Genomic DNA, 114,672 nt, shown 5'->3' with positions numbered 1-114,672 from the left:
GGGGCTGAGCGATTTCGCGCCCTTTGATGTGATCCTCGACCCGGTCGGGGCCCACTACACCGAGCTGAATGTGAAACTTTTGTCAGTTGACGGGCGGTGGGTGTTGATCGGCTTGATGGGCGGACGGGAAACCCGGCTGGACCTGGCAAAGATCCTGGCCAAGCGTATCCAGTTGCTGGGTTCGACCTTGCGCGGTCGCGACGCGCTATTCAAGGCGGATCTGCTCGGCGACCTACGCCAGCACGTCTGGCCACTGTTCGCCGAGAAACGCCTCAGCCCGCAGTTGGCCAAGGTCTTCCCGATCCGAGATGCCGAACTGGCGTTCGCCGAGCTGGCCAGCAACCAGGTGGCGGGTAAGCTGGTACTGGTGATCGACGAAACGCTGGTGTGAATCCACCGTAGGCCTGTGGCAGCGGCGTTGCGCTTCGATAGGCACGAGGGGCTATTTCCAGTGATGGACAGGCCAGCCGGCTCCTTGCGCCTGTTCGCGTAAAACCGGGTCGGGGTTCACCGCGTGCGGATGGTCGACCTTCAGCAGCAATGGCAAGTCGTTGTGTGAGTCGGAATAGAAACTCGCGCCCTCGAGGTTTTCCTCTTCGGCGTCCAGCCACTCCAGCAGACGAGTGATCTTGCCTTCGCGGTAGGTCAGGGTGCCGGTGGTATGGCCGCTGTAGACACCGTGCATGATCTCCAGCTCGATGCCCAACACTTCATCGATGCCCAGGCGTTCGGCAATCGGTTTCACCAGGTGGGTGCCGGAGGCGGAAATCAGCAGGATCCGATCGCCCGCTGCCCGATGGGCCGCAATCGCCTTGCAGGCATCACTGTAGATCAACGGCTCGATCACCTCTTCGACCCAGGGTTCGACTAAATGCTCGATCTCTTGCGGGGTGCGTCCGGCCATGGGCTCCAGGCTGAACAGCATGTAGTCCTCCATGGCCAACTCGCCTGTATCGTAGGCGGCCATCAGTTCATTGTTGCGGCGCATGAAGGACTCCGGATCGACCCAGCCCAGGCGCCCCATCTGCTCGCTCCAGAGCGTCGCGCAGTCACCGTGGATCAGGGTTTCATCGAGATCAAAAATTGCCAGGGCCATCAACGACACTCTCTCTTCAAGAAGACGTTCTGCAAACGCGTCAATAACATCAGGCTACCTCACGCAGGGCCGTTGGATCGATAGACAGCGCCAGGCGCCGACCATCGGGGTGCAGATCGGCGGCTGAGCGGTTGAGCACATCGACCACCAGTTCCACGCCCCGCGCCTCTACCCGGTAGCGAATGACGTTGCCCAGCAGGCTATGGCTGCGGATCAGCGCATCCAACTCGCCGTCGATGCTCAGTTCGATGGCTTCCGGGCGAATGGCGATGCGCCCGTTGATCGGGCGCTGCAGCAGGCGGCTGGCGGCGTCGGCATCGAGCAGGTTGTAGTTGCCGATAAAACCGGCGGCAAACACGTCCACCGGCGCGGTGTAGAGCGATTCGGCGTCGCCGCTCTGGACGATCTTGCCTTGGTTCATCAGGAAGATCCGGTCGCTCATGGTCAGGGCTTCTTCCTGGTCGTGAGTGACGAAGAGGGTCGTCAGGCCCAGCTCACGCTGGATCGCCCGAATCTGCTCGCGCAGGTGCTTGCGGATCCGGGCATCGAGGGCCGACAGCGGCTCGTCGAGCAGCAATAGACGTGGACGGGTAACCAGCGAGCGAGCCAGGGCCACGCGCTGGCATTGACCGCCGGATAGCTGGTGCGGATAGCGAGCGGCTAAGTCGTGTAGCTCCACCAGCTTGAGGGCTTCGATCACTCGTTGGTGGCTCTCGTCGGCATTGACCTTCTGCATTTTCAGACCGAAAGCAACGTTCTGTGCCACGGTCATGTTGGGGAACAGCGCGTAGCTCTGGAACACCATGCCAATCGCGCGTTTCTGCGGGCTGAGGGGAACGATGTCCTGACCGTCGAGGCGGATCTTGCCGCTGTCCACCGCAGTCAGGCCGGCAATGCAGCGCAGCAGCGTGGACTTGCCGCAGCCGGACGGGCCGAGCAAGGTGATGAACTCACCCTTGGCGATGTCGCAGTCGATGTCGCTGAACACCGTGGTGCCGGCGTAGGTTTTCTTCAGGTTCTGGACACTGAGGAAGCTCATTGGCTTTTGTCCTTCTCTTTTGGTGAAGCGCTCAAATGATTGGCGACCCAGGTGAGCGCCAAAACAAAGAGGAAATAGGAGATCACCAGGGCGCTGGTGAAGTGGCCGCTGCTGTTACGCATGTTGTTCAGGTACACCTGCAGGGTTTCATAGCGAGTGCCCACCAGGATATTGGCGAATACGAATTCGCCGAACAGGAAGGAGAACGACAGGAGCAACGCGACCATCAGACCTTTGCGCAAGTTGGGCAACACCACCAGGAACGCGGCTTGCCAGGTGCTGGCGCCGAGCAGATGGGCGGCGTCCATCAGGTCGCGCAGGTTGATCGCCTGCAAGTTGTTGGTGATGGCCCGGTACATGAATGGCAAGGCTACGGTGAAGTAGCAGCCGATCAGGATCCACGGCGTACCGACCATGGCGAACGTCCCGGAACCGTACAGTTGCAACAGTCCCACCGAGGACACCACGGGCGGCACCGCGAAGGGCAGCAAGATCAGGATATTCATCAGCGCGTCGAGCTTGGGGAAGTGGTAGTGCACCACGAACAGCAGCGGTAGGATCAGCACCGTCGACAGCACCAGCGAGCCGACGCAGACGATCAGCGACTGGCCGAAGGCGCTGAGAAAGCGCGGGTCGCTCCACAGCTGCAGGTACCACTTGAAGGTGAAACCGCTGGGCAGGATGGTCGCTGACCAACTGCTGGCGACGGAATAGACCAGAGTGCCGGCCAGCGGCAGCAGCAGGATCAGGAACAACAGGTAGACCACTACGCGGTGGTACAAAGCGCCGGAGCCGGGTTCAACGCGCGACATGATAGTGCCTCTTCAACAGCCACTGGTGGATCACGGTCACGAAGGTCATCAGGCTCACCAACACCACCGCCAGCGCACTGGCCATGTTCGGGTCGAGACTGATGTCGCCGGAGACCATGGCGGCGATACGGATCGGCAACACGTTGAAGTTACCGGTGGTCAGGGCATAGACCGTGGCGTAGGCGCCGAGAGCGTTGGCCAGCAGGATCACGAAAGTGCCCAGCAGTGCCGGGGTCAGCACCGGCAGGCCGATGTGCCGCCAGAACTGCCAGCTATCGGCACCGAGCAGCGCCGCGGACTCGCGCCAGTCCTCGCGCAGGGCATCGAAGGCCGGGTAGAGCAGCAGCACGCCCAGGGGAATCTGGAAGTAGGTGTAGAGAATGATCAGGCCCGTCTTCGAGTACAGGTTGAAATCCTGGATGATCCCGGCTTGTTTGAGCATCAGGGTGAAGGTGCCGTTAAAGCCCAGCAAGATAATGAACGCGAAGGCCAGGGGCACGCCGGCGAAGTTGCTGGTCATGTTGGCGAAGGCGTTGACGAAATCGCGCAGGCGCGAGTCGACTCGGCGCAGCGAGTAGGCGCCGAGCACCGCGATAAACATGCCGAACACGCTCGACCAGAAGCTGATCTCCAAACTGAACTGGATCGCCTGTAGATAGAACTTCGAACGCAGGATTTTGCTGAAGTTAGCCAGGCCCCAGCCGCTTTCCTCCGATTGCAGGCTGTTGATCAACACCCATACCAGCGGTGCAATCTCGAACACAATAAAGAACAGGGCAAAGGGCACCAGGCAGAGCACGGCGAGTGATTTGCCACGTATGAGTGAGTTCACTTCAATAGCTCTCGGCAAACAGGCTTGTCATGGGGAACGCCCAGCAGCTCGCAGATCGTGCCGCAGAGCTGCGTCTGTTGGGGCGCGGCGTCGGGATTGAAACTGAAGGCAGCGCCGAGAACGAACAGCGGCACGGCGCGCTCTTCGGCCAGCAGGCCATTGTGGGAGCGGTCGTTGTTCATGCCGTGGTCGGCGGTCACCAGCACTTGGTAGCCAGCGTCGAGCCAGCCTTGCAGGTAGTCGGCCAGGATGATGTCGGCCGAACGCGCGCTGTTGCGGTATTGCGCGGTATCGAGACCGTGCTGGTGACCGGCATCGTCGATATTCATCGGGTGTACCAGTAGGAAGTTCGGCGCGTATTGCAGGCGCAGGCTTTCGGCATCGGCGAATAGATGGGAGTCGGGATAATGATCGACCCAGTAGAAGTGCCCATATTGGATCGGCAGACTGTCGTTGCGAGTATGGCGGTCGCGGGCCGCGACGAAAGGCGAGCGGTTGTACAGTTCGCTGATCCAGTGATAGGCCGCCGCGGCGGTGCTCAGGCCGGCGTCGCGGGCGTAATGAAACACGCTGCGCTGGTTGGACAGGCGTGAGACATGGTTATGCACAATGCCGCTCTGGATCGGAGCCACACCGGTGAGAATGCATTCGTAGAGCGGTCTTGACAGCGCAGGTAACTCGCATTCCAGTTTGTACAACGCTGCGCGTCCGGCGCCTGCGTAAGCCTGGAGATGGCCCATGGCGTGGCGGGCGACCTCGTGGTTCAGGCCATCGAGCACCACCAGGATAACGTTGTGCCGCATAAGCCGGACCTCGTGACAAGGGGGAGACCCCAACCCCTGTGGGAGCGGGCAAGCCCGCGCACAGGGAGGATGGTGTTATGGCATGTTGATGATGACTTCTTCCTGCCATTGCTGTGGCAGCGCCTTGGACGTCTTTTCCCAGGCATCGGCGTCTTTGATTGGTGTGACTTTCTGGTACTGCTCATTAGGCAGCAGCTTGGCTTTCACGTCTTCCGGCAGGGTCAGGTGCTCGGCACGGATGGGGCGTGCGTTGCCGCGAGCCAGGTTGGTCTGGCCGGCATCGCTGAAGATGTACTCGCGGGTCAGCTTGGCGGCGTTCGGGTGCTTGGCGTATTTGTTGATAAGGGTGGTGTAGCCGGAAATCACCGAACCGTCCGATGGGATCAGCACGACGTAGTCATCCGGATTAGTCATCTTGGCCTTGTAGCTCAGGCCGTTGAAGTCCCAGACCACGCCGACTTCGACTTCGCCTTTTTCCATGGTAGCGATGGTCGGATTGGCGAGCGACAGGCGGCCTTGCTTGGCGATTTCGGCAAACATCAGCAGCGCGGGCTGGATGTTCTTCTCGTCACCACCGTTGGCCAAGGCGGCGGCCAGTACGCCGTTGGCGGCCTGCGCGGCGGTGCTCACGTCACCGATGGAGACCTTGTATTTGCCGGTCTTGAGGTCCGCCCAGCTTTTCGGGGCAACGGAGCCATGCAGCAACTTCTTGTTGATGATGAAAGCAATGGTGCCGGTGTAGGCCAACGCCCAGTTGCCGTCCTTGTCCTTGGCCCAATCGGGGACCTGAGCCCACGTGCTCGGCTTGTACGGTTGGGTCACACCCTGCTTGACCGCGATGGGGCCGAATGCGGCCCCGACGTCGCCGATGTCGGCGCTGGCGTTGTCTTTTTCCGCCGCGAACTTGGCCACTTCCTGGGCCGAGCTCATGTCAGTGTCGATATGCTTGAGGCCGTACTTGTCGCTGAGGTCCTTCCAGGTACCCACCCAATTCGCCCAGTCATCGGGCATGCCAACGCTGTTGACGGCGCCTTCTTGCCTGGCGGCGGTTTCGAGTGCCTGCAAATCGGTGTCGGCGGCCATGGCATAGGTGCACAGGGCAATGGTCGAGCCTAACAATGATGCCAGGAAAAGCTGTTTCATCCGAAGCTCCTTTGGGCGTTTTCAACCCTGAGATTTTTATCGACGGTTTTTATAAAAATAGTGCGACGGCGCGGATTGTTTGGTCTAGGTCAGCAATACCTGAGCCAATTTAAGCTTGCCGGATGACACTTTGATGTCGGCATCAGTCCCAGGAAGTTTTTTCCGGTAGCGCTCATGGTTGCTGAACTCAGCGTAGACCATCTTTAATTTATTGAAATTTAAGTTAATTTTTTTCATAAAATAGTTGTTAAGGCGTACCGGTTCGTCGCTTTGTCACATATCAGTCATCTGTATTGCCTAGGCTGAGTACTAAAACCAGAGATCGCGATCTTGCGCAACTTTGCTCTCGAACGCTGCTGGACTAGTCCAGATGGGTAACATTGATGCGCGCAGAAACACCCAAAGCGGTGACAGCCATCGCTCAGGCGCTCCATGAGCAGATCGAACACGGGTTGTTGCCACCGGGAAGCAAGCTGTTGGCCGAGCGCAAGCTCAGCGAGTTGTTCAGCACCACTCGGATCACCGTGCGCGAGGCGTTGTTACAGCTGGAGGCCCGAGGGCTGATCTATCGGGAGGAACGCCGGGGCTGGTTTATTTCGCCGCCGCGACTGGCCTACAACCTTATGCAGCGTAGCCACTTTCACGCGATGGTCAGCGCCCAAGGGCGGGTGCCCTCCACCCAGGTAATATCCGCGCGCCTGCAACCGGCTTCGGCGGCGGTGTGCGACTGGTTGCAACTGCCGGCGTTGTCCAGCGTGATCCAGATCTGCCGGGCGCGACGGATCGACGAGCGGCTGGTGCTGTATGTCGAGCACTACCTCAATCCGCGGTATTTTCCGGGCATCCTGGAGTTCGACCTGAACCAGTCGATCACCGAGCTGTATGCCCGCCACTACGACCTGCATTACGGGCGGGTGCGCTTCGAAATCGTGCCGACCTCGTTGCAGGTGGAAGCGGCTGCGGCGTTACGGGTATCGGCGGGTAGCCCGGGCCTACGGATTGCCCGGGTCAACTACGACCAGCATGAACGGCTGATCGACTGTGACCTGGAGTTCTGGCGACATGATGCGATTCATGTTGGGGTGGATGTGGTGTAGCCCGCTCGCCGCCAATAACGCTCGGCTTCGATCGCCTTATTCTTTCTCCAGACCACCCCCGGCGGTCACCACCTGTACACTCAGGCGTGGGGTCGCCAAGTCCATGCCGGCCTCGTCCATGGTACGTTTGAGCGACAGGTTGAATGCCCGTGACACTTCCCATTGCTTGATCGGCGCGGTCTTGAAGCGGGCCCGCAGGATCGCGCTGCCGGACTCGAAGCTCTCGACGCCCTGGATCTCCAGTGGCGACCAGATGTTGCGCCGCTGCAGCGCATCGGTGCGCATCTTCTGGCCGACATCGCGCATCAGCTTGATCGCGTCGTCGATGGGCATGTTGTAGGGGATCGCCACCCGAAAGATCGCATAGCCGAACTCTCGCGAGTAGTTCTTGATGCTCTTGATTTCGCTGAAGGGAATGGTATGCACGATGCCGTCGATGTCCCGCAGCCGCACGGTGCGGATGGTCAGGCCCTCGACAGTGCCGAGGTGGCCGCCGACATCCACGTAGTCGTCGATGGCCAGGGAATCCTCGATAATGATGAACAGCCCGGTGATCAGGTCCGCCACCAGCGACTGCGCGCCAAAACCGATGGCCAGGCCGATCACACCGGCACCGGCCAGCAGTGGCGTGACGTTCATGCCCATGTTTGCCAGGGCGACGATCAGCGCGATGATGAAGATCGCCACGAACAACACGTTGCGGATCAGCGGCATCATGGTTTGCGCCCGGGCATTGGCCAGGCCCTTGCGCGAGCGGGTCAGGGCATGGTGCACGGCGGTGTCGCTGAGGATCCACACCAGCCAGGCGAAAATCAGTGTGCCGCCGAGGCTGAACAGCCGGACGCTGACTTCATGACCTTCGCCTTCGGTAAAGCGGATCAGCGACATGCCCCAAACCCGTAGGCCCAGCTCGATAAAGACCAGCCAGACAAACAGATGCACCAGGGTGTAGCAGAAACTCTTCAACCGCTCGGAATACAGCGCATGGCGCTTGTGCCCGCGCTGCGGCTTGAGGGCATGGCGTCGGACCAGGCCATTGATCACCATGCACAGCACCACCAGCACGGTGCAGATCAGCGACTGACGCAGGGCAGTGCTGGTATCGCCAGCGGAGACAAAGGTGGCGAACAGCGAGATTGCCACCAGGATCAGGGCCGGAACGAACCAGAAGGTGCCGAGAATCTCGATGGTATCGCTGAGGGCGCGACGGGTCAGGCGTCGCGACAGCGGCTGGTTGCGAATCAGGTGGGCGATGGGGCGTCGGAAACGCAGAATGAACAGTCCGGTGGACAGCGCCGCCATGACATTGGCGAAGGTCGCGGCGGTATGGGCCAGGTGGCTGCCGAGGGTGGCCACCAGGCGCGGATCGCCGAGGGCTTCGCCGAACGCGGCGAAACTGCCGATCAGCCACAATGGCCGAAAGGCCCTGTGGCGCAGGATATGCAGCGCCTGGTGGCGGTGTGGACCATCGAGCACGGAGAAGGCGATCACGCAGATCGCCGAGAAACAGGTCCCGACCACCAGCGCATAAGCGAGCACCATCGCCAGGTCCTTGCCCAGGGACGATGGCAGGGCATAGCTCAGGTACACGGTAATCAGCAGTGCAATCATCCAGGGACCGAGCTTGCGCAGGGCGAAGCGTAGCAGGTCGACCGTGCGCGGATGCTGAGGCAGTTCCTCGGTAAGGCCGAAGCGCAGGCGGACCCGGTGACTGAGCCAGATCATGGTCCAGGCGAGGAAGCTCCAGAGCAGCAGAATCAGCGCGAAGGCGAAGATGATCGGTAGCCATTCACTGAGCGGAAGCATCAGCGCGAGCATTTCTTCCTTGGCCTGATCGAGCTCCTGCGACCAGCGATTGAGCGGGCTGTCAGTGCCGGTGAACTGTTTTTCAAAGTTGGAAAGGGTACTGCCGATCAGGCCGAGCACACCCTCCTCGGTGACCGGCTGGGCCTTTTGAGTACTGTCCCGGAGTTTTTTCAGGTCGCTCAGCAGCTTGCTGCGCTGCTGGTCGTTCTCCAGGTTCTTGATCACTTCGTCCAGCGATTGGGCCAGGGGCTCGACCGGTTGCGGCTGGTTTTTTTCGGCGCTGCTTAACAGGCTGGGCAGGCCGATGGCCTGGGCGGGAGCCAACGGCATCAGCGTCAGTAAGCAGATAAACAGACAGATGGGCAGAGCGAAAAGACGGGCGAACACTAGGCAGTCAACCATACAAGATGCGGATTGATCGAGTGTACGCCAGCCTCAGGCGCCGCGCATTTATTCAGCTTCTGCCAATTTGGCGAGGATCTTGTACACCACGGTGCCGAGAATGCACAGCATCCCGAGCCAGATCAACACCGGACCGGCATTGCGCTCACGGAAATTGAAGCCGACGGCCAGCATCAGCATGCCTGCCAGGATCGGAATAAGCATGGAGTGAAACGCAAACTGGCTGATCATCGCGACGGCCTTGTCGAGGGAGGTACTGTGAGTCTAGGTCGCTTTGGCGCAACTGCTGTGGATGTGTATCAGGCGCAATATGGGAGGAAGGCAGCCTGGTGGCGAGCGAGCTTGTCCGCTCGCCACCAGGCTGGGTTGCCAGGCGGATGGCTACGGCAACTCGCGGCTGGCGAAGAAGGCGCTGAGCACTTTGACCAGGTGCGCCAGGTCATGGCTGCCCGCCAATTCGCGGATCGAGTGCATGGCGAAGGTCGGCAGGCCGATATCCACGGTGCGCACGCCCAAGTGGCTGGCGGTGATCGGCCCGATGGTCGAGCCGCAACCCATGTCGCTGCGGACCACGAAGCTTTGCACCGGGACTTCTTCGGCCATGCACAGGTGACGGAAGAAACCAGCGGTTTCGCTGTTGGTGGCATAGCGTTGGTTGCTGTTGACCTTGATCACCGGGCCGGCATTGAGTTTCGGGCCGTGATTGGCGTCGTGCTTGTCGGCGTAGTTCGGGTGTACGCCATGGGCATTGTCGGCCGAGACCAGCAGGGACTTCTGGATCGTGCGCACGAATTCGTCGCCTTCTGGCAGCAGGCGGCGCAGGGTTTGTTCGAGCATCGGGCCATCGGCGCCGCAGGCGGAGCAGGAACCGACTTCTTCATGGTCGTTGCAGACCAGTATGCAGGTTTCCTCGGTGTCGCTGGTGAGCAGTGCCCGCAGGCCGGCGTAGCAGGACAACAGGTTGTCCAGGCGGGCACCGGCGATAAAGTCGCCGTTCAGCCCGATCACGGCGGCGTTCTGGGTGTCGTAGAAGCTCAACTCGTAGTCGAGCACCACATCGGCGTTGAGGCCATGTTCGCGGGCCAGTTGCTCGGTGAGCACAGCGCGAAAATCCACCCGCACGTCACCCGCGAACTGCGCGAGGATCGGCGGCAGTTCGTTCTGGGCATTGATCGCCCAGCCCTGGTTGGCTTCACGGTTGAGATGAATCGCCAGGTTGGGAATGATCGCGATGGGGGCCTTGAAGTCGATCAACTGGCTTTCGACCTTGCCGTCGCGGCGAAAGGTGACGCGCCCCGCCAGGGACAGGTCGCGGTCGAACCAGGGGGCGAGCAGGGCACCGCCGTAGACTTCGACACCCAGTTGCCAGAAGCCCTGGCGCTGTAGCTCGGGCTGTGGCTTGACCCGTAGGCACGGGCTATCGGTGTGGGCGCCGACCATGCGAATGCCGTCCAGCAGCGGCGAGGCTTGACCGAGCTTGATGGCGATGACGGAAGAGTCGTTGCGGGTGACATAGTAGCGACCGTTGGCTTCGGTGCTCCAGGTCTCGCGTTCGTCGAGGCGTTGATAACCCGCCGCTTCCAGGCGCTGGACCAGGCTGGCGGTGGCATGAAAAGGGGTGGGAGAGGCCTTGAGGAAATCGATCAGGCCTTGGTTCAACTCTTCGCGCATAAGTAGCTCCAGACAGCAGTGTCGGAAGTTTACCGTATTGCTGGGTAGTTTTGCCGAGGACTCGAGATTGAAGTCATTCTTTGTGGCGAGCGGGCTTGCCGGTGCTGGATTGAGAAGCGCCCCGAAAAGCCGACCGCCGTAGCGTCGGATGCACCACGGTGAGCGATTTTACGATGGCTTCGCCGAGCACGGCGGGTACGGTCGTCAGAACGGTGCCGGGCACTCGAAGCGCAGGCGTTCGCCACTCTGTGGATGGGTGAAGCTCAGCATGCTCGCATGCAGGCACAGGCGTGGCCAGGCTGCCAGGGCCTGCGGGTGGGCGTAAAGGCCGTCGCCGAGCAGTGGATGGCCAATGGAAAGCATATGCACCCGCAACTGATGCGAGCGTCCGGTAATCGGGGTCAACTCGACGCGGCACCCCTCGCCACGGCGTTCCAGCACTTTCCAGAAAGTCAGTGCGTGCTTGCCGAACTCGTGGTCGACCACATGCCGGGGCTTGGTCGGCGGGTCGTAGCGCAATGGCAGGTCGATGCTGCCGCTGTCCTGTTCCGGCTGGCCCCAGCAGAGCGCGGTGTAGGCTTTTTCGGTTTCCCGGTCGTGGAACTGTCGCGACAATTCACGATGGCTATCGGCATCGCGGGCCAGCAGAATGATACCCGAGGTTTCCCAATCCAGCCGATGCACGATGCGGGCTTCGGGGTAGCCGTTTTCCTGCAGGCGCGTAATCAGGCAGTCCTTGTTGTCATCGGCCCGGCCTGGAACGGAGAGCAGCAGGGTCGGTTTGTCCACCACCAGTACGGCGGCGTCCTGGTGGATGATGCGGAGAGTGGACAACGGCATTAAAACAGTCTCGTGACAAACGCCAACGGCGGCTCAATCGCCTCCATCCTGGAGTGAAGGCGATTGAGCCGCCGTGGCTGCAACCGGATCGATCAACGATCGGGCAGGGTGATATTGAGTTCCAGGATCGAGCAACTGCCCTGGTTTTCCAGGGCAACATGCACGTCATCAGACCCGATATTGACGTACTTACGGATCACCTCCACCAACTCCTTTTGCAGGGCAGGCAAGTAGTCCGGGGTACTGCGTTGGCCGCGTTCGTGCGCCACGATGATCTGCAGACGCTCTTTCGCGACCGACGCGGTGCTTACTTTTTTGCTGGCACGAAAGAAGTCAAAAAGGTTCATTGCTTAATTGCCTCCAAACAGGCGCTCGAAGAATCCCTTCTTCTGTGCATCGAGGAAACGATGCTCGACGGTCTTGCCCAGCAGACGGTCAACTGCGTCGCTATAAGCCTGGCCAGCATCGCTCTGGTCGTCGAGGATCACCGGTACACCCTGGTTGGAGGCCTTGAGCACCGCCTGGGATTCCGGGATCACTCCCAGCAAGGTCACCGCCAGGATTTCCTTGACGTCTTCGACACCGAGCATTTCGCCCTTGCTCACGCGCTCCGGGTTGTAGCGGGTCAGCAGCAGGTGTTCCTTGATCGGCTCTTCGCCTTTCTCGGCACGACGCGACTTGCTGGCCAGCAAGCCGAGCATGCGATCGGAGTCACGTACCGAAGAAACTTCCGGGTTGGTCACGACAATCGCTTCGTCGGCGAAGTACATCGCCAGGTGCGCACCGGTCTCGATGCCAGCCGGGGAGTCGCAAACCACGAACTCGAAGGTTTCCTTGAGTTCCATCAGGACTTTTTCCACGCCTTCCTTGGTCAGTGCGTCCTTGTCACGGGTCTGGCTGGCCGCCAGCACGTACAGGTTTTCCAGGCGCTTGTCCTTGATCAGGGCTTGCTGCAGGTTGGCTTCGCCGTTGACGACATTGACGAAGTCATACACCACGCGGCGTTCGCAGCCCATGATGAGATCGAGGTTACGCAGGCCGACGTCGAAGTCGACGATGACTGTCTTGTGGCCGCGCAGCGCGAGGCCGGTGCCGATGGCGGCGCTGGTGGTGGTCTTACCCACACCACCCTTGCCGGATGTAACCACGAGAATCTTGGCCAAGGTGTTTCACCCCTAAGGAAAAAGGACTTTCCAGTCCCTGAAGAACGTCACTGAAAAACAACTGTAGTCGTGCAGCTTCAACTGGGAGGCGCCGAAATGTTCAAAGTGCCGTCGGTAAATGTTTACATTTCGTGTTTTCTTACGTCGTTGAAGCTATTTTCGCTACGAGAAGGCGACGTTTTGGAAATGGCGCCAAGTATCCGTTAAAGACGGATGATGTTCAACACGTCGCCGGACAAGCTGATCTGAACGCCTGCACCCCATAGCGGATCGCGGCGCAAATCCTCGGAAACCTTGTACTGGCCGGCAATCGAGATCAGTTCGGCACTCAACTGTTGGCAGAAAATCCGCGCCTGGGCGTCACCCTTGACGCCGGCCAGGGCGCGCCCCCGCATCGGTCCGTAAACATGGATGTTGCCATCGGCCAGAAGTTCCGCGCCGGGGCTGACGGAAGACACCACCACCAGGTCGCTGCCCTGGGCGTAGACCTGCTGGCCGCCACGGACCGGGGTGGTGATGATCTTGGTCGGTTTGAGCGTTGGTTCCGGCGGTTTTTCCGGTTTTTTCTTCACGGCGCCTTCCGTCGGACCGAGCGGCCGTTCGCGGGCACCGGACGGCGGCAGTACGGGCAGGTCGATGGCAATGGCGGCCGCGATATCTTCGATGCGGTTGGCGCGGATCGCCAGGGTCCGCAGGCCGTGCTGTCGGCAAACACGCATCAGGCCGGGCAGGTCGATGGCACCTTGGTCGGCGGGCAGCTTGTCCAGTGCCAGGACCAGCGGCGTGTTGCTGAAGAAGTTGGGGGCTTGGGCTACCTTGGCGGCCAGTTGGCGATCAAGCACATCGAGGTTGTTCTGCGACAGTTCCAATACTGTGATGGCGAGCATGCTGCCCTTTAGCTGGAACACGGGATCCTGGTCTAGCGGTTCGGTTTGGCTCATGGTCGGCATAACGCGGCTTTTCACTAAAAGTGCCGAGACTTATAACGAGAACGCCCGCGCCCCGCAAGCCGGGTCGAACCGTTGTAGAATGCGCGGCCCTGTGTCTGTCCGGAATCATTAATGGATCGCCCGCGTTTTCGAGCTGCTTTTTTTCACCCGCGCTACTGGTTGCTTTGGTTGGGTCTGGGGCTATTGTGGTTGATTGTTCAGTTGCCTTATGGCGCCCTGTTGTGCAGCGGTCGAATGCTGGGCGCGTTGATGTATCGGGTTGCCGGTGAACGCCGGCGGATCGCCGCGCGCAACCTGGAATTGTGCTTTGTGGAAAAGTCCGCCGCCGAGCGCACGCGACTGCTCAAGGAAAACTTCGCCTCCACCGGCATCGCCTTCTTCGAAATGGCCATGAGCTGGTGGTGGGCCAAGCCGCGCCTGGCGCGTCTGAGCCACATCGAGGGTCTCGAACATCTGAAGCAGGCTCAGCTCGAGGGCAAGGGGGTGATCCTCATGGCCCTGCATTTCACCACCCTGGAGATCGGTGCGGCCCTGCTCGGCCAGCAACACACCATCGATGGCATGTATCGCCAGCACAAGAGCGCGGTGTTCGACTTTATCCAGCGACGGGGGCGTGAGCGGCATAACCTCGATTCCCTGGCGGTCGAACGCGACGATGTTCGCGGCATGCTCAAGTTGCTGCGCGCTGGCCGGGCGATCTGGTACGCACCCGACCAGGACTACGGCATCAAGCAGAGTATCTTCGTGCCGCTGTTCGGGATTCAGGCGGCGACCGTTACTGCCACCAGCAAATTTGCCCGCCTGGGTAAAGCGCTGGTGGTGCCGTTCACCCAGGAGCGCCTGGCCGACGGCAGCGGTTACCGGCTGGTGATTCATCCACCGCTGAAGGATTTCCCCGCCGAGTCCGAGAAGGCCGATTGCCTGCGGATCAATCGGTGGATTGAAGCATCGTTGCGTGAATGCCCCGAGCAGTACCTTTGGGCCCATCGTCGGTTCAAGAGCCGGCCACCGGGCGAACCCAGGCTCTACGATAAAAAAGGCCGATAATCTGTCGTCGACGCTTGCTGGCGAGGAGGAGCCTGGTGTATCAGGTAACTACCTGATTGAAGGAGTGTCGCGATGAGCCTAAGTGAACCGGTGACTGGCTTGATTCTCTCGGGTGGGGGCGCACGAGCTGCGTATCAGGTAGGCGTGCTGGCGGCGATAGCCGAGCTGTTGCCGCCAGGGGCGGCTAATCCGTTTCCGGTGATCGTCGGCACTTCGGCGGGTGCGATCAATGCAGTCAGTCTCGCCAGCGGGGCGATGAATTTCACGGCGGCCATCGAGCGCCTGACTGCTTTTTGGCAGAGCTTTCGCAGCCACCGGGTATTGCGCAGCGACTGGCCGGGGGTGATTCGTCAGGCGACCCGTTTTATCGGTCACAGCCTTTTCGGCCTCGGCGCCCAGGTACCGGTAGCTCTGCTCAACAGCTCGCCACTGCGTGATCTGCTTAACGAAAAGATCGATCTGCCGGGGATCGAACAGGCCATCGAGCACCAACAATTGCGTGCCGTGGCGGTGACCGCCTTCGGTTATGAGTCGGGCCAGGCGGTGACTTTCTACCAGGGCAAGGGCACCATTGGTTCCTGGTTACGCCATCGGCGTATCGGCCAGCCGACACAATTGACCGTCGAGCATCTGTTGGCCAGCTCGGCCATTCCGTTGTTGTTCGAGCCGGTCAAGCTCGGCCAGGAGTATTTCGGCGACGGCGCTGTACGGCAATCGGCACCCATCAGTCCGGCGTTGCACCTGGGAGCCAATCGCGTGCTGGTAGTCGGGGTCAGCGGCAACCCGCGAGGTGTCGATACCCAGGCCGGCATCGAACGTATCTATAGCGGGCAGCAGCCGAGCCTGGCGCAGATCGGCGGGCATATGCTCAACAGTACCTTTATCGATAGCCTGGAAAGCGATATCGAATTGTTGCAGCGTCTGAACCAGTTCAGCCGGTTGTTGCCGTTGCAGTCGTGCAGCCTGGGCCTGGCGCCGGTGGAGGTGCTGGTGATCGCGCCGAGCCAGCCGATCGATGAGATTGCCGCGCGCCATCGTCATGAGCTGCCGTCGGCGTTACGCCTGTTCCTGCGCGGGCCGGGCGCCACCAAGACCAGTGGTGCCGGCGTACTCAGTTACCTGCTGTTCGAGGCCGGTTATTGCAGTGAATTGATCGAACTCGGCCGCCGCGATGCGATGGCCAAGGGCGATGAGTTATGCCGATTCCTCGGCCTGCCCCAACGGTCGCCGGCCTTGCAGGTAGCTTCAGTCAGCAGCTAGAGCAGATGCGCCGCCAAGTACCGGGCCACCGACTCGTCGGTGCAGGCACCGATTGTTTCGTGCTCGGGCAGCGCCTGCATCACCTTGTGGTGGGCGGTGCCCATGATCAGGCCCTTGCCGGCTACCGTGAGCATCTCCACATCGTTCATGCCGTCGCCGAAGGCGATGCATTGGCTCATGGGCACATTGAGGAACGCGGCGAGCTTTTTCAGGGCATTGCCCTTGGACACCGTGCTGGCCATCATTTCCAGGCACCAGGGTGCTGAAAAGGTGCTATGCACGGCCTGGCCGACCAAGGGCTTGAGTTGTTCGTCGAGTAGCACCAGCGCATCGTGGTCCTGGTCTCTGTGGATAAAGAACACTTTCTCGACGGCCTCGACCGGAAACGCTTCGACATCCAGGACGGTTGGCTGGAAGTGGTGGTTATGGTTGAAGTCCTCCAGCAGCTGACTGTCGGCGTTGGTGATCCAGCGCGAATCGCAGTAAACGTTGGTCACCAGGTTCGGATCAGCCTTTGTCGCGTCGAGCAATGCCCGTACCACGGTTTCGGGCAGGTGCTCGCTGGCCGTCAGGGTTTTGCAGGCGCTGGTGATGCGGGCGCCGTTGGAGGTGATCAGGTGCACCGGCAACGGATAATCGCGCAGGATCGATTCGACATCGGATTGGCTGCGACCGGTGGCGATCACCACGTGCCTGCCGGATTCGACGAGCCTGTTCAGGACTGATCGGGAAAACTCACCGATGCGCTCGTCCGCAAGCAGCAGGGTTCCGTCCAGGTCGGAAGCGATGAGGCGGTACATGCTGTTGTCCTTAACCGTATGGAGTGTGCAGGAGTCTGCCCGGCGGGACTGTAGAGATCAATTGTGTTATTCGGTTGATAGTGGCCCGTCTCAGCTGAGGCGGGCCTTGGCGTTTATTCGGCGATCTGCAGCTTGCGCGCCTCGGTATACACGTAGCGTACCTTCTCGTATTCGAACGGCGAGTTCAACTGACCGTAGCGCAGGCTTGTGGTGTAGCGCTTGTCGATGGCCCGTAGGGCATAAATTTCCGGATGGTCGTCGCTGGCCTGGGAGACGTTGAGGAAGTTGATCTGCGATTCGGCGGTGAAGTCGAAGATCAACCCGCTGGTGTCGCGCAGGTTCGATGGCCCGAAGAACGGCAGCATCAGGTAGGCGCCGCCCGGTACACCATAAAAGCCCAGGGTCTGGCCGAAGTCTTCGGTTTGGCGCGGCAGGCCCATCCTGGTCGCCGGGTCCCACAGGCCGGCGACACCGAGGGTAGTGTTGAGCAGCAGGCGTCCGGTGGTTTCCAGTGAACGCTTACCCTTGAGCTGGAACAGGCTGTTGAGCAGGTTGGAGATATCCCCCAGGTTGCTGAAGAAGTTGCTCACTCCCTCGCGCAGGAAGGTCGGCGTGACATAGCGGTAGCCGTCGACCAGTGGCAGGAACACCCACTCGTCGAAGCGATAGTTGAAGTGATAGATGCGGCGGTTCCAAGACTCCAGTGGGTCATAGACGTTCAGTGCATTGAGCGTCGAGCGTTCGAATTCGCGCTGGTCCAGGCCTGGGTTGAACTTGAGCTGTTTCATCGGTTCGGTGAAGCCGTCCGGATCGGGCACCACCGGATCGTGGGCCTTGCTGTTGTCCGCCTGGGCGTAGCCTGCGCAGAGCCAGGCAGCGATAAGCATCAGATGTTTAGCCACGGAAAAACTCCAGCATGGCGTCTGCGTTGACGCGGTAATTGAGGTTACCGCAGTGGCCGCCGTGGGGGTAAACGGTCAGGCGATCGCCAAAGGTGCGGCGCAGAAAACCCAGGTCGCCCGGACCGAGGATGACATCGTCGGCGTTGTGCATCACGGCAATTTTCGGGCTGTCGCGCAGGTAGTCCTTGAGGGCATAGAGGCTGACCTGGTCCACCAGTTGCAGGAGGCTGCCGCCGTCGGTACGGGCGCGCCACATCGGGATCACCTGTTCGGTCAGATAGCAGTCGAAATCGCATTGCAAGGCGCGCTTGAGCATTGGGGTCAGGCTGGTACCTTCGGTGATCGGGTATTTTGGTGGAGTGATCAGTCCGCGACGGTTGATCAGGTCCGACGTAAAGGCGATGTCCGCGGCCGAGAAACGGAAGGAAGTACCGATCAGCATCGCCATCTGTTCATTGGTCAGGTGCTGCTTGGACTGTTGGAAGTCGTAGAGCAAGGCGTCGTTGAGGTCGATATAGCCTTTCTGCTGGAAGTAGCGGGTCAGCTTGGCCAGGACCAACTCATAGAAGGTCGTGGTGTCGTTGATGTCCTTGACCTCGGTCTGGACCATCTTGTCGAGGTTGGTGATAGAGGTATAGAGGTTGACCGGGGGGTTGAGCAGCAGGACTTTCTTGAAGTTGAAGCTGCGACGGGTCTCGTCCAGCTTACTGACAAAGGCTGCGTCCAGCGCGCCCAGGCTGTAGCCGGTGAGGTAGTAGTCGGTCACCGGTAGTTTCGGGTTTTGCGCCCGCACGGCCTGCATCACCCGATACATGTCCTCGGCGTCTTCCTGGCTCACTCCAGGAGTGGCAAAGCGCGAAGCGGCGCTCATGAAGTCGAAGCTGGTGGGCGATGATAGCTGGACGACGTGATAGCCGGCCTTGTAATAGAGCTTTTTCAGGTACTCGTTGAGGCTGCTGTCATAGCGTGCACCGGTGCCGGCGATCAGGAAGATCAGTGGCGCGGCGTGGTCCTGCCTGGCGAGGCGGTAGGTGAGTTTCTTCACCGCCCAGAAGTTGTCCGGAAGGGTGAACTCGCGTTCCGGTCGTAGTTTCAACTGGTAGTCGGACTGATCGATGTCGTCATCGCTGGGCAATTGCGGGCGCAGTTCTGGCGGAGTCGTGGCGAGGGTCGCTTCGAACGGGTTGGTCAACGGATAGCCATAGCTGGCGGCGTCGACATCGACCGCCAGCGCAGACGCACTCAGAATGAGGCCGCCGATGAAAGCCGCGAGGCGCAGAAAACGGAACATGACTACATCCCTTTAAAGGAAAATGCCGAATGGATGGCGCGGGCTATGACCACTGGACTACTGTCAAGTGCCCTGTTTCATTGCATAAATAGTGCAATCGGAGCGCGTTCATCAGACCATAGCTTACAGACGATACACTTTGCCTCATTTTGCGGGCCCGCCGCGAGTGGTTAACGCTTGCATACGCCGTCCTGGCGACTATGCTGGGCGCCGTTTTCGCCTATCGGAGTTGTTCATGTCCCACCGTTTGCCGCTGATCCTGCTGCTTATCGTCCTGCCCCTGTGGCTGATCGCCAGTTACGGCGTGCGCTACGGGTTGATGGAGGATGGGCAGTGGGTCGGCATTTGCGTCGACGAGGCGCTGCGCTGGGAGTGTCAGGCGCGGTCGAATTTGGGTTGGTTGATTCATTTCCAGGTATTGGGCTGGGCCGCTTTGGGCGCGGCGGTGCTGGGGTTCCTGGTGCCGGGCCGGGCCGGTCGGGTACTGGCGGTGCTGACGTTGCTGATCGGCTTTCCGGCGTTGGCGTTGTACAACACCAGCCTGGCGGTGTTTGCGGTGGTGCTAGGCGGGTTGCGGTTGGTGAGGTCCTGAGGCTGTCTCCCTGGTTCGGCATGGGGTTGTGGCGAGCGGGATTGTCGGTACGCCGCACCGCCACGCTCTGCCTGATTCCCGATTTTTGCGGTTTTAGGGGGTTTCGCCCCCAGCGCGGGCAAGCCGGCTCGTCACCAGGCTACGCCATAGCGCGGCAACCATCAGCACGCTGACCGCCGCCCAGCCCCAGGCCTGTGGGTTTTCCAGGCCTTCGCGATACAACTGCGGGGCGATCCCGGCACCGATGATAAAGGCCAGCAGGGCGACTTCTCCACGCGGTGCCCGGACCGGACGAAACAGAAAGACCAGCGCCGGCAACAGCAGCGCCGCACTCGGGAAACTGCGGTAGCGCGGGTCCAGTACCAATTCCAGCATCATCACTGCACCAGCGAATCCGGCACCCGCCAGCAGCCAGCCGGCCCGTTGTTCCAGCCGGTTGAAGGCAGCCGCGCGCCATCCCGCCCGGCTGCCCAGGGTCAATGCGGCATAGATCAACACCAGCAGGTTCAGGACCAGCAACAAGGCTGCCCAAATCCATTCGCCGGCAAAGCGGCTGGTCACCCGTGCCAGCTCTCCCCAGGCGCCGATGGAACAAGCGGCCAGTGCACCGAGCAACGGCAGAGCCAGGGCGGTTCGAGTAGCGTGTACGCGCCCGCCGACCAGCAGGGTGCCGAGGAAAACCAGTCCGCCAACTGCCAGCCATTGTGGCCAGTACGGCAGGTTTGACACCGGCCCGGCGAGGATGCCTTTGTCCTGGCGGTCGGCGTCGAATAGCCCCCAGTAGCCGCCGACCGCACCTTCGCTGCCTCGCTTCCAAGGTTGGTCGAAGGCTTCGATCAGGTTGTAGTGCCAGCCGTTCTGCTCGGCCAGGGTGACAAAACCGCGAATGAAGCGGGCTTCGTTGACCCGGCTTGGCAGCGCGGTTTCCCGCTGACGACCTTCGCTCGGCCAACCGGTTTCGCCGATCAGGATATCCTTGGGAGCAAAGCGCTTACCGAAGGTCTGGCGGATCTGCGCCACATGGTCGATGGCTGCGTCGATTCCGGCTGGGTCATCTTCCCAGTAGGGGAGCAGGTGGATGGTCAGGAAGTCCACCGCCGGCGCGATTTGCGGATGGCTGAGCCAGAACTCCCAGACATCGGCGTAGGTCACTGGCTGTTTCACATGCTCCTTGACCTTGTGGATCAACCTGACCAGTTGCGGCGCCGTCACTTCCTTGCGTAATAGGGTTTCGTTGCCGACGATCACTGCCGTGACCACGTCGGCGTTGGCATTGGCCGAGGCGATCAGGGCATCGACTTCCTTTTCCGTGTCCACCGGATTGCTGTTGACCCAGGCACCGATCATCAGCTTCAGGCCGTGCTTGCGCGCCAGCTCAGGCAAGGCTTCAAGACCGGTCATGGAGTAGGTGCGAATGCACTCGAAGCGGCTGGCCAACAGGGTCAGGTCGGCATCCATGCGTTCCGGGCGAGGCTTGAAGGGTTGGTCGAGGGGCGACTGGTCCTTGTCGAACGGCGTGTAGGACGCGCATTGAAGCTTGTGTGTCGGCGTCGCGGCGTCCGGCAGGATTACCGGCTGGCCGAGACCATACCAAAAACCACAAAGGGCAAAGATGCCCAGCAGGCAGGCGAACAGATAGGGCAGGAGCGGGAAGCGGGTGGTGGCGGGCATGGTCAGGCCGTCTGGGAACAAAGCCGCGCATATTACCCGGAATCATCCTGGTCTTGGGCCTGCGCAGTATTTTGTCATGCAAAGTTCGGGCGCAATAAACGAGCCGCTGTCTCGAAGCCCTGATTGCTGGCGTTCTGATGTCGTTTCTCGCTGCCTTGAGGTCGCTGCCAGAGCAGGTCGATTGGCGGGCCGGGTTGATGATCAGGGCGTCAGTACTCCGCTGATGATCGAACGGGTTTTGACCCTGGGGCGTGAAGGGGGCGCCGTGCACCCTAACTATCATGTTGATGTTGCTCGACAGCCGTCGGGCGCAGCACTTTCGGGGAAGTAACGATGAAGATACGACGACTCTTAGGCGTAGGTGCCGCTCTGGTGTTTGCGGTCAGTTCCAGCTTGGCCGGTGCCGATGCAAAGACGGTGACCATTGGTTATGTCGATGGCTGGTCCGATAGTGTTGCCACCACCCATGTGGCTGCTGAAGTGATCAAACAGAAGTTGGGTTACGACGTGAAGTTGCAGGCCGTGGCCACCGGGATCATGTGGCAGGGCGTTGCCACCGGCAAGCTCGATGCCATGCTTTCGGCCTGGCTGCCAGTGACCCATGGCGAGTACTGGGCCAAGAACAAGGACAAAGTGGTCGACTACGGCCCCAACTTCAAGGATGCCAAGATCGGGCTGATCGTGCCGGAGTACGTCAAGGCCAAATCCATCGCCGACCTCAAGGACGACGCGACCTTCAAGAACAAGATCGTGGGTATCGATGCCGGCTCGGGCGTGATGCTCAAGACCGAACAGGCCATCAAGGACTACGGTCTCGATACCTACAAGCTGCAAGCCAGCTCGGGGGCGGCGATGATTGCGGAACTGACCCGTGCGCACGAGAAGAACGAATCCATCGCCGTGACTGGCTGGGTACCGCACTGGATGTTCGCCAAGTGGAAACTGCGTTTCCTCGACGATCCGAAGAGCGTGTATGGCGCGGCTGAAACCGTGAACAGCATCGGCAGTAAGGGCCTGAATAAGAAAGCGCCGGAAGTGGCGGCTTTCCTGAAGAAATTCCAGTGGGCTTCGAAAGACGAAATCGGCGAAGTCATGCTAGCGATCCAGGACGGTGCCAAGCCTGAAGCGGCGGCCAAGGAATGGGTAGGCAAGCATCCCGATCGCGTCGCCGAGTGGACCCAGTAATACTTCGAAGGCCTCAGGCGAAGGCGGCCTGGCCGTTCTGCCCGGTGGCCTTCGTGTTGCCGTCTGTTGAAGATTTGCCTCATTGCCCACCGCTGTTCCGAATCTGGACTAGTGTCGTTCTAATACTAAGGTCGTCTGGTTTCGCTTCCCCAGCCGCCTAAAGTAAAAAATGTTTCATCTCATCTGTGCTGCGAGGATAAAAACAATGAACGACAGCATTTACCTCTCGATTCAGAACAGCCCGCGCTTCAAGGAGCTGGTCAGGAAAAGGGAACGATTCGCCTGGATTCTTTCGGCGATCATGCTTGGGTTGTATTCGGGCTTCATTCTTTTGATTGCATACGGGCCGCAAGTGCTGGGTGCCAAGCTCAGTCCGACGTCTTCGGTTACCTGGGGAATACCGATTGGCGTCGGGCTGATTGTCTCGGCTTTTATTCTCACTGCAATCTACGTGCGTCGCGCCAATGGTGAATTCGACGACCTTAACAATGCGATTCTCAAGGAGGCTCAGCAATGATCCGGCATCTTCTAGCAGCCTTGGGCCTCATGGCCTTCGCCTCCACCTTGTGGGCCGCCGATGCGTTGACGGGCGAAGTGCACAAACAACCCCTTAACGTCTCAGCAATCGTGATGTTCATCGCGTTTGTCGGCGCTACCCTGTGCATCACTTATTGGGCTTCCAAGCGCAACAAATCGGCCGCTGACTATTACGCGGCGGGCGGCAAGATCACCGGCTTTCAGAACGGCCTGGCAATTGCCGGCGACTACATGTCGGCGGCGTCCTTCCTGGGGATTTCCGCGCTGGTGTTCGCTTCGGGCTACGATGGCCTGATCTACTCCATCGGTTTCCTGGTGGGCTGGCCGATCATCCTGTTCCTGATCGCCGAGCGCCTGCGCAACCTGGGCAAGTACACCTTTGCCGACGTGGCATCCTACCGCCTCGGACAAACCCAGATCCGCTCGCTGTCGGCCTGCGGTTCGCTGGTGGTGGTGGCGTTCTACCTGATTGCCCAGATGGTCGGTGCCGGCAAGCTGATCCAGCTACTGTTCGGCCTCGACTACCATGTCGCGGTGATCCTGGTGGGTATCCTGATGTGTCTCTATGTGTTGTTCGGCGGCATGCTGGCAACCACCTGGGTACAGATTATCAAGGCGGTACTGCTGTTGTCGGGCGCCTCGTTCATGGCGCTGATGGTGATGAAGCACGTCAACTTCGACTTCAACACGCTGTTCGCCGAAGCGATCAAGGTTCACCCCAAGGGTGAAGCGATCATGAGTCCGGGCGGGCTGGTGAAAGATCCGATCTCAGCGTTTTCCCTCGGCCTGGCACTGATGTTCGGTACCGCCGGCCTGCCACATATCCTGATGCGCTTCTTCACCGTGAGCGACGCCAAGGAAGCGCGCAAGAGCGTGCTGTATGCCACTGGTTTCATCGGCTACTTCTATATCCTGACCTTTATCATCGGTTTTGGCGCGATCCTGTTGGTCAGCACCAACCCGGCGTTCAAGGATGCCGCAGGAGCCTTGCTCGGCGGTAACAACATGGCCGCGGTGCACCTGGCCGACGCAGTGGGCGGTAGCGTGTTCCTCGGCTTCATTTCGGCGGTGGCGTTTGCGACCATCCTCGCGGTAGTAGCGGGCCTGACCTTGGCCGGTGCGTCGGCGGTGTCCCATGATCTGTATGCCAGTGTGATCAAGAAGGGCAAGGTCAACGAGAAAGATGAGATCCGTGTCTCGAAGATTACCACCGTCGCTCTCGGCGTGCTGGCGATCGGCCTGGGTATCTTGTTCGAAAGCCAGAACATCGCGTTCATGGTCGGCCTGGCGTTTTCCATTGCCGCCAGTTGCAACTTCCCGGTGCTGTTGCTCTCCATGTACTGGAAGAAGCTGACCACCCGTGGCGCGATGATCGGCGGCTGGATGGGGCTGCTCAGCGCAGTGGGGCTGATGATCCTCGGCCCGACCATCTGGGTGCAGATCATGCATCATGAAAAGGCGATTTTCCCTTACGAGTATCCGGCACTGTTCTCGATGGTCATTGCGTTCATCGGGATCTGGTTCTTCTCCATCACCGATAAGTCGGCGGCGGCCGAGAACGAGCGGGCGTTGTTCCTCCCGCAGTTCGTGCGTTCGCAGACCGGCCTGGGGGCGAGCGGGGCGGTTTCTCACTAAGGGGTACAGGCGTCTATATAGGCGATGCCGAAACGAAATGCCCTGATATGAGATCGGGGCATTTTTTTGCCGTCATGGTGTCCGCGAAGATGGCAGAGCAGGCTCGGCAGGGCTAGAAAGAGCGCCACAAACAGAAACGGCCCCTATCAAGAGGCCGTTTTCGATGCAGCTAAAGTCTCAGCGCCAGACTTTACTTGCGGTCTTCCAGTCGGCTGATGTCACGCGACTCGTAGCCGGTGTACAACTGGCGTGGGCGGCCAATCTTGTACGGGCTGGAGAGCATTTCCTTCCAGTGGGAGATCCAGCCCACGGTCCGCGCCAGGGCGAAGATCACGGTGAACATACTGGTTGGAATGCCGATTGCCTTGAGGATGATCCCCGAATAGAAGTCGACGTTCGGGTACAGCGAGCGCTCGATGAAGTAGGGGTCGGTCAGGGCAATCTCTTCGAGACGCATGGCCAGTTCCAGCTGTGGATCGTTGGTGATGCCCAGCTCCTTGAGTACTTCGTCGCAGGTCTGCTTCATCACGGTGGCGCGTGGGTCGCGGTTCTTGTAGACCCGGTGGCCGAAGCCCATCAGCTTGAACGGATCGTTCTTGTCCTTGGCCTTGGCAATGAACTTGTCGATGTTCGAGACATCGCCAATTTCATCGAGCATGGTCAGGACCGCTTCGTTGGCACCGCCGTGGGCGGGGCCCCACAGTGCCGCGATGCCGGCGGCGATGCAGGCGAACGGGTTGGCCCCCGAGGAGCCTGCCAGACGAACGGTAGAGGTCGATGCGTTCTGCTCGTGGTCGGCATGGAGGATGAAGATGCGGTCCATGGCCTTGGCGAGCACCGGGCTGATCGGTTTGATCTCGCACGGGGTGTTGAACATCATGTGCAGGAAGTTTTCCGCGTAGGACAGGTCGTTGCGCGGGTACATCATGGGTTGCCCCATGGAGTACTTGTACACCATGGCTGCCAGGGTCGGCATCTTGGCCACCAGGCGGACCGCGGAGATTTCGCGGTGCTGGGGGTTATTGATATCCAGGGAGTCGTGGTAGAAGGCTGACAGGGCGCCGACCACGCCGCACATGACGGCCATCGGATGGGCGTCGCGGCGAAAGCCGTTGAAGAAGGTCTTCAACTGCTCGTGCACCATGGTGTGGTTCTTCACGGTGCTGACGAACTTGGCTTTCTGCTCTGCGGTCGGCAGTTCGCCGTTGAGCAGCAGGTAGCAGGTTTCCAGGTAGTCGGATTTCTCGGCCAGTTGCTCGATCGGGTAGCCGCGATGCAGCAAAATGCCGTTATCGCCGTCGATATAGGTGATTTTCGACTCGCAGGACGCAGTCGACATGAAGCCCGGGTCGAAGGTGAACCGACCCGTGGCCGTCAGGCCTCGCACGTCGATTACGTCAGGACCCACGGTGCCGGTTAAAATGGGCAGCTCGACGGGGGCTGCGCCCTCGATGATCAACTGCGCTTTTTTGTCAGCCATATGGCCTCCTATTTATGCTTGAAATCATCAGACAGGCCCCCCACGCAGGGCCCGCACCACTATAGTGAGATAAATTCGAAAGTCAATTTGCCAAAAGTCATGTGCCAGAGCGCTTGGAGTGCTATTTTTCCTCGAAATTGACCGCTATTTACGCCTTTTATCCCACTAATGCAATGCACCACTGGAGGTAGTCCTTTGCGTTGTCATTAGTAGCCTAACTGTCTATACTCGGCGTCCGACCGCCAGAGGCTTTTGGGCCTGTTTTTATTGGGGGTCGTCACTCCCTGGGTGGTGGGTACCTGACCAGTGCACTTGCCCAACAACTTTGCCCTGATTGTTAGGGGCTCTTCAGTGTGAAAAAAAGCCGTGAAAAGCCAACGACCTGTAAACCTAGACCTAAGGACCATCAAACTCCCAGTCACTGCTTACACGTCCATTCTTCACCGTATTTCCGGTGTCATCCTCTTTGTCAGTCTGGCCATCATGCTCTATGCATTGGACAAGTCGCTGAGCTCCGAGGAAGGCTTCGGTCAGGTGAAAGCGTGTCTGACCAGTCCGCTAGCCAAGCTAGTGATTTGGGGCATCCTATCCGCCTTGTTGTATCACCTGGTTGCCGGCGTGCGCCATCTGATCATGGACACGGGCATCGGCGATACGCTTGAAGGCGGCAAGCTGGGCTCGAAAATCGTTATCGCTGTTTCCGTAGTGGTAATCGTTCTGGCAGGAGTCTGGATATGGTAACTAACGTCACGAACCTCTCGCGTTCGGGCCTCTATGACTGGATGGCACAGCGCGTGTCGGCGGTCGTTCTCGCGGCTTACTTCCTGTTTCTGATCGGATACCTCATCGCGAACCCGGGCCTGGGCTATGCCCAATGGCACGAGCTGTTCTCTCACGGCTGGATGCGCATCTTCAGTCTGCTGTCGCTGGTGGCCCTGGGCGCTCACGCCTGGGTTGGCATGTGGACCATCGCGACCGACTACCTGACGCCGATGGCGTTCGGCAAGTCCGCGACTGTAGTGCGTTTTCTTTTCCAGGTGGTATGCGGCATTGCGATGTTCGCGTACTTCGTCTGGGGTGTGCAGATTCTCTGGGGTATCTGATTCATGGCTAACATTCCAACGATCTCTTTTGACGCCATCATCATTGGCGGCGGCGGCGCAGGCATGCGTGCCGCACTGCAGTTGGCTCAGGGCGGCCACAGGACGGCCGTAATCACCAAGGTGTTCCCGACCCGTTCACACACTGTATCGGCTCAGGGCGGCATCACCTGCGCCATTGCTTCGGCCGACCCGAACGACGATTGGCGCTGGCACATGTACGATACCGTCAAGGGGTCCGACTATATCGGCGACCAGGACGCTATCGAGTACATGTGTCAGGAAGGCCCTGCCGCGGTGTTCGAGCTGGATCATATGGGCTTGCCGTTCTCCCGCACTGAATCCGGTCGTATCTACCAGCGCCCATTCGGCGGCCAGTCCAAGGACTTCGGCAAGGGCGGCCAGGCGGCACGTACCTGCGCGGCGTCCGACCGCACCGGTCACGCCCTGCTGCACACGCTTTACCAAGGTAACCTGAAAGCCGGCACCACCTTCCTGAACGAGTACTATGCCGTTGATCTGGTGAAGAACCAGGACGGTGCGTTCGTCGGGGTGATCGCCATCTGCATCGAAACCGGTGAAACCAGCTATATCCGTGCCAAGGCCACTGTCCTGGCTACCGGCGGTGCCGGTCGTATCTACTCGTCCACCACCAATGCCCTGATCAACACCGGCGACGGCGTCGGCATGGCCCTGCGCGCTGGCGTACCGGTGCAAGACATCGAAATGTGGCAGTTCCATCCGACCGGTATCGCCGGCGCCGGCGTGTTGGTGACCGAAGGTTGCCGTGGTGAAGGTGGTTATCTGATCAACAAGCACGGCGAGCGTTTCATGGAGCGTTATGCGCCGAACGCGAAAGACCTGGCCGGTCGCGACGTGGTTGCCCGTTCGATGGTGAAGGAAATCATCGCCGGCAACGGTTGCGGTCCGAATGGCGACTACGTGATGCTCAAGCTCGACCACCTTGGCGAGGAAGTGCTGCACAGCCGCCTGCCAGGTATCTGCGAGCTGTCCAAGACGTTTGCGCATGTTGACCCGGTGACTGCTCCGGTCCCGGTTGTGCCAACCTGCCACTATATGATGGGCGGCGTTGCCACCAACATTCATGGCCAGGCCATCACCCAGAACGCCGAAGGCGTCGACACCATTATCCCTGGCCTGTTCGCGGTGGGAGAAGTGGCGTGCGTATCGGTTCACGGCGCCAACCGCCTGGGCGGTAACTCGCTGCTCGACCTGGTGGTATTCGGTCGTGCGGCCGGCCTGCACCTGGAAAAGGCCCTGACCGACGGTATCGAATACCGTGACGCCAGCGACACCGACGTCGAAGTTGCCCTGAACCGCCTGGCCAAGCTCAACGAGCGTACCGACGGTGAAGACGTGGCTACCCTGCGTCGCGAGTTGCAAAGCTGCATGCAGAACTACTTCGGTGTATTCCGCACCGGTGAATACATGCAGAAGGGTATCGCCCAGTTGGCTGGCCTGCGCGAGCGTATTGCCAACGTCAAGATCAACGACAAATCGCAGGCATTCAACACCGCACGTATCGAAGCCCTGGAGCTGCAGAACCTGCTGGAAGTGGCCGAAGCCACAGCCATCGCTGCAGAAGTGCGTAAAGAGTCCCGCGGTGCCCACGCCCGTGAAGACTTCGAAGACCGCGACGACGAAAACTGGCTGTGCCACACCCTGTACTTCCCGGGTGAGAAACGCGTTGCGAAACGTGCCGTGAACTTCTCGCCGAAGACCGTTCCGACTTTCGAACCTAAAGTCCGGACTTATTAAGGGTGACCGCTATGTTGCAAGTCGAAGTTTATCGTTACAACCCCGACACCGACTCGGCACCGAAAACCCAGGTTTTCCAGGTCGATACCGGCGGCAAGGACCTCATGGTGCTGGACGTGCTGGCGCTGATCAAGGAGCAGGACGAGGGATTCTCCTATCGTCGCTCCTGCCGTGAAGGCGTTTGCGGTTCCGATGGCATGAATATCAATGGCAAGAACGGCCTGGCGTGCATCACGCCGCTGTCCGCCGTGGTCAAGGGCAACAAGCTGGTTGTTCGTCCGTTGCCTGGTTTGCCGGTTATTCGTGACCTGGTCGTCGATATGAGCATCTTCTACAAGCAATATGAGAAGGTTAAGCCATTCCTGCAGAACGATACGCCGGCTCCGGCCATCGAGCGTCTGCAGTCTCCGGAAGAGCGTGAAAAGCTCGACGGCTTGTACGAGTGCATCTTGTGCGCTTGCTGCTCGACGTCTTGCCCGTCCTTCTGGTGGAACCCAGACAAATTCCTGGGCCCGGCCGCTCTGCTGCAAGCCTACCGCTTCCTGTCAGACAGCCGCGACACCAAGACTGTCGAGCGTCTGGCTTCGCTGGATGACCCGTTCAGCGTATTCCGCTGCCGTGGGATCATGAACTGCGTCAACGTATGTCCGAAAGGCCTGAACCCGACTAAGGCCATCGGTCACATCCGTCTCATGCTGCTGCAAAGCGGCGTGTGATTGGATTGCTGTAATCCGGTTGTTGTAAATGCAGTACCGCTGTACCTGTAGAGAGCTGCGGCGCGGGCTTCAACCGGCGCCGTAGTTTTAACCTGAGCGACGGCTCATAAAGCTGTGGCTCTTATTTTGAAGAAATGAGACCAGCAGGGGCATCCGGGCTGGTACCCGGACTATCAGCGTGATCCTAAGTGACTTGTTCAAGTCGCGGCATTCGGACTTTTGCAAGCTTGCTCGGTGTTTTCGCCGATGGTGTCCCCTAACCGAGGGTGACCAAGCATGCAAGAAAGCGTGATGCAGCGCATGTGGAATAGCGGCTATCTTTCAGGTGGTAACGCTGCCTATGTGGAAGAGCTCTATGAGCTCTACCTGCACGACCCTAACGCTGTGCCAGAAGAGTGGCGCACCAAATTTCAGACGTTGCCCGCTGACGGCAACGCTGCCACCGATGTATCGCATTCTACAATCCGCGAGCATTTCGTGTTGCTGGCAAAGAACCAGCGCCGCGCCCAACCGGTTTCCGCCGGTAGCGTGAGCAGCGAGCACGAGAAGAAGCAGGTTGAGGTGCTGCGACTGATTCAGGCCTACCGGATGCGTGGCCACCAGGCAGCCCAGCTCGACCCGCTGGGACTGTGGCAGCGTCCTGCACCCGCGGATCTGTCGATCAATCATTACGGCTTGACCAATGCCGATCTTGATACAACCTTCCGTGCCGGCGACCTGTTCATCGGCAAAGAAGAGGCGAGCTTAAGCGAAATTCACGAAGCGTTGCAGCAGACCTATTGCCGCACCATCGGTGCCGAGTTCACCCATATCGTCGACTCCGAGCAACGCCACTGGTTCCAGCAGCGTCTGGAAAGCGTGCGCGGTCGCCCGACCTTCTCCCCGGACGTCAAGAGCCACCTGCTCGAGCGCGTCACCGCCGCTGAAGGTCTGGAAAAATACCTGGGTACTAAATACCCAGGCACCAAGCGTTTCGGTCTGGAAGGTGGTGAGAGCCTGATTCCGATGCTGGATGAGATGATCCAGCGCTCAGGCTCCTACGGTACCAAGGAAATTGTTATCGGCATGGCCCACCGTGGCCGTCTGAACGTGTTGGTCAACACCTTCGGCAAGAACCCACGCGAGCTGTTCGACGAGTTCGAAGGCAAGAAGAAGGTCGAGCTGGGCTCCGGTGACGTGAAATACCACCAGGGCTTCTCATCCAACGTGATGACCACAGGTGGCGAAGTGCACCTGGCCATGGCGTTCAACCCGTCCCACCTGGAAATCGTTTCCCCGGTGGTCGAAGGTTCGGTTCGTGCCCGCCAGGATCGTCGCAACGATGTGACCGGTGACAAGGTGCTGCCGATTTCCCTCCACGGCGATGCTGCATTTGCAGGTCAAGGCGTGGTCATGGAAACCTTCCAGATGTCGCAAACTCGCGGCTTCAAGACGGGCGGCACGATCCACATTGTGATCAATAACCAGGTCGGTTTCACCATCAGCAACCCGCTGGACTCGCGCTCCACCGAGTACGCCACCGACGTCGCGAAGATGATCCAGGCACCGATCCTCCATGTGAATGGTGACGATCCGGAAGCCGTGCTGTTCGTCACTCAACTGGCTGTCGACTACCGCATGCAGTACAAGCGCGACGTAGTGATCGACCTGGTCTGCTACCGTCGTCGTGGCCACAACGAGGCTGACGAGCCAAGTGGCACCCAGCCGCTGATGTATCAACAGATCACCAAGCAGCGTACCACCCGTGAGCTGTACGCTGAGCGCCTGGTCCAAGCCAAGGTGCTGGACGAGGCACGTGTTCAGGCGAAAGTCGACGAATACCGCAACGCCCTGGACAACGGCCTGCACGTGGTGAAGAGCTTGGTCAAGGAGCCGAACAAGGAGTTGTTCGTCGACTGGCGTCCTTACCTGGGGCACGCATGGACTGCCCGTCACGACACTCGCTTCGATCTCAAGACCCTGCAGGAGTTGTCCGCCAAGCTGCTGGAAATCCCAGAAGGCTTCGTGGTCCAGCGCCAAGTCGCGAAAATCTACGAAGACCGCCAGAAGATGCAAGCCGGCGGCCTGCCGATCAACTGGGGTTATGCCGAAACCATGGCATACGCGACCCTGGCGTTCGAAGGTCACCCGATTCGCATGACCGGACAGGACATCGGTCGCGGTACGTTCTCACACCGTCATGCCGTGCTGCACAACCAGAAAGACGCGGGCACCTACATCCCGTTGCAGAATCTGTATGAAGGTCAACCACGTTTCGACTTGTATGACTCCTTCCTTTCGGAGGAAGCGGTGCTGGCGTTCGAGTACGGCTACTCGACCACCACACCGAACGCCCTGGTTATCTGGGAAGCCCAGTTCGGTGATTTCGCCAACGGTGCCCAGGTGGTGGTCGACCAGTTCATTACCAGTGGCGAGCACAAGTGGGGCCGTTTGTGTGGCCTGACCATGCTGCTGCCGCACGGTTATGAAGGTCAGGGGCCGGAACACTCTTCGGCCCGTTTGGAACGCTACCTGCAACTGTGCGCCGAGCACAACGTCCAGGTCTGCGTGCCGACCACCCCGGCGCAGATCTACCACCTGCTGCGCCGTCAGGTCATCCGTCCGTTGCGCAAGCCACTGATTGTGCTGACGCCGAAGTCGCTGCTGCGTCACAAACTGGCAATCTCTACCCTGGAAGATCTGGCCGAAGGTTCGTTCCAGACCGTTATCCCGGAAATCGACGCCCAGGATCCGAAAAAGGTCCAGCGCCTGGTTCTGTGCGGCGGCAAGGTCTACTACGACCTGCTGGAAAAACGCCGTGCCGAAGAGCGTGACGATATCGCCATCGTGCGTATCGAGCAGTTGTACCCATTCCCCGAGGACGATCTGATCGAAGTCCTGGCGCCGTACAAAAACCTGAAACACGTCGTCTGGTGTCAGGAAGAACCGATGAACCAGGGCGCCTGGTACAGCAGCCAGCACCACATGCGTCGCATCATTAGCTGCCACGACAAGTCGCTCATACTCGAGTACGCCGGTCGTGACGCTTCTGCTGCTCCTGCTTGTGGTTATGCATCGATGCACGCTGAGCAGCAGGAAAAACTGCTGCAAGATGCCTTTACTGTTTAACGCCTCGCGCACCTGAAACCGAATTTAAGGAACCACAGATAATGGCTATCGAGATCAAAGCCCCCACTTTCCCGGAATCGGTTGCCGATGGCACCGTTGCTACTTGGCACAAAAAGCCGGGCGAGGCAGTCAAGCGTGACGAACTGATCGTCGACATCGAAACCGACAAGGTGGTCCTGGAAGTCCTGGCCACTGCCGACGGCGTGGTGGGTCCTATCGTCAAGAACGAGGGTGACACCGTTCTGTCCGACGAAGTACTGGGCTCCATTGTCGACGGCGATGCCGCTTCTGCTCCGGCTGCTGCGCCTGCCGCCGCTCCATCTGCTGCCCCAGCCGCCGCTGACGGTGAAGATGATCCGGTCGCTGCTCCGGCCGCGCGCAAGCTGGCTGAAGAAAACGGCATCGCCATCGCTTCCGTTGCCGGCACCGGCAAAGGCGGTCGTGTGACCAAGGAAGACGTGGTGGCTGCCGTTGCCGCGAAGAAAGCCGCTCCGGCGGCGGCTCCGGCCAAAGCTGCCGCCCCGGCTGCCGCTGCTCCGGTATTCGCTGCTGGCGACCGTACCGAGAAGCGTGTACCGATGACCCGGGTACGTGCCACCGTGGCCAAACGTCTGGTCGAAGCCCAGTCGAACATGGCGATGCTGACCACGTTCAACGAAGTCGACATGACCGAAGTCATGGCCCTGCGTTCGAAGTACAAGGATCTGTTCGAGAAATCCCACAATGGCGTGCGCCTGGGTTTCATGTCGTTCTTCGTGAAGGCAGCCACCGAGGCGCTGAAGCGCTTCCCGGCGGTCAACGCCTCGATCGACGGTGCCGACATCGTCTACCACGGCTACGCCGACATCGGTGTGGCTGTTTCCAGCGATCGTGGCCTGGTGGTACCGGTACTGCGTAACGCCGAACTAATGAGCCTGGCCGAAATCGAAGGCGGTATTGCCACTTTTGGCAAGAAAGCCCGTGACGGCAAGCTGTCCATTGACGAAATGACCGGCGGTACGTTCACCATCACCAACGGTGGTACATTCGGTTCGATGATGTCGACCCCGATTGTCAACCCGCCACAAGCGGCGATTCTGGGGATGCACAACATCATCCAGCGTCCGATGGCAATCAATGGTCAGGTTGTGATCCGTCCGATGATGTACCTGGCTCTGTCCTACGATCACCGTTTGATTGACGGTAAAGAGGCTGTGACCTTCCTGGTTACCATCAAGAACCTGCTGGAAGACCCGGCTCGTTTGCTGCTGGATATCTGACTTTACCCAGGGCGGGCGCCTGGCGCCTTGCCCTCGGTGTAAATGACCAGCTTCGTCCCACGACGGTCGCGTAAAGGCGACCGTCCGGTTTGATTCGATAAAGGAATGACACATGACTCAAAAATTCGACGTGGTAGTGATCGGCGCGGGTCCTGGCGGCTATGTCGCTGCCATCAAGGCCGCGCAACTTGGTCTCAAGACCGCCTGCATCGAGAAGTACCAGGACAAAGAAGGCAAGCTGGCCCTCGGTGGTACTTGTCTGAACGTTGGCTGCATTCCTTCCAAGTCGCTGCTGGACAGCTCCTGGAAGTATCATGAAGCCACTGAGGCTTTCGCCGTTCACGGCATCACCACGGGGGACGTGAAGGTAAGCGTTCCGACGATGATCGGTCGTAAGGACAACATCGTCAAGAACTTGATCGGCGGTGTTGCTACCCTGTTCAAGGCCAATGGGGTGACTTCCATTCAGGGTCACGGCAAGCTGTTGGCCGGCAAGAAAGTTGAAGTAGTCGGTCCCGATGGCGTTGTACAAATCATTGAAGCCGAGAACGTGATTCTGGCTCCGGGCTCGCGTCCGATCGATATCCCGCCAGCTCCGGTTGACCAGAACGTGATTGTCGATTCGACCGGTGCCCTGGAATTCCAGGCCGTGCCGAAGCGTCTGGGTGTGATCGGTGCGGGCGTGATCGGCCTGGAGCTGGGTTCTGTCTGGTCCCGTCTGGGGGCTCAGGTGACCGTCCTGGAAGCCCTGGACACCTTCCTGATGGCTGCCGACACCGCCGTTTCCAAGGAAGCCCTGAAAATCCTCACCAAGCAGGGCCTGGACATCAAGCTGGGTGCTCGCGTGACCGGTTCCCAGGTCAATGGCGAAGAGGTTGTGGTGACTTACACCGACGCCAACGGCGAACAGACCCTTACCTTTGACAAGCTGATCGTGGCCGTTGGCCGTCGCCCGGTGACGACCGATCTGCTGGCCGCCGATTGCGGCGTGACCCTCGACGAGCGTGGTTTCGTGCATGTCGACGATCAGTGCGCAACCACCGTACCGGGCGTCTACGCCATCGGCGACGTGGTTCGCGGCATGATGCTGGCGCACAAGGCTTCCGAAGAAGGCATCATGGTTGTCGAGCGCATCAAGGGCCACAAGGCCCAGATCAACTACGACCTGATTCCATCGGTTATCTACACCCACCCGGAAATCGCGTGGGTCGGTAAAACCGAACAGACCTTGAAAGCTGAAGGCGTTGAAGTTAACGTCGGCACCTTCCCGTTCGCCGCCAGTGGTCGTGCCATGGCAGCCAACGATACCGGTGGTTTCGTCAAGGTTATCGCTGATGCCAAGACCGACCGCGTCCTGGGCGTCCACGTGATTGGCCCGAGTGCGGCCGAGCTGGTACAGCAAGGCGCAATCGGTATGGAATTCGGCACCAGTGCCGAGGACTTGGGCATGATGGTCTTCTCCCATCCGACCCTGTCCGAAGTGTTGCACGAAGCAGCCTTGGCGGTGAATGGCGGCGCCATCCACATTGCCAACAAGAAAAAACGCTAAAGGATTGCGTGAAAAGGTAACGAGCAAAAGACGAGGTAAAAACAGGTGAGAAGGCGCCGTTGATATTAGTCAATGCGTATTTCGAATCTGTTTTTAACGTCGTATTTTTGAGCGCGGCAGTTTTCACGCTGTTCGTCGGATAATAAGAAACCACGGCGGTTTGCCCGTCGTGAGCCTTGCGCGCAAGACTCACCGCGGAACTTCCGCCGGACGCAGTCTTGCGTTGTATCGTCGGGCGACCGGATAACGACGCAAGCGGCAGTCACAGGTGGTGCGGCATTGCAATCAGTGCAGCACCGAACGCGCAGTACCTAACGAAGACGGTAAAAAGCATGAATCTTCACGAGTATCAGGGTAAGCAGCTGTTCGCTGAATACGGCCTGCCAGTATCCAAAGGTTACGCGGTAGACACCCCGGAAGAAGCAGCAGAAGCTTGCGACAAGATCGGTGGTTCCGAGTGGGTGGTAAAAGCTCAGGTTCACGCCGGTGGTCGCGGTAAAGCGGGCGGCGTCAAGCTGGTTCGCAGCAAAGAAGACGCTAAAGCGTTCGCACAGCAGTGGCTGGGCAAGCGTCTGGTGACCTATCAGACTGACGCCAATGGCCAGCCTGTCACCAAGATCCTGGTTGAATCGTGCACTGATATCGCTAAAGAGCTGTACCTGGGCGCTGTCGTTGACCGTTCGAGCCGCCGCATCGTGTTCATGGCTTCCACCGAAGGTGGCGTGGACATCGAAAAAATCGCTCACGACACCCCTGAGAAAATTCTCAAGGCAACCATCGACCCACTGGTGGGTGCTCAGCCATTCCAGGGTCGCGAGCTGGCATTCCAGTTGGGTCTGGAAGGCAAGCAAGTTGCCCAATTCGCCAAGATTTTCGTAGGCCTGGCCAAGCTGTTCAAGGATCACGACCTGGCGCTGCTGGAAGTCAACCCACTGGTGATCAAGGCCGACGGCGACCTGCATTGCCTCGATGCCAAGATCAACATCGACGCCAACGCGATGTACCGTCAGCCTAAGCTGAAAACTTTCCACGATCCGTCCCAGGACGATCCGCGCGAAGCGCACGCTGCCAAGTTCGAACTGAACTACGTCGCTCTGGAAGGCAACATCGGCTGTATGGTCAACGGTGCTGGCCTGGCCATGGGTACCATGGACATCGTCAACCTGCATGGCGGTAAGCCAGCCAACTTCCTCGACGTAGGCGGTGGTGCTACCAAGGAACGCGTCACCGAGGCGTTCAAGATCATCCTGTCCGACACCAACGTCGCTGCAGTACTGGTCAACATCTTCGGCGGTATCGTTCGTTGCGACATGATTGCCGAAGGCATCATCGGCGCTGTGAAAGAAGTCGGCGTGAAAATCCCGGTGGTTGTACGCCTTGAAGGCAACAACGCTGAACTGGGCGCTAAAGTATTGGCAGAAAGCGGCTTGAACATCATCGCCGCTACCAGCCTGACCGACGCTGCTCAACAAGTTGTCAAAGCTGCGGAGGGCAAATAATGAGCGTCCTGATCGATAAAGACACGAAGGTTATCTGCCAGGGTATTACCGGTTCGCAAGGTAGTTTCCACACCCAGCAAGCCCTCGAATACGGCACCCAAATGGTCGGTGGCGTAACGCCGGGCAAAGGCGGCACCGAGCACCTGGGCCTGCCAGTGTTCAACACCGTGAAAGACGCCGTGGCAGCCACTGGCGCCACCGCCAGCGTGATCTACGTTCCAGCTCCGTTCTGCAAAGACTCGATCCTGGAAGCGGCATTCGGCGGCATCAAGCTGATCGTCTGCATCACCGAAGGCATTCCTACCCTGGACATGCTGGACGCCAAGGTCAAGTGCGACGAACTGGGCGTGATCCTGATCGGCCCTAACTGCCCAGGCGTGATCACGCCAGGCGAATGCAAGATCGGCATCATGCCAGGTCACATTCATTTGCCAGGCAAGGTCGGCATCGTTTCCCGTTCCGGCACCCTGACCTACGAAGCCGTGAAGCAGACCACCGATGCCGGTTTCGGTCAGTCGACATGCGTCGGCATCGGCGGTGACCCGATTCCAGGTTCCAACTTCATCGACATCCTGAAGCTGTTCCAGGAAGACCCGAAGACCGAAGCGATCGTCATGATCGGCGAGATCGGCGGTTCGGCTGAAGAGGAAGCGGCTGCCTACATCAAGGCCCACGTGACCAAGCCGGTGGTTTCCTACATCGCTGGTGTGACTGCTCCTCCGGGCAAGCGCATGGGCCATGCCGGCGCAATCATTTCTGGCGGCAAAGGCACTGCGGACGAGAAGTTCGCCGCGCTGCAAGACGCTGGCGTGAAAACCGTGCGTTCGCTGGCGGACATCGGCAAGGCCCTGGCCGAGCTGACCGGTTGGACGGTCAAGTAAGCCTCGCGCTTAGCTGACGCTTCACCGGCAAAGGCCACCTTCGGGTGGCCTTTGTGCTTTCCGGGGTTTCTTTTTCATTATGAAAACACGACACAAAGATGTCGCTTATCGGACAATATGCCCTCTAATAGTGCGTTGCTCGCCCAAATTCGTTAGGCTAACGACCATTTTTGCGTTTGTTCCCCAAAAAAGGGATCGACGCGCTAAACGGGTCAACCTCAAACGGGTCGACAGCATTTCCCTCACCCCATGGGAAGTCACTCTCTAAATTCCGATTCAGCAGTGTGGTATTTCCTTAAATGAAAGTGTTGAAAGGCCAGGACATACTGGCACTTGGTTTTATGACGTTTGCCCTGTTTGTCGGGGCCGGCAACATCATCTTTCCACCTATCGTCGGCCTACAGTCCGGCCCCCATGTTTGGATGGCGGCATTGGGTTTCCTGATTACCGCGGTCGGCCTGCCGGTCATTACCGTCGTTGCCCTGGCCAAGGTCGGCGGCGCGATGGACGCCTTGAGCAGTCCGATCGGTAAGCTTGCCGGCGGCTTGCTGGCGGCGGTCTGCTATTTGGCAGTCGGCCCACTGTTCGCCACGCCGCGAACCGCGACGGTGTCTTTTGAAGTTGGCCTGGCGCCGTTGACCGGCGACAGCCCGTTGGCCCTGTTCATCTACAGTCTGGTGTATTTCCTGTTGGTGTTCTTCATCTCCTTGTACCCAGGGCGCCTGCTGGATACTGTCGGGCGCTTTCTCGCCCCGTTGAAGATTATTGCCCTGGCGGTGCTGGGCATCGCGGCATTTGCCTTGCCGGCGGGAGATATCGGTACCGCCCTGCCTGAATACGTGGTCGCGCCGTTTTCCCAGGGCTTCATCAATGGTTACCTGACCATGGATACCCTCGGTGCTCTGGTGTTTGGCATCGTCATTGTCAATGCCATCCGGTCGCGCGGAGTCGAGTCACCGCAACTGATCACTCGCTATGCGATCATCGCCGGGCTGATTGCCGGCGTTGGGCTGGCGCTGGTGTATATCAGCCTGTTTCGCCTGGGGTCGAGCAGTCATGAAGTGGCTGTCGGGGCCACCAACGGTGCGGTGGTGTTGCATGGCTACGTGCAACATACCTTCGGCTCCTTGGGTAGCGGGTTCTTGGCAGTGCTGATTTCCTTGGCTTGCCTGGTGACGGCGGTCGGCCTGACCTGTGCCTGCGCTGAGTACTTCAGCCGTGTGCTGGCGCTATCGTACAAGACTCTGGTGGTCATCCTGGCGGTGTTTTCGCTGTTGGTGTCGAACCTGGGGCTGACCAAGCTGATCGCGTTCTCGATTCCGGTGCTGACGGCGATCTATCCGCCCTGTATCGCCTTGGTGGCCCTGAGCTTTTGCAAGGAGTTCTGGCACTCCCAGGGGCGTATCGTGGGCCCGGTAATGCTGGTGTCGTTGTTGTTCGGCATGGTCGATGCGCTCAAGGGCGCCGGACTGGCGGACTGGATGCCTGCGCAGCTATCCCACCTGCCATTGAGCGAGCAGGGGCTGGCCTGGTTGGTGCCTTCGGTGGTGATGCTGGCGATTGCGGTAGCGATCGACCGCCTGCTCGGCAAGCCTGGCGAGGCCCTGGCCTAATTACCGGTCCGGCACCAGGCAGAAAAAATAAAACCCGCACCAGGCGGGTTTTATTTTACGGGAGGTTTTTGCCGTGAGGGTCTTTGCAAGAACCTCCAGGGCCATCAGGAACCGGTGGCCGGCTCGGCGCCTTCTTCGACGGCCGCTTTGTTCGATTCAGCCTGAGCTTTGGCGGCTTCAGTGTTTTCCTTGGCGGCCTCGTTCACCTTATCCTGAGCCTCGTTCATTTTTTGCTGAGCTTGCTCGGCGTGTTGGTTTGCGTCTTGAGCTTTGTCCTCTGATTTTTTATCGCAAGCAGCGAGACCCAGAGAAGCGGTCAGCATCAAGGCAATAGCTAAAGTTTTACGCATGGGTGTTGCTCCTTTGTGAAAATAATGATTGCTGGCCTTTTGAACCCGATTTCGAGGGTTAAGTTCCTTGATTTGCCAAGATATATAGCTCTTTCAGGTTGGGAACTTTCGCCAATTGTGCAGATTCTCTCGCCGCTGGTATTGATATGAGATATGTCATCTCATGAGCCAAACCCTCGTTTTTGAGCGCACCACGCCTTTTTTCGGCGCGCTCAGGCGTGGCTCGATCAGCGTGGAACTCAGTTCAAGAGCGAAGAAACACCCCAGGGCACTTGAAATCCCCACTCTAGCCCCCAACTTTCATCACAACCTACCGCCAACCCTCAAAGGGAGCGGTCACTGCCATCCAATTGGAGTTTGATGACCATGAGTGTGGAAACTCACAAGGAAACCCTGGGCTTCCAGACCGAGGTGAAGCAACTGCTGCACCTCATGATCCATTCGCTGTATTCCAACAAGGAAATCTTCCTTCGCGAATTGATCTCCAACGCTTCCGACGCTGTCGACAAATTACGTTTCGAAGCCCTGTCCAAGCCTGAGTTGCTGGAAGGTGGCGCCGAACTGAAAATCCGTGTGAGCTTCGACAAAGACGCCAAGACCGTCACTCTCGAAGACAACGGTATCGGTATGAGCCGCGACGATGTGATTACCCACTTGGGCACCATCGCCAAATCGGGCACCGCCGATTTCATGAAGAACCTCTCGGGCGACCAGAAGAAAGATTCGCACCTGATCGGCCAGTTCGGCGTAGGTTTCTACTCAGCCTTTATCGTCGCCGACCAGGTGGAAGTGTTCAGTCGCCGTGCCGGCCTGTCGGCCAGCGAAGGTGTGCACTGGTCCTCCAAGGGCGAGGGCGAGTTCGAAGTCGCCACCGTCGAGAAGGCTGATCGCGGCACCCGCATTGTCCTGCACCTGAAGTCTGGTGAAGACGAGTTCGCCGACGGCTGGCGCCTGCGCAACATCATCAAGAAGTACTCCGATCATATCGCTCTGCCGATCGAATTGCCGAAAGAGGTCGCAGCCACCGAAGGTGAGGAGAAGTCCGAGCCGGAATGGGAAACCGTCAACCGCGCCAGTGCCCTGTGGACTCGCCCGCGCACCGAGGTGAAGGACGAGGAATACCAGGAGTTCTACAAGCACACCGCCCATGACTACGAGAACCCGCTGAGCTGGAGCCATAACAAGGTCGAAGGCAAGCTGGAATACAGCTCGCTGCTCTATGTGCCGGCCCGTGCGCCGTTCGACCTGTACCAGCGCGAAGCGCCAAAAGGCCTCAAGCTTTACGTCCAGCGCGTGTTTGTCATGGATCAGGCCGAGTCCTTCCTGCCGCTGTACCTGCGCTTCATCAAGGGTGTGGTCGACTCCAATGACCTGTCCCTGAACGTGTCGCGGGAAATCCTGCAGAAGGATCCGATCATCGACTCGATGAAGTCGGCGCTGACCAAGCGCGTGCTCGACATGCTGGAAAAACTGGCGAAGAACGAGCCTGAGCAATACAAGGGCTTTTGGAAGAACTTCGGCCAGGTCATGAAAGAAGGCCCGGCCGAGGACTTCGCCAACAAGGAGAAAATCGCCGGCTTGCTGCGCTTCGCCTCCACCCAGGGCGAAGAGGGCGAGCAGGTGGTGTCCTTGACCGAATACCTGGCACGCGCCAAAGAAGGCCAGGATAAGATCTACTACCTGACCGGTGAAACCTACGCCCAGGTCAAGAACAGCCCGCATTTGGAAGTCTTCCGCAAGAAAGGCATCGAAGTGCTGCTGTTGACCGATCGTATCGACGAGTGGCTGATGAGCTATCTCAACGAGTTCGACGGCAAGAGCTTTGTCGACGTGGCACGGGGTGACTTGGACCTGGGCAATCTGGACTCGGAAGAGGACAAAAAGGCTGCCGAGGAAGTCGCCAAGAGCAAGGAAGGCCTGGTTGAGCGCCTCAAGACCGCTCTGGGCGAGGCTGTCAGCGAAGTGCGGGTTTCCCACCGCTTGACCGACTCGCCGGCGATTCTGGCCATCGGTGAGCAAGACCTGGGCCTGCAAATGCGCCAGATCCTCGAAGCCAGTGGGCAGAAGGTGCCGGATTCCAAGCCGATCTTCGAATTCAACCCGAGCCACCCACTGATCGAGAAGCTCGATGCCGAGCCGGATGAAGATCGCTTCGCCGACCTGTCCCATATCCTGCTTGATCAGGCGGCCCTGGCGGCCGGTGACAGCTTGAAGGACCCGGCGACCTATGTGCGTCGACTGAACAAGTTGCTGGTTGAACTGTCGGTTTGATCAGACTGTAGAAAAAGCCCGCTTCGGCGGGTTTTTTAATTTCCAGGTGTCCTTAGGGAGTATGCAATGAGCCAAATCACTGTGAGTTCTGTGATCTATCAGATTGATGGCCGGTCCTACGAGGGTCGCCTAGCTTTCGACGCCAGCCACCCGGGTGCGCGCCCGGGGCTGTTGATGGCACCCAACTGGATGGGCATCGGCGCCGGGGCGCAAAAGATTGCCGAGTCCGTGGCAGCCAAAGGTTATGTGGTGCTGATCGCCGACCTCTATGGTCAGTCGGTTCGCCCGTGCAACGGTGACGAAGCGGGAGCGGCGATGATGCCGTTGAAGAATGATCGGGTCGAGCTGCGCAAGCGCATGCAGGCTGCGTTCGAGGCGTTGCAGGGGCAGGGCCTGGCGGCGGTCGATGCGTCGAAGCTGGCGACCTTCGGTTTCTGCTTCGGCGGTTGCTGCTCGCTAGAGCTGGCTCGTACCGGTGCGCCGTTGAGAGCCGCCATATCATTTCATGGCACCCTGGATACGCCAAATCCGGCGGACGCGCAGAACATCAAAGGCTCGGTCCTGGTGTTGCACGGCGCTTGCGACCCGTTGGTGCCCAAAGAGCAACTACCGGCGTTCGAGGACGAGATGAACGCTGCCGGTGTCGATTGGCAGTTGCTTAGCTACGGCGGTGCGGTGCATTCGTTCACCGATCCGCATGCCGATGTACCGGGCAAGATGATGTACGACGCGAAGATTTCCAACCGCGCCTTTGCATCGATGCATAGTTTGCTCGACGAAGTGTTCAGCGTCTGAGCCTTCCCGTGCTCTTCTCACCGGGGCGGCATAAAGGAGCATAACGCTATCGGTAAGGTGCAGCCCCGGCAAAAAAAACGCCTCGACAATGCGAGGCGTTTTTCATATGACCAGCAACCTGGACCTACTTGCCTTGCCAGCGCTTCAGGACCAGGGTGGCGTTGGTGCCACCGAAACCGAAGCTGTTGCTCATCACGTTGTTCAGCTCGACGTTTTCGCGCGTCTTGGTCAGCACTGGGAGGTCGGCGACTTCCGGGTCCAACTCGTCGATGTTGGCGGAACCGGCAATGAACTTGCCTTCCATCATCAACAGGCAGTAGATCGCTTCGTGAACGCCAGCGGCGCCCAGTGAGTGACCGGACAGGCTCTTGGTCGAACTGATGAACGGGGCCTTGTCGCCAAACACTTCACGCACGCCTTTCATTTCCGCGACGTCGCCGACCGGAGTCGAGGTGCCGTGGGTGTTCAGGTAGTCGATCGGACCGTCAACAGTGGCCATCGCCATCCGCATACAGCGCACGGCGCCTTCGCCGCTGGGCGCAACCATGTCGTAGCCGTCTGAAGTCGCACCGTAGCCAACGATTTCGGCGTAGATTTTCGCGCCACGGGCCAGGGCGTGTTCCAGTTCCTCGACCACTACCATACCGCCGCCGCCGGCAATGACAAAACCGTCACGCTTGGCGTCATAGGCGCGGGAGGCCTTTTGCGGTGTGTCGTTGTACTGGGTGGACAGCGCGCCCATGGCGTCGAACAGGAACGACTGGCTCCAGTGCTCTTCTTCACCGCCACCGGCGAAGACGATGTCCTGCTTGCCCATTTGGATCTGTTCCAGCGCGGTACCGATGCAGTGAGCACTGGTGGCGCAGGCAGAGGAGATCGAGTAGTTCAGGCCCTTGATCTTGAACGGCGTGGCCAGGCACGCGGAAACGGTGCTGCCCATGGTGCGGGTCACGCGGTAGGGACCGACGCGCTTCACACCTTTTTCGCGCAGGATATCCAGCGCTTCCATTTGGTTCAGGGTCGATGCACCGCCGGAGCCAGCCACCAGGCCGGTACGCGGGTTGGAAACCTGCTCGTCGGTCAGGCCTGAGTCGGCGACCGCGTCCTTCATGGCCAGATAGGCGTAAGCCGCCGCGTGGCCGACGAAGCGATAGACCTTGCGATCGATCAGTTCTTCGAGGTTGAGGTCGATGGAGCCGGAAACCTGGCTACGCAGACCCATTTCGGCATATTCCGGGTTGAAGCGGATGCCAGGGCGGCTTGCACGCAGGTTAGCGGAGACGGTCTCTTTGTCATTGCCCAGGCATGAAACGATGCCCAGACCAGTGATAACGACGCGGCGCATGCGGATAACCCTTAGAAGTTGTCAGTGGAGGTGAAAACGCCGACCCGGAGGCCTTCGGCGGTGTAGATCTCGCGGCCGTCGACCGCCACCGAACCATCGGCGATGGCCAGGTTCAGCTTGCCTTTGAGGACGCGCTTGATCTGAATGTTATAAGTGACCTTTTTGGCGGTCGGCAGGACTTGGCCGAAAAATTTCACTTCGCCCGAACCTAGTGCGCGGCCACGGCCCGGAAGACCTTGCCAGCCGAGGAAAAAACCGACCAATTGCCACATGGCATCCAAGCCCAGGCAGCCCGGCATGACCGGATCACCTTCGAAGTGACAGGCGAAGAACCACAGGTCCGGGGTGATATCCAGCTCGGCGACCAATTCACCTTTGCCGTACTTGCCACCCTCTTCGCTGATATGGGTGATGCGATCCACCATTAGCATGTTCGGGGCGGGCAGTTGCGCGTTACCTGGGCCGAACAGCTCACCGCGACTGCAGCGAAGCAGATCTTCCCGGGTAAAGGCGTTTTGTTTGGTCATGCGAGCTCCTCAATAATCCCATGCGGCAGGGGTGGGGCAAATCTTCCCGGTCGATCGAAGCCTTCATGCCTCGAATCGACAGCCTATCCATAGACTATTGCGTTGTAGTGAAAGTCACAGCACAAGGGACATGAATGTACACTTGTGCACTGAAATTATTATTCAAGCCGGTTTCACAGCTCGTTTGGGTGCCTAAGATTGCCGCACTTTCGCCTTTCACGCCAGTCGCACATTGTATTCAGGGTACCCAGCGCCGCAGAATTTGCTGGAGATCAGTGCGTTTGAAGGGCTTGGCCAGATAATCGTTCATGCCGGCCAGCAAGCACTGTTCGCGGTCGCCCTGCAAGGCGTTGGCGGTCAGGGCGATGATTGGCAACTGCGCGCCGTCTGGCAGTTGGCGGATCTGCCGGGTAGCCTCGTAGCCGTCGACGAGCGGCAGCCGGCAATCCATCAGAATCGCCGCGAAGTCGCCGTTTTTTACCTGTTCGACGGCGCCGATGCCGTCGTGAGCCAAGCTGACCTCGAAGCCCAGGCTGCGCAACATGGCTTCGATCACTGTCTGGTTCACCGGATTGTCTTCCACCAGCAGGACCTTGCGCCCTTCGCCGTGGCCAGCCGACGGTTGCGGCAAATCCTCGGGCTCGACCTGGCGGTACAGGGCCAGTGGGATTTCCAGGGTAAACACCGAGCCCTGACCCTCTTCGCTACGCGCGTAGAGGGTACCGCCCATGCGCTCGGCCAGGGTTCGTGCAATCGGCAGGCCGAGGCCGGTGCCGCCATAACGCCGGGAGATCGAGCTGTCGGCCTGCTGGAACGCATCGAACATCAGTTCCAGCCGTTCGGCGGAAATACCGATGCCGGTGTCGCGCACCGTGCAACTGAACCAGATCACCTCATCATCCAGGCCCTGCCAGGCCGGTTCGATGCTGACGCTGCCGTGTTCGGTGAATTTCAGCGCATTGCCGATCAAGTTAACCAGAATCTGCCGGATTCGTGTCGGGTCGCCCTTGACCTGCAGGCTGTGCAGGCCCGCCGGGAGCTGCAGATTCAATTGCAGCTTACGTTGCACGGCGCTGTGCTGGAAGGCTTGTGCGCAGCTGGTGATCAATTCGCCGAGGCCGAACGGAATATGTTCCAGTTCCAGGGCCGAACGCTCTATCCGAGAGAAATCGAGGATGTCGTTGATCACCTTGAGCAGGTGTTCGGTGGACTCCGAGGCGAGAGTCGCGTACTCGGCCTGTTCGTCGGTCATTTGCGTGGTTTCGAGCAGTTGCAGCATGCCCAAGACACCGTTCATCGGGGTGCGAAGTTCATGGCTCATCATTGCCAGGAAGTCGGACTTGGCGTTGTTTGCGCGTTCCGCCTCCTCGCGAGTCTGGATCAGTTGTGCAATGGCTTGGTGCTGTTCGCGGCTGGCTTGTTCAAGACCGGTCGCGAGGTTGTTGATATGCCGCGCCAGATCGCCGAGCTCGGTGTCATCCGGCACCGGCAACGGGGTCTTGTAGTCGCCCTGCTGGATGGCCTTGACGGCGTGGCCCATGGCGCTGATCGGCTGTGACAGGTTGGCCGCCAGGCGGCGGGCCAGCAGGAAGGTGAAGAGCAGGGCAAACAGCGCCAGGATCCCGGCCTTGAGCAGGATCTCCTGCTGGCGCTGGTTGAAGGCGTCGTTGGACATGCCCACGACCACCCGCCCCAGGTAATCCTCGCCCGCCGCCATACCGGCGCCGTTGGTACCCTGCAGGAAGTCGCTGTCGAGCTGGATGCGTTGCAGGCGCACCGGGGCCTGGAACACTTCGACCTGCTGGGCACGGCTGTGACCTTCAGGGGGTTGCTCGACATACACCAGAATGTTGTTGCTGCGGTCTTGGACTTCGAGGAAACGCACGTGGGGAGTGGTCAGGCTGGCTCTCATCAGGCTTTCGAGCACTTCATTGTTACCGGATATGACCCCGTATTCGGTGGCCGGTGCCAACTGGTTAGCGATCAACTGGCCGGTGTGATTGAGTTCCTGACGCAGGTCCTGGATTCGCACGAAGGTGAAGAAACTGATCAGCAACAGGGTCAGCAGCAGGGCTGGGCCGAGGCTGATCATTTGGGTGCGGGCGTTGATGCCCCAATGTCGGCGCGGGGTCATGGACGGGATTCTCCTTCGGCCAACCGGGTGGCGACCGAGACTTCCTCGATCGGCTCCAGGCTCAGGGAGCGGGCAACCTGCGGATTGCTCAGTATTTTGAAACGCGGCGGGTAGAGCGTGCGCGGCCAACTGGCAGGAGGCTGGTCGAGCAGCTTGTCGAGAATTGCCAGCCAATCGTTCTGGTCGCTGTAGCTGCTGGCCAGGCTGCCGGCCTTGACGAAGCCGGCGTTCGGCCCGATTAGCGCCAACTGTCGGGCATAGCTGCTGAGCAGCAGGTTTTTCGCGGTCTTGGGGTTATACAGTGTCGGATCGTCGACCCCCAGTAACACGTCGCTGCCGCGCAGCAGGATTTGCAGAGGACGGCTGTCGGCGGTGTTATCCCAGCGCTGGGGGACGATTTCCAGCCCCAGTGGCTGGGCTGCCTGACGTAGTTCGGCCAAGAGGAATTCGCTGTCATCGTCATACAGCACCCCGACCCGCCGTGCTTGCGGCAGCACCGCGTTGATCAGGTGCAATTGCCGTGAGGGTGGCGGGTCGCTCCAGAGCAGGCTGAGCTGGTTCGGCAACTGTTCCCCGAGGCGCCGGTGAGCTTGTAGGCGGCTGATGCGCAATACCAGGGTGGCCGGGCCCTGGCGGTCTGCCAGGCGCCATTCGAGGCTGGGTAGGTCGAGTAGGATCAAGCGTATGCCTGGTGGCAGTTGGCTCGGTGGCGGCAGTTGCCCAAAGGGAACAAAACGTACCCGGTCGTCGGGGCGTTGATGTGCCAGGGCGCTAGTAAAGGCCTGCACGCCAGAGCTGTCTTCGGCACCGGTGACCAATACCTCGGCGGCTCGGGCCTGGACAATCATCAGCAGCAGCAATAGCAGACCGCCTGCCAGCTTGCCGAGCCCGCTGCTGCGGGCCAATGTCATCCTTGACTGACGGTCGTCCATGCTCAGAATTCCAGCTCGGCACTGAAGTAGAATACCTGGCGCTGGTCGTAGTTGTTATCGGTCCAGGTAATGGGCTGGTGATCCAGGCGCTGCTGCATGACCCCGGACAGTTCCAGGCTGGCCTTGTGCAAAGGGATACGCTTGGCGACCCGCAGGTCGACCCGTTCGAAACGGTAGGTGTTGATCGCGTCGTCGCCGTAATAGAACAACGCACTCGACCAGCCCGCACCCCAATCGCGCATCCAGCCGGCGGAGCCGCTGTTGCGGGCGGTGAACTGTTCGTCGGTGGGGTTGCTGGCCTGAGTGTCGACATAGGCGTAGGTCAGGCGCAGCCGGTCGGCGTCGCTCAGGTGCCAATCGAGCTGGGTTTCGCTGCCGCTAAAGCGCGCGCTATTGGCATTGCTGGCGATGTACTGGTTGTTGCGCAGCGGCGAGCTGACCATCGAAGTGATTTCGTCGTAGAACAATTTTACGTCGAGGTTCAGCCCGATATCCGCGAAGAAACCGTTATAGCCCAGTTCCCGCGAGCGCATCCGTTCCTTGTCGAGGTTACCCGGGCCGCGTGTCTTGACGAAATACTGGCCGCTGGTCTGGCCGTAGGTCGGCGAATCGAAGTTGGTGACCCGGTAGCTCCAATTGACGTTGTTCTCGAACATGTCCGGCGAGCGGATAGCCTCGGAATACACGGCGCGCAAACCGTGTCGCGGGTTGATCAGGTAGTTGACGGCAAACCTCGGAGTCAGTGAGTCGCCGGTCAGTTGCGCGTTTTCATACATGGCGCCACCCTGGAGCAACCAGTGTTCGCTGGCGCGCCACTCGAGCTGGCCGAACAGGCGCCACGTGTTGTCGTCGAGGGTGCCATTGAAGTAGGTCTCGGAATCTGCGCGGTCATAACGGTAGTTCATGCCGCTGACCAGGCGCAGGTTGTCCGACAGACTTAGGGTGTCCTGCAATTCCAGGTCGTAGCGGGTCTCGCGGGTACTCTGGTCGAGATCGCCGCAGACCGATTGGTTGGCCCCGTGATTGTACCATTGGTCCAGAACCTGTCTGGCCAGTGTCTGCTCCGAGGCGCCACCGGGAGGCGGGCTGCCCACGGTGTATCGATTCATGTTGCGCGCCAGATTTTCGGCATAGTTGGGATTTAACTGCCACAACTGCGTCAGTTCCGGGCTGAACGACACTTTCGCGTCACATGCGCGCCAGACCTGCTGGCGATCCCAGTGCTGGGCCGAGCCCTGGATGTAGAGGCTGTGTTGCGGGCTGATATCCAGGTTCCAGCGCAGGGAGCCGGCGTAGTCCTTGGCGACTACATCGGAGTTGTCGCCTGCGGCCTGGATATCGGGAAATACCGCCTGATAGGTATACGGGCGCTGGTTGGTGCCTTCCTTAGCGTTCAACTGCCAGTCGATACTCTGGCTCTCGTCAAGCATCTGGCTGACTGACAGGTTGAAGCGATTCAAGCGTCGGCTGTCGTGATAGTTGGCACCGACACGATCGCTGTCGAAACCATCGTCCTGTTGGCCGGACATCGACAGGCGCAGGTCGCCGGTTTCCCAGCCGATGCCTTCGCTCGCATACCAGTCATTGATGCCGCGTTCGCCGCGAGTGATCTTGATGCGCGAGCCGTGAGTGCTGCCGGGTGACTTGGTCAGAATGTTGACCACCGCCATGAGTGCGTTCGCGCCATAGCTGACGGTGTTCGGGCCACGGAAGACTTCGATGCGCTCGATATCCTCCATGGCCACGGGGATATCGTTCCAGTCCACCGTCGCCAGCCCGGCCCGATAGACCGAACGACCGTCGATCAAAACCTGCATGCGCCGGGCGTTGGCGGCATCGGTCCCGTGGTAGTTGATCGCCGCCTGATTACCGTTGGTGTAGCCGACCATCATGCCCGGCACCAGGCGCAACAGCTCGGCGATATCCCGCGCGCCGCTGGCCTTGATCAGTTCGTTATCGATCACGGTCATGCTGCCGGGCACCGAGGCCGGGGATTGTTTCAGGCGTGTCGCGGTCAAAACCTCGGGCAGCGGCTGGCTTTCCAGGAACAGGTCGTCGGCCAGCAGCTGGCCGCTGAACGACAGCGTCAGGAGCACGAAGGAACGTATGGTGGGATGGCCAAAGTACACGGCTCAGCCTTGATGACGGGTAATAGCTGTGCATGTTAACCGAGCCAAGCGAGTTTGCCATGGCACCGGGCCTGTATTCTGTCCGCAAAATGGACAAATCCTAGTGCCAGGGTCCCTGGCGCTGACGGCGTTTGGGACTGGCTGCTGGCGGGCGGCTCCGTATAATGCGGCCATCGCCATTGCTATAAACGGATTGCATATGACTGAACAGCACCCTATCGCGGTCTTGGGAGGCGGGAGTTTTGGAACCGCTGTGGCCAATCTGCTGGCCGAGAACGGGCATCGGGTACGTCAATGGATGCGCGATCCTGAACAGGCCGAGGCCATTCGCGTCAATCGCGAGAATCCGCGTTACCTCAAGGGCATCAAGATTCATCCGGCGGTCGAGCCGGTCACCCACCTGCCCGCGACCCTCGAAAGCTGCGAGCTGTTCTTTGTCGCCCTGCCGTCCGGTGCCCTGCGCAGTGTACTGGCACCCCATGCCGGGCAACTGAATGGCAAGTTGCTGGTGAGCCTGACCAAAGGCATCGAGGCACAGACGTTCAAACTGATGAGCGAAATCCTCGAAGACATTGCCCCACGGGCGCGGATCGGCGTGTTATCGGGGCCGAACCTGGCCCGCGAAGTGGCTGAGCATGCGTTGACCGCCACCGTGGTCGCCAGCGCAGACGAAGAACTCTGCACTCGGGTCCAGGCCGCGCTGCACGGGAAGACCTTTCGCGTCTATGCCAGTGCCGATCGGTTTGGCGTCGAATTAGGCGGAGCGCTGAAAAATGTCTACGCAATCATCGCTGGCATGGCGGTGGCCTTGGGCATGGGCGAGAACACCAAGAGCATGTTGATTACCCGGGCCCTGGCGGAAATGACTCGATTTGCCGTGAGCCAGGGCGCCAACCCGATGACCTTCCTTGGCCTGGCCGGGGTCGGTGACCTGATCGTTACCTGCTCCTCGCCCAAGAGCCGCAACTATCAGGTCGGCTTTGCCCTGGGCCAGGGCTTGAGCCTGGAAGACGCGGTGACCCGCCTGGGGGAAGTGGCCGAAGGGGTCAATACTCTCAAGGTGCTCAAGGCCAAGGCCGAGGAATTGGGCGTCTACATGCCGCTAGTAGCTGGATTGCATGCGATTCTGTTCGAAGGGCGCACGCTCGATCAGGTGATCGCCTTACTGATGCGCGGCGAGCCGAAGACCGATGTCGATTTCATTTCCACCAGCGGCTTCAACTAACCCAGGCGACAGGAGTAAGACATGAACCAAGTCAAGTACGAATCCATTGTGTTACGCATGGTGTGGATGCTGCTGTTCCTGCTGGTCTGGCAGGTCGCGCAGTTGCTCCTCGGCGCCTTGGTGCTGGTGCAACTGATCTACCGGCTGATCTATGGGGCGCCGAGCGCCAACCTGATGAACTTCGGTGATAGCCTCAGCCAGTTTCTGGCCCAGATCGGTCGTTTCGGCAGTTTCCACAGTGACCAGAAGCCCTGGCCATTCGCCGACTGGCCGACGCCCCGCGCGTCCGAGGGCGAAGCACCTCACAGCGTGTCGCCGGCCCCGTACCCGCCCCATGACGAGGAACCCAAGCTATGAAGTTGTGGGTGCTGCGCCATGGTGAAGCCGAACCTCGATCGCGCAGCGACGCCGAGCGCAACCTGACCGCCCATGGGCGCAAGGACGTGTTGCACAGTGCCGTACACCTGATCGGCCAGCCTTTGATTGCGATCTACGCCAGTCCCTATGTTCGAGCCCAGCAGACCGCGCAGTTGGTGTGCGAGGCGCTGGGGTTCGAGCCGGAGATCATCAGCGTGCCGTGGCTGACGCCCGAGGTCCATCCGCTCAAGGTACTGGAGCACCTCGACAGCACCGACAACCTGCTGCTGGTCAGCCATCAGCCTTTGGTGGGTAGCCTGATCAGTCTGTTGCAGCACGGCCACCTGCATGCGCCGCAGCCGATGAGTACCGCCAATCTGGCGGAGCTGGAAGGGGACTGGCCCCTGGCCGGTGGTATGCGGCTCAACGGCGTTCGTCAGCCCTGACCGGTTCTCTGACGGCAACCGGCCTGGCGGCTGTCGGTTTGTGGGTTGGGGTTTTGTAGGGCGGCGAGGTGGCCGGTAGCCTTGATTTCGGGAAATTTAACTGGATTTCGGATGTGAGCTACAAGTGGTCAGGATGTTTTCTGATTTTTTAACCTGAAGTGCCATCAACCCTTAGGGAGCGCAGGTGGGGGCCGCTCCCTCGGTGGTTCATGGGGTGAGTATCGCCCCGATCAGTTCGGTCCTGGCCTGCTTCAAGGTCACCGTGTCGACCTTGGCGCCTTTGAAGGTGCAGTGCTCGAAGTACCCCGAGAACATGGCGTGGCGCAGGTCGCAATGATTGAAGTTGTTGCCCTTGAAGCCGCTCGACAACAGGGCGCCTTTGAGATTAGCGGCCATGAAATTCGCCCCGTGGTACTGGCCGAAAAACCGCACCCCTGCCAGGTCGCCACCACTCAGGTCGACTCCAATCATGTTGACGTTGGTCACTTGCAGCGTGCGCAGCGCCTGGCAGATGGCGTCCTTGCGCCAGTTCCTGAACGGCAGCCGGGCATCGACGTCATGGAAGGGCAGCGAGTCCACGGCGTCCACCGCATATCTGCCTGCCGCCGCGATATTCAAGGCACACAGCTTCATCGCCCGGGTCAGTGACGGCGACAACGTGGACGGCACCCGCAAGTCGAACAGTTTTTTTTCCACATGCAGGGACACCCGTCCACCACCTTCCAGCGGCACCCCATCCCAGCTTTGCAAAATACCGGGAAAACGCCAGGTGCAGGCCACCATCAATTCGAGCAACCCGCCCAACGGATAAGGGCGCAGATCGGGAACGGCAGCGAGGAAAGCTTGCGCCGACCACAAGCGATCCTTGAGTCCCAATACGGCCATGTGCTGTTCGATGGTTGAAAAGCCCGGTGCTGGAACGGCTTCTGACAATGGCTGTCGAGGCGGATTTGTCGGTGGCGCGGGTGTTACCGGCTTATGTGCCTGCTTTGTTCGTGGGTTGCAGACAGGGATCAAACTTCGAAAAAGGCTACCTATCGTTGACATGAACGTCTCGTAAAGGGGCTGGGAAGCCGGAAATTCGACGCGATCCATCGTGGACCGGCTATCAGATTCCACTCTTTTTCTTCGCAGGAAACTTAATCACTGGGCCTGCGGGTGGTCTCGGCCGGTACCGTTCTGGCGCCACGAGCCACCTGGCTGGCAAGGCTGAAAGCCTTGCCAGGGGAGGTCCGCCAGGGGCCTCGACAACCATCAACGCTTGCGTGCGCTGGTGGTGGTGAAAGATAGTGGGACGGTTAAACGGCGTTCTGCCGCCGGCCCGAAGCTTAAGCGTCCGCTGTTCGAACCGTGCCACGGCGTGCGGTTTCAGGTGTGGAGCAAACAGGGTCTGCCGATGTTATGGTAGGAATGACAAATAAAAGTCGAGGAGTGCAAGATGGCCTTGTGGCGTACCGTTCCGAATATCGACCAACTCAATGCCTCGGCAAAGAACACTATCTGTCAAGTGCTGGATATTCGCTTTGAAGCCTTTGACGACGAGTCGCTGACCGCCAGCATGGTGGTCGACCATCGTACACACCAGCCGTTCGGCCTGCTGCATGGCGGCGCCTCGGTGGTGTTGGCGGAAACCGTCGGCTCCATGGCCAGCTACCTGTGTGTCGATACCAGCCAGTACTACTGCGTCGGCCTGGAAATCAATGCCAATCATCTGCGCGGTGTGCGCAGCGGACGGGTGACGGCGGTGGCGACCCCGATCCATATCGGTCGCACCACCCATGTCTGGGATATTCGCCTGAGCAGCGATGAGGGCAAGATCAATTGTGTTTCGCGCCTGACCATGGCGGTGGTACCGCTGGGGCAAACGCCGCCGAGCCGCTGACAGACGGCGATGGCCGGACTGTCATCATTCCTGGCCATTACGGTCATTGCCGATGGCGAATGTCCTGTCGACAATGAACACCTGTTTTCCATGAAGTGGTTCCGGTATGCCGCAGCACGTGTTCTTCGCCCATGCCAACGGGTTTCCTTCGGGCACCTATGGCAAGTTGTTCACCGCCCTGGCGCCCGAATATGAGGTTGCGCATTTGCAACAGCATGCCCATGACCCGCGTTTCCCGGTAAACGACAACTGGCGCAACCTGGTCGACGAACTGATTCATCACCTCGAACAACAGCCCGAACCGGTCTGGGGCGTTGGGCATTCCCTGGGCGGCGTTCTGCACCTGCACGCGGCCTTGCGCTGTCCGCAACTCTACAAAGGCCTGGTGATGCTCGATTCGCCGGTGCTGACCCGCCTCGACCAGTTGCTGATCCGTGCGGCCAAGCGCTTGGGCTTCATTGACCGCCTGACCCCCGCCGGGCGCACTCTGGGGCGGCGCGAAGAGTTTGCCGACCGGGAGGCGGCTCGCCAGTATTTTGCTGGCAAGGCGCTGTTTCGTGGCTTCGACCCGGAGTGCTTCGATGCCTACCTGCAATATGGCTTGCGCCCCGAAGGCGATCGATTGCGGCTGAGCTTTGACCCGGCTACCGAAATCAATATCTATCGCGGCGTGCCCCATACCAGTCCAGGTTTGGCCCGGCACCTGCAGGTGCCGCTGGCGGTGGTGCGTGGCCGGTCGAGTCGTGTGGTAATGCGCCATCAAAGCCGTTCCGTGGGGCGTTTGCCTCATGGCGAATCCCTGAGCATGCCTGGAGGTCACATGTTTCCGTTGGAACACCCGCTGGACACCGCCGAGCTGCTCAAGGCGATTTTCAGCCGCTGGCAGCGGCGTGCCGCCGAGGAACGCCCGGCATGAGCACGGCGGCCGAGGAAGTGCGCCTGAGTCTGCCGCATATCGAGCTGGCCGCCCAACTGTTCGGCCCCGAAGACGGCTTGCCGGTGATTGCCCTGCATGGCTGGCTGGACAACGCCAACAGCTTTGCGCGCCTGGCGCCGAAGCTCGAAGGCCTGCGTATCGTCGCCCTGGACATGGCCGGTCACGGGCATTCCGGGCACCGTCCGGTGGGTGCCGGCTACGCGCTCTGGGACTATGCCCATGACGTGTTGCAGGTGGCGCAACAGCTCGGCTGGAATCGTTTCGGCTTACTCGGGCATTCGCTCGGAGCGATTATCTCGGTGGTGTTGGCCGGCGCACTGCCCGAGCGGGTCACGCACCTGGCGCTGATCGACGGGCTGATCCCGCAGACCGCCCAGGGCGAGAGTGCCGCCGAGCACTTGGGCATGGCCCTGCAGGCGCAACTGAAACTGCAGGACAAGCGCAAGCCGTTGCACAAGACCCTCGACCTGGCTGTCGAGGCACGCATGAAGGGCCGGGTAGCGGTCAGTCGCGAAGCCGCCGAGTTGCTGGCCCAGCGCGGGCTGGTGCCAGTGTCCGGCGGCTATACCTGGCGCAGCGATAGTCGCCTGACCCTGGCCTCGCCGCTGCGCCTGACCGAAGAACAGGCCCTGGCCTTTGTCCATCGGGTGGCCTGCCCAGCCCAATTGGTGGTGGCCGAACAAGGCATGTTGGCCCAGCGCCGGAGTCTGCTGGAGCAGCTACCCTTCAACCGGCTAGTGCTGCCTGGCGGGCATCATCTGCACCTGAACGACGAGGCCGGAGCGGTCCTTGTTGCAGACTGTTTCAATCGCTTCTTCGCCATGCCTTGACTTGTGCTCGGCAACTGTCGAGGCTTGGCGGGTTGAAAGGGAGACAACCATGCCAGATCTCGACACCACCGCGACCTTTTGTCACCACCTTCCGGCATCAGTGCCCAGCATTCAGGCGCCGCCGATTTGATCAAATTATCCACAGCCCTTGCCAGCGCCCTGGGCCTGGCGTGTTTCAGTTCCGCGCTGTTGGCCGCCGACGTACCGGGCAGCCATGACCTGCCGTCCGTGCCGCGTGTGCCCGACGCACAGATCGTCGACTACCGTGCGCCGACGGACCTGGAGCGGATTTATCCACAGAGCTCGATCCGCAAGATCAGCAACCGCTTGCGTAGCGACGGGCAGGTCAATGTTCGTGGGCCGATGACCTCGGTGACCTACGAGTTGCCGCCGGAACGTAGCGCCAACGAAGCCTTCACGGTGGCCCGCGAAGCATTGCAGAAGGAGGGCGCACAATTGCTGTTCTGGTGTCAGGCACGCGATTGCGGCGAAAACAGCTTGTGGGCCAATGAGGTCTTCGGCAATTCGCTGCTGTCCGGGGCGGACGATCAACAGGCCTACTTACTGTTGCGCCTGGCTGCGCCACAGGATAGTTCGCTGGTGGCGCTGTACAGCATTACCCGGGGTAACCGGCGGGCGTATCTGCACGTCGAGCAATTGACCGCGAATGCACCGTTGGGCGAACTGCTGCCGACTTCGGCGACTTTGTTGCGAGAGTTGCGTGACACCGGCAAGCTCGATTTGCCACAACTCGCCGGGGTTCCGCAGGCTACCTGGGTCACCCTGATTTCCCGTGGCCTGAACCTGGATGCCACCTTGCGGGTCAGCCTGTCCGGAGCCTCCGCCGAAGCCTGGCGCCAGGCTCTGGTGGCCGCAGGGGTCAGGGCTGCGCGGCTGGAGTCGGGTGCCCGCGACACCGGTGGCCTGCACCTCGAACTGTTGCGGTAGCGGCAGGAGCGGCGAACACACACTCGTGTGTTCGCCTAGACTTTCCTTTCTGATCTCTTTCGTGGAATCCCCATGCTCAATAATGATCGGCTGTTGGTGCAGATACTGCTCCTGGTGCTGTTCGGCGCCAGTCTGTGGGTGATGGCGCCGTTCTGGTCGGCGCTGTTCTGGGGCGCTGTGCTGGCCTTTGCCAGTTGGCCACTGATGCGTCTACTGACACGCCTGCTCGGTGGCCGCGAGTCGCTGGCCGCCGGTTTGCTGACCCTGGGCTGGATGTTGCTGGTGGCCGCACCCTTGGTGTGGCTAGGGTTCAACCTGGCGGACCATGTGCGCGATACGGTGGCTTTTATCAAGGACGCCCAGGTCGACGGCCTACCGCAAGCTCCGACCTGGTTGGCGTCGGTGCCGATTATCGGGGAGTGGCTGGTGGGCGTCTTGAACACCATCGATCAACAGGGCGCGGCGCTGATGCTGGCGATCAAGCCTTACCTGGGGCAGGTCGGCAACTGGTTGCTGGCTCGCAGCGCGCAGATCGGTGGCGGGATTCTCGAGCTGACCCTGAGTATTCTCTTCGTATTCTTCTTCTATCGCGATGGTCCGCGCCTGGCGGAGTTTGTCCATGGCCTGCTGGAACGGCTGATCGGCGAGCGCGCCGATTATTACCAAGAACTCGTGGCCGGGACGGTGCAGCGGGTGGTCAACGGCGTGATCGGTACGGCGGCGGCTCAGGCTGTGCTGGCGCTGATCGGCTTTCTGATTGCCGGAGTGCCCGGCGCGTTGGTGCTGGGGATTGCCACTTTCCTGCTGAGCCTGATTCCTATGGGCCCACCGCTGGTATGGATTCCGGCCACCGCCTGGCTGGCCTGGAAAGGCGAGTACGGCATGGCGATATTCCTGGGGATCTGGGGTACATTCATCATCAGCGGCGTGGACAACGTGCTCAAGCCTTACCTGATCAGCCGTGGCGGCAACCTGCCGCTGGTGATCGTGCTGTTAGGGGTATTCGGCGGGTTGCTCGCCTTCGGCTTTATCGGGTTGTTTATCGGCCCGACCCTGCTGGCAGTGGCGTACAGCCTGCTGCTCGATTGGAGTGCGAGTCAGAGGCGGCGGGAGGAGAAGATCTGAGCATACAGACCTTTTGGGGACGCTGCATCGACGGGTGCCGATGCCCAACGGCAGGTGTCGAGGGTATGCAGGCTTTGTATCGACTGATGTACACACCCATCAGGCACGAGGCAGGCTGACCACGGCGGTTAACCCACCGCCAAGGGTTTGCTCCAGGGTCAAGTCGCCACCCAGACGCTGGGCGGCCTCCCGTGCGATGGTCATGCCCAGGCCGACCCCGCCTGAGTTACGGTTGCGCGAAGCTTCCAGGCGATAGAACGGTTCGAACACCGCTTCGCGTTTTTCGGCGGCGATGCCGGGGCCGTGGTCGATCACGCGGATAATCAACTGCCGCCGGCTGTCTTCCAGCGTGATCAGTGCATCGCCGGCATAGCGCAGGGCATTGTCCAGTAGATTGTTCAGGCATGAACGCAGGGCCATCGGTTGGACCAACAATGGCGCGCAGTAGCCGCTGGCGCGGACGCGGGCACCCTGGTCCTGGGCGTTTTCACTGATCGATTCCACCAGGGCCTGAACGTCCATCCACTGCATGGCTTCACTGGTGCGTTGCTCATGCAGGTAGCTCAGGGTAGCGTCGAGCATGCCAATCATATCGTTCAGATCCTGGCGCATCTGGCCTTGCAGTTTCGCATCCTCGATTTGCTCCAGGCGCAGCTTGAGGCGCGACAGTGGCGTGCGCAAGTCATGGGACACGGCGCCGAGCATTCGCCCACGCTGCTGTACCTGCTCGCGGATACGCTGTTGCATCAGGTTGAACGTCGCGGCTGCCTGCCGGGCTTCCCGTGGGCCGGTCTCCTCCAGCGGCGGGCTGTTGAGGTCTTCGCTCAGACGCTCGGCCGCATCGCTCAGGCGCTGAATCGGCCGGGCGAGCAACTTGGCACCGTACCAGGCGGCAATCACCAAGGCGATCAACTGAAACGTAAGCGGGATTACCGGCCTGCCAAACCATGGGCGAGACGGGCGATGAACCGGCATGGGTAGCGCTGGCAAACGCGATTCGACATTTTCCGACCTGTTCGCGAAACAGGCTGGAGGCGATAACGCAGAACCGCCGCCATAATGACGAAACCAGAGAAAGGCCAACAGGTGAGCCAGGACAATAGCCAGCAGCAGCACGCCGAACAAGCGACCGAACAGCGTGTTGAGGCGTAGGCGCATCAGCCGATGTCTCTCGCGTCGAACAGATAGCCTTCACCGCGCACGGTCTTGATCAACTGCGGCGATTTTGAATCGTCACCGAGCTTGTGCCGCAGGCGCGAGACCAGCAGGTCGATACTGCGGTCGAAGGCTTCGATAGAGCGGCCTCGAGCGGCGTCGAGCAACTGCTCGCGACTGAGCACTCGACGTGGGCGTTCGATAAAGACCCAGAGCAGCCGAAATTCGGCATTCGACAGCGGCACCACCAGGCCATCGTCGGCGATCAGTTGGCGCAGCACGCTGTTCAGGCGCCAGTTGTCGAAGCGGATATTGGCCCGTTGTTCGGTACGGTCATCGCGCACCCGACGCAGGATGGTCTGGATCCGGGCCACCAGCTCGCGCGGCTCGAAGGGCTTGGCCATGTAGTCGTCGGCACCCAATTCCAGTCCGATGATCCGGTCGGTGGGCTCGCAGCGGGCGGTCAGCATCAGGATTGGGATATCCGATTCAGCACGCAGCCAGCGACACAACGACAAGCCGTCTTCGCCCGGAAGCATCAAGTCCAGGACCACCACGTCAAAGGTTTCCACCTGCAGCGCCTGGCGCATTGCGACACCGTCGGTGACACCGATGGCCTGGATACTGAAGCGGGCCAGATAGTCGATCAGCAGTTCACGGATCGGGATATCGTCGTCGACGATCAGCGCGCGGACATGCCAGCGCTTGTCATCGCCCGGTGAGAGCGGCTTGTTGGCATCAGCCTGAGGAGCGGGAGTGTTCTGCATGCGTGTGGTTATCTGCCGGTAAAGCCGCGAAGCACAAAAAAGCCCCCACGAGAGGGTCGCACGATATAGAGATTCGAGCCCCCAAGTGCGGAGCCCATTTCAAATATAGCTGCGCCAGAAGCTACAGGCGCCGCATGTTGGCCGGTTGTCGGTTGTGTATCAGTCTCGATACACAATCATGACCGCCCGACCCCTCTCGGTAGCGGGGCACGGTTACCCGTCCGCGGATTCTAGGGCGTAACGCCTACGTAAACCCACTCTTTACGCCTTCTTTACGCATTGCCCCGGGTGTCGCTCTCGTTCCTTTACAGCCTTCCTTCCGACAATGGCTCCACACACGGCAATCGCTGTGCCACGGAGAAATCCCATGAGCATTCTGGACGGCGTGTCACTGCTGCTGGCGGTGGCACTGTTCATTTATCTACTGGTTGCGCTGTTGCGCGCAGATCGGAACTAGGAGCGGCGGTTATGCACAGTTATGACTATTTGCTGATCCTGGCGTTCCTGGCGCTGGTGTTGGTCCCAGCTCCTTTTCTCGGGCGGTTCTACTACAAAGTGATGGAAGGCCAGCGCACCTGGCTGAGCCCGTTGCTCGGGCCGCTGGAGCGGGTTTGCTATCGCCTGTCCGGGGTTGATGAAAAGGCCGAGCAGAGCTGGCAGAAGTACGCCCTGGCCGTGCTCGCCTTCAATCTGGCGGGTTTCTCACTGCTGTTCGTGATCCTGCAGCTCCAGCAATACCTGCCGCTCAACCCGCAGAACCTGCAGGGTCTGGAGTGGACCTTGTCGTTCAACACCGCCGTCAGCTTCATGACCAATACCAACTGGCAGAGCTACAGCGGCGAAGCGTCCCTGAGCTACTTGAGTCAGATGGTCGGTCTGACCGTGCAGAACTTCGTCAGTGCCGCCACCGGCCTGGCCGTGCTGGTCGCCTTGTGCCGTGGTATCGGCCGGCGTTCGGCGACGACTCTGGGCAACTTCTGGGTCGACATGACCCGAGCCACCCTCTATGGCCTGCTGCCATTGTGCTTGGTGCTGGCGCTGTTCCTGGTCTGGCAGGGTGTACCGCAGACCTTTGCCCATTACATTAATGCTGTGACCCTGCAGGGCGCTGACCAGGTGATCCCACTCGGCCCGGCAGCCAGTCAGATCGCAATCAAGCAACTGGGTACCAACGGCGGTGGTTTTTTCGGGGTCAACTCGGCGCATCCGTTCGAGAATCCGACGGCCTGGAGCGATCTGTTCGAACTGGCATCGATCATCCTGATTCCGGCGGCGCTGGTGTTCACTTTTGGTCATTACGTCAAGGACCTGCGTCAGAGCCGAGCGATCATGGCTTGTATAATGGCCCTGCTGCTGACCGGCGGTGCCACCTCGCTGTATGCCGAGTATCAGCCGAATCCGACCCTGGACAGCCCGGTGGTGGAACAGACCGCACCGATGGAAGGCAAGGAAACCCGTTTCGGCACCACCGCCAGCGTGCTCTGGGCGGTGACTACCACGGCGGCGTCCAACGGTTCGGTCAATGCCATGCACGACAGCCTCAACCCGCTGAGCGGGATGGTCGCACTGGTCAACATGATGGTTGGCGAGGTGATCTTCGGCGGTGTCGGTGCCGGCCTCTACGGCATGCTGCTGAATGTGTTGATTGCGGTGTTCCTTGCGGGCCTGATGATCGGTCGTACCCCGGAATACCTGGGCAAGAAGCTCCAAGCCAGGGAAGTGCAACTGCTGGTGGTGACTTTGCTGGTGATGCCGGTGGGTGTGTTGGTGCTCGGTGCAATTGCCGCGACGCTGCCAGGGCCTGCGAGTGCCGTCAGCAATCCTGGCCCCCATGGTTTTAGCCAGTTGCTCTACGCCTACACCTCGGCCAGTGCCAACAACGGTTCGGGGTTCGGCGGTTTCAGTGCCAACACGCCGTTCCACAACCTGATGCTGAGCTTGAGCATGTTGCTCGGGCGCTTCGGCTACATCCTCCCGGTACTCGCCCTGGCCGGTAGCCTGGCGGCGAAGAAGGCTGCGCCGATCGGCCAGAACAGCTTCCCGACCCATGGTCCGCTGTTTGTCACCTTGTTGACCGTAACCATCCTGCTGGTGGGCGGCCTGACGTTCCTGCCGACCCTGGCCCTTGGGCCGATTGCCGAACATTTGCGCATGGCTGCCCTTGGGTTCAAGGGCTGAGGATTTAGATGATGAATAGGCCTCTTCCTGCAACAAAACCCGCTGTGCTCGAACAACCCAGGACTGCGATCACCGAGCTGTGGCGTCCGGCGCTGGTGCAAGCCTTCGTCAAGCTCGACCCGCGCCAGTTGCAACGTGCGCCAGTCATGCTGGTGGTGGAGTTGACCGCGATCCTGACCACGATCCTCTGTCTCGTGCCCGATACGGCCGTGCCGACCTACGTGTCCGCGCAGATTGCCCTCTGGTTGTGGTTCACCGTGCTCTTCGCCAACTTCGCCGAGGCCCTCGCCGAAGGTCGTGGCAAGGCTCGCGCCGACAGCCTCAAGGCCGGCAGCGAAGGCCTCAGTGCCCGTCGGCGCAAAGCCGATGGCAGCTATCAGGTGGTTTCTGCCACCGGCCTGCGCAACGGCGACGTGGTACGTGTCGAAGCCGGGGAGATGATTCCCGGTGACGGTGAGGTGATCGAAGGCATTGCGGCGGTCAACGAGGCGGCGATTACCGGTGAATCGGCGCCGGTGATCCGCGAGTCCGGTGGTGACCGTTCAGCCGTGACCGGCAACACCCGGCTGGTTTCCGACTGGTTGCTGGTGCGCATCACTGCCAACCCCGGTGAGTCGACCGTGGACCGCATGATCGCCCTGGTGGAAGGCGCTAAGCGCCAGAAGACCCCCAATGAAGTTGCGTTGGACATTCTGTTGATCGGTCTGACGCTGATCTTCCTGTTGGTGGTGGTGACCCTGCAGCCGTTCGCCCACTTCGCCGGTGGCAAGCTGCCGCTGGTGTTCCTGGTGGCGCTGCTGGTGACCTTGATCCCGACCACCATCGGTGGCCTGCTGTCGGCTATCGGTATCGCCGGGATGGATCGCCTGGTGCGCCTGAACGTGATCGCCAAGTCCGGTCGAGCGGTGGAAGCCGCCGGTGACGTGCATGTGCTGCTGCTGGACAAGACGGGCACCATCACCTTCGGCAACCGTCGTTGCGCCGCGATTCACCCCGTGCCCGGCGTGCATGTCCGTGAGCTGGCCGAGGGGGCTTTGTTGGCCTCGCTGGCCGACGACACCGCTGAAGGTAAGTCGATCGTCGAATACCTGCGTGACCTTTACCCACAACAGGAACCCGCCTCCACGGAACTGACCGCCGTGCCGTTCAGCGCCGAGACACGGTTGTCGGGTGTCGACCATCAAGGTCAGGTCTATCGCAAGGGCGCGGTGGATTCGCTGTTGAGCTTCATCGGCCAGAAGCGCGGCGACTTGCAAGCGGCGCTGTCCCGGGAGATCGACAAGATCGCCCAGAGCGGCGGTACGCCATTGTTGGTTTGTGCCAATGACAAGCTGCTCGGTGCCATCCACCTCAAGGACGTGGTCAAGCCAGGGATTCGTGCGCGTTTTGCCGAGCTACGCCAACTGGGGATTCGCACCGTCATGGTGACCGGCGACAACCCGCTGACGGCGGCGGCGATTGCCGCGGAAGCCGGGGTCGACGATGTGCTGGCCGAAGCGACGCCGGAGAAGAAACTGGCGCGCATCCGCTTGGAACAGAACGACGGTCGCTTGGTCGCAATGTGCGGTGACGGTGTCAACGACGCTCCAGCGCTGGCCCAGGCCGACGTGGGCATGGCGATGAACGACGGCACCCAGGCCGCGCGGGAAGCGGCGAACATGGTCGACCTCGACAGCGATCCGACCAAGTTGCTGGACGTGGTGCAGATCGGTAAGGAACTGTTGGTAACCCGTGGTGCGCTGACCACCTTCTCGATTGCCAACGACGTGGCCAAGTATTTCGCGATCCTGCCGGCCTTGTTCGCGGCAATTTATCCACAGCTCGGGGTGCTCAACATCATGCACCTGACCAGTCCCCAGAGTGCGATTCTTTCGGCGATCGTGTTCAACGCTCTGATCATCGTCGTGCTGATCCCGCTGGCGCTGCGCGGTGTGCGGGTGCAGGCGGCGAGCGCGGCACACCTGCTGCGGCGCAACCTGCTGATCTACGGTCTGGGTGGGATTGTGGTGCCGTTCGTGGGCATCAAGGCCATCGACCTGCTGTTGACGGCGTTGCGGCTGGCGTAGTGCGTTTCCCCCGGTGGGTGTCGGCAGGCCGGCACTCGCAGGGGGTGTACCTCCCCTGAATTCGAGGAATTGAACATGTCTAGTGTGTGGCGTCCGGCCTTGAGCCTGTTGCTGTTGATGACCCTGATGACCGGTGTCGCCTATCCCCTGGCGGTGACTGGCGTGGCCCAGATAGTTTTCCCGAGCCAGGCCAATGGCAGCCTGGTACGCGATGCCGATGGCAAGGTGCGCGGTTCGGCCCTGATCGCCCAGGATTTCAGCGGCGATGGCTGGTTTCACCCGCGTCCCTCGGCGGTGGCCTTCGCGACCGTGGCCAGTGGTGCGAGCAACCTGTCGCCGAGCAACCCGGCGCTGGCCACGCGGATTTTCGCTGATGCGACCACGCAGGCCGTGCCCGGCCAAGGGCCGGTGCCGCTGGCATCGCTGACCACTTCCGGCAGTGGCCTCGATCCGCACTTGCCACCGGCGGCGGTTCGCTATCAACTGGCGCGGGTAGCGCAGGCGCGCAATCTGCCGGCGGCGACCCTCGAGGAACTGCTGGAGGCGCAGATCGAACAGCCGTTGGTTGGCCCGCCGGTGGTCAACGTGCTTGCATTGAATGCGGCGCTGGTCGATATCTCCAAGTGAGTTGTTCATTGTTCCCACGCGGAACGGGGAACAATGAAGACAATTGATGATGGGAACCCCAAGATGAGTGATTCCGGTCGCGCCGACGCGCTGTTAGCAGAACTGCCCCGCGACGGTCGTGGCCGGCTCAAGGTGTTTCTCGGTGCCGCTCCTGGCGTGGGCAAGACCTATGCGATGCTGCTGGCCGCCCACAGTCAGTTGCGTCAGGGTGTGCAATTGATCGCCGGGGTGGTGGAAACCCATGGGCGGGCCGAGACCGAGGCACTGCTCGGCGGCTTGGTGCAACAACCCCTGCTGCGGTCCGAATACCGTGGCGTGGTGCTCGAGGAACTAGACCTTGACGGTCTGCTCAAGGCCAGGCCGAAACTGGTGTTGGTCGATGAACTGGCCCACAGCAACGCCCCCGACAGCCGCCACGTCAAACGCTGGCAGGATGTCCAGGAGCTGATGGCGGCCGGTATCGACGTCTTCACCACGGTCAATGTCCAGCACCTGGAAAGCCTCAATGACCAGGTGCGCGGCATCACCGGGGTGCAGGTGCGTGAGACCGTGCCCGACTGGGTCCTGCAGGAAGCCGATGAATTACTGCTGATCGACCTGCCACCACGGGAGTTGCTGGAGCGCCTGCGCGACGGCAAGGTTTATGTGCCGGAGTTGGCGCGGGCGGCGATCGATGCGTTCTTCACCCAGACCAACCTCACTGCCCTGCGTGAGCTGGCCATGCAGACAGCCGCGGCCCAGATCGACAACGATTTGGCCCAGGGCTACCGGACCCGCGGCGAGGCCGCGCCGGCCATCCGTGGGCGGCTGCTGGTGGGGGTGGATGGCGATGCTCAGGCCGAGCGCTTAGTTCGCCATGCCAGCCGGGTCGCTCAGCGCCGACACCTGCCTTGGAGCCTGGTGCATGTGGATAACGGCAGGGCGCGTGACGAGCCGTCGCGCCTGCGCCTGCAAAGTGCTCAGCAACTGGCGGAACGGCTGGGCGGCGAGGTGGTGCAACTGCGGGCCGGTGAAGTGGCCAGGACGCTGATCCAGCATGCAACTGAACGCCGTGCCAGCCTGGTGCTGGTCGGGCAGTCGCGCCAGCGCCTGCGTCGTCGCCTGTTCGGCGGTGGCCTGGCGGCGCGGCTGTTGCGCAATGCCCCGGGCTTGGAAATCAACGTCTTGGGCAGCCAGGAAGAACAACGTCAGCCGCGTGTGCGAGAGCCGCAGAGCGTGGTCTGGCTCGACTACCTGTTGGCGCTGTTGGCGACGGTCTTGGCCAGTACCCTGGCCTGGGCCGTGGCCGGTGTGTTGCCGTTGCCGAATATCTCGCTGGTATTTCTTGCCGCCGTATTGCTGGTGGCGGTTCGCAGCAGCCTCGGCCCGTCCCTGGCTTGTGCGGTGCTGTCATTCCTGACCTATGACTTCCTGTTTATTCCGCCGAATTTTTCCTTTGCGATTCAGCGTGAAGAGGATGTGCTGACGCTGCTGTTCTTCCTGATGATGGCGGCGCTCACCGGTAACCTGGCGGCGCGTCAGCGGCGGCAGTTGCAAGCCCTGCGCGATACCCAGGAAGAAACCAGCGAGCTGCTCGACTTGTCGCGCAAGCTGACGGCTGCCACCGACCGTCAGGCGGTGATCAGTGCCGCGTCGCAACACCTCAGCGGCTGGGAAGAGCTGGAACTGTGCCTGCTCAATCGCGACGGCCAGAGTGGCTGGAAGGTCGAGACCGGCGGACCGCTGCGGTTTTCCGAGCCCGAGCGCGCGGCGGCCGACTGGGCCTGGCAGCACGATCAGCCGGCCGGGATGGGCACGAGTACTTTGCCCTCCGGTAGCTGGTGGTGGTGGCCATTGTCGGTGGAAGAGGGGCCGCTGGCGCTGCTCGGTGTTCGTCCGCGAGAAGGCCAGCCGCTCACGGGCCAGCGCCGTCGCCTGCTGGCCGCCCTCAGCCAGCCGTTGGCCCAGGCACTGGCGCGGGCACAATTGGCCGACGATCTTGAGGCGGCGCGCTTGCACGGAGAAACCGAGCAGTTGCGTAGTGCCTTGCTGGCATCGGTGTCCCACGACCTGCGCACCCCGCTGACCTCAATGCGCGGCAGTATCGACAGTCTGTTGGCGTTGGGCGAAGCGATTCCCCTGGAGGACCGCCGGGAACTGCTGGAGGGCACCCGCGACGAGGCCGAGCGGCTGGACCGGTATATCCAGAACCTGCTGGACATGACGCGCCTGGGCCATGGCGCGCTGAAACTGGCCCGGGACTGGGTATCGCCTGCGGACATCGTCGCCAGTGCGCTGAACCGGTTGCGGACGGTCCTCGCGCCGTTGCAGGTGAGCACCGAGGTACCGGCCGAGTTGCCGTTGCTCTACGTGCATGCGGCGCTGATCGAACAGGCACTGATCAATGTCATGGAAAACGCCGCGCGCTTTTCTGTGCAGCATGGCCGCCTGCAGGTGCGTGCCGGGGTGATCGGCGGCGAGCTGTTCTTTGCCGTCAGCGACGAAGGTCCGGGAATCCCGGAGGATGAGCGGGCGAAGATTTTCGACATGTTCTACACCGCTGCCCGTGGCGATCGTGGCGGCCAGGGCACAGGCCTGGGGCTGGCAATCTGCCTGGGCATGGTCGGCGCCCACGGCGGGCATATCGAGGTGGATGACGGTATCGCCGGCCGTGGCACCTGTGTGACGTTATTCCTTCCGCTGCGGGAGCAACCGGGATTTGAAAGTGAGGCCTGATATGCTGTGGCAAACCCTCGCCACGATGTTGCAATTATGAGCCAGAGCTCGACCATCCTGGTCATCGACGACGAACCGCAGATTCGCAAGTTCCTGCGTATCAGCCTCGCCTCCCAAGGTTACAAGATACTGGAGGCCGGAACGGGCGCCGAAGGCCTGGCCCATGCGGCGCTGAACAAGCCCGACTTGTTGGTGCTCGACCTCGGCCTGCCGGACATGGACGGTCAGCAGGTGCTGCGCGAGTTTCGCCAATGGTCCACGGCGCCGGTGCTGGTGCTGTCGGTGCGGGCCAGCGAAGGGCAAAAAGTCCAGGCTCTGGACGGTGGTGCCAATGACTATGTGACCAAGCCCTTCGGCATCCAGGAGTTCCTGGCGCGGATCCGTGCACTGTTACGCCAGGCGCCCAACGGGGAAACCCAGGAAGCCGCCTTGAAGTTCGGCCCGTTGACCGTTGACCTGGCCTATCGGCGAGTGCTGCTGGACGGCGCGCAGGTGGCGTTGACGCGCAAGGAGTACGCGGTACTGGCCCAGTTGGCACGGCATTGCGGGCGAGTGATCACCCAACAGCAACTGCTCAAGGATATCTGGGGACCAACCCATACCGACGACAGTCATTACCTGCGGATCGTAGTGGGCCATCTGCGCCAGAAACTGGCGGACGATCCGACCCGGCCACGCTTTATCGTCACCGAGGCGGGCGTCGGCTATCGCCTGCTCGATAACCAGGACGGAGTGCATCCCGCTGTTTGATCGTGGCCACGCTTTAGTGTGGAGACGGATCAAAAGCCAGTCAGCGCCGCTCCTGCTCATAACGATCCATGGTGTCGCGGGCGATCTCGCGACCCAGGGCGATCAGTTCCGGTGCCTTGTAGAACTCGAAGAACCGGCACACGCGCTTGGGCACGTTGATCAGGATATCCGGCGGATATCCGGCGATCTTGTATTGCGCCAGCGAGGTTTGCATCACCTCGAAACTCTGGTTGATCAGGTCCAGCAGCGAAGCCGGGCCGACGTTGTCGATGATAAATGAACCGGTGGCCGATTTCGGCGCACCCGCAGTTTGAGGGGCCGCCGCAGGTTGCTGGGCATCGGGCTCTGCCGGTTCAAGCCAGGGGTTGGCAATATCCGCGGAGTCGGCGGCGAAGGTCTGCTGTTCGATGCGCAACAGCTCTTCGGCCTGCTTGCGCCGGAAGGGCAGGCGCGAACCCATGGAGCTGAGCAGGTTGTTAAAACGGCTCTTGAAGGCAGGCGGACGCTGGATCACCGGCAGTTGATAGTGCTTCTGGTTGGTCGAGTTGAGGTTGACGGCGATGATCAGGTCGCAGTGGCTGGAAACCACCGGCACAATCGGCAGCGGATTGAGAATGCCACCGTCGACCAACATGCGATTGCCCTGCATCACCGGCGTGAACAGGCTTGGGATCGCCGCCGAAGCGCGCATGGCCTGATGCAGACAACCTTCCTGGAACCAGATCTCCTGCTGGTTGGTCAGGTCGGTGGCGACGGCTGTGTAAGGGATGCGCAGGTCTTCGATATTGATCTCGCCGACGATCTTGCGGATCTGGCCGAAGACCTTTTCGCCACGGATCGCCCCGAGCCGAAAACTCACATCCACCAGGCGCAACACATCGAGATAGTCCAGGCTTTCGATCCACTTGCGGTACTCCTCCAGCTTGCCGGCAGCATAGATGCCACCGACCACCGCGCCCATGGAACAACCGGCGATGCAGGCAATTTCATAACCGCGCCGTTCGATTTCCTCGATCACCCCGATATGGGTATAACCCCGGGCTCCACCTGAGCCCAACACCAATGCGACACGCTTTTTCATCATGGATTCCTTGAACGGTCGGTTACTAACAATGCGCCCATAGGCTGTTGTGGCACAATCGCGAGTGGTCTGCGAACTTAAGCTAACGAACTCACCGTACCGGCCACTGGTTCTGTTGGCCGAGTTCGGCGGGTCGGACGCCTATTGTTCATATTGACTGGCTAAGCTTGTAGAGTAGAGCAAGGCACTTTTTGCCTGGCACACCGTCATAACCTGCACGATTGTTTTTTCTTGAGGTGTCATCGATGAAAGCCTGGATCTGTGTGCCATTGATTGCGTTGGTGTTGGCCGGTTGCGCGGGCAAGACTGCCTATCGCGAGAGCTGCGGTAGCCAGTTGGATGCTGCCTGGCGCGAGCTTGACCTGGCCAAGGCCGAAGGCTTTGCCGGCACCGTCAGTTACTCCAAGGCCCTGTCGTTGTTGACTGGGGCCAAAACCCAGCAACAGTTCGAAGCCTACGAAGGCTGTTCGTCCAAGGCCGAGAAGGCACGCTTCTACATCCGCGAGTCGCGCGCCGGGCGTTGAGCCTCGGGGGATCGTTCCGGCGCTTTGCGTGGGAACGATCAAAAAACCTGTAACATCTGCGGCGTCTCCCCGCGTTTGGATGCCTGCCTATGCGCAGTAAGCTGCAAGCCTGCTTGCAGGCTGTCAACCAAGTGGTATTAGGCAAGGATGCACAGGTTCGCCTGGCCCTCGGCTGTCTTCTGGCCGACGGCCATCTGCTCATCGAAGACCTGCCCGGCATGGGCAAGACGACCCTCAGTCACACCCTGGCCAAGGTCCTCGGCCTGAGCTTCCAGCGTATCCAGTTCACTTCCGATCTGCTGCCCAGCGATATCCTTGGCACTTCGGTATTCGACAAGGACAATGGTTGCTTCGTATTCCACCCCGGGCCGATCTTCGCAGAGCTGGTGCTGGCCGATGAAATCAACCGGGCCACGCCCAAGAGTCAGAGCGCGTTGCTTGAGGCCATGGAAGAAGGGCAGGTGACCATTGAAGGTGCCACCCGCCCGCTGCCTTCGCCGTTCTTTGTGATCGCCACACAAAACCCCACGAGCCAGGGCGGTACCTTTGCCTTGCCCGAGTCGCAGTTGGACCGCTTCCTGATGCGCGTATCCCTCGGCTACCCGTCCAGAGCGGCGGAAAAGGCCCTGTTGCTTGGCGACTCGCGACGAGATTTGTTGCCACGATTGCAGCCTATCCTCAGCCATCACGAACTGGCGGCCTTGCAGCAGGAGGTCAAGCAGGTCCGGGCCAGCGATGCGCTGGTCGACTATGTGCTGCGCTTGGTCGGCGCGACCCGTGGTGACGCGCGGTTTGCCTGGGGACTCTCGCCGAGGGCGAGCCTGGCGATCCTCGCCGCAGCCCGGGCCTGGGCCTTGCTGGCCGGGCGTGATTATGTGATTCCGGAAGATGTCCAGGCCGTGTTGCCGTCTGTGGTCAGTCATCGCCTGCGCGAGCGCGCCGACCCGGCCGGGCAGGGCGGCGGTGTGCTGGCGCAGTGGTTGTTGCGCGAGGTGCCGGTACTTTGATTGGCCAACTGTGGGCCTCCTGGCAGGCCTGGCTGAGCCGGCGCTTGCCGCCCTCGACGCGGATCGAACTGACCCAGCGACGGATCTTCATCATGCCCAACCGCGCCGGCGGTGTATTCGTCGCGTTGCTGTTGCTGATCTTGCTGGTGGCGATCAATTACCAGAACAGCCTGGCCTACGGCTTGTGTTTTCTGCTGTTGTCGGTGTTCGTCGTGGCAATCCTGCACACCTATCGCAACCTGCGGGGCCTGGTGTTGAGCGCCGGCGTCGGGCCGACCGTGTTTGTCGGTGAACAGGCGCGTTTTGTCGTGCGCCTGGAGAGCGCCGGGAAAAGCCACCAGGCGATCCAGTTGGGCTGGTCGAACCCCGCGATGCAGACCGTGGATGTGCTGCCGGGGGGATTTTGCGAAGTGCAATTGACGCGCCCGACACAGGCACGCGGCTGGTTGTCGGCGCCGCGCATCGACGTGTGCAGCAGCTTCCCCCTGAGTATCTTGCAGGCTTGGAGTTGGGTCGATCTTGGCCAGCAGGCCATGGTTTATCCACAGCCTCTGGAAGGCGAATTACCGATCCTGCCCGGTGTGTCCGACGATGAACAGGATGAAGGCACGCGGGCTTACGGGCCAGGTGTCGACGATTACCAGGGTTTGAAGTCCTATCAGCCCGGCGATTCCTGGCGACGGCTGCACTGGAAGGCCTATTCTCGTGGACAGGGGCTGCTGATCAAGGACTTTGCCCGCCTTGAGGGGCAGGAGTTCTGCCTGGATTTCCTGGCGCTGGATGGGGATGTCGAACAGCGTCTGTCGCGCCTGTGCTATTGGGTGTTGGAGTTGTCTCGGCGGCAGGAGCCGTTCGCCTTGAAATTGCCCGGTCAACGACTGGCCATGGACTGCGGCGCGGCCCACTGTGAGTTATGCCTGCGAGCCCTTGCCTTGTTCGGGAACGGTTCATGAGCCGTGCGCCGCCGATTTCCCGGGCCAGTCTGGTCTGGCTGCTGGTGGCCCAGGCCCTGGTGATGTTGCCGTTCTGGCTACACGTGCCACTGTGGATGGTCGCGTTCTGGCTCGGCTGCACGCTCTGGCGCATCCAGGTTTACCGCATGCGGGCGCGGTTTCCTGGCAAGGTAGTGGACGTCCTGCTGCTGGTCGCGACCATCGCGGGCATCTGGCTTTCGCGCAAGAGCCTGATCGGCCTGGATGCTGGCGCGGTGCTGTTGGTGGCGATGTTTATCCTCAAACTGGTGGAGACCCGGACCCGCCGCGATGCGCTGGTGCTGATCTTCCTTGGGTTGTTTTGCGTGGCGGTGGCCTATCTGTTCGAGGACGGCCTGCCATGGGCGATCTATAGCCTGTTGTCGATCGGCACCTTGCTGGCGGCCCTGATCGGTTTGCAGCAAGGCCCAGGCACCCGGCCGGCGGCCACCTTGAAGCTGGCCGCGACCCTGCTGGCGCAGGCCTTGCCATTGATGCTTCTGTTGTTCCTGCTGTTCCCGCGCATGGCCCCGTTGTGGTCCTTGCCACTGCCGGGCGACAAGGGCGTGACCGGGCTTTCGGAAAGTATGTCCCCCGGAGAGGTGGCCGAGCTTGGGCGTTCCGCCGAACTGGCATTGCGTGCGAGTTTCGATGGTCCGCTACCGCCGCGCCAGGAGTTGTACTGGCGGGCTCTGACCCTGGAGCAGTTCGACGGCCAGCGTTGGAGTCAATCGCCAGGAGTGTCCTCCAGTCCGGCGCCGAAATGGCAAGCCAGTGGCGCATCCTGGCGCTACAGCGTGATCCTGCAACCGAGTGGCAAGCCCTGGCTGCCGACGCTGGATGTGGCCAGCAGCGATCAGGAGGATGTGCGTCAACTGGCGGACTACCGCCTGCAGCGCCAGCGCCCGGTGCAGCAGGCACTGATGTATCGGGCCAGCTCCTGGCCGCAGGTGCTACGCGATCCCCAGCTCAACGAGCGGGCTCGCCGTCAGGCCCTGCAGTTGCCTGCCCAGGGTGATCCGTGGACCCGTCAGTGGGCCGCCGAACTGCGCCAGCGTTATCCACAGCCCGCGGCATTGGTGGCAAGGCTACTCCAACATTTTCGCGACGAACCGTATCGCTACACCCTCAAACCGCCGATCCTGGGCACAAACAGCATCGATGACTTCCTGTTCGACAGTCGCCAGGGTTTCTGCGCGCACTTTGCCGGCGCCATGACCTACGTGCTGCGCGCTGCGGGAATCCCGGCGCGAGTGGTAGCCGGTTACCAGGGCGGCGAGTTGAACCCGGCGGGCAATTTCCTCACAGTACGCCAGTACGACGCCCATGCCTGGGTGGAATACTGGCAGGTCGGGCAGGGGTGGCGCCGTGTCGATCCGACCTACGCCGTGGCGCCAGAGCGGATCGATCAGGGTCTGGAGCAAGCCCTGGCGGCGAATGAGGGCGTATCCGAGGCTTCGGTATTCTCGCCGTTGCGTTACCGCCAGGTGATCTGGTTCAACGAGTTGCGCTTGGGCTGGGATAATCTCAACTATGGCTGGCAGCGCTGGGTCCTGGGGTATCAGGGCGAGCAGCAGTTCAAACTCATGGGGCGCCTGTTCGGCGATCTCGCCGGGCTGATATTGCCGATCGGCTTGGTGCTGGTTCTCGCGCTGCTGTCGTTATGGCTGTTGCGGCCCTGGCGGGCCGAGGCCGACCCGCCGCTACGGCTGTTCGCCGCCTTTGAGAAACTGCTGGCACGCCATGGCCTGGTGCGCGAGCCGGGTGAGGGGCCTGCTGCGTTCGCCGAGCGCGCGGCCCGGCAGTTGCCGCGTCAGGCCGACCTTATTCGCGAGTTCGCTCAGCTGTTCATCAGGCAGCGCTATGCTGAACAGATCCCGTCGATGGATGCATTGCAACAAGCGTTGCGATCATTGCGTCGCAGTCTTGGAAGTTCGATTGGGGAGTGAGTGTCGATGTCGGTCCTGGTAGATCGCTTGGTGGCTCGGGTGCTGGGCCTGGAAGTACGGTTGTTGGCCTGTCATGCGCGGGTAGATGCGCTGACCGATAACGAGGGGCTGCATGACCTGCGCATCACTGTCCGGCGGCTGCGCAGCCTGTTGCGGCCATTGCGCGGATGGCCGGGGGTCGAGCAACTGGAACAGGCGGCGGCCGAGGTGGGACGATTGACCACGCCGATTCGCGACCGTGAGGTGCTGGCGGCTTATCTGCATGGGCAGGGCCGTCATATCGCCGCTGCACGACGTACCGCGCAATTGTCCGAGGACTACTGGAAAGTGGCCGGCAGCGATGAGCTGAAGAAGCTCTTTGGCATGCTCGATGCTTTCCCCCGTTTTTTGCGCGCTTCTCAGTACCAGGGGTTGCTCAAGGGCGTGCGCAAACGCATCGAAAAGCGTCTGGCGAAACAGTGGGATGCCCTCGACAAAGCCTTGCATGACCCAATGCACAATCGCCATCGTCTGCGCCTGCTGATCAAGCGGGTGCGTTACGCCGCCGAGGCCTACCCGGAGCTGGATCGCCTGCCGGCGCCGGCATTGAAGCACCTCAAGACGGCTCAGCAGGCTCTTGGCGATTGGCATGATTGCTGGCAGTGGCTGTTGCAGGCCGAGCAACAGCAGGATCTGCAACCTAGCGTGGCGGGTTGGCGCAGCGCTATGGCGCGGGCTGAAAGCAAGGCCGATCGAGTGCTTGATCGCCTGAGCGAAAGCTGTTTCGACTGACCTGTGTGGCAAGCTGGTCGGCCGGTATGGATGCTACGTCCCGAGAGTCGAGTGGTAGAGGTTTATCACCGCCCTGGTTTCGATCAGCGAAGCTCATGACGCTCGAAATCGTCAAGGATGCCTGCACGGGCCAAGTGAGCCGCTACAAAAAGACTCAGGCCTGGAGTGTATGCCCCTTCTGCTTGAGGCTATAGGCCGCCGCCAGGCCGATCACGCCGATGGCGACAGTGGTCGGATCTTCGCTGAACACGCCCGAAGCGACCAGCAGAAAGGCCAGCGCAAAGAGAATCATCGAGAGCAGCCGCATGCCTTCGCGGGTGCCGTCGTTCGACGTATTCGGCGCCACACGCCATTGCCAGGCAGGCAGATTGGGATGAGGTTTGCCCATGGCTATGCTCCTTGGTAGATGCTTTCGATAAACCAAAGATAGGCCGAACAAACCCTGGCGGCGAATCAACTTTTGCTATCGATTCTATAGCTTGAGCGGGTCGATGATTTTGCTCAATTCAACGGTCAGAGTCACCCGTTTATTGTGAGTGGTGGCCGAGTCCGGTGCCTGTTGCGCATGACATGAATCACACAATCGAAGGTAAGCCGAAGAAGCTCCGGGCGCAGGCGGTGCTATGGGCGGCCAGCTCGGTTTCGCTTACACCGCAATGCAGCGCCACTTCCCGCAGCACTTCGGTCAGGTAGGCCGGTTCGTTGCGGCCGTTTTTCGGTTTCGGTCGCAGGCTGCGGGGTAACAGGTACGGTGCGTCGCTTTCGAGCATCAGGCGTTCGCGGGGGATTTCCTTCACCAGCCGATGCAGATGAGTGCCACGGCGCTCGTCGCAGATCCAACCGGTGATGCCGATATGCAGGTCCAGGTCGAGGTAGCTGAACAAGGCCTGTTGTTCGCCCGTGAAACAATGCACCACGGCGGCGGGGAGGTGGTCGCGGTAGTCACGCAGAATCTCCAGAAGGCGCGGGTTGGCGTCGCGCTCATGGAGGAACACCGGCAACTGCAACTCCACCGCCAGAGCCAGGTGTTCCTCGAGGACTTTTTCCTGCTGCGGGCGTGGGGAAAAATCCCGGTTGAAATCCAGCCCGCACTCACCGACCGCACAAACGTTGGGCTCCTTGAGCAGAGCTTTCAGACGAGTGGCGCTGTCAGTTGTCCAGTCACTGGCGCAATGGGGGTGGATACCGGCGGTGGTAAACAGCCGGCGACCGCTTTCGTCCAGTGTCCGGCATAGCTCCAGGGCCTGCTCGGAGCCCTCGATGCTGGTGCCGGTCAGGATCAACTGACAGACCCCGGCGGCATAGGCGCGATCCAGTATTTCCTGGTGTTTTCCGGCAAAACTGGGGTTGGTCAAGTTGACGCCGATATCAATGAGTTGCATGGTGCTACCTCAGGCCACAGGCCGCAAAGCATATCAGAGCGGTAGATTTATAATAAAAACCAAGAACTACAACGAGTTGTGACTGTCCTTTTAAGCTTGAAGAAAGCATCGATTGGTTTCGCGTTCGTCGCTGTGCCAGTCTTTCGCACTTTTTCGCGTTCATAAAGACACTCGATTTCTGTCGCTCCTTATTCAAGTCATGACGCTTGAGGTGAGACGGTATTCTTTCCGGAGAACGGATGAAGCAACCTTCGCTATTGCTCCTGCTGTGCCTGTTCTGGCTGCTACCGTCGCCTGCGCTTGCGCGTCTGACCGGACCATTGGAAATCGGCCAGCCGAGCCAGGTTCGCGACCTGGCGCAGATTCGCGATAGCCGGGTCTTGCGGGTGCTGGTCAACCAGAGTCGTAACAGTTCCGGGGAAGTCGAGGGCGAAGCGATCGGGGTCGAGTACCATCGGCTGCGTGCGTTTGAGCTGTATCTCAACGGATATGCCCGCGACCAGCGGGAAATCACCCTCAAGATCATTCCCAAGGCCAAGGACCAATTGCTCGGGGCGTTGCAGCGCGGGGAAGGGGACCTGGTCGCTCCCGGTGAGTTGCTCGAAGCGCAGCCCAGGCAGGTGGTGAGTGCCAGCAAGCCAATCGGTAATCCAGTGCCCTTGCGGCTGGTGGGACTCAAGGGCGAAAAGCGTTTTACCCGGTTCGAACAACTTTCCGGTCGAACCCTGGCCCTGACCGCTGGCAGCGCCGCTGCTGACGCGGTGAACCAGATCAACCAGAAGCTGGCGCTACGCAAGCTGGCGCCGGTGAAGATCGAATGGGTCGATCCGAGCCTTGCCGTGGAAGATGTACTGGAGATGGTCCAGGGCGGTATCTTCCACCTGACCGTCGTCGAACAGCCAATTGCCGAGCGTTGGGCCAAGATCATGCCCAAATTGCGTTTTGACAAACAGGTGCTGGTCGGCGAGGCGGGGCAGATGCACTGGTTCGTGCGGCCTGATGCGCCGATGCTGCTGGCCAGCGTCGACCGCTTTTTCAAGACTTATCAATCCCCTTCCGACCAGGACGCGGCTTTCCTGCGGGTCTACCGACGTCTGTACCAAGTGCATTATCCCCTGGCTAAGTCGGATCGGCAAAAGCTCGAAAAGCTGCGACCGGTGTTGCAGCGCCACGCCCGGGCCCAGGGTATCGACTGGTTGGACCTGGCGGCACTGGCGTTCAAGGAGTCGACACTGGACCCCAATGCCGATGGCGCAAGCGGTGCCACCGGACTGTTACAGATCACTCCGTCGGCGGCGCAGCGGGTGGGCGTCGGCAATATCCAGAATGTCGATAACAACGTACAGGCCGGGGCCAAGTACCTGGCGATGATCCGCCGCCAGTTCTTCTCCAGTCCCAAGCTCAACGAACGCGAACGCATGGCCTTTGTCCTGGCGGCGTACAACATGGGACCGGAACGGGTCCAAGCCATGCGTGCCGAAGCCCGCCGACGTGGCCTGAACGCCAACCAATGGTTCTTCCAGGTCGAACGTGTAGCGATGGAACAGATGGGAATGGCCTCGGTCAACTATGTGAACAGCGTGAACAAGTACTACCTGGCGTTCGACCGCGAGCGCCAATCCCTGGAAGGCCATGCGCTGGAAAGCAATGAGCAGAAAGTTGCCTCGCGCAAGTAATGGACCAATTCGATTGCCATGCAGCGGGTTTTTTTTCGTTGGGCACGATTCTTGACAGCGGCCCGCGGGGTTCTCTAGGATATTGATTATGCGCCGATTTAAACAGCTACTTGCGGGGCGCCAGGAGAGTCGCACGCTCTCCGACAGAAGCTTGATCCAAGCTTCGAAATACCGCTAAAGCGCTGGTTCGGTGTTGCCTCACACCTGCCCGGCAGATCGTTGAGGCGGAGACACGCACGTTGAACAACCCGCGCCCCGTTGTATGCCTTACGCCGATTACGGCCAGTCTTCCCGATCGCAACCCGAAAATCCTCCTCGGTGGCAAACATCAGCCGACGCTGCTGCGTTATCTCGATGGCTGGCCGCGACGCAAAGGGCGCGCCTCGGCCTTCCTGATCCAGTTCGTCGAGGACGGTGATCCGCTGGAGGGTTTTGCCGATAACAGTTTCGACCTGGCGGTGATCCAGTCGCCTATGGCCGAACAAGCCGACGCGCTCATCCGGCAGTTGATCCGGGTGGCGCGCCAGGGCCTGATTACCCGGCGCTGAGTTTCAGGGAGAACTGATGGCGGTGCTGCACACCCACTCCACCTGGCTTGTTCAAATACGCTCGCACCTATTTTTACGAGAGGTGTCTGTTACGTTGTGAGTCCCGTTAAATTTTAAAACTCTCCAGCGACGCAGGATGGAATAGCTCCTCTGGCTGCAGTAAGCGAGACGACAGTCCTTCGCCATAGTGACGTTCCAGGAAGCGACTGAGTACATGGCGGTTGGCGGCGAAACCATAGGACCAAAAATCTTCGCCCAGCAGCTGGCGCGCCGCTCTTATCTGATCCTCGATGAACGGCAACGTGACCTTGGTCGCGGAGGTGTCGCTTAGTTTTTGCAAGGCGACGGACTTGGACTTCTCGAAGGCTTTGGCAACGGCCCCAGGTAACCAGGGATGCTGTTCAGCCAACGTGCGCCGGATCCCCAACACGTGCATGATCGGGAACAACTGAGTGCGGCGATACCAGTCTGAAGCAGCTCCCTGAGGATCACGGTAGAGATAGCCCACCTGAGGATGGCCCTGAGTAAAACACGAAGGGGCACGTGGGCCGATCACGGCGTCCAGTTCACCGGAGGCGAGCATGCCGGAGAGGGTTTGGGTCTCGGGCGCATTCTCGACGATGACATCGGTCGGCAACTTCAGGACAATTTTTTCCAGCCGTCCAGGTTCCTCATACCCGCCACGAATCCAGGTGACATCGGAGGCTTTGAGACCGTGATCTTCTTCCAAGAAAAGCCGCACCCAGACGTTAGCCGTCAACTGGTACTCCGGCACGCCGATGCGTTTGCCCTTGAGATCCGCCGCGGACTCGATGCCGCGGTCGTTACGGATATAGATCGAGGTGTGACGAAACGCCCGAGACGGGAAGACAGGCACGGCAATATAGGGACTGGTGCCCGCAGCGGTCTTAACGCTGTAGCTACTCAACGACAACTCACAGATGTCGTAGTCGGCATGGCGAAAAGCGCGGAAGAAGATTTCTTCGGGATCTTGCAACATAAAGATTGGATCAACTCCGTCAATCTGTACTTCGCCGTCCACCAATGGCCGGATGCGATCGTAATTGCCCACAGCGACGGATAGATTCAATTTGTTCATGAAAGGGTCTCGCAAGATTGGGTGGTTGCAACATTCACACCCAGTGTGATGTCACGTTGTTCATCGCTGGATTGCAGCATGGCAAGGCAGATTTCCAAGGTGTCGCGAGCCCATTGGCCGTCATGCAATGGCGCGACTCCGCAAAACCGTGCCAGATACAATTCGTCTATGACCTCGGATCGCGGTACCGTGGGTGGCTCCAGCCGCAGACGGTCACGGCCATCGGGCCGGTAAATCATGACGGCATCAGCCATCGGTCTCAGATCGCCACCCTCGCACGACACGATAATCGGGCCGAAATGCTGGAAGGCTGTCGCGTTGTCAGGGGCGGCGGCGATATAGTGTTTGCCGCCGTAAGTGGACTCAGCTTTGAGTTGCGCCTCCTCCTCCGCCGATTGCACCTGTTGCAACAAACGACGGGCCTTTCCATAAGCCTCGGGGTTTTTGGGCTTGCCCATTTCGCCGACCCATCCCATCCATTCATCGGAGTCGAAGTAGCCGTAGCCGTTGTAGGTAATGGATGCGAACGCACCGTTCTCGAACCAAAGCGTGGCGGTGTAGGCGCCTTCGGTTGGCCGCGCAGGGTCCCAGTTGCCTACGGCCGCTCGGACTCGGATAGCGCGACTACCCGCCAGCAAACGAACCACATCGACTTGATGCGCGGCTTGACTGAATACCGCTCCGCCCCCTTCAGCGGTCGAGAGTTCTTCCGGGCGGCGAGGACGCTGCAGGTAGTCGGTGTAGTTCAGCGCCTGAATCATCTTGACGGCGCCGAATTCGCCGCTGCCTATCAGCTCCCGAGTACGCAGGTACGGGGTATCGAAGCTGTGGCAGTGCCCAACGATCATGTTCACGCCGGCCTGCGCGCAATCGGCGATCATCCGGTCGCACTCGTTCAACGACAGCGCCATGGGTTTTTCGACCAGGACGTGTTTGCGATGAGTGGCCGCTATACGGGTGTGCTCAGCGTGAAACTGATGCGGGCTGGCGATGTATAAGGCGTCGACATTGTCGTGTGCCGCCAAGGCTTCGATGGTCTCGAAGGCAGGCGCGGCGAAATCCCTTTCGAATTGCTCGCGGGCTTGCGCGCGCGGATCGCACGCGCCCACCAATTGAACGCGTCGGTCGGCCAGGAAGGTTGGCAGCATCAGCGTAAATGCCCGACCCAGACCGACTACACCTAGGCGCAATCGGTGTGAAGACTCTGCGTGGCTGGGCATCACGCTCGAACCTCGTAATCGGGTTCGGCAACCCTATGGGCATTGTCACCGGCCCATACGTAATGACTTTTATACTCACGCCAGTCGATGTCCTTGGGCACGATTGCCTGGAACGAGCAGATACTGGAAGGAATCGCTTTCTCGCCGGTACCGATAGCCGTATCGCCTGCTTGGAATGCTGCCAATGCATCGAGCATCACTCGGCGGAACTCCACGACCGCGACGTCACTGGCGCCCAGGCGTTCATCGGAGCGGTTGGCGATAGGCCCCATGGTCACCCACATGGCAATATCTTGATTGGGGAAGCCTTTGATACCGGTAAAATTACCGTTTTTCATGGCTTCGCGATCCTGCCAGAAACGGTTCTCGTTGTTGCGCAGCGGACGGTAGCCGTCGTCCAGATCGATGCCGGTTTGCTGGCCGAGAAACTTGCGCCAGGTTTCGGTTTCCGGAGTGTGATCGGGATTTCCCCAGGCCATGAAATAGAAGGCCGTGTGGGTATCGTCGATGGGCACATTGATATTCGCCACGTTATACAAGTTATTCGGCGGAATCAGCGCGGTTGCGGGCGCTACAAACACGGTAGATCGCACATACTCGTTGGTGGCGGCGTTCTGAAGGGGGCGGCGCAGCGCGGCATAACGAAAGCCATAGCTGGTGCGGTCAACTTGCATGCGTGGCGCTTTGTCCGTAGAAGGTCGCAGCCAGTTTTTTGCGGTGGCCTCGGCGCTTGCGACCCGTGCGGGAACGAAATCAGAGGAGTGCAGGCTTGAGCTGTGTGCCGAGTCGATAGCGCCTTCCAGAATTTGCGCCCAGTTGCAAGGAATAATCGCCTTGGCGATGCTCACCCGAACCTTCTCATGGGGCGCCCAGGCCGGTGGCACGAATTCAGGAATCGCGTCTTGTGGCCCCATGTACGCCCAGACAAAACCGCCCCATTCGCAGGTTTTGTAGGCAGTGTGCTTGACCTTCTGGCACAGGCTGCTGGAGGCGGGTTCGGAGACCATTTCCAGCACATTGCCGTCCACGTCCATCTTCCAACCGTGATACAAACAGCGTAATCCTGAGTTTTCATTGCGCCCGTAGATCAGCGAGACACGGCGATGGGGACAATATTCATCCATGACGCCCACGCGACCGTCACTGTCGCGAAAAACTACCAAATCCTCACCGAAAAGACGGGCCCTGATTGGCGTGCCATCAGGTTCGCTGACTTCTTCGATCAAACACACCGGGGTCCAGTGACGGCGCATCATCTGACCCATCGGCGCATCGCCTTCGACACGACACAGCAACAGGTTTTCTTCAGGGGTCAACATAAACTCTCTCCAGCTATCACTCATCGTCTGTAAAAAAGGTCCTGTCGAGCTACACAGGCCACTAGAGGTCGAGCACCAGCACGGCATTTCTGGATCGGGAAACGCAGATCATGATCTGGTCGTGGTGTTCGTCCTCTCGCAGCACCCTGTCGCGATGCTCTGCGTCACCTGCGATCAGATGGGTACGGCACGAGCCACAGGTACCACTCTCACAAGAACTCGAAACCCGGATGCCGTTGTCGCGCAACACCTCCAGAATCGAGCGATCAGCGGGAACTTCGAGATGGTTTCCGCTCCGCTTGAGCGTCACCGAGAAGGGGCGGTTTTCTGTGAAGCAGCTTTGGTCCACGCCGAAGTTTTCGAAATGAACGGTGCCGGGTGGCCAATGCCCCGTCATATCCAGCACGCTGTCCATCAATGGCCGGGGACCACAGCAGTACACATGGGTGCCATTGCTTGGCTTGTCGAAAATTGGCCAGAAATCGTAGGCATCCGCAGGGTTGCCGAAATCATGATGAATGATCACCGTGTTGGAAAACTCGGCCCCTGAAAGCTCATTCAGGAAGGCGGTGAGTTCCGGATTACGGGTGCAGTAATAAAGTTTGAAGGGGGTATCGGTGCTGGCCTTGAGATGGCGCATCATCGACAGGATTGGGGTGATACCGATACCTCCGGCGACGAATATGAACTGCCGGGCATGCTCGGTGAGTTCGAACTCGTTTTGTGGGGCCGTCACCGGTAACAGGTCGCCGACCTCGACACCATCAACCATGCTCAGCGAACCACCTCGGCCATTGGCATCACGTTTGACCGCAATGACATAACGATCTCGCTCTTGGGGGGCGTTGCTCAGGGAGTAATTGCGAATGCTGCCGTTGGGCACTCTGACTCGCAGGTGCGCTCCGGCGGTGAACTCGGGTAGGAGCGCACCCGTTGGATGGGTCAATTGGAAGCAAAAAATGCCGTGGGCAATTTCGGTTTTGGCGACCACCCTTAGCGCTGTGAACCCATCATCGAGCCTTTCGGAACTACTCATCGCTGTCTCCTTGTCTCATTCGGTCGCAGGAACAACAGCTCCGCGACTCGGGTGTTTCATAGATATCTAATGTTTTTTAGGCGTAGTGCTGCCATTCAAGACTGCTGGTCCCTAATCGTCGATCAGTGGTTTTTCACTCAGGGTGTTAGCCGGTACGGCAATTAGCACCGCTAGACCACCTGCCAGGACCAGCGCACCGATAGCCGTCAGTCCGATGGCGAGGCTGCCGCTCACCGTGTTGATCCAGCCTAGCCCGACCGGCGCGCAGAAAGCGCCGACTTGGCCAAGGGAACTGATTGCCGAAATCCCCCCTGCGGCGGACTCGTCATTAAGGTAAGCCGGTGGAATGGACCAGATGATTGCTGCCGCGCCGAAGTACGACACGGCGATCATGGCCAGGCAAGCAATCGAAATAATGGCTGAGTCCAGGACATGGGGCAGCAAGCAGGCGCCCGAGGCGCCGAAGGCGACGCTGAAGAAGAAGTGCCAGCGGCGTTCCAGGCAAATATCGGAGCTGCGTGCGATGAGAATCATCGCGACTGCGCCCACGATGTAGGGCAGGGTGGATAGCAAACCGACCTGCAATACATCGTTAATGCCGGTCTGGCGAATGATGGTGGGTGTCCAGTAGTTAAGGATCGTGCCGCATAGCGGCACGGTGGCCCAGCCAGCCGCAAGAACATATACACGCGGATCTTTAAGGGCAGCCAGCAAAGCATGCCGCTTATCCGTAACGGGGTGCTTACCGGCACGGTCGGCAGCCAAGGCGTCGAGAATAATTGCTTTTTCCTCGTCGTCGAGCCACCGCGCCTGTTCGGGTTTGTCTACCAGGTAAAAGTAGGCCATCACCCCCATTGCGACCGCTGGCAGGCCTTCTAGGATGAACATCCATTGCCAGCTTTTCATTCCCATGACGTCGATGAAATTCACCAGGATCCCGCCAGATAGCGGGCCGCCAATAATTCCTGCAGCGGCAATAGCCAGCAAAAAACGTGAGGTTATGCGAGCTCGCCTGGCGCCGGGATACCAGTAGGTCAGATAGAGAATAATTCCTGGCCAGAAGCCTGCCTCGGCCGCCCCTAATAGTGCTCGGGCTATATAGAAATGAACGGGAGAAGTCATAAATGCCATGGAGGCTGAAATGATGCCCCACAGCAGCATGATCCGAGTAATGGTCAACCGGGCGCCGATCTTTTGCAGATAAAGAGTGCTGGGGATCTCCAGGGCGATATAGCCGATAAAAAACAAGCTGACGCCAAGGCCATACGCTGCGTCGCTCATGCCCAAATCATGCTTCAAGTGAATTTGCGCGAAGCTGATGTTCACCCGATCAAGATAATTGAGTACCCAAGCCACGAAAATAAATGACATCAATCGTAGCGTGACTTTTCTGTAAACCCTGTCAATGCGTTCGCTGCTGCGCTGAAGAGGGGTGGGCACGGAGTCTACGGTTACTGTTCTTGTCATTATGTGCGCCTCGGTCTTTTGTGTAGCACTCCGAAACCCTGCAGGGTTGAGGTGGCTTTATTATTAGGTCTCTAAGAATATTAGGAGGTAATTTTTGGATAAGCAATAAAAAAAGCAATGAATGGAGATTTTTCTGGCGCGCAAGGCAGTTTGAAGGGCAACGCGTTATGCTTACGCAAGTAATGAGATTGGATCTTGATATGACCGCGCGAAAACCTTTGGGCCAGGAACGGCCCGAGACTCAGGAAATACTCAGGCACTGGCACGACGTGGTGCCCAATGATCGATTAGCTCACTTGGTCAAGGATGCGACCCGTGCTCTGATCAGAGCGCTTCAGATGCGCTTGACCGAACACGATGTATCCTTTGGACATTGGGCTTTTCTGCGGATTCTCTGGGAGACAGATGGATTGACACAAAAACAACTCAGCACCCAGGCTGGGCTGATGGAGCCTACAACGTTCGCGGCGGTAAAGGCGATGGAGAAACTGGGATACGTCGTCCGGCAGCAACTGCCGGAAAACAAGAAAAATGTTCACGTCTTTCTGACCGAGGAAGGGCGTCGTCTGAAGGGGGTGCTGATTCCTTTGGCTGTGGAGGTCAACGAGGTGAGTGTTCGCGGGCTCAAGGATGAAGAGGTCGAGATCGCTCGACGGGTTTTGTTGACGGTGATCGAGAATCTTGCAAACGCTGAAGCGAGCTCCATCAATCCTTCCCATCGGATGCCATCAACGCGGGAAGTCGGACGCATGATCAACGAGCGCGGCGAGTCGACGGACACCGATTAAACAAAAAAGCAGACGCATAGGTTCATTTACAGCCGGTCTCCACAGGATGCAGCATGGGAGCCTCGCCGAACTCGGCGCACTGTATCTTCAGATGAGCAAGGAAATCCTCCAGCAATCTCGACCTCGGGGCATCGTGATGACGAAGTATCAGCGTTCTGACTTCGATACATGGATTGAAAGGTCGGGCCACCAGCCCCGGAATACCCATCACTGACAAGAGAAAGGGCTCCACCAGCGCGATCCCCGCGCCAAATTTGGCGAGCATCATCCCCGATAGCGACAGGCTGACCTGCGAGCGGATATTGGGGAACACACCCGCCTCGCTTAGGGCGCGATCAACATATGAGCGCATGGGCGACTGATTCAGATACGTAATAACAGGGTAGGGCATCAGGTCACTGATCTTAATGGCTGATCGTGTCGCCAGCGGGTGATCGTCTGGCATGACGCAGGCAATACTTGAACTGAATAGCAACTCCGTTTCAACTTCGTTGTGCACGATAGGGCCGTAGGCGATGCCCACATCTACCTCTCTGTTGGCGACCTGCTGAAGCACCACCGGTGATGAGCCGGAGTACAGCGCGATGCGTGTTTCCGGGCGCTCAGCCATAAAAGACGCGGCAGCTTGTGCCAAGACCCCATTGGTAACGGGAAAGCTGCCTGCCAGGGTGAGCGTACCCTGTATGCCGCCATTCAAGTCACGGATCAGTCGGTCAACGGCCGCCAGTCGATCAAAGATTCCCGCGACGTCAGGGAGAATCGCCTGGGCTTCCGGTGTCGGGATCAGTCGTGCACCCGTTCTTAGGAATAACGGCATGCCCAGTTGGCTTTCGCAATGGCGAAGCACTGCGCTGATCGCGGGCTGGCTGACATTCAATTGACGTGCCGCCGCCGTCACCGACCCGGTGCGCATGATGGCGTGGAATACCTCGAGCTGTCGCAGGTTCATGGCAAAACCCATAATTCTGTCTTATAGGTTTCGATGGTAATGTGATTGGAACGTTATAGGCAATCCTCCCAGAATGAACGGGCTTAGTAGGAGCCCGTTATGAACACCACCCTTTTGTCCAACGCGCCGGATGCGCCATCGAATTCCCTCACGCCTTTATCGGATGCGGTTACCGGTGCCAGCATCACTCCCCCCGGCGCCTGGCTGCCCAGAGGTGCCTGGGATTGCCACGTTCATGTGTTTGATTCGAGATTTCCCTTTAGTCCCCACCGCACGTTCACTCCGGCGAATGCATCGTTGCCGGCATTGCGGGAAATGCGTCAGCGGTTGCGGCTTGATCACTCGGTGATCGTACAGGCCAGCGCGTATGGTTCGGACAACAGCCTGTTGATCGAATGCCTGGAGCACGCGGAAGGACTCCTTCGCGGCGTGGCCGTGATTGATCAAGCTGTGACGGATGACCAGTTGCAGCGAATGAATGAGGCGGGAGTGCGGGGGGTGCGTCTTAATCTAGAGACTTTCGGCGTGACTGACCCCGAGAAAGCCAGTGCGCATCTGCATGCGTTGGCCGAGCGAATTCAACGTTTCGGTTGGCACATCCAGATCTATAGTCGGCTGGCCGTGTTCGTGGCGCTGAAAGCTGTCCTGGCGAACCTTTCTTGCCGAGTTGTGATAGATCACTTCGGCGGCGTGCAAGCGGCCGGGGGTATCGATCAGCCTGACTTCGCTGAGTTTTTAGCGCTGCTGGCGGGCGGAAACGTCTATCTGAAGCTTTCAGCCCCATCGCGTATCTCGCGCCTGACCTCCCAGGAGGATATTCAACCGATCATCGAGGCGCTTCTCAAAGTGCGTCCTGACCGCTTGCTGTGGGGATCGGACTGGCCACATACCGGAGGTCTGCCGGGCCAAATCCGTCAGCGCGACGCCATCGAGCCTTTCGTGGCAATCGATGACGGGGCCAACCTCAACCAGTTAGCGAGCTGGATTAGCGATCCCTCTCAACGAGTAGACATCTGGCAAGCCAATCCCGCAGCACTTTATGGCTGACCGCTTACCTGGCGGTGCCCTCACAATAACAAAACTAAGGGTGAATATTATGGATGCGCCTCAGGTGCAATCTCTCGAGCGAATGACTATGCGTCAGATAACGTGGCGGCTACTGCCGTTTCTGATGCTGTGTTATTTCGTTTCTTATATCGACCGTATCAATGTCGGTTTTGCCGCGCTACAAATGCGGGGTGAACTGAAACTCACGGCTCAGCATTTTGGCCTCGGTGCCAGTCTGTTCCTGATTACCTATTGCCTCTTTGCAGTACCGGCCAACACCGCGCTTCGACGTTTCGGCCCACGCCGCTGGATTGCTTCGATGATGGTGGTATGGGGTTCGCTTGCCATGGGTATGGCCCTGATTGAAGGGCCTTACTCTTTCTATGGTTTTCGCTTGCTCTTGGGGGCTGCCGAAGCAGGATTTTTGCCTGGGGTGATTTACTACATCGCCCGGTGGTTCCCGAAGGAATATCGGGCGGGAATATCGGCATTGTTCCTGGTGGCTATCCCAGCGTCGAGTTTCGTCGGGGCTCCTTTGTCCGGGACATTGATGCAGCTCCATGGCTGGCACGGCTTGAGTGGCTGGCAGTGGTTATTTCTGCTCGAAGGGCTTCCTGCCGTTTTGCTTGCCGGATGCTGTCTGCGGGTATTGCCTGACACACCGGCTGAAGCTCATTGGCTTTCAGTGGGCGGACGCGATTGGCTCATTGCACGCCTGGAGCATGAGTCACGAGATCATAAGGCGGTAGGGCGTATGAGTGTCTGGCAAACACTTAGGAGTGGGCCTGTATTAACGCTTTGCCTGATTTATTCGGGTGTTATTTCCGTCGGTATCAGCTTATCGCTGTGGCAACCCCAGATCATCAACGGTTTTGGTTTGAATACCTTGCAAAATGGCTTGCTCAGCTCCGTGCCATTTGGCTTGGCGACCGTGGCAATGGTTATCTGGGGACGTCGCTCGGACAAGCACAACGAAAGGACTTGGCATACCGCCATTCCGCTGGCGTTATCCGGAATGGCGCTGGCTGCTTCTCCGTTTGTCGATTCGCTGGCTGGCACCATCCTCATTTTGAGCTTGGCCTTAATTGGCACTTATGCCGCTAAGGGGCCGTTCTGGGCAATGGTTACTCAATGGTTGCCCGCCGAGAGAGCCGCCACCGGGATTGCCGTAGTGAGTGCCATGGGCGGGCTATCGGCTTCTATCACAACATATTTGCTCGGTGCCATCAGCGCGTCGACAGGCAGCTTTACCTTGGCACTGATGCCTTTGGTGGTGCTAGCGGCTTTAGGAACAGCGGCGCTTTTCCTGGCCAATGCTGGAAAGTCCACGTGCAGCCTCAAGGCCTGCGAAGCGGGAAAGTCGAAATGTTGAGTTGCCGCCGTTTGCTTTGTTCCTTGGACATTGTCGCCGCTAGCGTTCCTGCGTGGCCTGAAGCCGGCGTCGCAGCCGTTGCAAGTGCGCGTGGATAACTCAGTTCGCCTTGACTGGGCCGTTTGATCGCGCCCACCTACATAATAAGCAGGTAATGATATGGAACTGACACGTGCGCTGGCTTCGCACATCGTGGGCCTTACTTCGGCTGATTTATCAGCCAAGGCGATACATAATGCGAAGGTTGTCATACTGGATACTTTAGGCTGCGCGCTAGCGGGCGCGTATGAGCCTGTCGTTGAGACGCTACTGAAAACTCCAGGTTTGAACGTTATCGGTCATGCGATTTTATTCGGCCGTAACGAGCGCCTCGAACCGCTGTGTGCTGCTCTGGTCAATGGCGCCGCCGCCCATGCATTAGACTTTGACGACGTTAATATGGCCATGGGTGGTCACCCGTCCGCACCGATTTTACCGGCGTTGTTTGCCTTGGCGCAAAACCATGTGTGCTCGGGTGAAGAGTTGTTGTTAGCGTTTATCGCAGGCTTCGAAACGGAAACAAGATTGGCGCGTAGCGTAAACTTCGTTCATTACGACAAGGGCTGGCATCCGACCGCAACGCTGGGAGTATTCGGCGCGGCGGCTGCCTGTGCCAAGTTGTTGAACCTGACCGAAGAACAAACCGCGACGGCGTTGGCTTTGTGCGTATCGCTGTCATCGGGGGTCAAGGCCAATTTCGGCACCATGACCAAGCCTTACCATGTAGGACATTGTGCGCGTAATGGGTTGATGGCCGCGTTGCTGGTGGAGCAGGGAATGACCGCGAGTCTGGATGCCTTCGAGCATGTCCAAGGGTTCTTCAACGTCTTCAACGGTCCGGGCAACTTTGATCGTGAACGTGCGCTCAGTGGATGGGGTTCTCCCATGGACATTGAGGCGCCGGGCATCGGTATTAAACTCTACCCGTGCTGTGACAGCACGCACGCGGCGTTGGATGCTCTGTTTGCCTTGCAACGGGAACACAGATTTAGTGCCGATGATATCAAACGCATTGACGTACAGATTCATCCTTTGCGCTTGACCCATGTGAATCGGCCGATCCTGCGTAACGCATTGGATGCGAAGTTCAGTGTGCAGTATTGCTTGGCTCGGGGTCTGTTGGATGGCCGCATTGTTCTCGACAGCTTTATCGAGGCCGCGTATTCAGCCCCGGAAGCGCATGCACTCATGCAAAAAGTAAAAGCTGGGCCCCATACGAATCTTTCACTGGCTAGCGAAGGTAATTACCTCACCTTACTACAGATAGTGTTGGAAGACGGTCGAGAGCTGTCTTTGCAACTTGACCGGCCCGATGGCCGAACGGCAGAACAGCCAGCACCCTTTGAACTCATTGTCGAGAAGTATTTGAGTTGTGCAGGCAAGGTGCTTAATGCTGAAGCAGCACAAACACTACAACAGAAAGTTATGTCACTGGAAACACTGCCTACGCTGAAAGAGATTACTCAGCTACTGGCAGTATGAGTCTGTAATTCGATACAGCAGGCCTTAAGAAGTCTTAATAAAAAATACTCGCGGCGCACCATTCATAAGAAAAAGATCAGCCAAAGGAGTAGCACGTGTTTAAGATAAATTTTTGCCGGGCATCTATTGTCGCAGCAGGTTTTGCGGCGGGTGTCATAGGGGCACAGTCGGCCAGTGCGGATTTCCTGAAAGATTCTAAAGCTAGTATAAATTCTCGGACTTTGTATCTTGAGGCCGATAATCGTGAGCAAGATGCTGACCAGCGCCAAACGGCCACCGGCCTCAAGTTTGATTATCTGTCTGGCTATACCGAAGGGACGTTAGGGGTTGGCCTGGACCTGCAAGGCATCATGGGCATAAATCTGGGCGGCGGAATTGACAACCACGGAACTTCGACAGCTAACAACTTCACGCCTGTTGACACTGACGGGACACCGGTGGCCGAGTGGTCAAGCCTTCGTGGCGCGGTAAAGATAAAGCTTTCCAAGACGGAGGCAAAAGCGGGTAATGCCCTGGCACCGAATCTCCCCATTCTAGTGAGCAACGACGGTCGCCTCCTACCGGCCTCCTACCAGGGGGCAATGGTGACCTCCAAAGACATCGACAACGTTGTCATTACCGCTGGCCGATTAAATCGCGAGATTGCCCGAGCCTCATCCAATTGGGCCGGTATTGCCGCCAATGGTGGCACTCATGGTTCGAATGGCTTCTGGTTCGGTGGCGCGGATTGGAAGGTTCGGAATAACCTGACCTTGCAGTATTACTATGCCACGCTCGAGGATTATTATCGGCAGAACTTCTTCGGTCTTATTCACACCTGGCAGATGACACCCAATCAAAGCTTTAAAACCGATTTGCGATACTTTAACAGTCGATCAGACGGCCGTAATGGAAACTCGGGGTATCTGTTTAATAACAATGGTGGTTTCGCCAAGCATGCCGGTGAAGTAAACAACGACACCTGGTCGGCGTTTTTTACTTATACTCTCGCGGGACATGCCTTTCTGCTGGGACACCAACAGGTAGGTGACGACGGGGGGATGGTTGTTGTCAATAACGGCAGTGTGGCTGATGGACGAGGGCGTCCGGAGGGCGAGATTGGCACCAGCTATTATCTTTTTACCGATTCGATGGCCAACCCTTTTGTCCGCGCAGGTGAAAATACCACGTTTGGACAGTATAGCTTTGATTTTGCGAGTATTGGCGTCCCTGGATTGAAAGCCGCTGTCGCTTACCTGCATGCCACGGGGATCAAAGATGCTAAAGGTTTAAATGAAACTTACAGAGAGTGGGAGCGCGACTTGCGCGTTGATTATGTTATCCAGTCCGGGCCCGCTAAAGGGCTCGGGTTTACTCTGCGGCGTGCGAATTATCGAACAGGCGTGCCAGACGGGCAGGGAGGCTACGATATAGATCAAACCCGCTTATACCTGAATTATACCTATACCTTCATGTAAGGCTGGCGGGCGAGGGAACGGATAGAGGCATTTTCGCCCACATTCAACCCTGCTGCCCGCAGAGCTCGCCAGATACAGGCGGCCAGTAGCACCTCGATAACCGCATCAGTTCGCTTGATCTTTAGCTTCCGGCAGCCTCTTCAAGCGGTAGGCCAGCGCTGGTCGAGTCATGCCCAGTAGTCGCGCAGCTTCCGAGACGTTCTGATTGGCGCGATCCATGGCACCCTGTAAAAGTTGATCTTCCAAATCATTCAGACTCACCCCAAGATCGAGCAGCTTATCCACCCAGTCATCCGCAGGCTGAAGTGCCTGGCTGATCAAGTTACCGTCGCTCGACAGCCCAATGCTCAGGGCCTCTACTGACATGTGCGGGAAGAGTGCCTCCACCGATATACTTTTATTATTGTCAGTGATGATCACGCCACGCTCTATCAGGTTTTCAAGTTCACGAATGTTGCCAGGCCAGTCGTAGCGCAGGCATGCCTCGCTGGCACGATCGGACAAACCGAGGGTCTTTTTCTCGTAGCTTCGGTGGAGCTTTTCCAGGAAATGCTCAATCAACAACGGAATATCTTCGCGACGGTCGCGCAGTGCGGGAATGCGCACAGGATAGACATTCAAGCGGTAGTAGAGGTCGGCTCGAAATCTTCCTTCTTGCACGGCCTGGCCGAGTTCTTCGTGTGTGGCACCGATGATACGAACATCGACTCGGCGGGTCTGGCTATCGCCCACCCGCTCGAGTTCTCCCTCCTGCAACACGCGCAATAAAGTTGCCTGCGCACGCGGACTGAGTTCGATTATCTCATCGAGAAAGAGAGTGCCCCCGTGTGCCCGTTCGAAACGGCCCATACGAGACTGTTGAGCGCCGGTATAGGCGCCTCTTTCGACACCAAACAGCTCGGCTTCAATCAAGTCCGGGCTGATCGCCGCACAGTTCAGTGCAATGAACGGACCGCCGGCGCGCTCACTGCGCAAGTGCAGGCTACGGGCGATGACCTCCTTGCCAACTCCGGTCTCACCTAGCAGTAGCACGGATGCTTTTCCTGGGGCGACCTTGTCAATCAGATCACAGGTCTTTCGATAACTGGCCGACCGACCGATCCCGTAGAACTGACCCGCATGCAGTTGGAGGCATTGGTTCATGCTATCGATCTGAAGCTGCAGGGTGCGCAGTTCATCGATGATGGGATCGCTCTGGAAGTAGCGCATGAATGTATCGGCATCCTCCCACTCCTCGGCGGGCTTACCGATGATGCGACATAGCTGGTCCCCGCAGCCACGGCAACTGACTTCCTTGTAGATGATCTGGCGACCAATGAAGAATGATGAATAGCTGATCGCGTATCCGAGCAGCATCCAGCAAATCGGTTGCTCGGAATGCAGTTGTTCGCTCCGGTGATTTTCGACCTCAAACGAGTCAACCCACTCGATATCGGCGTAGAAGGTGCCTGCCTCGATATCGATGTCCATGACCAGTGGAATGACTTTGACCATGCCCTTGAGCGAGTGCAACTGAGGGCCTATCAGGAACATGTCGATGTCACTGCCGTTAGGCCTCAATTTGCGGGCCAATTCGGCATCCTTGAGTCCGGACTGATAACCCAGGCGTAGGAAAAAGCCCTTGGCGCGTTCTTCGCCAATCATCTCGATCAGCTCTCTGCGAAAGGACGCCATCGCGGCAACCTGCATCAACAACATCCGCTGCTCATCAAGCCAAATCTTTCCTTCGCTACCGAGGAAGTGAATGCGATCGGTCAGGTCCTTGAGCAGCGCAGAGTGCTCGGAAGCTCGGTATTTCATGGTCATGCAAACGCACCCCTCTGTCTTTTTGTTTGTGGGGAACTCTTGGCTCCTGATGCCTGGGGCTGGAGCATGTGGCGTTCTGGGTCAACGTTCCGGCAGCGGCCGGAGCGCCTGAAACGCTTGTCCAAACGTCCCGAGGGCTGGAGAAAATCAGCTCTCAACGCCTTTTCATTGTAGGGTTGATGATATCCCTCCTTTTTTATCGAGGCATAAAAGATACGACACTTGATAGGGGAAAAGAGAGCCAATATGAACGATTAAAACGAGTCCACGTTCATCGAATGGCAACTGGCCATGAGCCGGGCTCGATGGTGCGAAAGAGGCACTATTGCTGATCGTGCGTAGGCTCGCCCACGACATGCGGATGCTGATTGCCGCACGTTGTCCGTGCATGAGTTACGAGGATTGCGGTGCGCCGGTCAGGCCGCCGAAGTGTGGGGGAGATCGACCGGTCATGCGTTTCAGCGCTGGCACGGTGCAATCCGGTCGATGAAATGGCGCGTGTCTGGCCTTTTGCCTGTATCCCCTTTCCATTACACAATTTTCTTCTGTATGGTTTGTAGGGTTTCGTGTCATACAATCATATTGACTTGCGGCATCAACGCTGGCCGTTGGGCAGGGTTGCCCAGGGCGCTCGGGAATTCAGTTCCCGGCGAGAGACCGCCTACTCGCATCATTACTACTATTAAGGTTTTGGGAATACATTATGAAAGTTCACCGCCAGGCGGCTTCATTGCGGCATCAGGTGCAGGATGCCCTACGCAACGAAATCATTTCCGGTCGGTTCAAGCCAGGCGATCGCCTTGTGGAACAACAACTCTACACGGCCCTGGATGTCAGTCGGACCTCGTTGCGCGAGGCGCTGCGGCAATTGGAAGCAGAAGGCCTGGTGGAGCAAGTCCCGCATCGTGGGGCGTATGTCGCTTCGGTAAATGCCAAGGATGCGATCCAGATATACGACGTGCGCGGGGCTCTGGAGGTGCTGGCGGTGCGCAATTTCGTGCGCCATGCCAGTGACGAAGACGTTGCCGAATTGGCTACAGTCTTTGACGAATTCGTTCAGCAATCCCATATCGCTCGGCGCGACGGCACGGCGTTGCTGGATATCAAGCAGCGTTTCTATCACGTGCTGCTCGACATTGAGCAGAGCGCCGTCGTCGGCGGCATGCTCGAACAACTCAACAATCGCGTCAGTCTGTTGCGCGCGCTGTCCCTGGGGCGCGAGGGGCGCATGGTGCATACCCTGGCAGAACTCAAGGAAATCGTGCGGCTGGTTCAACTTCGCGATGAAGCCGGCGCGTGCGCGGCAGCGTTGCGGCATGTGGAAAATGCCTCGCAAAATGTTTTGGAGTTGCTGGAGCAACGCCACGCCACCCCAGTCGCCTGAAGAACATTGATCCCGTAGGAGTCGGGCCGCCGCTGACGAACGTCAGTGGGCGGCTGACCCTGCTTGCCTTAACGCAGTGCCGAATACGCGGTGGGCGCCAGAAACTGGTTCTCGATCCGTTCGACGATAATGCCCTGTGCTTCGCTTTGCGAGCGTTTGGCGATCCACTCGGGATCTGCCTGGAACGCATTCCATTTCGCTTCGCGCTCGGCAAGGCTTGCCCATTTGAGCAGATAGCTCAGCGCCTGATTCGTCGGGCCGGCCAGGGTCGTCCAGAAGCCCACCTGCTCGATGCCATACTTCTCGAAGAACCCCAACGTCGTCTTGGTAAAGCGCTCGTGCAACGCAGGAAGGCGCCCCGGTGCGCAGTGGTAGATACGCCATTCAACAATCATTTGAATCTCCTGAGGAAGGTATCGGTCAAAAAATAGGCTGATTATCCTATTGACCGATTGTATGACAGTCATATAGTTTTAGTCCAATCACTGGTAGGCCTCGAAACAGCCACTGTGCTGACGAGAGCCGCCAAGGCATGACCCGACAAAAAACAACAGGGCTTGGAAATGACTCAATCGCAACGAATCGGCTTCATCGGGCTGGGCATGATGGGGGGGCCGATGACGACCTGCCTGTCAGAAGCCGGTTATGAGCTGTTCCTCGCCGACGCGGATGCAGGGCGTCTGACGCAGACACTGTCCCAACTTAAGGCGACAGCCCTCGATGCCGGCAATGCCCGATCCCTTGATGTGCTGATCACCATGTTGCCGAACTCCGCCATCGTCGAAAGCGTGTTGCTGGGCAGTGCCGGCACGCAGGGGTGGGCGGCGTCGTTGCGAGCGGGCGCGGTGGTGATCGATATGAGCTCCTCGGAGCCGGCGCGCTCGCGTGATCTCGCACTGAAATTGAAGGCCCTGGAACTCGATTACCTTGATGCACCGGTTTCCGGCGGCGTCAAACGGGCGGTAGAGGGCACGCTGGCCATCCTGGTCGGCGGCGATGGGGGGGTGATGGCGCGCTGTCAGCCGGTGCTCGCCGCCATGGGCAAGAACATTCTGCACATCGGCACCGCCGGTTCTGGCCATGCGGCCAAGGCCTTGAATAACTACGTCTCGGCGGCTGGGTTGATGGCCACCGTCGAAGCCCTGCACGTGGCCGAGCGGTTTGGTATCAACCCGGATGTGATGGTCGATGTGCTCAATGCCTCCAGCGGGCGCAGCAACACCTCGGAAAACAAGGCCCGGCAATTCATGCTCAGCGGCTCGTTCGGTTCCGGCTTCTCGATGCAGTTGATGAACAAGGATCTGAAGATTGCCCAGGGCCTGGCCGACGCGCTCGGCTACCCCATGCGCCTGGGGAAAACCGCCACCGCGCTCTGGGACGATGTGTCGAAGCAGGCGACAGTCACCACCGACCACACCGAAATGTACAGACTGCTGGTCGACAACGACGGCGAATGAGTGCTCGTCCGGGTTTTTTGCCAGCAGCAATCCATCATTCAGTAACGGAGTGAATCGAATGTCTCGCGCAGCCAGTTTCTATATCGGCGGACAATGGGTGGCGCCAGCTTCTGCCAAATGGTTCGAGGTCATCGACCCTGCAACCGAAACCGTTGTCGACCGATTGGCAATGGGCAACGCCACTGACGTCGATCGCGCCGTCGCGGCAGCCCGTGGCGCATTACCCGATTATGCCGAACGCAGCGTTGCCGAGCGCATCGCCTTGCTTGAGCGCATCGTGGCCATTTATGAGCGTCGCGAGGCAGACTTCGCCGAAGCGATGCGCGTGGAAATGGGCTCACCGATCACCTTCGCTCGCAAAGGTCAGGTACCGCGTGGCCCGTTGCACCTCAATCAACTGATCGAAGTGCTCAAGCGCTTTGCGTTCGAACAGCCTCAAGGCAGTACCTTGTTGCGCTTCGAACCGATCGGGGTCTGCGGGCTGATCACGCCGTGGAACTGGCCCATCAATCAGATCGTGGTGAAAATCGCCCCGGCGCTGGCGGCCGGTTGCACCATGGTGCTCAAACCGAGCGAGTATTCCCCGCTCAGTGCGCTGCTGTTTGCCGAGGTACTGGATGAGGCCGGTGTGCCACCCGGTGTGTTTAATCTGGTCAACGGTGACGGGCCTGGTGTGGGAGCAGCCATCGCGGCGCATCCGGGCATCGATATGCTGTCATTCACCGGATCGACGCGGGCGGGCGTGCTGGTGGCGAAAGCCGCCGCCGAAACGGTCAAGCGAGTGGCCCAGGAGTTGGGCGGGAAGTCTGCCAACATCCTACTCGACGACGTTGATCTGGACGATGCCGTGACCCGGGGTGTCGCCGCCTGTTTTACCAACAGTGGCCAGTCCTGCTCGATCCCCACCCGGATGCTGATTCCCCGTCCATTGATGGCCGCCGCGATACAGATTGCCAGACGTGCGGCGCAAGCCTTCAGCGTCGGTCCCACTGACCAAGCCTCGACTCAATTAGGGCCGGTGGTCAATCAGGCGCAATTCAACCGCGTACAGGCGCTGATTCAGACCGGCATCGAGGAGGGCGCGCAACTGGTGATTGGCGGGACGGGTCTGCCGGAAGGCATCTTTCGCGGTTATTACGTCAAGCCTACCGTGTTTGCCGGGGTCACGCCGGCAATGACTATCGCGCAAGAGGAAATTTTCGGACCCGTGCTCTCGATGATGGCATACGACAGCGAAGCCGAAGCCATCGAGATCGCCAATGGAACGAACTACGGTCTGGCGGCCTATGTGCAATCTGCCGACCTGAAACGCGCACGTCAGGTGGCGCGCGCCCTGCGGGCCGGTAGCGTGCATTTGAATTATCCTCCCGCCGATTTCGCGGCACCGTTCGGTGGCTACAAGCAGTCCGGTAACGGTCGGGAATGGGGCGAGTATGGGTTGCGCGAATACCTTGAGGTCAAATCCATGGTCGGCTACGCCGGCAGTTAGGTTTCATGGCGATAATTTTTGGGGAGGTGAGGCATCTCACGCCCAAAAAAATTTAACCGTTTTGATTGTATGACAATAACTCGATAATACGATATGCCTACTGGAGAGAGACAATGGAAGACAACGAGCGCTTCGTCAAAGGCTTCGAAAATCGCAAGGAGGTCTTAGGCGAAAGCCATGTCGAGAAATCCTGGGCAGCAGCCGACGACTTCAACCGCCCCATGCAAAAGCTCGTCACCGAATACTGCTGGGGAGAGATTTGGGGTGATTCCACACTCGCGTTCAAGACGCGCAGCATCATCAATCTGGCACTGCTAACGGCCATGAGCCAGCACCATGAACTCGCTGTTCATGTGAAAGGAGCACTCAAGAATGGGGTTTCCAAAGAGGAAATTCGCGCGGTACTGACACAGGCGTCGGTGTATTGCGGTGTTCCGGTGGGGCTTGCCGCGTTTCGGGTCGCCTCTGAAGCGATCAAGGCTTATGAAGCGCAGGCTGATCAGCACTGACCCCAAGCCTATTCGATACCACGCTTAACGTCTCAACAATAATTATAAGGATACGTCATGGCTACCTATGCATCCGTCCGACAGATTGAATCGGACCAGTCGATTGAAAAAAAGAGGAAAAATGCCATCAAGGGGGCATTTTTCTCCGAGTACATCGACATGTTCGATATCTACCTGCCGGTGGTGGTTCTGGCCCCGGTGCTGTTCTATTTTCAGCCAACCAATCTGTCGACCGGCATGGAAGCCATTCTCGCCTCGTTGGTGTTTATCACCACGCTGTTGGGACGACCTATCGGTGCCCTCTTGTTCGGCATGATCGCCGATACCACGGGGCGACGGATGGCATCGATCTATTCGGTGACGGGCTTTGGCGTGGTGACATTATTGATCGCGCTGTTGCCGGGGTATGACAGCATCGGCATCTGGTCTTACCTGTTGTTGGTGTTGCTACGGTTCATCGATGGAGTTTTTCTCGGCGGCGGCTACACCGGGGCCATGCCGTTGGCCATCGAGTATTCGAAAAAGCACCAGCGTGGTTTTGTCGGCGGGCTGATCATCGCCGGATTCCCGCTTGCCTACGTCAGCATCAACCTGGTCGCGATGTTGATGTTCGCACTCTTCCCCCTGGCCGGTGCCGACTCGCCCTATGTGCAATGGGGCTGGCGCATTCCGTTCGTGGTCGGCGCGCTGCTGGCCGGGGTGTTGGCCTTGTACTACGTGTTCGCGGTGTCTGAATCGGAAATCTGGGAAGTCGACGCCAGCAAACCGAAGGACAAGCTGCCGCTGACCGATCTTCTGCGCGGCAAAAGCGGCCGTAACCTGCTGCAGGTGCTGGTGATGATGACCGGTTTCTGGCTGACGCAAAACATCATCACGATTTTCCTGCCGACCGGATTGTTGGTGAAAACCCTGCACCTGTCCGGATTTGAAGTCACAGCCACGCTGCTGATTTCCTACACCGTGCTGTTCTTCAGCTACATCGCCTCGGGCATGTTGGGACAGAAAATCGGCCGGCGCCGCTTCTTCCTGATTCTGGGGCCAACCATTGCGATCCTGGGCGCGGCAATCATGTACGTACTGGCCAATGTGCCGGGGCTGTCGCTGGCGCTGATCATGTTCCTGGTCTGTGTGTTGTCGGTGGTGGTGACTGCGCCCTGGGGCGTGATCGTGACCTATATCAATGAACGTTTTGTCACGGATGTGCGGGCAACGGGCTTCGGTGTCGGCTTCAGCCTGTCAGTGATCATTCCTTCTTTTTACGCCTTTTACATGAACTGGCTCGGCCTGGTCATGCCGTTTACCGTCACGCCTGCGGTCCTGCTGTTGATGGGTGGAATCATCGGCACGCTGGGCGCGTTCATGGGGCCGGAAACCAAAGACGTGGACTTCTGACGGGGCCACAACCCGTCGTTTTGAACATCAGGAGAACTGCCGTGAACAACAGAACAATAGGCTTTGTCGGACTCGGCAACATGGGCGGCCGGATGACCCGCTGCCTGGTCGACTCGGGTTTGACGGTACTCGGTTACGACACCGACCCGCAGCGAGTGCGTGTTGCCGGTGCGCAACTGGCAGGCTCCATCCACGAGGTGGCGGACAAGGCCGACATCATCCTGTTGTCGTTGCCGGACAGCAAAGTGGTTGAGGCGGTCGTGGAGGGCATCGACGGCCTTCTGCGGCATTGCCGTAAAGGGCAGACGATCGTCGACCTGAGTACCGCTGCCGCCAGTTCGACCATCCGCTTGAATGGCCTGTTCACCAAACGCGGCGTGCAGTACATCGATGCCGGTATTTCCGGTGGCGCCGCTGCCGCGCAAAAAGGCACGTTGACGCTGATGGTGGGCGGTGACGTTGCGACAATCGAGTCGCTGGGCTGGGTGTTCGAACCCATTGCCAGCCAGGTGTTCAACATGGGCGAAAGCGGCGCCGGGCACACCACCAAGCTGCTCAACAACTTCCTCAATGCGGTCAGCCTGGCAGCCACCGCCGAGGTGATGATCGCGGGTAAGAAAGCCGGGCTTGACCTTCACCGCCTGCTGGATGTGCTCAACAGCAGCAGCGGTGTCAACTTCGCCACCCAGAGCCGCTTTCCCTACATCGTCGATGGCAACTACCTGGAAGGCGGGCTTACCGGCAAGTTGATGAGCAAGGACGTCGTGCTCTACATCGAACGCGCCCGTGAACTCGGCGTCGCGTCACTCAACGCGTCCGGGCCGCTGGCCAGCTTCGGCCTGCAGGTGGCCCTGGGTTACGGCGATCAAATCAGCAACAAAGTCGTGGATGCCATTGGCGACATGTCCGGTGGCATCCGGCTTCACGAACCATCATCAGGAGGCAAGGCATGAAGGTTATTCACGGTAACGCCCATGGCGCGGTTTCAGAGCAACGCTCGTCGACATTCACCGGGGTGGTCTGGGCCGATCCGGTGATGCCCACCACCGATGGCGTGACGATCAACAACGTGTCGTTCACCCCGGGTGCGCGCACGTTCTGGCACAGCCATGAGCAGGGCCAGGTGCTCTACGTCAGCGCCGGCAGCGGCTGGATCTGCGTCGAAGGCCGCGAGCCGGAAGTCATTCGCCAGGGCGACACGGTGTGGATCGGTCCGCACGAGCGCCATTGGCACGGCGCCGACACCAGCCACTTCATGGTTCATCTGGCGACCTCGATCGGCAAAACCGTCTGGCAGGAAGCCGTCTCGGACGAGGACTATTTGCAGGCAGCACGGTGATCGGTCAATAGCCCGGTATCCCGGCGGGCAGTGCCGTTCGCCAGGATACCTTGATGAAGGAGGGACGATGATGCTTACGCAAAAACAGCAGCAGGTAAAACAGGCTTTCATTGAGGCGGGCGGTATCTGGAGCCCGGCCTGGGAGAGCATTTTGCGTCTGGATGCCGGTTTTCTCCAAGCGTACTCGGGGTTTGCCGCTGTCCCGTGGAGAAAAAATCATCTGGAGAACAAGGTCAAGTCCTTCATTGCCATTGCGGCCAGTGCCAATGCTACCCATCTGTATGCGCCGGGCGTTCAGGAACATCTGCGCGCGGCGATCAAACATGGCGCCAGCGCTGAGGAGTTGATGGAGGTGCTGGAGTTGATCAGCACCGTCGGTATCCATGCTTCGAACGTCGGCGTGCCGGTGCTGTTGGAGGTGCTGGCGGAGGAAGGGCTGCGTAATGGCCCGGCGGTGCTGGATGCCCGGCGTGAAGCGCTCAAGGACAGTTTCGTGAAAAACCGTGGCTATTGGCATTCGTCCTGGGAAGGTTTGCTGGAGCTCGATCCAGAGCTTTTCGAAGCCTACGTCGAATTTTCCTCGGTGCCCTGGCGCACCGGTGTGCTGCCAGCAAAAATCAAGGAGCTGATCTACTGCGCCTTCGATGCGGCTGCCACGCACTTGTATGTGCCGGGCCTCAAGCTGCACATGCGAAACGCGTTGCGCTATGGCGCGACGACCGAGGAAATCATGGAGATGCTGGAGATCGTCAGTGTCATCGGCATTCACGGTGCGCTGCTGGCGGCGCCGATGCTTGAGCAGGCGCTGGGTGATGCGCGCTAGCAACCCCTACGCCCCCTTATAAAAATAAAAGCACAGTGCCCTGGTGTCATGGCTTGACCCACGCACTTGCATTCTTGTCTTGAGGAGTCAGATATGAACACCCCATCAGCGGTGGCCGTGAAACCCGACTGGATCGATCCTGAAGTGATCATCGTGCGTTACGGCACTCGGCAAACGACCAAGAGCGAGTGCTATTACAACTTCCGCGCCTACAGAGAGCCGGATAGTGAAATCACCATGGATTACTTTTTCTGGATCTTTCGCAACGCCGAACAGACCATTGTCATCGACACCGGGTTCAGCCCCGAAGCCGCCATCGCCCGGCGCCGTCAACCGCTGGTCGCACCGGCCGATGCCTTGGCTCGCCTGGGGATCGACCCGGCAGAGGTCAAGCTGTTGGTGTTGACCCACGCGCACTACGATCACGCCGGCAATCTGGGCCTGTACCCCAACGCGAAAATCGTCATGTCGCGCAATGAGTTCGACTTCTGGGCGTCGGACATGAGCCAGCGCCCCCAGTACGCTCACCATATCGACCCGCTGGATATCCAGCGCATCCAGGCACTGGCCGACGCGGGCCGGATCACCTTGCTCGACGGGCCTCGCAACACCTTGATCCCAGGGATCGAGCTCTACGAAGTCGGCGGTCATACTCCAGGCCAACTGGCCGTTGTGGTGCAGATGCCGGAAGGGCCGGTGATCCTCGCCTCGGACGCCATTCACTACTACGAAGAACTGGAGCAGGACCGTCCTTTCGCCGTGCTCGATAGCCTGGCCGCCATGTATCAAGGTTATGCACAAATCCGCCAATGGCAAAAGGAACAACCCGACGCCGTGGTTATCCCCGGCCATGACCCGGACGTTATGCATCGCTTTGCCCCGGTGGATCCGAACGACCCTTCATTCGCGGTCCGTATCGGCTCACCCAGGATGTCGGCATGAAAGGTAAAACGGCGCTGATCACCGGTTCATCGAGTGGGCTCGGCCTGGCGATGGCCCAGGGCTTGGCCGGTGCCGGTTGCAACCTGGTGCTGCACGGTCTGGAGTCGCCGCAGAACATGACGCCGACCTGCCAGGCCTTGGCACAAGCGCATGGCGTAGCGGCTTGTTACGTCTCTGCCGACCTGACGGAATCCGGCGCCATCGAGGCGCTGATAAACACCGCGCAGACGCAGATGGGAGGCATTGACGTGTTGATCAATAACGCCGTGGTCCGGCACTTTTCGCCCCTTGAGGATTTTCCGGGCGAACGTTGGGATCAGGCGCTGGCAGTCAATCTCACCGCCGCCTTTCGCGCCATCCAGTTGTGCTTGCCGGGCATGCGTGCTCAGGGCTGGGGGCGGATTTTCAATATGTCATCCGCCTATGGCTCACGCGCCATCGCCAACCGTATCGATTACGTCACCACCAAAACGGCCTTGCTCGGCCTGACCCGCGCGGTGGCGGTGGAAACCCAGGGACAGGGCATTACCTGCAACGCGGTGTGCCCGGGTTCGGTACTGACAGACAACATTGAAAGCCGTCTCACGGCATTGATGGCGCACCAGCAACTGGACCGCGACACGGCGACCCGCGAGTTCCTACGGGGCAAACAGGGCACCGGGCGGTTTATCGATGCTGCGCATGTGGCGGACCTGGTGGTGTTTCTGTGCAGCGCCTCGGGCACCCACATCACCGGTGCCACCTTGCCGGTGGACGACGGCTGGCTGGCCAGTTGAGTTCCACGAAAACAGCGAAAAGCCGGGACACCATTGAAGGAGACAAGCATGACCAGAGGCGACGTTCGCCCCGACATTGATCGCGCCATACCGACGCCACCGTTGACGCGACAACTGGCCGGCTTCATCGAGCGTACTCGGTGGAAGGATATTCCACCAGCCGTGCAATATGAGGCCAAGCGGGCGCTGGTGAATTATTTTGCGGTCTGTCTGGCGGGGTGCGGCGACCCTGATGTCGCCAAGGCAATCTCGCTGTTCCAGCGCTTTTCCTCGGGACAGCAAGCGCAGTTGGTCGGGCGCACCGAGCGGATGGACCTGCTCAATGCCGCCTCGTTGAATGCGATGAGCGCGAATGTCTACGATTTCGACGACACCCATATTCCGACGATCATTCACCCGACCGCACCGGTGGCGGCAGCGCTGTTCGCATTGGCCGGGACGTCGCGGTTCAGCGGTGAACAACTGCTGTTGGCGTTTGTGCTGGGGGTCGAAGTTGCATGTCGATTGGGCATGGCGATTTTTCCGGATCACTACCGGCGTGGTTGGCACATCACCTCCACCTGCGGTGTTTTCGGCGCGGCGGCGGCGTCGGCAAAACTGCTTGGCCTGAACGCGCAGCAACACCTATGGGCCTTGGGGAATGCCAGTGCGCAGTCGTCAGGTTTGGTGGAAACCCTGGGCAGTGCCTCAAAAAGCCTCGGCGTGGGTAACGCCGCACGTAACGGCTTGTTGTCCGCGCTGCTGGCCCAGACGGGTTTTGCCGGTCCCGAGCACCCGATCGAAGGTGAGCGCGGCTTTCTGCGGGTGATGGGCGAACGCCCGGATTTTCTGCAGATCAGCGAGGGTTTGGGCGCGCGCTGGGCATTGTTGGCCAACACCTACAAACCTTACCCCTGCGGTGTGGTGTTGAACCCGGTGATCGAGGCCTGTCTGGGGCTTTATCAAGACCGGGCATGGACGATGGACGAAGTGGTGCGCGTCGAGCTGACCGGCCACCCGCTGCTGCGCCAACGCACTGACCGTCCAGACATCCGCAGTGGGCGTGAATCACAGGTCAGTGCCCAGCATGCGGTCGCCGTTGTCTTGTCGACGGGGGCGGCGAGCCTCGCGCAATTTGGCGATACGGCGGTGGCCGAGCCAGCACTGCGAGCACTGTATCCCAAGCTGGTGTTTATCGATGATGCCGACTATGCGGTGGAGGCGGCGCAGGTGCGGATCTTTCTGCAATCGGGCCAGACCCGCTGTCGCCAAGTCTCCGTTTGCCGGGGCAGCCTGGCCGCGCCGCTCAGCGACCTGGACCTGGAACGCAAACTGCGCGAACTCGCCGACTACGGTCGTTCAGGCTGTGCGGCCCAGCCACTGATCGATGCGTTGTGGTCATTGGATCAGGCGGCCGATGCGAGTGTCGTGATGCAACTCGCCGCCGCCGGCGATGCGGCGTAACGGTTTCCAATTTTCAGGAGCTGACATGACGAACGACAGATTACTTGGATTTATTGGCGTAGGTGTCATGGGCCGGCCAATGGCGCGACGTTTGATCGAGCAGGGCCATCAGTTGGTGATCTTCGACACCGATGCCAAAGCACTGGATGAATTGGCGGCGCTGGGCGCACGGGTTGCCCACAGCGTCCGGGAGGTCGCCGACAGCGCTGAAATCATCTTCACCAGTTTGCCCAATCCGGCGATTTTCAAAGCCGTGGCCCTAGGCGCCAACGGTATCGTCGACGGCGCTGCGGTGCGGATTCTGATCGACCTGTCGACGGTCGGCTCTCGCGCTGAACAGGAAGTCGCGGCAGGCCTTTGCGCCCGAGGTATCGAAACCGTCGATGCACCGGTCAGCGGCGGCGCCGCCGGAGCACAGAAAGGCACGCTGGCGATGATGGTCGCGGGCAAGCCTGGCGTCATCGCCGAGGTGCGCGAGCTGTTCGATGTGTTCGGCAAGGTGTTCGTGGTGGGCGAGCAGGCTGGACAAGGGCAGCTACTCAAACTGCTCAACAACATGCTCTCGACCACTGCGTTCGCGATCACCGCCGAGGCTTTCGTCGCCGGGGTGAAAGGTGGGCTCGATCCGCAAGTGATGATGTCGGTGATTAATGCCGGCAGCGGCAAGAACGGTGCGACTCTGGATAAATTCCCCAAACACGTACTGCCGCGCACCTTCGATTTTGGTTTTCCCATTGGCAGTGTCTGCAAGGACATCGGCCTGGCGGTCGATGAGTGTCAGGCGCTGGGTGTGCCGATGTGGGTAGGCAGCAGCCTGCGCCAGATGTGGAATGTCGCGGCGCTGCAAGACGGCGGCCAACGCGATCTGACCGAGCTGGTGCTCGACATCGAGGCGTGGGCGGGGCTGTAGAAAAAAACATCAGCAAATCCGTAACATCATGACGGCGGCACACGTGTCGCCGATCGGGATCAGCCCCGGTTGATCCTCAACTACACCTATAGCTTCATGTAGTGCCATGCTCGATTCGACGAAGCACTGCGGGACGATGGTGGGGCATTGCACCAAAATCCCGGAGTGCCTGATTCGAAACCTTCCTTCGCCGAACAATATCAATTAGTTGAGTGTCGTCGGTGATCTGCATCGACGCCAGCTTGGCACTCCTTTCGAACGTTTCCTGAACTCATCCTTCTATTCTCGACCTGACAGAACTCGGCACTACGAGCGCCGCTTGTCTATTTGCTCGAATCGAGGCGATTGAAATTGACCAAATGGTAAATTCGACACTATCGCTCTCCCTTCGAGGATAACCTTCGGCATCGAAGGTGGCTTATCAGTGTTTCGCTATTGCTATGTTTATTAAGGCTTTTATTTTTTATTTGGCACTCACCCTGGGGGCTGGCATCGTTGTTGCTCCGTACTCCTTCATAACAATAGGGAGTGCCTGAGCATGAACCAATCTGGTAGCACCTTCGATCAAATGCCGCGCTACGTGCGTGTGCGCAGCAAGCCGGAAGATGCCTTTGTCGAATTCGACTTTGCCATCGGCTACCCGGAGTTGTTTGTCGAGCTGGTGCTTCCGCATCACGCGTTCAAGCAGTTTTGCGAGAGCAACCATGTGCAACACATGGACGCGCAAATGTCCGACGCCCTAGACGCCGATGCAAAAAAGTGGCGTTACGGCGAAAGCCGCGACGCTGAATAAGCCGTCCTTCCCTGCATAAAACAACAACTACAGGAGATCACTCCATGAGTGTCGAGATCAAGACGACGACCGTCGAGACGATCCGCAACACGTTCAGCCACACTCGCCGCCGGTTTGGCGACAAAGTTGCCAGCCGTTATCAGGAAGCCAGCTTCGATATCGAATCAGCGACCAACTTCCATTATCGGCCGCTCTGGCAGCCCGACAAATTGCTTAACGATGCCACGCGTACCGCCGTGGTCATGGCCGACTGGTACGCGGTCAGCGATCCACGTCAGTATTACTACGGCGCCTATGTCCAGGCACGAGCCAAGATGCAGGAGAACGCCGAGCACGATTACTCTTTCTGTGAGAAGCGCGACATGCTCGGTGGCTTGTCGGCTGAAAATATCCAGTTGATCAGTACGCTGTTGCTGCCTCTTCGTCATGCGGAGTTGGGTGCGAACATGAACAACAGCAATATCGCCGCCGACGGCTTCGGCACCAGCGTCACTCAGATGCACATGTTCCAAGCCATGGACCGGCTAGGCATTGCTCAATATCTCTCGCGCATAGGGCTGATGCTCGATGGCGGCGATGTGCAGATTCTCGCTCAAGCCAAGCAGCTGTGGCTGAACGATTCTGCCTGGCAGGGAATGCGTCGCTACGTCGAAGACACCTTAGTCATACGTGACTGGTTCGAATTGACCGTGGCGCAAAATGTGGTCAGCGATGGCCTGGTGTATCCGCTGTTGTTCAACAAACTCGACGAGCAACTGAGCGCTAACGGCGCCGGTCAGGTCGGCATGCTGACTGAATTCATGCGCCTGTGGTTCGCCGAGAGCCAACGTTGGGTCGATGCGCTGCTCAAGACAGTGATCAGCGAGAGCGCTGCAAACAAGGCCCTGGTGGAAAGCTGGATCGATCGCTGGAGCCAGCGCTCCGTCGAGGCGTTGCGCCCACTGGCCGGTCTTGGCCTGAATGAGTCCGCGTTGGATGCGGTGTGCGGCGAGTTCGCCACCCGACTGAAAAAAATCGGCTTGACCGGAGTGAACCCATGACCTCCCTCGTTTACCTCAACCTGCAAGACACTGATTACGCGCGTTCAATCGTCGAAGCCATCAGGACAGACAATCCACACGCCGACATCCAGCATCAGCCTTCGATGATTCGCATCGAGGCGCCGGGACGCCTGGACATTCGTCGCGAAACCGTGGAACAGATCACCGGCAGCCCGTGGGACATCCAGGAAATGCTGATGTACGTGATCACCCTGGGCGGCAACGTCGAGGAAGAAGACGACAGTTTTTCCCTGCACTGGAACAGCTGAGCGCCATCAGCCTGCCGTGCGCGTTTGATCGATAACAAGAATTCCGGAGAATCATCATGGCCGTGAAAAAACGCCTCAATGCCAAAGAAAAGTATCGCTGCATGACTCGTGACCTGGACTGGGAGCCGAGCTACCAGACCCACGAGGACATCTATCCACACGAGCGTTTCGAAGGGATCAAGATTACTGACTGGGACAAGTGGGAAGACCCGTTTCGTCTGACCATGGATACCTATTGGAAATACCAGGCTGAAAAAGAGAAAAAGCTCTACGCGATATTCGATGCATTCTCGCAAAACAACGGCCATACCACCCTCTCGGACGCCCGTTATGTCAACGCGCTGAAGCTGTTCCTGTCGGGCGTAACGCCATTGGAATACCAGGCCTATCAAGGTTTCGCCCGGGTCGGGAGGCAATTCAGCGGCGCCGGTGCGCGCATCGCTTGTCAGATGCAGGCTATCGACGAACTGCGTCACGTGCAGACGCAGATTCATGCCATGAGTCACTACAACAAACACTTCAATGGCTTGCATGATTTTGCCCATATGCATGACCGTGTCTGGTTCCTCTCGGTGCCCAAGTCGTTCTTCGAAGACGCGCGCACGGCCGGCCCGTTCGAGTTCCTCACAGCGATTTCGTTCTCCTTCGAATACGTGCTGACCAACCTGTTGTTCGTACCCTTCATGTCGGGTGCTGCGTTCAACGGTGACATGGCCACGGTCACCTTCGGTTTCTCGGCACAGTCCGACGAAGCCCGCCATATGACCCTCGGTCTTGAAGTGATCAAGTTCTTGCTGGAACAGCATGAGGACAACGTGCCGATCATCCAGCGGTGGATCGACAAGTGGTTCTGGCGCGGTTACCGCCTGTTGACCCTGGTCGGCATGATGATGGACTACATGCTGCCCAACAAAGTCATGTCTTGGTCCGAAGCTTGGGGTGTGTACTTCGAAGAGGCCGGCGGTGCGCTGTTCAAGGATCTGGAGCGTTATGGCATCCGTCCGCCAAAGCATGTCGAAGAAGCCAACATTGGTAAGGATCACATCAGCCATCAGGCGTGGTCGATCTTCTACCAGTACAGCCAGGCCACCAACTTCCACACCTGGATGCCGACCGACGAGGAGTTGGATTGGTTGTCTTCCAAGTATCCAGACACCTTCGACAAAATCTACCGGCCACGCTTCGAACACTGGCGTGCGCTGCAAGAAAAGGGTGAGCGTTTCTACAACCCGACGCTGCCGATGCTCTGCCAGATCTGTCAGATCCCGCTGTCGTTCACTGAGCCCGACGAGTCGACAACCTTGAGCCATCGCAGCGCTGAGCACGAGGGCGAGCGTTATCACTTCTGCTCTCAGGGGTGCTGCGACATTTTTGAGTACGAACCCACGAAGTACATCCAGGCCTGGCTGCCCGTGCACCAGATTCTCCAGGGCAACTGCGGCGGTGCGGATGTCGAGACGATTGTCAGTGAGTACTACAACATCGAGCCGGGCCAAGACAACTTCGAATACTTGGGCTCCACCGAGCATCGGCGTTGGCAGGACTGGCACCCGAATGATCGCAACAGCGCGCCGGCTACGCCGGCTGACCCGACGCTGCGCAAGACCGGTTGAGGTCAGAGGCTGAACGAAGAAGCGGGTGTCCGCGCCCGCTTGCAAATTATCTGACAAGAAAAAGGACAAAATCATGCCCGTGACTGCCATTGGTACCTATAGCGCCCAACCTCTGGATAGCCAGAGCAACTTCAATGGCCTGCAACTCGTCTACCTGTGCTGGGAAAAGCACCTGATGTTTTGCGCGCCCTTTACCTTTCCGCTACCACCGAGCATGCCATTCGGAGCGTTCGTCGACCAGGTTGTAAAAGCGTCTATTTCGCAACATCCGGACGCCTCTCGCGTCGACTTTAGCCAAGTGCTGTGGCGATTGAACGATCAGCCCTTCACCCCGGACTACGCGGCCAGCCTGATCGATAACGGCATAGACCATAAAAGTCTGTTGCATATGAATACACCAGGCTTGAACGGCATTGCCGGCACTTTCAACTGAGGAACCGGTAATGAGCTACCAAGTAACCATCGAGCCCACCGGCGAGCAAATCGAGGTAGAGGAGGGCCAGACCATCCTGCAGGCGGCATTGCGCCAGGGTGTTTGGCTGCCATTCGCCTGTGGCCACGGTACCTGCGCCACCTGTAAGGTTCAGGTGCTCGAAGGTGATGCGGATGTGGGGGCGGCTTCGTCATTCGCCTTGATGGATATGGAGAGGGATGAAGGCAAGATTCTCGCCTGTTGTGCAATGCCTCTGAGCGATATGGTGATCGAAGCGGATATCGACGCTGATCCGGACTTTCTCGGGCACCCTGTCGAGGACTATCAAGCTGTTGTCACCCAGCTTGTCGACCTGTCGCCCACCATCAAAGGCGTCCACCTGAAGCTCGACCGACCCATGGCATTTCAGGCCGGTCAGTACATCAACCTGCAACTACCGGGAATTGAAGGGACGCGAGCATTTTCCCAGGCCAACACGCCCAGCCGTGCGGATGAAGTGGAACTGCATGTGCGCCGTGTAGACGGTGGCCTGGCCACGACCATGATTCATGATGAACTTCAAGTGGGCGACGCGGTGGAATTGTCCGGTCCCTACGGCCAGTTTTTTGTGCGTACCTCACAAAGCGGCGATTTGATTTTCATCGCCGGCGGCTCGGGTTTGTCGAGTCCTCAGTCGATGATTCTCGATCTTTTGGAGTCCGGTGACAGTCGCCAGATTGTGCTGTTCCAAGGCGCGCGCAATCGAGCTGAGCTCTATAACCGCGAGCTGTTTGAGGCGTTGGCGCGTGCCCATGACAACTTCATCTATGTGCCTGCTCTGAGCCAGGCAGCGGATGATCCGGAGTGGCAAGGATTCAAGGGGTATGTGCATGACGCCGCGAAGCAGTATTTCGAAGGCCGTTTCAGCAGCCGCAAGGCTTATCTGTGCGGACCGCCTGTGATGATTGATTCGGCCATCACCTGCCTGATGCAGGGGCGGTTGTTCGAGCGGGACATTTTCATGGAGCGTTTCTATAGCGCGGCGGATGGCGCTAGCGAAAGTACAAGGTCGGCGCTGTTCAAAAAAATCTGATTTCACCGTAGTAAAGATGCCCACTTTGCTGATCTCACAACGATCAGCAAGTGCTCGGCTGACTATAAAAACAACAAAAGATCATCGACTATGAAAGCGTTAACAAAATCAGCTCACGTTCGTCATCTGTATAATGCCGTTTTGAGCTTGTTAGCTGCCACCAGCATTGGGGTAGAGGCCACCGAGACCGGCGGATCCTCCTACCCCATGGGCTCTGAAAACTATATGTCAGGGGCGTTACCGCCGCCGGGCATCTATTCGCAGTTTTTCGCCAATCACTACGAGGCTGACTCACTGCGAGACAACCGTGGTAATAAGGTGCCGATTGATTTCAACGTGCGGGCCAATGTCATTGCGCTGCGGATGATCTGGGTAACCGAGCAGCAAGTGTTCGGAGGGAACCTGGCTTTTCACACGATCATTCCGGCGGCTGATTTGAAAGTAAAGATCAATGGCCAATCACAAACCAAACAAGGTTTGGCCGATGTGTTCTTTGGTCCCGCACTTGGTTTCCATCACAGTGAAAAACTGCACAGCATTCTGGCCTTGGACTTTATCGCCCCCACGGGTGAATACGACAAGAATGATTTGGCCAACATCGGGCGTAATTATTGGGTGATCGAACCTGTTCTAGCGGTGTCTTACGTCGACCCGAACGGACTGAACATAGATGCCAAAACGATGTATGACTTCAACCTGCGCAATAAAGATACCGATTATCGCTCGGGCCAGGAATTGCACACAGACTATGCGGTAGGTTGGGGGCTCGGTAATGGTTGGGTGGTGGGTGTAGGCGGTTATATTTATCATCAAACCACGGACGATCGGCAGCATGGTGATCGTATAAAAGACAATAAGGGCAGGGCATTCGCAATTGGTCCTTCCGTGAAATACATGAGTAATAACGGATGGTTTCTGACAGCCAAATGGCAGAAAGAATCTCAAGTGCGAAATAGGGCGGAAGGTGATGCCTATTGGTTGAAGTTGTCAATTCCTTTTTAAATAATCGTTCGATTGATAAGGGTGCTCGCTGGCAGAATACGCTGTTAGTGCCCTTGTTATTACCATCTGCATTGGTGTGAGAAATCTCTAAAAATTTTTTTCCAAGAGCGCCTAGCTAGATCGGATAGGGAAGCTTATACGGTGGGATATTCAGAGTTTTCAACTCTTACAGGTACCCGACTGTATAAAAGGAAGCATGACCTGATAGGGGGCATATTCTATATTGGAGTCATTGGTTGTCGACACTTGAATAATTATAAGTCTGGGTATTCGGGTACAAGGGTGTTCATTCCTGTTCGCAATCTATCTTTATCACCGAGCAAGACTGACCTTAAGCGCGGTACAACGAAGTCAAAAAAACTGCGAGTTTTTACCGGTAATGGTATCTGACCGGCGTGAACTAAATGAACGGGTATAGGCGTGGGTTCGAATTCACGAAGGACTAAGCGTAATTTTTGTTGCTCGACCGCATGGGAAATCTGATATGACAAAACATGAGTTAGCCCCACATTCGCAATAGCAGCATCAATAGCGGCTTCAGCGGTGTTGACTGAAAGGCGAGGTTTCACCATTACAGTCAGTATATTTGCCGGCGTTGCAGCAGGCGCGAAAGTCCACAAAGCACCTGAAGGCAATCCTTCGAAATTGACGCATGAATGCTCTATGAGATCATTGGGATGCGTGGGCTTTCCGTGGCTGGCCAGGTATTCCGGGCTCGCGCAAACCACCCGACAGACAGTTCCAACCTGGGTGGCCATCATGCCGCTATCCGGTAATCTACCGACTCGTACAGCGGCGTCGATATGATCATCCACAAGATGCATCGTCTTGTCGGATAATATCAATCGGATATTAATTTGCGGAAACGAGGCCAAGAAATCGTTAATGATGGGTAGGAGATGAAGGCGTCCAAAGACGACAGGTGCAGTTACAACCAACTCACCTCGAGGTGTCGTGTATTCACCGGAGGCAGAGCGCTCTGCTTCGGTCACCTGATCGAGAATCTGCTTGCAAGACTGAAGATAGGTCAATCCTGCTTCAGTCAGCGTCAAGCTACGAGTAGAACGCATCAACAGCCGAACCCCCAAATGCTCCTCTAAAGCCGCGAGTTTTCGACTGACGGTTGGCAGCGGAACGGAGAGCTTGCGACTTGCAGCAGAAAAGCTCCCGGCTTCCACTGTAGCTACCAGGATGGCCATCGCTTCAAGACGATCCATTTTGTTAATCCTCTCAGAAAAGCACGCATTTTGGCACTGATTGATAACCTACCAGTCACTTTTGCGCAGGTAAAGGTGTGGTTCCGGCTATGCAAAATGCGGGATAATCATGTGTCTTGATTCAGGCATTTTTGAGGGTTTTCTTTGTTTAATTATACGGTTGATTTTTAGCGTGAATGGTGGTGCCTGGCTGCTATGGTGCGTGGTACACGTCACTCTCGTCAATTGACTTCTGTTCTCATTTTTTGAAATGGTTCTTCTTGAAATTTTCTGGTTATCACTGCGCTCTCAAGTCGATAGACTGAACCGACAATACATATCTCTTACAGGTGGAAAAACATGTCACGCGTCGAAATTCCGAGCCGGGAAAACACACCGCCAGAAACGCACGCGGCCTTGGACGCGATAGGAAAGCGCCTTGGTTTTTTCCCCAATCTGTATCGGCTCACTGCAATGAGTCCGAAAACCCTCGCGGCGTTGGTGGGAATGCAAACTCCGTTGATGAAAGCATTGGATTTGAAGACACGTGAGCGAATCGCACTTGTTGTTTCAGAGGTCAACAGGTGTCATTACTGTGTGGCTGCTCATACCTTTGTTGGACTAAACCTGGCGAAAGACAGTCCGGAAGAAATGGCGCTTGCACGAAAGGGGCAATCGAGCAATCCGAAAATTCAGACTATTATTCAGTTCGCTGCAAAAGTTGCGGAAATGCGCGGTCACGTCAGTGAGGACGAGATTGATCGTGTACGAAAGGCAGGATACTCCGATGCGGAAATTATCGAAGTCATTGGCCTGGTAATACAATTCAGCTTTACTAATTACATCAATAACGTATTCGATACCGACATTGATTTTCCGACGGATACGTTGGCCTAAGCGTTTTATGAATCATTTAAGGCGTAGCTGCGATAGTGTCAGTACACCACTCTTGAACCGTTACTGCCAAACATCCTATTGAGGTGCAGTCATGACCCGCACTATAATTCCCACACGAGACAGCGCCAAGGAGGAAGTGCGTCCTACGTTTGATACTGTTTACAAAAAACTGGGGTTTGTACCTAATGTATTGCGTTTGACATCACTCTCACCCAGCACGCTTACAGCCTTGGACAAGATGCAGCAGTCGCTGGACGACAGCTTCGATGCGAGGCTTCGCGCCCATGTAGCGCTCGCGGTGTCTGAGGTAAATACATGCCTGTATTGCCTGGCGACACATACCTATATGGGTATGAATTTTTGGAAAATGTACCCGAGTGATTTATTGCTTGCCCGACGAGGTATGTCCAACGACCGAAAAATGGCGGCAGTGGGGCGGTTTGTCAAACAACTTGTCACCACGCGTGGGCACGTTACCGAGGCAGAGCTCATACTCATTCGCGAAGCAGGCTTCAGCGATGAGGAAATATTGAATATTATCGGTTTAAGTGTTCAATATATGTTTACCAACTACATCAATAATGTCTTCGATACAAAGATTGATTTCCCCAAGGTGGATGTGTTGGGTCCGAACTGACACGAGTCGGAATTAGCTCAATCTAACATGTCTCATGTACATAGATGAAATTTATCATCTGTGAAGATCCGATCAAGCTTATTTGAGCCGGCCTCAAGGCGTGCAACGCTCGGCAGGCTTCCCTCCGCTCCTGCGTAGCGCTTACGGGCGACAATCCCAGAATGCTTCCAGCCAGCCTTGTTGAGAGACTTTGGGGAACATTCCTAGCTATTTTTGG

106 protein-coding genes (1 of these 106 running past the window's edge) are annotated in these 114,672 nt (G+C 59.1%); 67 read left to right on the top strand and 39 right to left on the bottom strand.

Features of this window, described 5'->3' with window-relative positions; all coding sequences use genetic code 11:
* On the top strand, positions 1–391 hold the end of the coding sequence (locus tag AWM79_RS18030; protein WP_017133013.1) for an NAD(P)H-quinone oxidoreductase. It extends 572 nt beyond the left edge of the window; only the last 391 of its 963 coding nucleotides appear in the window; the start codon falls outside the window, past its left edge; the stop codon is at positions 389–391.
* Positions 392–442: 51 nt separating this feature from the next.
* Here the strand turns inward: AWM79_RS18030 and AWM79_RS18025 are convergent, their stop codons facing one another.
* The 6 genes from AWM79_RS18025 to AWM79_RS18000 all read right to left on the bottom strand — a co-directional run bounded on the left by AWM79_RS18025 (position 443) and on the right by AWM79_RS18000 (position 5,725).
* Positions 443–1,096, bottom strand: a complete 654-nt coding sequence (locus AWM79_RS18025) for an HAD family hydrolase (RefSeq protein WP_017133012.1) — start codon at positions 1,094–1,096, stop codon at positions 443–445.
* 49 nt (positions 1,097–1,145) lie between these two features.
* Complete coding sequence (locus AWM79_RS18020; RefSeq protein ID WP_017133011.1) at positions 1,146–2,135, bottom strand: ABC transporter ATP-binding protein; 990 nt, start codon at positions 2,133–2,135, stop codon at positions 1,146–1,148.
* Positions 2,132–2,947, bottom strand: coding sequence for an ABC transporter permease (locus tag AWM79_RS18015; RefSeq protein ID WP_060783445.1), 816 nt, complete (start codon positions 2,945–2,947; stop codon positions 2,132–2,134). Before AWM79_RS18015 ends, AWM79_RS18020 begins: the two co-directional genes overlap by 4 nt.
* Positions 2,934–3,779 (bottom strand): ABC transporter permease, encoded by an 846-nt coding sequence (locus AWM79_RS18010; protein WP_017133009.1) that lies wholly within the window; start codon positions 3,777–3,779, stop codon positions 2,934–2,936. The genes AWM79_RS18015 and AWM79_RS18010 overlap by 14 nt, the downstream gene beginning before the upstream one ends.
* Positions 3,776–4,582 carry an alkaline phosphatase family protein gene (locus AWM79_RS18005; protein ID WP_017133008.1) on the bottom strand — a complete coding sequence of 269 codons (807 nt, stop codon included), beginning with the start codon at positions 4,580–4,582 and terminating at the stop codon, positions 3,776–3,778. Before AWM79_RS18005 ends, AWM79_RS18010 begins: the two co-directional genes overlap by 4 nt.
* 75 nt (positions 4,583–4,657) lie before the next feature.
* Entirely contained in the window at positions 4,658–5,725 is a 1,068-nt protein-coding gene (locus AWM79_RS18000) for an ABC transporter substrate-binding protein (protein ID WP_017133007.1), read from the bottom strand.
* Between the two features lie 383 nt (positions 5,726–6,108).
* On the opposite strand from AWM79_RS18000, the gene AWM79_RS17995 reads away from it, so the two are divergent.
* Positions 6,109–6,822, top strand: coding sequence for a UTRA domain-containing protein (locus AWM79_RS17995; RefSeq protein WP_017133005.1), 714 nt, complete (start codon positions 6,109–6,111; stop codon positions 6,820–6,822).
* Positions 6,823–6,858: 36 nt separating this feature from the next.
* Here the strand turns inward: AWM79_RS17995 and AWM79_RS17990 are convergent, their stop codons facing one another.
* From AWM79_RS17990 to minC, 7 genes are all read right to left on the bottom strand, one after another.
* Positions 6,859–9,015, bottom strand: coding sequence for a mechanosensitive ion channel family protein (locus AWM79_RS17990; protein ID WP_026013286.1), 2,157 nt, complete (start codon positions 9,013–9,015; stop codon positions 6,859–6,861).
* A 63-nt stretch (positions 9,016–9,078) separates the two neighbouring features.
* Positions 9,079–9,261 carry a hypothetical protein gene (locus tag AWM79_RS17985; protein ID WP_017133003.1) on the bottom strand — a complete coding sequence of 61 codons (183 nt, stop codon included), beginning with the start codon at positions 9,259–9,261 and terminating at the stop codon, positions 9,079–9,081.
* 150 nt (positions 9,262–9,411) lie between these two features.
* Positions 9,412–10,701 (bottom strand): M18 family aminopeptidase, encoded by a 1,290-nt coding sequence (locus AWM79_RS17980; RefSeq protein WP_060783444.1) that lies wholly within the window; start codon positions 10,699–10,701, stop codon positions 9,412–9,414.
* A 204-nt stretch (positions 10,702–10,905) separates the two neighbouring features.
* The gene (locus AWM79_RS17975; RefSeq protein WP_060783443.1) at positions 10,906–11,541 is read right to left on the bottom strand and encodes an RluA family pseudouridine synthase; all 636 of its coding nucleotides are present in this window, start codon (positions 11,539–11,541) and stop codon (positions 10,906–10,908) included.
* A 92-nt stretch (positions 11,542–11,633) separates the two neighbouring features.
* Complete coding sequence (minE, locus tag AWM79_RS17970) at positions 11,634–11,888, bottom strand: cell division topological specificity factor MinE (protein ID WP_007898843.1); 255 nt, start codon at positions 11,886–11,888, stop codon at positions 11,634–11,636.
* A 3-nt stretch (positions 11,889–11,891) separates the two neighbouring features.
* Positions 11,892–12,704, bottom strand: coding sequence for a septum site-determining protein MinD (minD, locus tag AWM79_RS17965; RefSeq protein ID WP_017127819.1), 813 nt, complete (start codon positions 12,702–12,704; stop codon positions 11,892–11,894).
* A 203-nt stretch (positions 12,705–12,907) separates the two neighbouring features.
* Positions 12,908–13,645 carry a septum site-determining protein MinC gene (gene minC / locus AWM79_RS17960; RefSeq protein ID WP_060784012.1) on the bottom strand — a complete coding sequence of 246 codons (738 nt, stop codon included), beginning with the start codon at positions 13,643–13,645 and terminating at the stop codon, positions 12,908–12,910.
* A 120-nt stretch (positions 13,646–13,765) separates the two neighbouring features.
* Here minC and AWM79_RS17955 point away from each other — a divergent pair, with 120 nt between their 5' ends.
* Together AWM79_RS17955 and AWM79_RS17950 are read left to right on the top strand one after the other, a co-directional pair.
* Complete coding sequence (locus tag AWM79_RS17955) at positions 13,766–14,701, top strand: lipid A biosynthesis lauroyl acyltransferase (protein ID WP_060783442.1); 936 nt, start codon at positions 13,766–13,768, stop codon at positions 14,699–14,701.
* A gap of 72 nt (positions 14,702–14,773) precedes the next feature.
* The gene (locus AWM79_RS17950) at positions 14,774–15,961 is read left to right on the top strand and encodes a patatin-like phospholipase family protein (RefSeq protein ID WP_060783441.1); all 1,188 of its coding nucleotides are present in this window, start codon (positions 14,774–14,776) and stop codon (positions 15,959–15,961) included.
* Here the strand turns inward: AWM79_RS17950 and AWM79_RS17945 are convergent.
* The 3 genes from AWM79_RS17945 to AWM79_RS17935 form a co-directional block, all read right to left on the bottom strand.
* Positions 15,958–16,761 (bottom strand): Cof-type HAD-IIB family hydrolase, encoded by an 804-nt coding sequence (locus AWM79_RS17945; RefSeq protein WP_060783440.1) that lies wholly within the window; start codon positions 16,759–16,761, stop codon positions 15,958–15,960. The two genes, AWM79_RS17950 and AWM79_RS17945, sit on opposite strands and share 4 nt — an antisense overlap.
* A gap of 113 nt (positions 16,762–16,874) precedes the next feature.
* Positions 16,875–17,663, bottom strand: coding sequence for an MlaA family lipoprotein (locus AWM79_RS17940; RefSeq protein ID WP_060783439.1), 789 nt, complete (start codon positions 17,661–17,663; stop codon positions 16,875–16,877).
* Positions 17,656–18,954 carry a serine protein kinase PrkA gene (locus AWM79_RS17935; protein ID WP_017132996.1) on the bottom strand — a complete coding sequence of 433 codons (1,299 nt, stop codon included), beginning with the start codon at positions 18,952–18,954 and terminating at the stop codon, positions 17,656–17,658. The genes AWM79_RS17940 and AWM79_RS17935 overlap by 8 nt, the downstream gene beginning before the upstream one ends.
* A gap of 235 nt (positions 18,955–19,189) precedes the next feature.
* Between AWM79_RS17935 and AWM79_RS17930 the strand changes: the two genes are divergently transcribed.
* Complete coding sequence (locus AWM79_RS17930) at positions 19,190–19,546, top strand: hypothetical protein (RefSeq protein ID WP_017132995.1); 357 nt, start codon at positions 19,190–19,192, stop codon at positions 19,544–19,546.
* A 93-nt stretch (positions 19,547–19,639) separates the two neighbouring features.
* On the opposite strand, the gene AWM79_RS17925 is transcribed toward AWM79_RS17930, so the two are convergent.
* Positions 19,640–21,217, bottom strand: a complete 1,578-nt coding sequence (locus AWM79_RS17925) for a glycoside hydrolase family 17 protein (protein WP_060784011.1) — start codon at positions 21,215–21,217, stop codon at positions 19,640–19,642.
* Positions 21,218–21,550: 333 nt separating this feature from the next.
* On the opposite strand from AWM79_RS17925, the gene AWM79_RS17920 reads away from it, so the two are divergent.
* The 3 genes from AWM79_RS17920 (at position 21,551) to AWM79_RS17910 (ending at position 24,574) form a co-directional block, all read left to right on the top strand.
* Complete coding sequence (locus AWM79_RS17920; protein WP_026013284.1) at positions 21,551–22,402, top strand: glycine betaine ABC transporter substrate-binding protein; 852 nt, start codon at positions 21,551–21,553, stop codon at positions 22,400–22,402.
* Between the two features lie 205 nt (positions 22,403–22,607).
* On the top strand, positions 22,608–22,919 hold the full coding sequence (locus tag AWM79_RS17915) for a DUF485 domain-containing protein (RefSeq protein WP_017127829.1): 312 nt from the start codon (positions 22,608–22,610) through the stop codon (positions 22,917–22,919).
* Positions 22,916–24,574, top strand: a complete 1,659-nt coding sequence (locus AWM79_RS17910) for a cation acetate symporter (RefSeq protein ID WP_017132992.1) — start codon at positions 22,916–22,918, stop codon at positions 24,572–24,574. Before AWM79_RS17915 ends, AWM79_RS17910 begins: the two co-directional genes overlap by 4 nt.
* Positions 24,575–24,764: 190 nt before the next feature.
* Here AWM79_RS17910 and gltA read toward each other — a convergent pair whose 3' ends face one another.
* Complete coding sequence (gene gltA, locus AWM79_RS17905; protein WP_060783438.1) at positions 24,765–26,054, bottom strand: citrate synthase; 1,290 nt, start codon at positions 26,052–26,054, stop codon at positions 24,765–24,767.
* Positions 26,055–26,420: 366 nt separating this feature from the next.
* On the opposite strand from gltA, the gene sdhC reads away from it, so the two are divergent.
* From sdhC to brnQ, 10 genes are all read left to right on the top strand, one after another.
* Complete coding sequence (gene sdhC, locus AWM79_RS17900; RefSeq protein WP_060783437.1) at positions 26,421–26,795, top strand: succinate dehydrogenase, cytochrome b556 subunit; 375 nt, start codon at positions 26,421–26,423, stop codon at positions 26,793–26,795.
* A complete protein-coding gene (sdhD, locus tag AWM79_RS17895) occupies positions 26,789–27,157 on the top strand; it encodes a succinate dehydrogenase, hydrophobic membrane anchor protein (protein WP_060783436.1) in 369 nt (122 codons plus the stop codon). Before sdhC ends, sdhD begins: the two co-directional genes overlap by 7 nt.
* A 3-nt stretch (positions 27,158–27,160) precedes the next feature.
* The gene (gene sdhA / locus AWM79_RS17890) at positions 27,161–28,933 is read left to right on the top strand and encodes a succinate dehydrogenase flavoprotein subunit (protein ID WP_017132988.1); all 1,773 of its coding nucleotides are present in this window, start codon (positions 27,161–27,163) and stop codon (positions 28,931–28,933) included.
* Positions 28,934–28,944: 11 nt separating this feature from the next.
* Positions 28,945–29,649 carry a succinate dehydrogenase iron-sulfur subunit gene (locus AWM79_RS17885; RefSeq protein WP_017132987.1) on the top strand — a complete coding sequence of 235 codons (705 nt, stop codon included), beginning with the start codon at positions 28,945–28,947 and terminating at the stop codon, positions 29,647–29,649.
* Positions 29,650–29,925: 276 nt separating this feature from the next.
* Positions 29,926–32,757, top strand: coding sequence for a 2-oxoglutarate dehydrogenase E1 component (locus tag AWM79_RS17880; protein WP_060783435.1), 2,832 nt, complete (start codon positions 29,926–29,928; stop codon positions 32,755–32,757).
* Between the two features lie 41 nt (positions 32,758–32,798).
* Positions 32,799–34,016 carry a 2-oxoglutarate dehydrogenase complex dihydrolipoyllysine-residue succinyltransferase gene (gene odhB, locus AWM79_RS17875; protein WP_060783434.1) on the top strand — a complete coding sequence of 406 codons (1,218 nt, stop codon included), beginning with the start codon at positions 32,799–32,801 and terminating at the stop codon, positions 34,014–34,016.
* A 112-nt stretch (positions 34,017–34,128) separates the two neighbouring features.
* Positions 34,129–35,565 (top strand): dihydrolipoyl dehydrogenase, encoded by a 1,437-nt coding sequence (lpdA, locus tag AWM79_RS17870; protein ID WP_017132984.1) that lies wholly within the window; start codon positions 34,129–34,131, stop codon positions 35,563–35,565.
* 332 nt (positions 35,566–35,897) lie between these two features.
* Complete coding sequence (gene sucC, locus AWM79_RS17865; protein ID WP_017127972.1) at positions 35,898–37,064, top strand: ADP-forming succinate--CoA ligase subunit beta; 1,167 nt, start codon at positions 35,898–35,900, stop codon at positions 37,062–37,064.
* A complete protein-coding gene (gene sucD, locus AWM79_RS17860) occupies positions 37,064–37,945 on the top strand; it encodes a succinate--CoA ligase subunit alpha (protein ID WP_017132983.1) in 882 nt (293 codons plus the stop codon). Before sucC ends, sucD begins: the two co-directional genes overlap by 1 nt.
* A 299-nt stretch (positions 37,946–38,244) precedes the next feature.
* Positions 38,245–39,558, top strand: coding sequence for a branched-chain amino acid transport system II carrier protein (gene brnQ, locus AWM79_RS17855; protein WP_060783433.1), 1,314 nt, complete (start codon positions 38,245–38,247; stop codon positions 39,556–39,558).
* A 104-nt stretch (positions 39,559–39,662) separates the two neighbouring features.
* On the opposite strand, the gene AWM79_RS17850 is transcribed toward brnQ, so the two are convergent.
* Positions 39,663–39,908 carry a hypothetical protein gene (locus AWM79_RS17850; protein WP_060783432.1) on the bottom strand — a complete coding sequence of 82 codons (246 nt, stop codon included), beginning with the start codon at positions 39,906–39,908 and terminating at the stop codon, positions 39,663–39,665.
* 366 nt (positions 39,909–40,274) lie between these two features.
* Between AWM79_RS17850 and htpG the strand changes: the two genes are divergently transcribed.
* Together htpG and AWM79_RS17840 are read left to right on the top strand one after the other, a co-directional pair.
* Positions 40,275–42,179, top strand: coding sequence for a molecular chaperone HtpG (htpG, locus tag AWM79_RS17845; protein WP_060784010.1), 1,905 nt, complete (start codon positions 40,275–40,277; stop codon positions 42,177–42,179).
* 66 nt (positions 42,180–42,245) lie between these two features.
* Positions 42,246–42,974, top strand: coding sequence for a dienelactone hydrolase family protein (locus tag AWM79_RS17840; RefSeq protein WP_017132979.1), 729 nt, complete (start codon positions 42,246–42,248; stop codon positions 42,972–42,974).
* 124 nt (positions 42,975–43,098) lie between these two features.
* Here the strand turns inward: AWM79_RS17840 and fabB are convergent, their stop codons facing one another.
* From fabB to AWM79_RS17815, 5 genes are all read right to left on the bottom strand, one after another.
* Positions 43,099–44,319: a beta-ketoacyl-ACP synthase I gene (fabB, locus tag AWM79_RS17835; protein WP_017132978.1), complete on the bottom strand. Its 1,221-nt coding sequence runs from the start codon at positions 44,317–44,319 to the stop codon at positions 43,099–43,101.
* 11 nt (positions 44,320–44,330) lie between these two features.
* On the bottom strand, positions 44,331–44,846 hold the full coding sequence (fabA, locus tag AWM79_RS17830; RefSeq protein WP_060783431.1) for a 3-hydroxyacyl-[acyl-carrier-protein] dehydratase FabA: 516 nt from the start codon (positions 44,844–44,846) through the stop codon (positions 44,331–44,333).
* A 238-nt stretch (positions 44,847–45,084) separates the two neighbouring features.
* Positions 45,085–46,980 (bottom strand): ATP-binding protein, encoded by a 1,896-nt coding sequence (locus AWM79_RS17825; RefSeq protein WP_060783430.1) that lies wholly within the window; start codon positions 46,978–46,980, stop codon positions 45,085–45,087.
* Positions 46,977–47,912, bottom strand: a complete 936-nt coding sequence (locus AWM79_RS17820) for an ABC transporter substrate-binding protein (protein WP_425262041.1) — start codon at positions 47,910–47,912, stop codon at positions 46,977–46,979. Before AWM79_RS17820 ends, AWM79_RS17825 begins: the two co-directional genes overlap by 4 nt.
* 2 nt (positions 47,913–47,914) lie before the next feature.
* The gene (locus AWM79_RS17815; RefSeq protein ID WP_060783429.1) at positions 47,915–50,041 is read right to left on the bottom strand and encodes a TonB-dependent receptor plug domain-containing protein; all 2,127 of its coding nucleotides are present in this window, start codon (positions 50,039–50,041) and stop codon (positions 47,915–47,917) included.
* A 199-nt stretch (positions 50,042–50,240) separates the two neighbouring features.
* On the opposite strand from AWM79_RS17815, the gene AWM79_RS17810 reads away from it, so the two are divergent.
* The 3 genes from AWM79_RS17810 to sixA are packed head-to-tail and all read left to right on the top strand — an operon-like array spanning position 50,241 to position 52,069.
* Complete coding sequence (locus tag AWM79_RS17810; RefSeq protein WP_017132973.1) at positions 50,241–51,266, top strand: NAD(P)H-dependent glycerol-3-phosphate dehydrogenase; 1,026 nt, start codon at positions 50,241–50,243, stop codon at positions 51,264–51,266.
* A 21-nt stretch (positions 51,267–51,287) separates the two neighbouring features.
* Entirely contained in the window at positions 51,288–51,623 is a 336-nt protein-coding gene (locus AWM79_RS17805; protein WP_060783428.1) for a DUF4389 domain-containing protein, read from the top strand.
* A complete protein-coding gene (sixA, locus tag AWM79_RS17800) occupies positions 51,620–52,069 on the top strand; it encodes a phosphohistidine phosphatase SixA (RefSeq protein WP_060783427.1) in 450 nt (149 codons plus the stop codon). The genes AWM79_RS17805 and sixA overlap by 4 nt, the downstream gene beginning before the upstream one ends.
* Positions 52,070–52,276: 207 nt before the next feature.
* Here the strand turns inward: sixA and AWM79_RS17795 are convergent, their stop codons facing one another.
* Entirely contained in the window at positions 52,277–52,954 is a 678-nt protein-coding gene (locus AWM79_RS17795; RefSeq protein ID WP_060783426.1) for a pentapeptide repeat-containing protein, read from the bottom strand.
* A gap of 553 nt (positions 52,955–53,507) precedes the next feature.
* On the opposite strand from AWM79_RS17795, the gene AWM79_RS17790 reads away from it, so the two are divergent.
* From AWM79_RS17790 to AWM79_RS17770, 5 genes are all read left to right on the top strand, one after another.
* Positions 53,508–53,951: a hotdog fold thioesterase gene (locus AWM79_RS17790; protein WP_060783425.1), complete on the top strand. Its 444-nt coding sequence runs from the start codon at positions 53,508–53,510 to the stop codon at positions 53,949–53,951.
* Positions 53,952–54,057: 106 nt separating this feature from the next.
* Positions 54,058–54,867: an alpha/beta fold hydrolase gene (locus AWM79_RS17785; protein WP_060783424.1), complete on the top strand. Its 810-nt coding sequence runs from the start codon at positions 54,058–54,060 to the stop codon at positions 54,865–54,867.
* Complete coding sequence (locus AWM79_RS17780; RefSeq protein WP_060783423.1) at positions 54,864–55,718, top strand: alpha/beta fold hydrolase; 855 nt, start codon at positions 54,864–54,866, stop codon at positions 55,716–55,718. The genes AWM79_RS17785 and AWM79_RS17780 overlap by 4 nt, the downstream gene beginning before the upstream one ends.
* A 129-nt stretch (positions 55,719–55,847) precedes the next feature.
* A complete protein-coding gene (locus tag AWM79_RS17775) occupies positions 55,848–56,666 on the top strand; it encodes a DUF4892 domain-containing protein (RefSeq protein WP_060784008.1) in 819 nt (272 codons plus the stop codon).
* Positions 56,667–56,738: 72 nt separating this feature from the next.
* Positions 56,739–57,791, top strand: coding sequence for an AI-2E family transporter (locus AWM79_RS17770; RefSeq protein ID WP_060783422.1), 1,053 nt, complete (start codon positions 56,739–56,741; stop codon positions 57,789–57,791).
* 99 nt (positions 57,792–57,890) lie between these two features.
* Here AWM79_RS17770 and AWM79_RS17765 read toward each other — a convergent pair whose 3' ends face one another.
* Together AWM79_RS17765 and AWM79_RS17760 are read right to left on the bottom strand one after the other, a co-directional pair.
* Positions 57,891–58,949, bottom strand: a complete 1,059-nt coding sequence (locus AWM79_RS17765) for a HAMP domain-containing sensor histidine kinase (protein WP_060783421.1) — start codon at positions 58,947–58,949, stop codon at positions 57,891–57,893.
* Entirely contained in the window at positions 58,949–59,713 is a 765-nt protein-coding gene (locus tag AWM79_RS17760) for a response regulator (RefSeq protein WP_060783420.1), read from the bottom strand. Before AWM79_RS17760 ends, AWM79_RS17765 begins: the two co-directional genes overlap by 1 nt.
* Positions 59,714–60,080: 367 nt before the next feature.
* Here AWM79_RS17760 and kdpF point away from each other — a divergent pair, with 367 nt between their 5' ends.
* The 6 genes from kdpF to AWM79_RS17730 all read left to right on the top strand — a co-directional run bounded on the left by kdpF (position 60,081) and on the right by AWM79_RS17730 (position 68,049).
* Positions 60,081–60,170 (top strand): K(+)-transporting ATPase subunit F, encoded by a 90-nt coding sequence (gene kdpF, locus AWM79_RS17755; RefSeq protein WP_017128001.1) that lies wholly within the window; start codon positions 60,081–60,083, stop codon positions 60,168–60,170.
* 11 nt (positions 60,171–60,181) lie between these two features.
* Positions 60,182–61,891 (top strand): potassium-transporting ATPase subunit KdpA, encoded by a 1,710-nt coding sequence (gene kdpA, locus AWM79_RS17750; protein WP_060783419.1) that lies wholly within the window; start codon positions 60,182–60,184, stop codon positions 61,889–61,891.
* 11 nt (positions 61,892–61,902) lie between these two features.
* Complete coding sequence (gene kdpB / locus AWM79_RS17745) at positions 61,903–63,957, top strand: potassium-transporting ATPase subunit KdpB (protein ID WP_060783418.1); 2,055 nt, start codon at positions 61,903–61,905, stop codon at positions 63,955–63,957.
* A gap of 75 nt (positions 63,958–64,032) precedes the next feature.
* On the top strand, positions 64,033–64,584 hold the full coding sequence (gene kdpC, locus AWM79_RS17740) for a potassium-transporting ATPase subunit KdpC (RefSeq protein ID WP_017132959.1): 552 nt from the start codon (positions 64,033–64,035) through the stop codon (positions 64,582–64,584).
* Between the two features lie 63 nt (positions 64,585–64,647).
* Positions 64,648–67,299, top strand: a complete 2,652-nt coding sequence (locus tag AWM79_RS17735) for a sensor histidine kinase (RefSeq protein ID WP_060783417.1) — start codon at positions 64,648–64,650, stop codon at positions 67,297–67,299.
* Between the two features lie 36 nt (positions 67,300–67,335).
* Positions 67,336–68,049 (top strand): response regulator, encoded by a 714-nt coding sequence (locus AWM79_RS17730; RefSeq protein WP_017132957.1) that lies wholly within the window; start codon positions 67,336–67,338, stop codon positions 68,047–68,049.
* Positions 68,050–68,089: 40 nt separating this feature from the next.
* Here the strand turns inward: AWM79_RS17730 and AWM79_RS17725 are convergent, their stop codons facing one another.
* Positions 68,090–69,130, bottom strand: coding sequence for a patatin-like phospholipase family protein (locus AWM79_RS17725; protein WP_060783416.1), 1,041 nt, complete (start codon positions 69,128–69,130; stop codon positions 68,090–68,092).
* A gap of 245 nt (positions 69,131–69,375) precedes the next feature.
* Between AWM79_RS17725 and AWM79_RS17720 the strand changes: the two genes are divergently transcribed.
* From AWM79_RS17720 to AWM79_RS17700, 5 genes are all read left to right on the top strand, one after another.
* Positions 69,376–69,654, top strand: a complete 279-nt coding sequence (locus AWM79_RS17720; RefSeq protein WP_017132955.1) for a hypothetical protein — start codon at positions 69,376–69,378, stop codon at positions 69,652–69,654.
* Between the two features lie 89 nt (positions 69,655–69,743).
* Positions 69,744–70,661, top strand: a complete 918-nt coding sequence (locus AWM79_RS17715; RefSeq protein WP_017132954.1) for an AAA family ATPase — start codon at positions 69,744–69,746, stop codon at positions 70,659–70,661.
* Positions 70,631–71,614: a DUF58 domain-containing protein gene (locus AWM79_RS17710; RefSeq protein ID WP_060783415.1), complete on the top strand. Its 984-nt coding sequence runs from the start codon at positions 70,631–70,633 to the stop codon at positions 71,612–71,614. Before AWM79_RS17715 ends, AWM79_RS17710 begins: the two co-directional genes overlap by 31 nt.
* The gene (locus tag AWM79_RS17705) at positions 71,611–73,581 is read left to right on the top strand and encodes a transglutaminase TgpA family protein (protein ID WP_060783414.1); all 1,971 of its coding nucleotides are present in this window, start codon (positions 71,611–71,613) and stop codon (positions 73,579–73,581) included. The genes AWM79_RS17710 and AWM79_RS17705 overlap by 4 nt, the downstream gene beginning before the upstream one ends.
* A gap of 6 nt (positions 73,582–73,587) precedes the next feature.
* Positions 73,588–74,352, top strand: coding sequence for a CHAD domain-containing protein (locus AWM79_RS17700; RefSeq protein ID WP_017132950.1), 765 nt, complete (start codon positions 73,588–73,590; stop codon positions 74,350–74,352).
* A 154-nt stretch (positions 74,353–74,506) separates the two neighbouring features.
* Here AWM79_RS17700 and AWM79_RS17695 read toward each other — a convergent pair whose 3' ends face one another.
* A complete protein-coding gene (locus AWM79_RS17695; protein WP_017132949.1) occupies positions 74,507–74,740 on the bottom strand; it encodes a hypothetical protein in 234 nt (77 codons plus the stop codon).
* Between the two features lie 187 nt (positions 74,741–74,927).
* On the bottom strand, positions 74,928–75,734 hold the full coding sequence (locus AWM79_RS17690) for a TatD family hydrolase (RefSeq protein WP_060783413.1): 807 nt from the start codon (positions 75,732–75,734) through the stop codon (positions 74,928–74,930).
* A gap of 239 nt (positions 75,735–75,973) precedes the next feature.
* Here AWM79_RS17690 and AWM79_RS17685 point away from each other — a divergent pair, with 239 nt between their 5' ends.
* Together AWM79_RS17685 and AWM79_RS17680 are read left to right on the top strand one after the other, a co-directional pair.
* Positions 75,974–77,410, top strand: coding sequence for an MltF family protein (locus tag AWM79_RS17685; RefSeq protein WP_060783412.1), 1,437 nt, complete (start codon positions 75,974–75,976; stop codon positions 77,408–77,410).
* 239 nt (positions 77,411–77,649) lie between these two features.
* The gene (locus AWM79_RS17680; RefSeq protein WP_017132946.1) at positions 77,650–77,958 is read left to right on the top strand and encodes a hypothetical protein; all 309 of its coding nucleotides are present in this window, start codon (positions 77,650–77,652) and stop codon (positions 77,956–77,958) included.
* A 106-nt stretch (positions 77,959–78,064) separates the two neighbouring features.
* Here AWM79_RS17680 and AWM79_RS17675 read toward each other — a convergent pair whose 3' ends face one another.
* The 5 genes from AWM79_RS17675 to AWM79_RS17655 form a co-directional block, all read right to left on the bottom strand.
* The gene (locus AWM79_RS17675; protein ID WP_060783411.1) at positions 78,065–79,057 is read right to left on the bottom strand and encodes an ABC transporter substrate-binding protein; all 993 of its coding nucleotides are present in this window, start codon (positions 79,055–79,057) and stop codon (positions 78,065–78,067) included.
* Positions 79,054–80,277, bottom strand: coding sequence for a Gfo/Idh/MocA family protein (locus AWM79_RS17670; RefSeq protein WP_060783410.1), 1,224 nt, complete (start codon positions 80,275–80,277; stop codon positions 79,054–79,056). Before AWM79_RS17670 ends, AWM79_RS17675 begins: the two co-directional genes overlap by 4 nt.
* Entirely contained in the window at positions 80,277–81,596 is a 1,320-nt protein-coding gene (locus AWM79_RS17665) for a Rieske 2Fe-2S domain-containing protein (protein WP_017132943.1), read from the bottom strand. Before AWM79_RS17665 ends, AWM79_RS17670 begins: the two co-directional genes overlap by 1 nt.
* A 61-nt stretch (positions 81,597–81,657) precedes the next feature.
* Positions 81,658–82,632 (bottom strand): PDR/VanB family oxidoreductase, encoded by a 975-nt coding sequence (locus AWM79_RS17660; RefSeq protein ID WP_017132942.1) that lies wholly within the window; start codon positions 82,630–82,632, stop codon positions 81,658–81,660.
* Positions 82,633–82,743: 111 nt separating this feature from the next.
* A complete protein-coding gene (locus tag AWM79_RS17655) occupies positions 82,744–84,072 on the bottom strand; it encodes an MFS transporter (RefSeq protein ID WP_039792733.1) in 1,329 nt (442 codons plus the stop codon).
* A gap of 227 nt (positions 84,073–84,299) precedes the next feature.
* Between AWM79_RS17655 and AWM79_RS17650 the strand changes: the two genes are divergently transcribed.
* The gene (locus AWM79_RS17650) at positions 84,300–84,887 is read left to right on the top strand and encodes a MarR family winged helix-turn-helix transcriptional regulator (RefSeq protein WP_026013277.1); all 588 of its coding nucleotides are present in this window, start codon (positions 84,300–84,302) and stop codon (positions 84,885–84,887) included.
* Positions 84,888–84,909: 22 nt separating this feature from the next.
* Here AWM79_RS17650 and AWM79_RS17645 read toward each other — a convergent pair whose 3' ends face one another.
* Entirely contained in the window at positions 84,910–85,836 is a 927-nt protein-coding gene (locus tag AWM79_RS17645; protein WP_039792732.1) for a LysR family transcriptional regulator, read from the bottom strand.
* 99 nt (positions 85,837–85,935) lie between these two features.
* On the opposite strand from AWM79_RS17645, the gene AWM79_RS17640 reads away from it, so the two are divergent.
* The 4 genes from AWM79_RS17640 to AWM79_RS17625 all read left to right on the top strand — a co-directional run bounded on the left by AWM79_RS17640 (position 85,936) and on the right by AWM79_RS17625 (position 91,233).
* Complete coding sequence (locus AWM79_RS17640) at positions 85,936–86,883, top strand: amidohydrolase family protein (RefSeq protein ID WP_081503050.1); 948 nt, start codon at positions 85,936–85,938, stop codon at positions 86,881–86,883.
* A gap of 49 nt (positions 86,884–86,932) precedes the next feature.
* Positions 86,933–88,255: an MFS transporter gene (locus tag AWM79_RS17635; protein ID WP_051000660.1), complete on the top strand. Its 1,323-nt coding sequence runs from the start codon at positions 86,933–86,935 to the stop codon at positions 88,253–88,255.
* A gap of 159 nt (positions 88,256–88,414) precedes the next feature.
* Positions 88,415–89,776 carry an MmgE/PrpD family protein gene (locus AWM79_RS17630; protein WP_060783408.1) on the top strand — a complete coding sequence of 454 codons (1,362 nt, stop codon included), beginning with the start codon at positions 88,415–88,417 and terminating at the stop codon, positions 89,774–89,776.
* Between the two features lie 95 nt (positions 89,777–89,871).
* On the top strand, positions 89,872–91,233 hold the full coding sequence (locus tag AWM79_RS17625; RefSeq protein ID WP_156430124.1) for an OprD family outer membrane porin: 1,362 nt from the start codon (positions 89,872–89,874) through the stop codon (positions 91,231–91,233).
* 105 nt (positions 91,234–91,338) lie between these two features.
* On the opposite strand, the gene AWM79_RS17620 is transcribed toward AWM79_RS17625, so the two are convergent.
* Positions 91,339–93,039, bottom strand: coding sequence for a sigma-54-dependent Fis family transcriptional regulator (locus AWM79_RS17620; protein WP_060783407.1), 1,701 nt, complete (start codon positions 93,037–93,039; stop codon positions 91,339–91,341).
* A gap of 703 nt (positions 93,040–93,742) precedes the next feature.
* Here AWM79_RS17620 and AWM79_RS17615 point away from each other — a divergent pair.
* Positions 93,743–94,423 (top strand): GntR family transcriptional regulator, encoded by a 681-nt coding sequence (locus tag AWM79_RS17615; protein WP_017132933.1) that lies wholly within the window; start codon positions 93,743–93,745, stop codon positions 94,421–94,423.
* A 68-nt stretch (positions 94,424–94,491) separates the two neighbouring features.
* Here the strand turns inward: AWM79_RS17615 and AWM79_RS17610 are convergent, their stop codons facing one another.
* Entirely contained in the window at positions 94,492–94,818 is a 327-nt protein-coding gene (locus tag AWM79_RS17610) for an NIPSNAP family protein (RefSeq protein WP_060783406.1), read from the bottom strand.
* 168 nt (positions 94,819–94,986) lie between these two features.
* On the opposite strand from AWM79_RS17610, the gene AWM79_RS17605 reads away from it, so the two are divergent.
* The 18 genes from AWM79_RS17605 (at position 94,987) to AWM79_RS17520 (ending at position 111,725) form a co-directional block, all read left to right on the top strand.
* A complete protein-coding gene (locus AWM79_RS17605; protein ID WP_017132932.1) occupies positions 94,987–95,880 on the top strand; it encodes an NAD(P)-dependent oxidoreductase in 894 nt (297 codons plus the stop codon).
* 58 nt (positions 95,881–95,938) lie between these two features.
* Positions 95,939–97,369: an aldehyde dehydrogenase family protein gene (locus tag AWM79_RS17600; RefSeq protein ID WP_060783405.1), complete on the top strand. Its 1,431-nt coding sequence runs from the start codon at positions 95,939–95,941 to the stop codon at positions 97,367–97,369.
* Positions 97,370–97,482: 113 nt separating this feature from the next.
* Entirely contained in the window at positions 97,483–97,878 is a 396-nt protein-coding gene (locus tag AWM79_RS17595) for a carboxymuconolactone decarboxylase family protein (protein WP_017132930.1), read from the top strand.
* A gap of 57 nt (positions 97,879–97,935) precedes the next feature.
* Positions 97,936–99,270, top strand: coding sequence for an MFS transporter (locus AWM79_RS17590; protein ID WP_017132929.1), 1,335 nt, complete (start codon positions 97,936–97,938; stop codon positions 99,268–99,270).
* Between the two features lie 41 nt (positions 99,271–99,311).
* A complete protein-coding gene (locus AWM79_RS17585; RefSeq protein ID WP_060783404.1) occupies positions 99,312–100,223 on the top strand; it encodes an NAD(P)-dependent oxidoreductase in 912 nt (303 codons plus the stop codon).
* A complete protein-coding gene (locus tag AWM79_RS17580; RefSeq protein WP_017132927.1) occupies positions 100,220–100,609 on the top strand; it encodes a cupin domain-containing protein in 390 nt (129 codons plus the stop codon). Before AWM79_RS17585 ends, AWM79_RS17580 begins: the two co-directional genes overlap by 4 nt.
* A 67-nt stretch (positions 100,610–100,676) precedes the next feature.
* Entirely contained in the window at positions 100,677–101,432 is a 756-nt protein-coding gene (locus tag AWM79_RS17575; protein WP_060783403.1) for a carboxymuconolactone decarboxylase family protein, read from the top strand.
* Positions 101,433–101,525: 93 nt separating this feature from the next.
* Positions 101,526–102,374 (top strand): N-acyl homoserine lactonase family protein, encoded by an 849-nt coding sequence (locus AWM79_RS17570; RefSeq protein ID WP_060783402.1) that lies wholly within the window; start codon positions 101,526–101,528, stop codon positions 102,372–102,374.
* Positions 102,371–103,150, top strand: coding sequence for an SDR family oxidoreductase (locus AWM79_RS17565; RefSeq protein ID WP_017132924.1), 780 nt, complete (start codon positions 102,371–102,373; stop codon positions 103,148–103,150). Before AWM79_RS17570 ends, AWM79_RS17565 begins: the two co-directional genes overlap by 4 nt.
* A gap of 48 nt (positions 103,151–103,198) precedes the next feature.
* A complete protein-coding gene (locus AWM79_RS17560; RefSeq protein ID WP_017132923.1) occupies positions 103,199–104,593 on the top strand; it encodes an MmgE/PrpD family protein in 1,395 nt (464 codons plus the stop codon).
* A gap of 25 nt (positions 104,594–104,618) precedes the next feature.
* Positions 104,619–105,503 carry an NAD(P)-dependent oxidoreductase gene (locus AWM79_RS17555; RefSeq protein WP_026013273.1) on the top strand — a complete coding sequence of 295 codons (885 nt, stop codon included), beginning with the start codon at positions 104,619–104,621 and terminating at the stop codon, positions 105,501–105,503.
* A 538-nt stretch (positions 105,504–106,041) separates the two neighbouring features.
* Positions 106,042–106,296: a phenol hydroxylase subunit gene (locus tag AWM79_RS17550; RefSeq protein WP_060783401.1), complete on the top strand. Its 255-nt coding sequence runs from the start codon at positions 106,042–106,044 to the stop codon at positions 106,294–106,296.
* Positions 106,297–106,340: 44 nt separating this feature from the next.
* Entirely contained in the window at positions 106,341–107,336 is a 996-nt protein-coding gene (locus AWM79_RS17545; RefSeq protein WP_060783400.1) for an aromatic/alkene monooxygenase hydroxylase subunit beta, read from the top strand.
* On the top strand, positions 107,333–107,605 hold the full coding sequence (locus AWM79_RS17540; protein ID WP_060783399.1) for an MmoB/DmpM family protein: 273 nt from the start codon (positions 107,333–107,335) through the stop codon (positions 107,603–107,605). Before AWM79_RS17545 ends, AWM79_RS17540 begins: the two co-directional genes overlap by 4 nt.
* A gap of 56 nt (positions 107,606–107,661) precedes the next feature.
* Entirely contained in the window at positions 107,662–109,218 is a 1,557-nt protein-coding gene (locus tag AWM79_RS17535) for an aromatic/alkene/methane monooxygenase hydroxylase/oxygenase subunit alpha (RefSeq protein WP_017132918.1), read from the top strand.
* 73 nt (positions 109,219–109,291) lie between these two features.
* Positions 109,292–109,651 carry a phenol hydroxylase subunit P4 gene (locus tag AWM79_RS17530; protein WP_017132917.1) on the top strand — a complete coding sequence of 120 codons (360 nt, stop codon included), beginning with the start codon at positions 109,292–109,294 and terminating at the stop codon, positions 109,649–109,651.
* Positions 109,652–109,661: 10 nt separating this feature from the next.
* Positions 109,662–110,723, top strand: coding sequence for an NADH:ubiquinone reductase (Na(+)-transporting) subunit F (locus AWM79_RS17525; RefSeq protein WP_060783398.1), 1,062 nt, complete (start codon positions 109,662–109,664; stop codon positions 110,721–110,723).
* Positions 110,724–110,813: 90 nt separating this feature from the next.
* Entirely contained in the window at positions 110,814–111,725 is a 912-nt protein-coding gene (locus AWM79_RS17520) for a SphA family protein (protein ID WP_060783397.1), read from the top strand.
* A 254-nt stretch (positions 111,726–111,979) separates the two neighbouring features.
* Here AWM79_RS17520 and AWM79_RS17515 read toward each other — a convergent pair whose 3' ends face one another.
* On the bottom strand, positions 111,980–112,942 hold the full coding sequence (locus AWM79_RS17515) for a LysR family transcriptional regulator (RefSeq protein WP_060783396.1): 963 nt from the start codon (positions 112,940–112,942) through the stop codon (positions 111,980–111,982).
* 339 nt (positions 112,943–113,281) lie between these two features.
* Here AWM79_RS17515 and AWM79_RS17510 point away from each other — a divergent pair, with 339 nt between their 5' ends.
* Together AWM79_RS17510 and AWM79_RS17505 are read left to right on the top strand one after the other, a co-directional pair.
* Positions 113,282–113,818, top strand: coding sequence for a carboxymuconolactone decarboxylase family protein (locus tag AWM79_RS17510; protein WP_017132913.1), 537 nt, complete (start codon positions 113,282–113,284; stop codon positions 113,816–113,818).
* A gap of 91 nt (positions 113,819–113,909) precedes the next feature.
* Entirely contained in the window at positions 113,910–114,455 is a 546-nt protein-coding gene (locus AWM79_RS17505) for a carboxymuconolactone decarboxylase family protein (RefSeq protein WP_060783395.1), read from the top strand.
* Positions 114,456–114,672 lie beyond the last annotated feature (217 nt).

Origin of the sequence: Pseudomonas agarici, assembly GCF_001543125.1 — a bacterium.
Lineage (GTDB): Bacteria > Pseudomonadota > Gammaproteobacteria > Pseudomonadales > Pseudomonadaceae > Aquipseudomonas > Aquipseudomonas agarici.
This window is presented reverse-complemented; position numbering and strand designations above follow the sequence as displayed.

Bases quoted from the DNA above. Each gene is read 5' to 3' on its own strand.
- odhB (WP_060783434.1), top strand. From the start codon at position 32,799: ATGGCTATCGAGATCAAAGCCCCCACTTTCCCGGAATCGGTTGCCGAT.
- AWM79_RS17575 (WP_060783403.1), top strand. From the start codon at position 100,677: ATGATGCTTACGCAAAAACAGCAGCAGGTAAAACAGGCTTTCATTGAG.
- AWM79_RS17600 (WP_060783405.1), top strand. From the start codon at position 95,939: ATGTCTCGCGCAGCCAGTTTCTATATCGGCGGACAATGGGTGGCGCCA.
- AWM79_RS17780 (WP_060783423.1), top strand. From the start codon at position 54,864: ATGAGCACGGCGGCCGAGGAAGTGCGCCTGAGTCTGCCGCATATCGAG.
- AWM79_RS17785 (WP_060783424.1), top strand. From the start codon at position 54,058: ATGCCGCAGCACGTGTTCTTCGCCCATGCCAACGGGTTTCCTTCGGGC.
- lpdA (WP_017132984.1), top strand. From the start codon at position 34,129: ATGACTCAAAAATTCGACGTGGTAGTGATCGGCGCGGGTCCTGGCGGC.
- AWM79_RS18025 (WP_017133012.1), bottom strand. From the start codon at position 1,096: ATGGCCCTGGCAATTTTTGATCTCGATGAAACCCTGATCCACGGTGAC.
- AWM79_RS17630 (WP_060783408.1), top strand. From the start codon at position 88,415: ATGGAACTGACACGTGCGCTGGCTTCGCACATCGTGGGCCTTACTTCG.
- kdpB (WP_060783418.1), top strand. From the start codon at position 61,903: ATGAATAGGCCTCTTCCTGCAACAAAACCCGCTGTGCTCGAACAACCC.
- AWM79_RS17985 (WP_017133003.1), bottom strand. From the start codon at position 9,261: ATGATCAGCCAGTTTGCGTTTCACTCCATGCTTATTCCGATCCTGGCA.
- AWM79_RS17880 (WP_060783435.1), top strand. From the start codon at position 29,926: ATGCAAGAAAGCGTGATGCAGCGCATGTGGAATAGCGGCTATCTTTCA.
- AWM79_RS17735 (WP_060783417.1), top strand. From the start codon at position 64,648: ATGAGTGATTCCGGTCGCGCCGACGCGCTGTTAGCAGAACTGCCCCGC.
- AWM79_RS17605 (WP_017132932.1), top strand. From the start codon at position 94,987: ATGACTCAATCGCAACGAATCGGCTTCATCGGGCTGGGCATGATGGGG.
- AWM79_RS18005 (WP_017133008.1), bottom strand. From the start codon at position 4,582: ATGCGGCACAACGTTATCCTGGTGGTGCTCGATGGCCTGAACCACGAG.
- AWM79_RS17540 (WP_060783399.1), top strand. From the start codon at position 107,333: ATGACCTCCCTCGTTTACCTCAACCTGCAAGACACTGATTACGCGCGT.
- AWM79_RS17945 (WP_060783440.1), bottom strand. From the start codon at position 16,761: ATGTACCGCCTCATCGCTTCCGACCTGGACGGAACCCTGCTGCTTGCG.
- AWM79_RS17640 (WP_081503050.1), top strand. From the start codon at position 85,936: ATGAACACCACCCTTTTGTCCAACGCGCCGGATGCGCCATCGAATTCC.
- AWM79_RS17715 (WP_017132954.1), top strand. From the start codon at position 69,744: ATGCGCAGTAAGCTGCAAGCCTGCTTGCAGGCTGTCAACCAAGTGGTA.
- AWM79_RS17560 (WP_017132923.1), top strand. From the start codon at position 103,199: ATGACCAGAGGCGACGTTCGCCCCGACATTGATCGCGCCATACCGACG.
- AWM79_RS17670 (WP_060783410.1), bottom strand. From the start codon at position 80,277: ATGCCCAGCCACGCAGAGTCTTCACACCGATTGCGCCTAGGTGTAGTC.
- sdhD (WP_060783436.1), top strand. From the start codon at position 26,789: ATGGTAACTAACGTCACGAACCTCTCGCGTTCGGGCCTCTATGACTGG.
- AWM79_RS17645 (WP_039792732.1), bottom strand. From the start codon at position 85,836: ATGAACCTGCGACAGCTCGAGGTATTCCACGCCATCATGCGCACCGGG.
- htpG (WP_060784010.1), top strand. From the start codon at position 40,275: ATGAGTGTGGAAACTCACAAGGAAACCCTGGGCTTCCAGACCGAGGTG.
- AWM79_RS17930 (WP_017132995.1), top strand. From the start codon at position 19,190: ATGTCCCACCGTTTGCCGCTGATCCTGCTGCTTATCGTCCTGCCCCTG.
- AWM79_RS17820 (WP_425262041.1), bottom strand. From the start codon at position 47,912: ATGGACGACCGTCAGTCAAGGATGACATTGGCCCGCAGCAGCGGGCTC.
- minE (WP_007898843.1), bottom strand. From the start codon at position 11,888: ATGAACCTTTTTGACTTCTTTCGTGCCAGCAAAAAAGTAAGCACCGCG.
- AWM79_RS17955 (WP_060783442.1), top strand. From the start codon at position 13,766: ATGGATCGCCCGCGTTTTCGAGCTGCTTTTTTTCACCCGCGCTACTGG.
- AWM79_RS17610 (WP_060783406.1), bottom strand. From the start codon at position 94,818: ATGATTGTTGAATGGCGTATCTACCACTGCGCACCGGGGCGCCTTCCT.
- AWM79_RS17695 (WP_017132949.1), bottom strand. From the start codon at position 74,740: ATGGGCAAACCTCATCCCAATCTGCCTGCCTGGCAATGGCGTGTGGCG.
- AWM79_RS17570 (WP_060783402.1), top strand. From the start codon at position 101,526: ATGAACACCCCATCAGCGGTGGCCGTGAAACCCGACTGGATCGATCCT.
- sucC (WP_017127972.1), top strand. From the start codon at position 35,898: ATGAATCTTCACGAGTATCAGGGTAAGCAGCTGTTCGCTGAATACGGC.
- sdhA (WP_017132988.1), top strand. From the start codon at position 27,161: ATGGCTAACATTCCAACGATCTCTTTTGACGCCATCATCATTGGCGGC.
- fabB (WP_017132978.1), bottom strand. From the start codon at position 44,319: ATGCGCCGCGTCGTTATCACTGGTCTGGGCATCGTTTCATGCCTGGGC.
- AWM79_RS18020 (WP_017133011.1), bottom strand. From the start codon at position 2,135: ATGAGCTTCCTCAGTGTCCAGAACCTGAAGAAAACCTACGCCGGCACC.
- AWM79_RS17920 (WP_026013284.1), top strand. From the start codon at position 21,551: ATGAAGATACGACGACTCTTAGGCGTAGGTGCCGCTCTGGTGTTTGCG.
- AWM79_RS17555 (WP_026013273.1), top strand. From the start codon at position 104,619: ATGACGAACGACAGATTACTTGGATTTATTGGCGTAGGTGTCATGGGC.
- sucD (WP_017132983.1), top strand. From the start codon at position 37,064: ATGAGCGTCCTGATCGATAAAGACACGAAGGTTATCTGCCAGGGTATT.
- AWM79_RS17850 (WP_060783432.1), bottom strand. From the start codon at position 39,908: ATGCGTAAAACTTTAGCTATTGCCTTGATGCTGACCGCTTCTCTGGGT.
- AWM79_RS17590 (WP_017132929.1), top strand. From the start codon at position 97,936: ATGGCTACCTATGCATCCGTCCGACAGATTGAATCGGACCAGTCGATT.
- AWM79_RS17595 (WP_017132930.1), top strand. From the start codon at position 97,483: ATGGAAGACAACGAGCGCTTCGTCAAAGGCTTCGAAAATCGCAAGGAG.
- kdpF (WP_017128001.1), top strand. From the start codon at position 60,081: ATGAGCATTCTGGACGGCGTGTCACTGCTGCTGGCGGTGGCACTGTTC.
- AWM79_RS17675 (WP_060783411.1), bottom strand. From the start codon at position 79,057: ATGAACAAATTGAATCTATCCGTCGCTGTGGGCAATTACGATCGCATC.
- AWM79_RS17565 (WP_017132924.1), top strand. From the start codon at position 102,371: ATGAAAGGTAAAACGGCGCTGATCACCGGTTCATCGAGTGGGCTCGGC.
- brnQ (WP_060783433.1), top strand. From the start codon at position 38,245: ATGAAAGTGTTGAAAGGCCAGGACATACTGGCACTTGGTTTTATGACG.
- AWM79_RS17535 (WP_017132918.1), top strand. From the start codon at position 107,662: ATGGCCGTGAAAAAACGCCTCAATGCCAAAGAAAAGTATCGCTGCATG.
- AWM79_RS17810 (WP_017132973.1), top strand. From the start codon at position 50,241: ATGACTGAACAGCACCCTATCGCGGTCTTGGGAGGCGGGAGTTTTGGA.
- AWM79_RS17520 (WP_060783397.1), top strand. From the start codon at position 110,814: ATGAAAGCGTTAACAAAATCAGCTCACGTTCGTCATCTGTATAATGCC.
- kdpC (WP_017132959.1), top strand. From the start codon at position 64,033: ATGTCTAGTGTGTGGCGTCCGGCCTTGAGCCTGTTGCTGTTGATGACC.
- AWM79_RS17635 (WP_051000660.1), top strand. From the start codon at position 86,933: ATGGATGCGCCTCAGGTGCAATCTCTCGAGCGAATGACTATGCGTCAG.
- gltA (WP_060783438.1), bottom strand. From the start codon at position 26,054: ATGGCTGACAAAAAAGCGCAGTTGATCATCGAGGGCGCAGCCCCCGTC.
- AWM79_RS17770 (WP_060783422.1), top strand. From the start codon at position 56,739: ATGCTCAATAATGATCGGCTGTTGGTGCAGATACTGCTCCTGGTGCTG.
- sixA (WP_060783427.1), top strand. From the start codon at position 51,620: ATGAAGTTGTGGGTGCTGCGCCATGGTGAAGCCGAACCTCGATCGCGC.
- AWM79_RS17760 (WP_060783420.1), bottom strand. From the start codon at position 59,713: ATGCAGAACACTCCCGCTCCTCAGGCTGATGCCAACAAGCCGCTCTCA.
- AWM79_RS17925 (WP_060784011.1), bottom strand. From the start codon at position 21,217: ATGCCCGCCACCACCCGCTTCCCGCTCCTGCCCTATCTGTTCGCCTGC.
- AWM79_RS17580 (WP_017132927.1), top strand. From the start codon at position 100,220: ATGAAGGTTATTCACGGTAACGCCCATGGCGCGGTTTCAGAGCAACGC.
- AWM79_RS17935 (WP_017132996.1), bottom strand. From the start codon at position 18,954: ATGTTCCGTTTTCTGCGCCTCGCGGCTTTCATCGGCGGCCTCATTCTG.
- AWM79_RS17550 (WP_060783401.1), top strand. From the start codon at position 106,042: ATGAACCAATCTGGTAGCACCTTCGATCAAATGCCGCGCTACGTGCGT.
- AWM79_RS17915 (WP_017127829.1), top strand. From the start codon at position 22,608: ATGAACGACAGCATTTACCTCTCGATTCAGAACAGCCCGCGCTTCAAG.
- AWM79_RS17765 (WP_060783421.1), bottom strand. From the start codon at position 58,949: ATGCGCCTACGCCTCAACACGCTGTTCGGTCGCTTGTTCGGCGTGCTG.
- AWM79_RS17995 (WP_017133005.1), top strand. From the start codon at position 6,109: ATGCGCGCAGAAACACCCAAAGCGGTGACAGCCATCGCTCAGGCGCTC.
- AWM79_RS17665 (WP_017132943.1), bottom strand. From the start codon at position 81,596: ATGTTGACCCCTGAAGAAAACCTGTTGCTGTGTCGTGTCGAAGGCGAT.
- AWM79_RS17950 (WP_060783441.1), top strand. From the start codon at position 14,774: ATGAGCCTAAGTGAACCGGTGACTGGCTTGATTCTCTCGGGTGGGGGC.
- AWM79_RS17730 (WP_017132957.1), top strand. From the start codon at position 67,336: ATGAGCCAGAGCTCGACCATCCTGGTCATCGACGACGAACCGCAGATT.
- AWM79_RS17700 (WP_017132950.1), top strand. From the start codon at position 73,588: ATGTCGGTCCTGGTAGATCGCTTGGTGGCTCGGGTGCTGGGCCTGGAA.
- AWM79_RS17660 (WP_017132942.1), bottom strand. From the start codon at position 82,632: ATGAGTAGTTCCGAAAGGCTCGATGATGGGTTCACAGCGCTAAGGGTG.
- AWM79_RS17705 (WP_060783414.1), top strand. From the start codon at position 71,611: ATGAGCCGTGCGCCGCCGATTTCCCGGGCCAGTCTGGTCTGGCTGCTG.
- AWM79_RS17530 (WP_017132917.1), top strand. From the start codon at position 109,292: ATGCCCGTGACTGCCATTGGTACCTATAGCGCCCAACCTCTGGATAGC.
- AWM79_RS17980 (WP_060783444.1), bottom strand. From the start codon at position 10,701: ATGCGCGAAGAGTTGAACCAAGGCCTGATCGATTTCCTCAAGGCCTCT.
- AWM79_RS17805 (WP_060783428.1), top strand. From the start codon at position 51,288: ATGAACCAAGTCAAGTACGAATCCATTGTGTTACGCATGGTGTGGATG.
- AWM79_RS17720 (WP_017132955.1), top strand. From the start codon at position 69,376: ATGAAAGCCTGGATCTGTGTGCCATTGATTGCGTTGGTGTTGGCCGGT.
- fabA (WP_060783431.1), bottom strand. From the start codon at position 44,846: ATGACCAAACAAAACGCCTTTACCCGGGAAGATCTGCTTCGCTGCAGT.
- AWM79_RS17525 (WP_060783398.1), top strand. From the start codon at position 109,662: ATGAGCTACCAAGTAACCATCGAGCCCACCGGCGAGCAAATCGAGGTA.
- AWM79_RS17825 (WP_060783430.1), bottom strand. From the start codon at position 46,980: ATGACCCCGCGCCGACATTGGGGCATCAACGCCCGCACCCAAATGATC.
- AWM79_RS17840 (WP_017132979.1), top strand. From the start codon at position 42,246: ATGAGCCAAATCACTGTGAGTTCTGTGATCTATCAGATTGATGGCCGG.
- minC (WP_060784012.1), bottom strand. From the start codon at position 13,645: ATGAGCCAAACCGAACCGCTAGACCAGGATCCCGTGTTCCAGCTAAAG.
- AWM79_RS17690 (WP_060783413.1), bottom strand. From the start codon at position 75,734: ATGCAACTCATTGATATCGGCGTCAACTTGACCAACCCCAGTTTTGCC.
- AWM79_RS17910 (WP_017132992.1), top strand. From the start codon at position 22,916: ATGATCCGGCATCTTCTAGCAGCCTTGGGCCTCATGGCCTTCGCCTCC.
- AWM79_RS17505 (WP_060783395.1), top strand. From the start codon at position 113,910: ATGACCCGCACTATAATTCCCACACGAGACAGCGCCAAGGAGGAAGTG.
- AWM79_RS17885 (WP_017132987.1), top strand. From the start codon at position 28,945: ATGTTGCAAGTCGAAGTTTATCGTTACAACCCCGACACCGACTCGGCA.
- AWM79_RS17515 (WP_060783396.1), bottom strand. From the start codon at position 112,942: ATGGATCGTCTTGAAGCGATGGCCATCCTGGTAGCTACAGTGGAAGCC.
- AWM79_RS17795 (WP_060783426.1), bottom strand. From the start codon at position 52,954: ATGGCCGTATTGGGACTCAAGGATCGCTTGTGGTCGGCGCAAGCTTTC.
- AWM79_RS18000 (WP_017133007.1), bottom strand. From the start codon at position 5,725: ATGAAACAGCTTTTCCTGGCATCATTGTTAGGCTCGACCATTGCCCTG.
- AWM79_RS18015 (WP_060783445.1), bottom strand. From the start codon at position 2,947: ATGTCGCGCGTTGAACCCGGCTCCGGCGCTTTGTACCACCGCGTAGTG.
- AWM79_RS17545 (WP_060783400.1), top strand. From the start codon at position 106,341: ATGAGTGTCGAGATCAAGACGACGACCGTCGAGACGATCCGCAACACG.
- kdpA (WP_060783419.1), top strand. From the start codon at position 60,182: ATGCACAGTTATGACTATTTGCTGATCCTGGCGTTCCTGGCGCTGGTG.
- AWM79_RS17790 (WP_060783425.1), top strand. From the start codon at position 53,508: ATGGCCTTGTGGCGTACCGTTCCGAATATCGACCAACTCAATGCCTCG.
- AWM79_RS17685 (WP_060783412.1), top strand. From the start codon at position 75,974: ATGAAGCAACCTTCGCTATTGCTCCTGCTGTGCCTGTTCTGGCTGCTA.
- AWM79_RS17510 (WP_017132913.1), top strand. From the start codon at position 113,282: ATGTCACGCGTCGAAATTCCGAGCCGGGAAAACACACCGCCAGAAACG.
- AWM79_RS17725 (WP_060783416.1), bottom strand. From the start codon at position 69,130: ATGAAAAAGCGTGTCGCATTGGTGTTGGGCTCAGGTGGAGCCCGGGGT.
- AWM79_RS17615 (WP_017132933.1), top strand. From the start codon at position 93,743: ATGAAAGTTCACCGCCAGGCGGCTTCATTGCGGCATCAGGTGCAGGAT.
- AWM79_RS17620 (WP_060783407.1), bottom strand. From the start codon at position 93,039: ATGACCATGAAATACCGAGCTTCCGAGCACTCTGCGCTGCTCAAGGAC.
- AWM79_RS17650 (WP_026013277.1), top strand. From the start codon at position 84,300: ATGACCGCGCGAAAACCTTTGGGCCAGGAACGGCCCGAGACTCAGGAA.
- AWM79_RS17975 (WP_060783443.1), bottom strand. From the start codon at position 11,541: ATGCCGTTGTCCACTCTCCGCATCATCCACCAGGACGCCGCCGTACTG.